This is a genomic window from Haladaptatus sp. AB618 (genome assembly GCF_024136965.1).
Classification (GTDB): Archaea; Halobacteriota; Halobacteria; order Halobacteriales; family Haladaptataceae; genus Haladaptatus.
In genome coordinates this window covers 1-112,191 of record NZ_JAMYJX010000003.1, presented here as the reverse complement: position 1 = coordinate 112,191, position 112,191 = coordinate 1, and the positions used below count along the sequence as shown (strand labels likewise).

Annotated in this window: 115 protein-coding genes (1 of these 115 only partly in view); 61 read left to right on the top strand and 54 right to left on the bottom strand. The window is 62.2% G+C overall.

Translation table 11 applies throughout. The features are described 5' to 3' along the window. On the top strand, positions 1 to 374 hold the 3' portion of the coding sequence (locus tag NKF26_RS10905) for a division plane positioning ATPase MipZ (RefSeq protein ID WP_253228137.1). The gene continues 265 nt to the left of window position 1, outside the view; 374 of the gene's 639 nt are visible here — the last part of the coding sequence; its start codon lies off the left edge, out of view; the stop codon is at positions 372 to 374. A gap of 130 nt (positions 375 to 504) precedes the next feature. On the opposite strand, the gene aglJ is transcribed toward NKF26_RS10905, so the two are convergent. The 3 genes from aglJ to NKF26_RS10890 form a co-directional block, all read right to left on the bottom strand. Then, on the bottom strand, positions 505 to 1,413 hold the full coding sequence (gene aglJ / locus NKF26_RS10900; protein WP_253228138.1) for an S-layer glycoprotein N-glycosyltransferase AglJ: 909 nt from the start codon (positions 1,411 to 1,413) through the stop codon (positions 505 to 507). Positions 1,414 to 1,511: 98 nt separating this feature from the next. Continuing rightward, a complete protein-coding gene (locus NKF26_RS10895; protein ID WP_253228139.1) occupies positions 1,512 to 2,714 on the bottom strand; it encodes an amidohydrolase in 1,203 nt (400 codons plus the stop codon). Positions 2,715 to 2,870: 156 nt separating this feature from the next. After that, positions 2,871 to 3,650, bottom strand: coding sequence for an enoyl-CoA hydratase/isomerase family protein (locus NKF26_RS10890; RefSeq protein ID WP_253228140.1), 780 nt, complete (start codon positions 3,648 to 3,650; stop codon positions 2,871 to 2,873). 142 nt (positions 3,651 to 3,792) lie between these two features. Between NKF26_RS10890 and NKF26_RS10885 the strand changes: the two genes are divergently transcribed. The 3 genes from NKF26_RS10885 to NKF26_RS10875 all read left to right on the top strand — a co-directional run bounded on the left by NKF26_RS10885 (position 3,793) and on the right by NKF26_RS10875 (position 8,395). After that, positions 3,793 to 5,172, top strand: a complete 1,380-nt coding sequence (locus NKF26_RS10885; RefSeq protein ID WP_253234302.1) for an NAD(P)/FAD-dependent oxidoreductase — start codon at positions 3,793 to 3,795, stop codon at positions 5,170 to 5,172. 622 nt (positions 5,173 to 5,794) lie between these two features. Beyond that, positions 5,795 to 7,036: an Nramp family divalent metal transporter gene (locus NKF26_RS10880; RefSeq protein WP_253234301.1), complete on the top strand. Its 1,242-nt coding sequence runs from the start codon at positions 5,795 to 5,797 to the stop codon at positions 7,034 to 7,036. Between the two features lie 423 nt (positions 7,037 to 7,459). Further along, entirely contained in the window at positions 7,460 to 8,395 is a 936-nt protein-coding gene (locus NKF26_RS10875; RefSeq protein ID WP_253234300.1) for an alpha/beta hydrolase, read from the top strand. Between the two features lie 433 nt (positions 8,396 to 8,828). Here the strand turns inward: NKF26_RS10875 and NKF26_RS10870 are convergent, their stop codons facing one another. Both NKF26_RS10870 and NKF26_RS10865 read right to left on the bottom strand, forming a co-directional pair. Next, the gene (locus NKF26_RS10870; RefSeq protein WP_253234299.1) at positions 8,829 to 9,668 is read right to left on the bottom strand and encodes an SDR family NAD(P)-dependent oxidoreductase; all 840 of its coding nucleotides are present in this window, start codon (positions 9,666 to 9,668) and stop codon (positions 8,829 to 8,831) included. A gap of 133 nt (positions 9,669 to 9,801) precedes the next feature. Next, entirely contained in the window at positions 9,802 to 10,152 is a 351-nt protein-coding gene (locus tag NKF26_RS10865; protein WP_253234298.1) for a VOC family protein, read from the bottom strand. A gap of 224 nt (positions 10,153 to 10,376) precedes the next feature. Between NKF26_RS10865 and NKF26_RS10860 the strand changes: the two genes are divergently transcribed. From NKF26_RS10860 to NKF26_RS10850, 3 genes are all read left to right on the top strand, one after another. Further along, a complete protein-coding gene (locus tag NKF26_RS10860; RefSeq protein ID WP_253234297.1) occupies positions 10,377 to 11,579 on the top strand; it encodes a glycoside hydrolase family 18 protein in 1,203 nt (400 codons plus the stop codon). Between the two features lie 81 nt (positions 11,580 to 11,660). Next, the gene (locus NKF26_RS10855; RefSeq protein WP_253234296.1) at positions 11,661 to 12,653 is read left to right on the top strand and encodes a PHB depolymerase family esterase; all 993 of its coding nucleotides are present in this window, start codon (positions 11,661 to 11,663) and stop codon (positions 12,651 to 12,653) included. Positions 12,654 to 12,661: 8 nt separating this feature from the next. Beyond that, positions 12,662 to 14,131 (top strand): PHB depolymerase family esterase, encoded by a 1,470-nt coding sequence (locus NKF26_RS10850; RefSeq protein WP_253234295.1) that lies wholly within the window; start codon positions 12,662 to 12,664, stop codon positions 14,129 to 14,131. Positions 14,132 to 14,188: 57 nt separating this feature from the next. On the opposite strand, the gene NKF26_RS10845 is transcribed toward NKF26_RS10850, so the two are convergent. Then, a complete protein-coding gene (locus NKF26_RS10845; protein WP_066143163.1) occupies positions 14,189 to 14,485 on the bottom strand; it encodes a transcriptional regulator in 297 nt (98 codons plus the stop codon). Positions 14,486 to 14,613: 128 nt separating this feature from the next. Between NKF26_RS10845 and NKF26_RS10840 the strand changes: the two genes are divergently transcribed. Then, positions 14,614 to 16,596 (top strand): bacterio-opsin activator domain-containing protein, encoded by a 1,983-nt coding sequence (locus NKF26_RS10840; RefSeq protein ID WP_253228149.1) that lies wholly within the window; start codon positions 14,614 to 14,616, stop codon positions 16,594 to 16,596. Positions 16,597 to 16,687: 91 nt separating this feature from the next. Beyond that, on the top strand, positions 16,688 to 17,662 hold the full coding sequence (locus NKF26_RS10835) for a sugar phosphate nucleotidyltransferase (protein WP_253228150.1): 975 nt from the start codon (positions 16,688 to 16,690) through the stop codon (positions 17,660 to 17,662). Positions 17,663 to 17,874: 212 nt separating this feature from the next. Here NKF26_RS10835 and NKF26_RS10830 read toward each other — a convergent pair whose 3' ends face one another. The 13 genes from NKF26_RS10830 to NKF26_RS10770 all read right to left on the bottom strand — a co-directional run bounded on the left by NKF26_RS10830 (position 17,875) and on the right by NKF26_RS10770 (position 32,245). Beyond that, on the bottom strand, positions 17,875 to 18,582 hold the full coding sequence (locus NKF26_RS10830) for a diphthine--ammonia ligase (RefSeq protein ID WP_253228151.1): 708 nt from the start codon (positions 18,580 to 18,582) through the stop codon (positions 17,875 to 17,877). A 37-nt stretch (positions 18,583 to 18,619) separates the two neighbouring features. After that, positions 18,620 to 19,759, bottom strand: coding sequence for a DUF373 family protein (locus tag NKF26_RS10825; protein WP_253228152.1), 1,140 nt, complete (start codon positions 19,757 to 19,759; stop codon positions 18,620 to 18,622). A gap of 139 nt (positions 19,760 to 19,898) precedes the next feature. Continuing rightward, positions 19,899 to 21,080 carry a bifunctional oligoribonuclease/PAP phosphatase NrnA gene (locus NKF26_RS10820; RefSeq protein ID WP_253228153.1) on the bottom strand — a complete coding sequence of 394 codons (1,182 nt, stop codon included), beginning with the start codon at positions 21,078 to 21,080 and terminating at the stop codon, positions 19,899 to 19,901. A 67-nt stretch (positions 21,081 to 21,147) separates the two neighbouring features. Next, the gene (locus NKF26_RS10815; RefSeq protein ID WP_253234294.1) at positions 21,148 to 21,987 is read right to left on the bottom strand and encodes an SDR family oxidoreductase; all 840 of its coding nucleotides are present in this window, start codon (positions 21,985 to 21,987) and stop codon (positions 21,148 to 21,150) included. Positions 21,988 to 22,029: 42 nt separating this feature from the next. Beyond that, a complete protein-coding gene (locus NKF26_RS10810) occupies positions 22,030 to 22,461 on the bottom strand; it encodes a DUF5791 family protein (protein WP_253228155.1) in 432 nt (143 codons plus the stop codon). Beyond that, positions 22,439 to 25,651: a hypothetical protein gene (locus tag NKF26_RS10805; RefSeq protein ID WP_253234293.1), complete on the bottom strand. Its 3,213-nt coding sequence runs from the start codon at positions 25,649 to 25,651 to the stop codon at positions 22,439 to 22,441. Before NKF26_RS10805 ends, NKF26_RS10810 begins: the two co-directional genes overlap by 23 nt. Beyond that, positions 25,648 to 26,481, bottom strand: a complete 834-nt coding sequence (locus NKF26_RS10800) for a hypothetical protein (protein WP_253234292.1) — start codon at positions 26,479 to 26,481, stop codon at positions 25,648 to 25,650. The genes NKF26_RS10805 and NKF26_RS10800 overlap by 4 nt, the downstream gene beginning before the upstream one ends. Beyond that, complete coding sequence (locus NKF26_RS10795) at positions 26,478 to 26,876, bottom strand: hypothetical protein (protein ID WP_253228158.1); 399 nt, start codon at positions 26,874 to 26,876, stop codon at positions 26,478 to 26,480. The genes NKF26_RS10800 and NKF26_RS10795 overlap by 4 nt, the downstream gene beginning before the upstream one ends. Continuing rightward, the gene (locus tag NKF26_RS10790; RefSeq protein ID WP_253228159.1) at positions 26,854 to 27,339 is read right to left on the bottom strand and encodes a hypothetical protein; all 486 of its coding nucleotides are present in this window, start codon (positions 27,337 to 27,339) and stop codon (positions 26,854 to 26,856) included. Before NKF26_RS10790 ends, NKF26_RS10795 begins: the two co-directional genes overlap by 23 nt. Positions 27,340 to 27,550: 211 nt before the next feature. Beyond that, positions 27,551 to 29,269 carry a type II secretion system protein gene (locus tag NKF26_RS10785; RefSeq protein ID WP_253234291.1) on the bottom strand — a complete coding sequence of 573 codons (1,719 nt, stop codon included), beginning with the start codon at positions 29,267 to 29,269 and terminating at the stop codon, positions 27,551 to 27,553. Beyond that, positions 29,266 to 31,218, bottom strand: coding sequence for an ATPase, T2SS/T4P/T4SS family (locus NKF26_RS10780; protein WP_253228161.1), 1,953 nt, complete (start codon positions 31,216 to 31,218; stop codon positions 29,266 to 29,268). The genes NKF26_RS10785 and NKF26_RS10780 overlap by 4 nt, the downstream gene beginning before the upstream one ends. Before the next feature lie 26 nt (positions 31,219 to 31,244). Continuing rightward, complete coding sequence (locus NKF26_RS10775) at positions 31,245 to 31,787, bottom strand: hypothetical protein (RefSeq protein ID WP_253228162.1); 543 nt, start codon at positions 31,785 to 31,787, stop codon at positions 31,245 to 31,247. After that, positions 31,784 to 32,245, bottom strand: a complete 462-nt coding sequence (locus NKF26_RS10770; RefSeq protein WP_253228163.1) for a hypothetical protein — start codon at positions 32,243 to 32,245, stop codon at positions 31,784 to 31,786. Before NKF26_RS10770 ends, NKF26_RS10775 begins: the two co-directional genes overlap by 4 nt. 154 nt (positions 32,246 to 32,399) lie before the next feature. Between NKF26_RS10770 and NKF26_RS10765 the strand changes: the two genes are divergently transcribed. Next, entirely contained in the window at positions 32,400 to 33,476 is a 1,077-nt protein-coding gene (locus NKF26_RS10765; protein WP_253228164.1) for a tubulin/FtsZ family protein, read from the top strand. 11 nt (positions 33,477 to 33,487) lie between these two features. Here NKF26_RS10765 and NKF26_RS10760 read toward each other — a convergent pair whose 3' ends face one another. After that, the gene (locus NKF26_RS10760; RefSeq protein ID WP_253234290.1) at positions 33,488 to 34,645 is read right to left on the bottom strand and encodes a pyridoxal phosphate-dependent aminotransferase; all 1,158 of its coding nucleotides are present in this window, start codon (positions 34,643 to 34,645) and stop codon (positions 33,488 to 33,490) included. Between the two features lie 122 nt (positions 34,646 to 34,767). Between NKF26_RS10760 and NKF26_RS10755 the strand changes: the two genes are divergently transcribed. Further along, positions 34,768 to 35,664 carry a 1,4-dihydroxy-2-naphthoyl-CoA synthase gene (locus tag NKF26_RS10755; protein ID WP_253228166.1) on the top strand — a complete coding sequence of 299 codons (897 nt, stop codon included), beginning with the start codon at positions 34,768 to 34,770 and terminating at the stop codon, positions 35,662 to 35,664. Positions 35,665 to 36,376: 712 nt separating this feature from the next. Here the strand turns inward: NKF26_RS10755 and NKF26_RS10750 are convergent. Next, positions 36,377 to 36,799: a hypothetical protein gene (locus tag NKF26_RS10750; RefSeq protein ID WP_253228167.1), complete on the bottom strand. Its 423-nt coding sequence runs from the start codon at positions 36,797 to 36,799 to the stop codon at positions 36,377 to 36,379. A gap of 131 nt (positions 36,800 to 36,930) precedes the next feature. Here NKF26_RS10750 and NKF26_RS10745 point away from each other — a divergent pair, with 131 nt between their 5' ends. Then, complete coding sequence (locus NKF26_RS10745) at positions 36,931 to 37,674, top strand: DNA-directed RNA polymerase subunit epsilon (RefSeq protein WP_253228168.1); 744 nt, start codon at positions 36,931 to 36,933, stop codon at positions 37,672 to 37,674. 55 nt (positions 37,675 to 37,729) lie between these two features. Here the strand turns inward: NKF26_RS10745 and NKF26_RS10740 are convergent, their stop codons facing one another. Both NKF26_RS10740 and NKF26_RS10735 read right to left on the bottom strand, forming a co-directional pair. Continuing rightward, complete coding sequence (locus NKF26_RS10740; RefSeq protein WP_253228169.1) at positions 37,730 to 37,921, bottom strand: hypothetical protein; 192 nt, start codon at positions 37,919 to 37,921, stop codon at positions 37,730 to 37,732. A gap of 98 nt (positions 37,922 to 38,019) precedes the next feature. Continuing rightward, on the bottom strand, positions 38,020 to 38,610 hold the full coding sequence (locus NKF26_RS10735; RefSeq protein WP_253228170.1) for a DUF420 domain-containing protein: 591 nt from the start codon (positions 38,608 to 38,610) through the stop codon (positions 38,020 to 38,022). Positions 38,611 to 38,883: 273 nt separating this feature from the next. Here NKF26_RS10735 and NKF26_RS10730 point away from each other — a divergent pair, with 273 nt between their 5' ends. From NKF26_RS10730 to NKF26_RS10720, 3 genes are read left to right on the top strand one after another with little or no spacing between them, the layout of a single operon-like run. Continuing rightward, positions 38,884 to 39,300 (top strand): cobalamin B12-binding domain-containing protein, encoded by a 417-nt coding sequence (locus tag NKF26_RS10730; RefSeq protein WP_066143229.1) that lies wholly within the window; start codon positions 38,884 to 38,886, stop codon positions 39,298 to 39,300. Further along, entirely contained in the window at positions 39,297 to 40,295 is a 999-nt protein-coding gene (meaB, locus tag NKF26_RS10725) for a methylmalonyl Co-A mutase-associated GTPase MeaB (RefSeq protein ID WP_253228171.1), read from the top strand. Before NKF26_RS10730 ends, meaB begins: the two co-directional genes overlap by 4 nt. A 44-nt stretch (positions 40,296 to 40,339) precedes the next feature. After that, positions 40,340 to 41,278, top strand: a complete 939-nt coding sequence (locus NKF26_RS10720; protein ID WP_253228172.1) for an alpha/beta fold hydrolase — start codon at positions 40,340 to 40,342, stop codon at positions 41,276 to 41,278. On the opposite strand, the gene NKF26_RS10715 is transcribed toward NKF26_RS10720, so the two are convergent. The 4 genes from NKF26_RS10715 to NKF26_RS10700 form a co-directional block, all read right to left on the bottom strand. Then, positions 41,255 to 41,632 carry a Zn-ribbon domain-containing OB-fold protein gene (locus tag NKF26_RS10715; RefSeq protein WP_253234289.1) on the bottom strand — a complete coding sequence of 126 codons (378 nt, stop codon included), beginning with the start codon at positions 41,630 to 41,632 and terminating at the stop codon, positions 41,255 to 41,257. The genes NKF26_RS10720 and NKF26_RS10715 overlap by 24 nt on opposite strands. Before the next feature lie 55 nt (positions 41,633 to 41,687). After that, positions 41,688 to 42,854: a thiolase domain-containing protein gene (locus tag NKF26_RS10710; RefSeq protein WP_253228174.1), complete on the bottom strand. Its 1,167-nt coding sequence runs from the start codon at positions 42,852 to 42,854 to the stop codon at positions 41,688 to 41,690. A 326-nt stretch (positions 42,855 to 43,180) separates the two neighbouring features. Continuing rightward, the gene (locus NKF26_RS10705) at positions 43,181 to 43,435 is read right to left on the bottom strand and encodes an HAH_0734 family protein (protein WP_253228175.1); all 255 of its coding nucleotides are present in this window, start codon (positions 43,433 to 43,435) and stop codon (positions 43,181 to 43,183) included. A gap of 75 nt (positions 43,436 to 43,510) precedes the next feature. Further along, entirely contained in the window at positions 43,511 to 44,419 is a 909-nt protein-coding gene (locus NKF26_RS10700; RefSeq protein WP_253234288.1) for a twin-arginine translocation signal domain-containing protein, read from the bottom strand. A gap of 168 nt (positions 44,420 to 44,587) precedes the next feature. Here NKF26_RS10700 and NKF26_RS10695 point away from each other — a divergent pair, with 168 nt between their 5' ends. Genes NKF26_RS10695 through NKF26_RS10675 form a run of 5 tightly spaced genes read left to right on the top strand, consistent with a single transcriptional unit; the run spans position 44,588 to position 46,793 of the window. Then, the gene (locus tag NKF26_RS10695; RefSeq protein WP_066143248.1) at positions 44,588 to 44,869 is read left to right on the top strand and encodes a 50S ribosomal protein L44e; all 282 of its coding nucleotides are present in this window, start codon (positions 44,588 to 44,590) and stop codon (positions 44,867 to 44,869) included. Between the two features lie 4 nt (positions 44,870 to 44,873). After that, a complete protein-coding gene (locus tag NKF26_RS10690) occupies positions 44,874 to 45,047 on the top strand; it encodes a 30S ribosomal protein S27e (protein ID WP_066143251.1) in 174 nt (57 codons plus the stop codon). Further along, positions 45,044 to 45,844 (top strand): translation initiation factor IF-2 subunit alpha, encoded by an 801-nt coding sequence (locus tag NKF26_RS10685; protein ID WP_253228177.1) that lies wholly within the window; start codon positions 45,044 to 45,046, stop codon positions 45,842 to 45,844. Before NKF26_RS10690 ends, NKF26_RS10685 begins: the two co-directional genes overlap by 4 nt. Further along, on the top strand, positions 45,841 to 46,023 hold the full coding sequence (locus tag NKF26_RS10680; protein ID WP_253228178.1) for an RNA-protein complex protein Nop10: 183 nt from the start codon (positions 45,841 to 45,843) through the stop codon (positions 46,021 to 46,023). Before NKF26_RS10685 ends, NKF26_RS10680 begins: the two co-directional genes overlap by 4 nt. A 5-nt stretch (positions 46,024 to 46,028) precedes the next feature. Then, complete coding sequence (locus NKF26_RS10675; protein WP_253234287.1) at positions 46,029 to 46,793, top strand: proteasome assembly chaperone family protein; 765 nt, start codon at positions 46,029 to 46,031, stop codon at positions 46,791 to 46,793. Positions 46,794 to 46,824: 31 nt separating this feature from the next. On the opposite strand, the gene NKF26_RS10670 is transcribed toward NKF26_RS10675, so the two are convergent. After that, complete coding sequence (locus tag NKF26_RS10670) at positions 46,825 to 47,100, bottom strand: hypothetical protein (protein WP_253234286.1); 276 nt, start codon at positions 47,098 to 47,100, stop codon at positions 46,825 to 46,827. Between the two features lie 483 nt (positions 47,101 to 47,583). Further along, a complete protein-coding gene (locus tag NKF26_RS10665) occupies positions 47,584 to 48,366 on the bottom strand; it encodes a MarR family transcriptional regulator (protein WP_253228181.1) in 783 nt (260 codons plus the stop codon). A gap of 208 nt (positions 48,367 to 48,574) precedes the next feature. Between NKF26_RS10665 and artA the strand changes: the two genes are divergently transcribed. After that, positions 48,575 to 49,471: an archaeosortase A gene (gene artA / locus NKF26_RS10660; RefSeq protein WP_256487098.1), complete on the top strand. Its 897-nt coding sequence runs from the start codon at positions 48,575 to 48,577 to the stop codon at positions 49,469 to 49,471. Further along, complete coding sequence (locus tag NKF26_RS10655; protein WP_253228183.1) at positions 49,458 to 50,144, top strand: metallophosphoesterase; 687 nt, start codon at positions 49,458 to 49,460, stop codon at positions 50,142 to 50,144. The genes artA and NKF26_RS10655 overlap by 14 nt, the downstream gene beginning before the upstream one ends. Positions 50,145 to 50,266: 122 nt before the next feature. Here the strand turns inward: NKF26_RS10655 and NKF26_RS10650 are convergent, their stop codons facing one another. After that, positions 50,267 to 50,785: a GbsR/MarR family transcriptional regulator gene (locus tag NKF26_RS10650; protein WP_253228184.1), complete on the bottom strand. Its 519-nt coding sequence runs from the start codon at positions 50,783 to 50,785 to the stop codon at positions 50,267 to 50,269. Positions 50,786 to 50,933: 148 nt separating this feature from the next. Between NKF26_RS10650 and NKF26_RS10645 the strand changes: the two genes are divergently transcribed. Further along, complete coding sequence (locus NKF26_RS10645; protein WP_253228185.1) at positions 50,934 to 52,148, top strand: FAD-dependent monooxygenase; 1,215 nt, start codon at positions 50,934 to 50,936, stop codon at positions 52,146 to 52,148. A gap of 82 nt (positions 52,149 to 52,230) precedes the next feature. Here the strand turns inward: NKF26_RS10645 and NKF26_RS10640 are convergent, their stop codons facing one another. From NKF26_RS10640 to NKF26_RS10630, 3 genes are all read right to left on the bottom strand, one after another. Continuing rightward, complete coding sequence (locus NKF26_RS10640) at positions 52,231 to 53,133, bottom strand: diacylglycerol kinase family protein (protein WP_253228186.1); 903 nt, start codon at positions 53,131 to 53,133, stop codon at positions 52,231 to 52,233. A gap of 66 nt (positions 53,134 to 53,199) precedes the next feature. Next, the gene (locus NKF26_RS10635) at positions 53,200 to 54,456 is read right to left on the bottom strand and encodes an NAD(P)/FAD-dependent oxidoreductase (RefSeq protein WP_253228187.1); all 1,257 of its coding nucleotides are present in this window, start codon (positions 54,454 to 54,456) and stop codon (positions 53,200 to 53,202) included. Between the two features lie 59 nt (positions 54,457 to 54,515). After that, complete coding sequence (locus tag NKF26_RS10630) at positions 54,516 to 55,154, bottom strand: NUDIX hydrolase (protein WP_253228188.1); 639 nt, start codon at positions 55,152 to 55,154, stop codon at positions 54,516 to 54,518. A gap of 77 nt (positions 55,155 to 55,231) precedes the next feature. Between NKF26_RS10630 and NKF26_RS10625 the strand changes: the two genes are divergently transcribed. Both NKF26_RS10625 and NKF26_RS10620 read left to right on the top strand, forming a co-directional pair. Further along, on the top strand, positions 55,232 to 56,425 hold the full coding sequence (locus NKF26_RS10625) for a threonine synthase (RefSeq protein WP_253228189.1): 1,194 nt from the start codon (positions 55,232 to 55,234) through the stop codon (positions 56,423 to 56,425). 12 nt (positions 56,426 to 56,437) lie between these two features. Next, entirely contained in the window at positions 56,438 to 56,623 is a 186-nt protein-coding gene (locus NKF26_RS10620; protein ID WP_253228190.1) for a hypothetical protein, read from the top strand. Between the two features lie 138 nt (positions 56,624 to 56,761). Here the strand turns inward: NKF26_RS10620 and NKF26_RS10615 are convergent, their stop codons facing one another. Together NKF26_RS10615 and ribH are read right to left on the bottom strand one after the other, a co-directional pair. Next, positions 56,762 to 57,910, bottom strand: coding sequence for a pyridoxal phosphate-dependent aminotransferase (locus NKF26_RS10615; RefSeq protein ID WP_369682138.1), 1,149 nt, complete (start codon positions 57,908 to 57,910; stop codon positions 56,762 to 56,764). Next, entirely contained in the window at positions 57,907 to 58,311 is a 405-nt protein-coding gene (ribH, locus tag NKF26_RS10610; RefSeq protein WP_066143315.1) for a 6,7-dimethyl-8-ribityllumazine synthase, read from the bottom strand. Before ribH ends, NKF26_RS10615 begins: the two co-directional genes overlap by 4 nt. An 81-nt stretch (positions 58,312 to 58,392) precedes the next feature. On the opposite strand from ribH, the gene NKF26_RS10605 reads away from it, so the two are divergent. The 16 genes from NKF26_RS10605 (at position 58,393) to NKF26_RS10530 (ending at position 75,167) form a co-directional block, all read left to right on the top strand. Beyond that, positions 58,393 to 60,147, top strand: coding sequence for a flippase activity-associated protein Agl23 (locus NKF26_RS10605; protein ID WP_253228191.1), 1,755 nt, complete (start codon positions 58,393 to 58,395; stop codon positions 60,145 to 60,147). An 83-nt stretch (positions 60,148 to 60,230) separates the two neighbouring features. Then, positions 60,231 to 61,400 (top strand): 5-(carboxyamino)imidazole ribonucleotide synthase, encoded by a 1,170-nt coding sequence (locus tag NKF26_RS10600; protein WP_253228192.1) that lies wholly within the window; start codon positions 60,231 to 60,233, stop codon positions 61,398 to 61,400. After that, positions 61,397 to 62,017: a 5-(carboxyamino)imidazole ribonucleotide mutase gene (purE, locus tag NKF26_RS10595; RefSeq protein ID WP_253234285.1), complete on the top strand. Its 621-nt coding sequence runs from the start codon at positions 61,397 to 61,399 to the stop codon at positions 62,015 to 62,017. The genes NKF26_RS10600 and purE overlap by 4 nt, the downstream gene beginning before the upstream one ends. A 188-nt stretch (positions 62,018 to 62,205) precedes the next feature. Next, the gene (locus tag NKF26_RS10590) at positions 62,206 to 62,613 is read left to right on the top strand and encodes an NADH-quinone oxidoreductase subunit A (protein ID WP_066143326.1); all 408 of its coding nucleotides are present in this window, start codon (positions 62,206 to 62,208) and stop codon (positions 62,611 to 62,613) included. Further along, positions 62,610 to 63,314 carry an NADH-quinone oxidoreductase subunit B gene (locus NKF26_RS10585; protein ID WP_253228194.1) on the top strand — a complete coding sequence of 235 codons (705 nt, stop codon included), beginning with the start codon at positions 62,610 to 62,612 and terminating at the stop codon, positions 63,312 to 63,314. The genes NKF26_RS10590 and NKF26_RS10585 overlap by 4 nt, the downstream gene beginning before the upstream one ends. Continuing rightward, on the top strand, positions 63,311 to 64,975 hold the full coding sequence (locus NKF26_RS10580; RefSeq protein ID WP_253234284.1) for an NADH-quinone oxidoreductase subunit D: 1,665 nt from the start codon (positions 63,311 to 63,313) through the stop codon (positions 64,973 to 64,975). Before NKF26_RS10585 ends, NKF26_RS10580 begins: the two co-directional genes overlap by 4 nt. Continuing rightward, positions 64,972 to 66,057 (top strand): complex I subunit 1 family protein, encoded by a 1,086-nt coding sequence (locus NKF26_RS10575; protein WP_253228196.1) that lies wholly within the window; start codon positions 64,972 to 64,974, stop codon positions 66,055 to 66,057. The genes NKF26_RS10580 and NKF26_RS10575 overlap by 4 nt, the downstream gene beginning before the upstream one ends. Further along, positions 66,054 to 66,515 carry an NADH-quinone oxidoreductase subunit I gene (locus NKF26_RS10570; protein WP_066143333.1) on the top strand — a complete coding sequence of 154 codons (462 nt, stop codon included), beginning with the start codon at positions 66,054 to 66,056 and terminating at the stop codon, positions 66,513 to 66,515. Before NKF26_RS10575 ends, NKF26_RS10570 begins: the two co-directional genes overlap by 4 nt. Before the next feature lie 55 nt (positions 66,516 to 66,570). Further along, positions 66,571 to 66,837 (top strand): NADH-quinone oxidoreductase subunit J, encoded by a 267-nt coding sequence (locus NKF26_RS10565; RefSeq protein ID WP_253228197.1) that lies wholly within the window; start codon positions 66,571 to 66,573, stop codon positions 66,835 to 66,837. Then, on the top strand, positions 66,834 to 67,202 hold the full coding sequence (locus tag NKF26_RS10560; protein WP_253228198.1) for a proton-conducting membrane transporter: 369 nt from the start codon (positions 66,834 to 66,836) through the stop codon (positions 67,200 to 67,202). Before NKF26_RS10565 ends, NKF26_RS10560 begins: the two co-directional genes overlap by 4 nt. Further along, positions 67,202 to 67,510: an NADH-quinone oxidoreductase subunit NuoK gene (nuoK, locus tag NKF26_RS10555; protein ID WP_066143339.1), complete on the top strand. Its 309-nt coding sequence runs from the start codon at positions 67,202 to 67,204 to the stop codon at positions 67,508 to 67,510. The genes NKF26_RS10560 and nuoK overlap by 1 nt, the downstream gene beginning before the upstream one ends. Before the next feature lies 1 nt (position 67,511). After that, positions 67,512 to 69,542, top strand: a complete 2,031-nt coding sequence (nuoL, locus tag NKF26_RS10550; RefSeq protein WP_253228199.1) for an NADH-quinone oxidoreductase subunit L — start codon at positions 67,512 to 67,514, stop codon at positions 69,540 to 69,542. After that, on the top strand, positions 69,543 to 71,096 hold the full coding sequence (locus NKF26_RS10545; RefSeq protein ID WP_253228200.1) for a NuoM family protein: 1,554 nt from the start codon (positions 69,543 to 69,545) through the stop codon (positions 71,094 to 71,096). Then, positions 71,096 to 72,583: an NADH-quinone oxidoreductase subunit N gene (locus NKF26_RS10540; RefSeq protein WP_253228201.1), complete on the top strand. Its 1,488-nt coding sequence runs from the start codon at positions 71,096 to 71,098 to the stop codon at positions 72,581 to 72,583. Before NKF26_RS10545 ends, NKF26_RS10540 begins: the two co-directional genes overlap by 1 nt. A gap of 199 nt (positions 72,584 to 72,782) precedes the next feature. Further along, on the top strand, positions 72,783 to 74,270 hold the full coding sequence (locus tag NKF26_RS10535) for a DHH family phosphoesterase (RefSeq protein WP_253228202.1): 1,488 nt from the start codon (positions 72,783 to 72,785) through the stop codon (positions 74,268 to 74,270). Positions 74,271 to 74,414: 144 nt separating this feature from the next. Further along, entirely contained in the window at positions 74,415 to 75,167 is a 753-nt protein-coding gene (locus NKF26_RS10530; protein WP_253228299.1) for a CBS domain-containing protein, read from the top strand. Here the strand turns inward: NKF26_RS10530 and NKF26_RS10525 are convergent, their stop codons facing one another. Further along, the gene (locus NKF26_RS10525) at positions 75,168 to 76,025 is read right to left on the bottom strand and encodes a winged helix-turn-helix domain-containing protein (protein ID WP_253234283.1); all 858 of its coding nucleotides are present in this window, start codon (positions 76,023 to 76,025) and stop codon (positions 75,168 to 75,170) included. It lies immediately after the preceding gene. A 102-nt stretch (positions 76,026 to 76,127) separates the two neighbouring features. Between NKF26_RS10525 and NKF26_RS10520 the strand changes: the two genes are divergently transcribed. The 9 genes from NKF26_RS10520 to NKF26_RS10480 all read left to right on the top strand — a co-directional run bounded on the left by NKF26_RS10520 (position 76,128) and on the right by NKF26_RS10480 (position 85,207). After that, the gene (locus NKF26_RS10520; RefSeq protein ID WP_253228204.1) at positions 76,128 to 77,180 is read left to right on the top strand and encodes an ABC transporter ATP-binding protein; all 1,053 of its coding nucleotides are present in this window, start codon (positions 76,128 to 76,130) and stop codon (positions 77,178 to 77,180) included. Further along, positions 77,177 to 78,010, top strand: coding sequence for an ABC transporter (locus tag NKF26_RS10515; protein WP_066143351.1), 834 nt, complete (start codon positions 77,177 to 77,179; stop codon positions 78,008 to 78,010). Before NKF26_RS10520 ends, NKF26_RS10515 begins: the two co-directional genes overlap by 4 nt. Before the next feature lie 112 nt (positions 78,011 to 78,122). Beyond that, the gene (locus NKF26_RS10510; protein ID WP_253234282.1) at positions 78,123 to 78,563 is read left to right on the top strand and encodes a hypothetical protein; all 441 of its coding nucleotides are present in this window, start codon (positions 78,123 to 78,125) and stop codon (positions 78,561 to 78,563) included. 97 nt (positions 78,564 to 78,660) lie between these two features. Beyond that, positions 78,661 to 80,361, top strand: a complete 1,701-nt coding sequence (locus NKF26_RS10505; protein ID WP_253234281.1) for a methylmalonyl-CoA mutase — start codon at positions 78,661 to 78,663, stop codon at positions 80,359 to 80,361. A 60-nt stretch (positions 80,362 to 80,421) separates the two neighbouring features. Beyond that, a complete protein-coding gene (locus NKF26_RS10500; protein ID WP_253228208.1) occupies positions 80,422 to 80,601 on the top strand; it encodes a hypothetical protein in 180 nt (59 codons plus the stop codon). A 56-nt stretch (positions 80,602 to 80,657) separates the two neighbouring features. After that, positions 80,658 to 81,485 (top strand): molybdopterin-binding protein, encoded by an 828-nt coding sequence (locus tag NKF26_RS10495; RefSeq protein ID WP_253228209.1) that lies wholly within the window; start codon positions 80,658 to 80,660, stop codon positions 81,483 to 81,485. A gap of 104 nt (positions 81,486 to 81,589) precedes the next feature. Beyond that, complete coding sequence (gene acs, locus NKF26_RS10490; protein WP_253228210.1) at positions 81,590 to 83,560, top strand: acetate--CoA ligase; 1,971 nt, start codon at positions 81,590 to 81,592, stop codon at positions 83,558 to 83,560. 192 nt (positions 83,561 to 83,752) lie between these two features. Then, positions 83,753 to 84,370 (top strand): acetate uptake transporter, encoded by a 618-nt coding sequence (locus NKF26_RS10485; RefSeq protein ID WP_253228211.1) that lies wholly within the window; start codon positions 83,753 to 83,755, stop codon positions 84,368 to 84,370. Positions 84,371 to 84,589: 219 nt separating this feature from the next. Further along, entirely contained in the window at positions 84,590 to 85,207 is a 618-nt protein-coding gene (locus NKF26_RS10480; protein ID WP_253228212.1) for an acetate uptake transporter, read from the top strand. Positions 85,208 to 85,227: 20 nt separating this feature from the next. On the opposite strand, the gene NKF26_RS10475 is transcribed toward NKF26_RS10480, so the two are convergent. The 7 genes from NKF26_RS10475 to NKF26_RS10445 all read right to left on the bottom strand — a co-directional run bounded on the left by NKF26_RS10475 (position 85,228) and on the right by NKF26_RS10445 (position 90,422). Next, entirely contained in the window at positions 85,228 to 85,629 is a 402-nt protein-coding gene (locus tag NKF26_RS10475; RefSeq protein WP_253234280.1) for a universal stress protein, read from the bottom strand. A 24-nt stretch (positions 85,630 to 85,653) separates the two neighbouring features. Next, positions 85,654 to 85,920 carry a cox cluster protein gene (locus NKF26_RS10470; protein ID WP_253228214.1) on the bottom strand — a complete coding sequence of 89 codons (267 nt, stop codon included), beginning with the start codon at positions 85,918 to 85,920 and terminating at the stop codon, positions 85,654 to 85,656. A gap of 221 nt (positions 85,921 to 86,141) precedes the next feature. Further along, a complete protein-coding gene (locus tag NKF26_RS10465) occupies positions 86,142 to 87,884 on the bottom strand; it encodes a cbb3-type cytochrome c oxidase subunit I (RefSeq protein WP_369682140.1) in 1,743 nt (580 codons plus the stop codon). Positions 87,885 to 87,953: 69 nt separating this feature from the next. Then, positions 87,954 to 88,181 (bottom strand): DUF6684 family protein, encoded by a 228-nt coding sequence (locus NKF26_RS10460; protein ID WP_066143369.1) that lies wholly within the window; start codon positions 88,179 to 88,181, stop codon positions 87,954 to 87,956. Positions 88,182 to 88,247: 66 nt separating this feature from the next. Continuing rightward, entirely contained in the window at positions 88,248 to 88,613 is a 366-nt protein-coding gene (locus NKF26_RS10455; RefSeq protein WP_253228216.1) for a hypothetical protein, read from the bottom strand. Between the two features lie 74 nt (positions 88,614 to 88,687). Beyond that, the gene (locus tag NKF26_RS10450) at positions 88,688 to 89,989 is read right to left on the bottom strand and encodes an MFS transporter (RefSeq protein ID WP_253228217.1); all 1,302 of its coding nucleotides are present in this window, start codon (positions 89,987 to 89,989) and stop codon (positions 88,688 to 88,690) included. A gap of 76 nt (positions 89,990 to 90,065) precedes the next feature. Then, complete coding sequence (locus NKF26_RS10445) at positions 90,066 to 90,422, bottom strand: hypothetical protein (RefSeq protein ID WP_253234279.1); 357 nt, start codon at positions 90,420 to 90,422, stop codon at positions 90,066 to 90,068. A gap of 304 nt (positions 90,423 to 90,726) precedes the next feature. Between NKF26_RS10445 and NKF26_RS10440 the strand changes: the two genes are divergently transcribed. The 5 genes from NKF26_RS10440 to NKF26_RS10420 all read left to right on the top strand — a co-directional run bounded on the left by NKF26_RS10440 (position 90,727) and on the right by NKF26_RS10420 (position 96,214). Further along, positions 90,727 to 91,083: a hypothetical protein gene (locus tag NKF26_RS10440; protein WP_066143380.1), complete on the top strand. Its 357-nt coding sequence runs from the start codon at positions 90,727 to 90,729 to the stop codon at positions 91,081 to 91,083. A 26-nt stretch (positions 91,084 to 91,109) separates the two neighbouring features. Then, positions 91,110 to 91,784: a nucleotide exchange factor GrpE gene (locus NKF26_RS10435; protein ID WP_253228219.1), complete on the top strand. Its 675-nt coding sequence runs from the start codon at positions 91,110 to 91,112 to the stop codon at positions 91,782 to 91,784. A 323-nt stretch (positions 91,785 to 92,107) separates the two neighbouring features. Then, the gene (gene dnaK / locus NKF26_RS10430; RefSeq protein WP_253228220.1) at positions 92,108 to 94,048 is read left to right on the top strand and encodes a molecular chaperone DnaK; all 1,941 of its coding nucleotides are present in this window, start codon (positions 92,108 to 92,110) and stop codon (positions 94,046 to 94,048) included. A 277-nt stretch (positions 94,049 to 94,325) separates the two neighbouring features. After that, complete coding sequence (gene dnaJ / locus NKF26_RS10425; RefSeq protein ID WP_253228221.1) at positions 94,326 to 95,483, top strand: molecular chaperone DnaJ; 1,158 nt, start codon at positions 94,326 to 94,328, stop codon at positions 95,481 to 95,483. Between the two features lie 65 nt (positions 95,484 to 95,548). After that, the gene (locus NKF26_RS10420) at positions 95,549 to 96,214 is read left to right on the top strand and encodes a hypothetical protein (RefSeq protein WP_253228222.1); all 666 of its coding nucleotides are present in this window, start codon (positions 95,549 to 95,551) and stop codon (positions 96,212 to 96,214) included. A gap of 51 nt (positions 96,215 to 96,265) precedes the next feature. On the opposite strand, the gene NKF26_RS10415 is transcribed toward NKF26_RS10420, so the two are convergent. Then, positions 96,266 to 97,702, bottom strand: a complete 1,437-nt coding sequence (locus NKF26_RS10415) for a short-chain fatty acid transporter (protein WP_253228223.1) — start codon at positions 97,700 to 97,702, stop codon at positions 96,266 to 96,268. A 200-nt stretch (positions 97,703 to 97,902) separates the two neighbouring features. Between NKF26_RS10415 and NKF26_RS10410 the strand changes: the two genes are divergently transcribed. From NKF26_RS10410 to NKF26_RS10395, 4 genes are all read left to right on the top strand, one after another. Further along, positions 97,903 to 98,619, top strand: a complete 717-nt coding sequence (locus NKF26_RS10410; protein ID WP_253234278.1) for a long-chain fatty acid--CoA ligase — start codon at positions 97,903 to 97,905, stop codon at positions 98,617 to 98,619. A 78-nt stretch (positions 98,620 to 98,697) separates the two neighbouring features. Next, positions 98,698 to 99,474: an aldo/keto reductase gene (locus tag NKF26_RS10405; protein ID WP_253228225.1), complete on the top strand. Its 777-nt coding sequence runs from the start codon at positions 98,698 to 98,700 to the stop codon at positions 99,472 to 99,474. Positions 99,475 to 99,570: 96 nt separating this feature from the next. Next, a complete protein-coding gene (locus tag NKF26_RS10400) occupies positions 99,571 to 99,852 on the top strand; it encodes a hypothetical protein (protein WP_253228226.1) in 282 nt (93 codons plus the stop codon). Position 99,853: 1 nt separating this feature from the next. Further along, positions 99,854 to 100,369: a metalloregulator ArsR/SmtB family transcription factor gene (locus tag NKF26_RS10395; RefSeq protein WP_253228227.1), complete on the top strand. Its 516-nt coding sequence runs from the start codon at positions 99,854 to 99,856 to the stop codon at positions 100,367 to 100,369. Between the two features lie 9 nt (positions 100,370 to 100,378). On the opposite strand, the gene NKF26_RS10390 is transcribed toward NKF26_RS10395, so the two are convergent. The 5 genes from NKF26_RS10390 to NKF26_RS10370 all read right to left on the bottom strand — a co-directional run bounded on the left by NKF26_RS10390 (position 100,379) and on the right by NKF26_RS10370 (position 104,762). Then, positions 100,379 to 100,918: a hypothetical protein gene (locus tag NKF26_RS10390; protein ID WP_253228228.1), complete on the bottom strand. Its 540-nt coding sequence runs from the start codon at positions 100,916 to 100,918 to the stop codon at positions 100,379 to 100,381. Further along, positions 100,915 to 101,259 (bottom strand): hypothetical protein, encoded by a 345-nt coding sequence (locus tag NKF26_RS10385; RefSeq protein WP_253228229.1) that lies wholly within the window; start codon positions 101,257 to 101,259, stop codon positions 100,915 to 100,917. The genes NKF26_RS10390 and NKF26_RS10385 overlap by 4 nt, the downstream gene beginning before the upstream one ends. After that, complete coding sequence (locus NKF26_RS10380) at positions 101,243 to 102,136, bottom strand: FAD:protein FMN transferase (RefSeq protein ID WP_253228230.1); 894 nt, start codon at positions 102,134 to 102,136, stop codon at positions 101,243 to 101,245. The genes NKF26_RS10385 and NKF26_RS10380 overlap by 17 nt, the downstream gene beginning before the upstream one ends. Positions 102,137 to 102,379: 243 nt before the next feature. Continuing rightward, positions 102,380 to 104,392, bottom strand: coding sequence for an AMP-binding protein (locus NKF26_RS10375; RefSeq protein ID WP_253228231.1), 2,013 nt, complete (start codon positions 104,390 to 104,392; stop codon positions 102,380 to 102,382). A gap of 58 nt (positions 104,393 to 104,450) precedes the next feature. Then, positions 104,451 to 104,762: a hypothetical protein gene (locus tag NKF26_RS10370; RefSeq protein WP_253228232.1), complete on the bottom strand. Its 312-nt coding sequence runs from the start codon at positions 104,760 to 104,762 to the stop codon at positions 104,451 to 104,453. Positions 104,763 to 105,027: 265 nt separating this feature from the next. On the opposite strand from NKF26_RS10370, the gene NKF26_RS10365 reads away from it, so the two are divergent. Continuing rightward, positions 105,028 to 105,762 (top strand): PHP-associated domain-containing protein, encoded by a 735-nt coding sequence (locus NKF26_RS10365; protein WP_256487093.1) that lies wholly within the window; start codon positions 105,028 to 105,030, stop codon positions 105,760 to 105,762. A gap of 18 nt (positions 105,763 to 105,780) precedes the next feature. Here NKF26_RS10365 and NKF26_RS10360 read toward each other — a convergent pair whose 3' ends face one another. From NKF26_RS10360 to NKF26_RS10350, 3 genes are all read right to left on the bottom strand, one after another. Beyond that, the gene (locus NKF26_RS10360) at positions 105,781 to 106,260 is read right to left on the bottom strand and encodes a metal-dependent hydrolase (protein ID WP_253228234.1); all 480 of its coding nucleotides are present in this window, start codon (positions 106,258 to 106,260) and stop codon (positions 105,781 to 105,783) included. A 41-nt stretch (positions 106,261 to 106,301) separates the two neighbouring features. Continuing rightward, on the bottom strand, positions 106,302 to 106,805 hold the full coding sequence (locus NKF26_RS10355) for a CinA family protein (protein ID WP_253228235.1): 504 nt from the start codon (positions 106,803 to 106,805) through the stop codon (positions 106,302 to 106,304). Positions 106,806 to 106,880: 75 nt separating this feature from the next. Further along, entirely contained in the window at positions 106,881 to 108,755 is a 1,875-nt protein-coding gene (locus NKF26_RS10350) for an ABC transporter ATP-binding protein (RefSeq protein ID WP_253228236.1), read from the bottom strand. A 446-nt stretch (positions 108,756 to 109,201) separates the two neighbouring features. Between NKF26_RS10350 and NKF26_RS10345 the strand changes: the two genes are divergently transcribed. Next, complete coding sequence (locus NKF26_RS10345) at positions 109,202 to 110,302, top strand: pyridoxal phosphate-dependent aminotransferase (RefSeq protein ID WP_253228237.1); 1,101 nt, start codon at positions 109,202 to 109,204, stop codon at positions 110,300 to 110,302. Positions 110,303 to 110,451: 149 nt separating this feature from the next. On the opposite strand, the gene pabB is transcribed toward NKF26_RS10345, so the two are convergent. Both pabB and NKF26_RS10335 read right to left on the bottom strand, forming a co-directional pair. Then, positions 110,452 to 111,936 carry an aminodeoxychorismate synthase, component I gene (gene pabB / locus NKF26_RS10340; RefSeq protein WP_369682137.1) on the bottom strand — a complete coding sequence of 495 codons (1,485 nt, stop codon included), beginning with the start codon at positions 111,934 to 111,936 and terminating at the stop codon, positions 110,452 to 110,454. Next, positions 111,920 to 112,191, bottom strand: a 272-nt coding sequence (locus NKF26_RS10335) for a helix-hairpin-helix domain-containing protein (protein ID WP_253234277.1), incomplete at its 5' end; no start/stop codon positions are given. The genes pabB and NKF26_RS10335, both read right to left, overlap by 17 nt.

Sequence of the window (112,191 nt, the reverse complement as noted above, 5' to 3'; positions counted from 1 at the left end):
GGATTTCGCTGGCGGACGCCCTCCGCCGTCTCCCCAGCACTGCGGACCACGTTCTCGTGGACTGCCCGGCGGGGGCTGGGCCGGATGCGGCAACACCGCTCCGCATCGCAGACCACGTCCTGTTGGTGACGACACCTGACCCGGCGTGTCTATGCGACACGGCCAAAACTGCCGCGATGGCGCGTGCGCTCGGAACAACCATCATCGGCGTCGTCCTCACCCGAGCGGACCGTCCCATGCCGAGAGTCCAACGACTGCTCGGAAGTCCCGTACTCGCGTCGATTCCGGACGGCGGCATCGCGGTGCTCTCCGACGAGTCGGTCGTTCGGGCGTACGACCGACTCGCGTCGGTGCTCCTGTCCAAACGGCTCTGACCGCCCCCCTTCGTGTGAAAAGAACGCTCCCGTCGTGGATAGTTCCAGTCTACCGTCGTTAGTCGACAGTCGCCATCTGCCGCCGTTAGTCGACAGTCGTCATCTACCTTCGTTCCTCGACAGTCGCCGTCTACCGTCGTTCTTCGATACGACGCATCTGTTCGCGGTGCAGTGTCACGATCATGTCCGAGAGGACGCCGAACATCAGCAGTTGCAGGCCGAAGATGATGGAGACACCCGCGACGATGGCGAGTACTTCGTGTGAGATGTGGCGTGTCACCCACTCGACGCCGACGTAGGCGCCGAGGAACACCCCGAAGAGACCGCTGACGAATCCCATGCTTCCGAAGTAAAAGAGCGGGTTGTTCGTCTTGGCGAGTTGGTACAGCGTCATGATGATGTCGCCGCCGTCCCAGAGCGGGTGGAGGTTCGTCTCCGAGTCGTCGGGGCGTTCCTCGTACTGGACCGGGACGACGGCGGTCGGCACGCTGTGTTTGACGCATTCGACGGCGAGTTCGGTTTCGACGCCGAAGCCGTCCGAGGTGAGATACGCCCGTTCGGCCGACTTGCGGGTGAACGCGCGGTAGCCGCTGAGGATGTCCTTGAAGTTCGAGCGGTGAATGACTGCGAAGGCTTCGTTGATGATGCGGTTGCCGAAGTGGTTCAGCCGCGGCATCGAGCCGTCGTCCATGTCCGAGAATCGGTTGCCGATGACGTGGTCGTACCCATCGTCGAGCGGGGCAAGCATCGTGTCCGCATCCCCGGGTTTGTACGTCCCGTCTCCGTCCAGCATCAACACGTACTCAGCTTCGATGTGGTCCAATCCCTCACGGACCGCTTGGCCTTTGCCGACCCCGCTCTGTTGGATGACGCGCGCGCCGTGATCCGTCGCCACGTCGCGCGTTCCGTCGTCCGAGTTCCCGTCGACAACGAGAACGTTCGAAAATCCCTGCTCACGGAAGCCATCGATGACCTCGCCAATCGTTTCGGCTTCGTTCAACGTTGGGATGAGTACGCACACGTCCTCTCTGTCGGGCATCGTCGGGAGATGAACACCGGGAGGCTAAAAGCCCAACCCTTTGACTCTGTCAGCAACGAGAGAGGTAGTGGTGAAAAGCGAGCAGAGTCGAAACATCGTCACCACGCGTACTCGTCGCGCGGGTCGCGGTCGTCGCGCGACGCGTCGTACGCGTGCTGGCCATCGACGAAGACGTGCTGGGCGTCGGCGGTGATGTCGAACGGTTCGCCGTCCCAGACGACGAGGTCGGCGTCCGTCCCCTCTTCCAGCGTTCCCACGCGGTCCTCGATTCCCAGAATCTCGGCGGGGTTACGCGTGACGGTCCGGAGGGCGGCTTCCTCCGGGAGTCCCTCACGGATCGCTAGTCCGACACAGACATCGAGGTGTTCCTGCGGGAGGACAGGCGCGTCGGTCTGGATGGCGATTGTGACCCCCGCGTCGTGGAGGATGCCGGGGGTTTCGAAGGTGATGTTCGACAGTTCGTACTTCGCGCCGGAGTAAAAGGACGGGCCGACGATGGCGGGCACGTCGCGCTTTACGAACTCCTCCGCGAGCGCGTGACCCTCGGTGGCGTGCTCGATCGACAGGTCCGAGATGCCGAACTCGTCGGTGATGCGGAACACGGTGGCGATGTCGTCGGCGCGGTGGGCGTGCACGCGGAGCGGGAGGTCTCCCTCGATGACCCGCGACAGGTTCTCCATGCCCAAGTCGCGCTCGAACGGGTCGCCGTCCTCGGCGGCCTTCTCCCGGCGGTCGGTGTAGTCCTCGGCGTCCATGAACGCCTGTCGGAGGGTGGCCGCGATGCCGGGGCGTGTGGTGGGCTGGCGGTCCTTCTGATCGCCGTGGAACCGCTTCGGATTCTCGCCCATCGCGGCCTTCATGCCGTCCTCCCGGATCAGCATCTCGTCGGCGATGTCCCCGTAGGTTTTCATCGAACAGATGATGCCGCCGATGACGTTCGCGCTCCCCATCCGGGCGCTGACGGTCGTCACCCCGCCCTGGTAGGCGTGGCGCAGGTGCTCGTCGCGCGGGTGAAAGCCGTCCAGCGCGTTGACGTGCGGCGTCACCGGGTCCGAGAGTTCGTTGACATCCCCGTCCTCAGGCTCGCCCCACTCGCCCATCCCGGCATGACTATGGGCCTCCACGAGACCCGGCGTCACTGGCTTCCCACGCGCATCGATGACCTCGGCGTCATCTGGGACCTCCACGTCGCCCTCCGCGCCGACCGCCACGATTTTCCCGTCCTCGAACAGCACGATACCGCCATCGATGGTTCCCGCGTCGGCGACCGTGCGAACGTCTCCATTGAGGATTGCCTGCATGCCACAACCTCCGAGGGCGGGAGAATGAGTATTTCGGTTCGAAACACAGGTTACCGATTTCCGCACGTATAACCCATTCATCCCCGCCTACCCTCATTCAGCCACTACCCATCTACTCACCTACCACCCACCATCGACTTCCTTCGAACCGCCCAACTACTTTCCTTCGAATTCCGGTTCGCCCTCGCCGAAGAATGCGTTCAGCCCCCGCTCGAAATCGGCCGTCGTGGTCATCCGGGCGATGGAATCCGTCTCGGCGGCCATCTGTGCCGACAGGTCCCGTCCCTGACCCCGATTGAACAGGCGTTTAGTCGCGCCATAGGCCCTCGTCGGACCGTCCGCGAACTTCGCGGCGAGTTCGTCGAGGCGCTCGTCGAAGTTGGACGCGACTTCCGTCGCCAAACCCATCTCGACGGCCGCTTCGGCGTCGATGGGTTCGTCGAGCAGGGCGATCTCCTTCGCCCGCCGGAGGCCGACGATTTTCGGGAGGAAGAACGTCGAACCGGCGTCGCCGGTCAGACCGACGCGCGGGTAGGCGAACTCCAGTCTGGCGTCCTCGGCGAGCAGGACGATGTCGCCCGACAGCGCGAGGCCGAACCCGCCGCCCGCCGCGACGCCGTTCACGCCGGTCACGACGGGTTTCGGTGCCCGCGCGAGGTTTTCGATGGCGCGGTGGAGGGAGGAAGCGATGCTTCTAAGCGTCCGGCCGTCGCTCGCGTCGCCCGAGAGCACCGACAGGTCCGCGCCGGTGTTGAACACGCCGTCGGTTCCGGTGAGCACGATACACCGCGAATCGTCCTCGTACAGGTCGGCCGTCGCCGTCCGCAGTTCGGCGGCCATCGCGGGATTCATCGAGTTGTGCGTCTCCGGGCGGTCCATCCTCACGCGCGCTACGTCGTCGGTTCGTTCGACGGAGAGGTGTTCGAACTCTGCCATACCGTTTCTGTGGGCGGAATCGCCAAAACAGTACCGTGGTACGGTGACCGATCCCGTGTAGTACGGCGACCGATTTCGATTCCTAACGCTCGCGCGACCGAAGGCTAAGAATTTAGTATCCCTCCTTGAGTAGCGTAGGAATATGGAGCGATTCGACGTTGCGATAGTGGGCGGGGGCCCCGCAGGGATGGCGGCCGGTGAACAAGCAGGGAAACACGGTGCGAGTGCCGTCGTCCTCGAAAAGGGCGTCCCGCGCGAGGACCGCGAGTTCCTCGGTCCCGACTCGACCGACGCCGCCGGAATGCTGGATTACTGGATCGACATCATGGACGAGGACTACGAGGATATTCCCGACGAGGCCGTCCTGCAGGTCCTCGACAGCGCGGACTTCATCGGCCCGAACGAGGCTGTCACCCTCCGCGGTACGGGCATAGAAGCGTCGTACCCGAACATGGGATTCACCTTCTTCCGCGCCCGCATGGACGACTGGCTACGGGAGCGTGTCGAGGATGCGGGAACGGAGTACCGCGTCGGCGTCGGCGTCAGGGGCGTCGAAACCGACCTCGACGCGGAGTACCGTCACGCGCTTCGACTCGCCGACGGCGAGGACATCGAGGCGAAGTACCTCGTCCTCGCCGACGGGCCACAGCGTCAGGTCACGCTCGGGGCGCTCGACCAGTTCATGCCCGAGGGAAGTTCCACGAGCGACTACCTCAGCCCGCCGGAAGTGAACCACATCGCGTATCAGGAGTACCGCGAGTTCCCCGAAGAGGTGTTCGAAAAGTCCGCCATCAAGTTCTGGTGGGGCGTCATCCCCGGCGAGACGGCCTACCCGTGGGTCTTCCCGAACGACGGCACGGTTGCCCGCGTGGGCCTCACCATGCCCATCGGGATGACGTTGGACGACGTCGATGACCCCGACTCCTACGACCTCCTCCGCCCGGACGACGAGGGACTCCCCCGTCCGAACGAGTACATCCGCCGCCTCCTCGAACGCGAGTACGGCGACGAGTACGACATCGAGGAGGACTTCCCGCTCGTGGAGGACCGCGGGAAATCGAACGGCACCGAAACGTACCCCATCTCCTCGACGCGGCCCATCGAATCGCCGGTCGGAGCCGGAATCGCCGTCGCTGGCGGCGCGATGGGAACGACCAGCGCCTTCCACGAGGGCGGCTACCACGTCGCGGTTCGCTCGGGCAAGATCGCCGGAAAACTCGCCGCGACCGACGACATCGAATCGTACAACGACGAGTGGAAGGACGCGATCGGCGACGAACTCCTGCGCAACATCGCCTTCGCGGACATCGTGGAGGAGTACGGCCCGGACGACTGGGACAAGGCGTTCTCGATGGTGAACAAACTGCTCAACGACGACGGCACCGGAATCGGGAAACTCGATTCGTCCAGCCTCTCGTCCGGCGTTCGCGCCGGGAGGCTCATGGCCCAGTACAAGAAGACGAAGTTCGGTTACCGGAACGGCAAGTACGTGCAGGTCACCGAGGACGAGTACACGTACTGACGCGACACCGACTATCCGTTCCGACGTCCGGATTTTCGACTCCGAATATCTGTTCTGATAACTGAATCCGAAACTCCTTATCCGGCCGCGGTCTACCCTTCGATGCGCACCTCAGTCCCCGCCGGAGTACTCCCACTTCGGGAGCGATGACCGAGCGGAGAACCCAGGTGTGCAACAGTTCAGTGAGCGTAGTGAGCTCCAAAATCACTGCCCGTGAGTCGGGGCTAACTGGCTCGGAAGTCGGTCGCCATTACTGACGCGACCCGCTTCGACGGTTCAGCCGTCAAAAGTTGGCGATATTCTCGCCCGCCCGGCACGAGGGTTTGCCAGCCGACTCGGCACGCCGCCACGGAATGAGGCTGGAGGTTAGTGTTCCGGGCGACATTTCCATTACTCCGACAGAGCCAGTCGAACGCCTCCATCCGATCGGGGAGGACGTGAGTGTTCGTCACGAGCGTCGAACGGAATATTTCCGAGTGCACGGAGCGTTGCGAGCGGAAGGACCCCGACAGATAACTGAATACGCCTCTCGTGGAGGTTTGAGCGCCTCAATCGACAGTTCGGCAGATGGTGTTGGAACCACAAATAATATTATTAGCCGCGTCTAATCTACGGGTAACCAATGTCTAATCGTACTTTCTCCTTTCGCGAGCTGGCGAAGTACATGGGACCGGGATTTCTCATCTCGGTCGCGTACATGGACCCAGGGAACTGGGCGACGAACATCTCCGGCGGCGCGAAGTACGGCACTGCTCTTCTCTGGGTGATCGTGCTCGCCTCTATGATGGCGATGGGTATCCAAATCGTCGCTGCCAAACTCGGTATCGCAACCGGAAAAGGAATCGCACAGCTCTGCCGTGAACGTCTCCCGCGGCGCGTCGTGATCGTCCTCTGGGCGGCCGCCGAACTGGCGATGATCGCCACCGACATGGCGGAGATCATCGGGGCAGCCATCGGATTCAGCCTCATCTTCAACATCCCGCTTCCCGGCGGCGCGATCCTCGCCGGGGCGTCCAGCTTCGCGCTGCTCGGCGTCCGCACCGCTTACAAGCGGGGCTTCCGCGCCATCGAGTACGTGATTATGGCCCTCGTCGGGGTCATCGCGCTCGCCTTCGTCTTCGAGGTCGTGCTCGCCCAGCCAACCACCGGACAGGTCGCCGCCGGTCTCGCGCCATCGATCCCGAACGCTGACGCCCTCTACGTCGCCATCGGTATCCTCGGCGCGACCGTGATGCCGCACTCGATCTACCTCCACCCCTACATCGTGCAGGACAGACGGGAACGCCTCGTCGCCGAGTCCGGAGACACCGAAGACGTCCACCGCAACCACTTCCGCTACGAATCGATCGACACCATCGTCGCGCTGTTCGGCGCGATGTTCGTCAACGCCGCGATGCTCGTGGTCGCCGCCGCGGCACTCACCGGAACCGGAATCAGCACGCTGAACGATGCCTACGTCACCCTGAGCGGCGTCTTCGGCTCGAACGCGAGCCTCGCGTTCGGCATCGCGCTCATCGCCGCCGGACTTTCCTCCTCGCTCGTCGCGACGATGTCCGGCCAGACCGTCATGGACGGGTTTCTGGACTGGAACGTGAACGTCTGGATCCGGCGCTCGGTCACGCTGGTTCCCAGTCTCGTCGTCGTTATCGCCGGGTTCGACCCGACGAGCGTCCTCGTCGCCAGCCAGGTTGCCCTCTCGTTCGAGTTGCCGTTCGTCCTGATACCGCTCGTCTACTTCACCCGCGAAGAGGGCCTTATGGGCACGTTCGTCAACCGCACCAGCACGACGGGGGTCATGGGCGTCATCGTCGCGCTGATCTCCGTGCTCAACGTCTGGCTGCTCTACACCACGATATTCGGCTAAGTTCGGGTGAACGCCGACTTCGGGACGGAGTTGCACGAGCCATCGAAGACCAGTCGTCTCGGAGTCACGTGCACTGCACTGCGCGCTAACCGCTATCATCCGATTATATATTTTCCGAGACACGACACGAGGTATGAGTTCGACGGAAAAACGCCTGTTCGCTATCGGGGCACTGCTCTGCTTTATCGGGGTATTGTACGGTATCTGGCTCTACTCCACGGCCCCGACGGTTACTTTCGACGACGTCGTTGCCCTTCTTTTCCTCGTGTTACCCGGAGCGGTATGCACGAAACGAGTTTTCGATGACCCCTCACCGTGAGAAGAAACAGTTCGTGACACCACAGACTCCGACTCACACGAATGACACCGGAGACCTGCCGCAGCACGAACAATCATTGGTCTCGATTCCCCAATCGTTCGGGTATGCAAGCCGACGAAATCGACCCACAGGCGAAGGCAGCGGTCGAGCGTCAGGACCTATTTCCGCTCCCGCACAGTCGTCGCGGGGTAAAAATCGCCCGCCTCATCACCCGACCGGCGATGTGGCTACAGAATCGGAACCCGCCGAGCGTCGGTGCGACCGTGGACCGGACGATTCCCGGTCCCGCGGACGACCTCGACGCTCGCCTCTACCTCCCCGATGCGAACGGACCGTTTCCCACGGTCGTGTTCTTCCACGGAGGCGGGTTCGTCTTCGGAAGCATCGACACGCACGACTGGCTCTGCCGACACCTCACGCGGGAGAGCGGCCTGGCCGTTCTCTCGGTCGACTACCGACTCGCACCCGAACACCCCTTCCCCGCGGCGGTCGAGGACGCCCACGCCGCCGTCGAATGGGCGGCCGAAAACCCGGACGCGATCCGTGGAACCGGGGAAATCGCAGTCGCGGGCGATTCCGCGGGTGGGAATCTAGCCGCCGTCGCCGCGCTCATGGCCGCCGAGCGCGACGGTCCGGAAATCGCCCATCAGGCGCTCATCTACCCCGGCGTCGGCGTCGAGGACGACCAGCAGTCCGTCCGAGAGCACACGGGTATCGTCCTCAGCGAATCCGACTTGGAGTGGTACGAACGGTGCTACTACGTGAACGAAATCCACCAGCGAAACCCGTACGCCGACCCGACGAAGGCGGCCGACGTGTCGGATGTCGCTCCCGCAACGGTCATCACCGCCGGATTCGACCCGCTCCGCGACGGCGGGAAGGCGTACGCCGAACAACTCGTCCGGGACGGCGTTCCAACGCGCTACGAGAACTACGAGACGATGGTCCACGGGTTCATGACGTTACGCCAGGTAGACCGCGCCCACGAAGCCATCGCGGACGTCGCCGCCGACCTCGCGGACGCGCTCGACGGCGACTAAACAGCAGTTGATAATCCGAATTCTTCATTCAGAAGAGTGGATGAAACGGCGCATGAATGGAGAACGTGAGTCTCTCACGATTTCCGTCGGTGCGCTCTATACGAAACCATCCCGCCACCTACGAGGATAAACACGATCGAGAAGAATGGGTAATCGATGACGTTGGTTAGCGTCCCCACGGCGTACACGAGACCGATCAGTGCGAGTCCGACATTGACCGGGGAAAGGACCCGAACAGACGAAGGGGCTTCTGTGTCCGCTGCATTGGAGGACATGAATAGATGTATTTCGGTTCAGAGTATAGCTTTTTCTGACACGCTGAGCTGTTCGATGCGCTTGCACGCCTACGTAACGAACTGACAGATTCGTCCAGAATTCAGCATGAATAAGGAAACTGTGCTACTATCTACTGTACAGTATCGCGTATCGATTCTCAGTCGGCCGCTTGCCCGCCGTCGACGGGCAAGGTGTGCCCGGTGATGTACGAGGCGTCGGACGAACAGAGGAACGCCACCGCCCCGGCCATCTCCTCCGGTTCGGCGATGCGGTCCATCGGGACGTCCCGCATGGCCGACGTATCGAAATCGGACCACACCGTCCGAATCGCCGTCCGAATCAGGTCGATGGCCGTCCCGAGACGGTCCCGCAGCGACATCGACGACCAAGCGCCGGGGCCGCCCATCAATCCGGATTGGATGTTCGTCTTCGTCGGACCGGGCGCGATGGCGTTGATTCGGACGCCCCGACTGGCGTATTCGAGCGCGGCCGACTTGGTCAGCCCGACGACCCCGTGCTTGCTGGCCGAATAGCTGGAGAGTCCGCCCATCCCGACCAAACCGGCTTCGGACGCCGTGTTGACGATGGCACCGCTTCCCTGTTCGTTCATGACGGGAAGTTCGGCCTTCATGCAGGCCCAAATCCCCTTCAGGTTGATGTCGAGCAACCTGTCCCAGTGACCTTCCTCGATACCAGTCATTTCCACGAAATCCGTGAGGATTCCCGCGTTGTTGTGCGCGAAATCGAGGCTTCCGTAGGTTTCGACCGTGACATCGACCATGTGCTCGACGGACGCGAGGTCGGAAACGTCCACTTCGACGAACGTCGCGTCACCGGCAGCGTCCTCGATGAGTTCGACCGTTTCACGGGCCGAATCCTCGACGATGTCGGCGACGACGACGTTCGCGCCTTCCTCGGCGAACCGGCGCGCGGACGCACGCCCGATTCCCGACCCTGCTCCCGTCACGAGTGCCGTCTTCCCTGCTAATCCGTTCATGGATGGTTCGTCTGGACAATCCAACAGATATCGACATAGCCCTTCGGAAGGGTGGTCGGTGGTGGCGAACCGACGACCACGACAACTGCTCTGCGATTCGTAACTCCCAGAGAGTACTGAAGACCCGACCGTCCTATCTGGCTCCGAATTCGATGGAGAATCCGCCCGGCGCTTCGACGTAGAAGTCGTAGGTGTTGTGTCGCATTTTGACGTCCGTCACGTCGTAGCCGTCCTCCTCCAGTCGGCGGTGTTTCTCGTCCACGAGGTCCTCGTCGTCGACGAAGAAGCCGATGTGGAAACTGCTCGGGTACTTGATGTCCTCGCCCTCCTTTCCCCGCATCAAGGTCAAGACGGTCCCGGCGTCGTCCGAGAGAATCGTGATGGCGGGACTGCCACCCCGTTTCTCCAAGTCGAAGTACTCCTCGAAGAACGCCGTCGTGGTCTCCACATCCGACACGGTGAGATTGGTGTGGTTCAGTTGCATGATGAAATTCGTGGATCGGTTCTCGGATTGGGCAACCGAAGTTCGTCCGAATCCGCCCCGAACTACGGTCCGTGTGTCGTTAATAACTGGTGCTCGTTTCGGGGCTTCGGAACCAACGGCCGGTTTTCCGTTTCCGATACTATCCTCAATTCCAGAAATTTGAGGAATGAAATTATAAAGCTAGGGTATGTTTTTATTTATTGTTATACTTATCGCTACGATGGATGAAAATACAAAATAGCGGCGTGGGACGGCGGCGATACCTACAGGGTGCCGGAGCGGCGACGACGCTGGCGCTGTTCGGGAATACGGTCGAGGCGAGGGAAGGTCACGAAGACCACCATCGCCACCGACACGGACGGCGGTCGGACAAACGCGTCGTCGCGTACTATCCGTCGTGGGCGGGCGATTACACGCCGCGGGACGTGCCGTACGACAAACTCACACACCTGAACTACGCGTTTCTCGAATCGGAAGCGAACGGCGAGGTGAAACTCGCCGTCACGGGCGATTACGCCCCAGAAGTGCTGGAACAGTTCGAGGAGATTACGCACGAACAGCCGTGGACGACGTTCATGCTCACGATCGCGGAGTTCGGGGACAACATGTCGGCCGCGGCCTCGACGGCCGACAGTCGAAAACGGTTCGCCCGGACGGCCGTCGAACACCTCCGAAAATACAACTTCGACGGCATCGACATCGATTGGGAGTACCCGGACGGTTCGGTTCGGGAGGACGACCCGGAAAACTTCACGCTGTTGCTGGAGGAGATTCGAAATCGACTGGACGAGGCCGAAGAGGAGGACGACCAGCACTACGAACTCAGCATGGCGGCGGCCCCCATTCCGTCGAATATCGACCCGTTGGAGGTTGAGAAAATCGCGGAGTACCTGGACTTCATCAACGTGATGAACTACAACTTTTATGGAAGCTGGAGTTCCGCGACGAACTTCAACGCGCCGCTGTACGCGCCGTACGACGACCCGACGTACTGGCAACGACTGCTCACGGTGGACCACGCGATGCAGTACTGGGCCGAAAAGCCCATCGCGCGGGACAAACTCGTCTGCGGGACGCCGTTTTACGGCTTCGTCTTCGAGAACGTCGGAAACGAGAATCGGGGACTCTTCCAACCGTTCGACGGCGCGGACACCCAATCGTATCACGCCATTCGCCAACTCAAGAGCAAGCCGCAGTACCAGTATCACTGGCATCGCGAGGCGCGCGTTCCGTGGCTGTACTCCGAGACGGACGACACCTTCGTCACCTACGACGACCATCATTCGGTCATGGAGAAATCGCGGTACGTCAGGGACAACGACTTCGGCGGGATGATGTGCTGGGAACTTTCACACGACCCCAGCAACACGCTCATCAGCGCGATACACGCCGCGCTCGGCTGTTCGCGCCGACGCGGACGACGATAAATATCGCGCCCATCGGGCAATATTTACATATTAACCCACCAATAGATTTTGTTCGACATCATTGGTACGTTTCGTCATAGCATGAAAATTGACAGGCGAACGCTCCTGCGGTCGGTGGGCGGTACGGTGGCCACAGCGGGCGTCTTGGGAAGTGCGGGAACGGCGGCGGCGACGGGGAGTTACACGAACCACTACTACGACGGCTTCGACTACTGGAGATACGTCCCGGATTCGGCGGGGTCGAACCCGCCGTTGATGGTGATGCTCCACGGGTGTTCGCAGGACGCGGACCAGTTCCGACAGGAGACGCGCATGAACGAAGTTGCGGACGAGGAGGGGTTCGTCGTCATCTACCCCGATCAGTACAACGCGCGGAACCCGGCCCAGTGCTGGAACTGGTTCTACGATGCGAACACGATGCGGGGCTACGGTGAGGCGGCCGTCATCGCCGGAATAACGCGGACGACCATCGACGCCGAGAACTGCGACCCCGAGCGCGTGTACGTCGCCGGACTCTCGGCCGGTGCGGCGATGGTGCCGAACCTGCTCGCGGAGTACGCCGACATCTACGCGGCGGGCGGCGTTCACTCCGGCTTGGAGTACGACGCGGCCGACACCTCGGCGGGCGGAACGACGGCGATGCTGTACGGCGGGCCGGACCCCGAGTTGAAGGGAACCGACGCCTACGATACGATGGACATCTACGACACCGTGAGCGAACTGCCGACCATCGTCTTCCACGGGACGGCGGACACGACCGTCTACCCCATCAACGGCGAGCAGGCGACGAAACAGGCGATTCAGACCAACGACCTCGCGTCCGATGGATCGGACGACGACAACGTCGATACGACGGCCGACCGCACCTACGGCGGCCAAGGATCGAGTATGGACTACGCTGTATCCGAGTACCACGACGAGAACGGGAATTCGCTCGTCGAACACTGGGAAGTCGAGGGCATGGATCACGCGTGGTCCGGTGGAGTCGCTGGCGGGGAGTTCACCGCACCCGGCGGGCCGGACGCCAGTCGAATCATCTGGGAGTTCGTCTCCGGATTTACGAGGGGTCGATGACCATGCGGATGAAACGACGCACCCTCCTGAAGTCCGTCGGCGCGACGGTCGGCGCGAGCACGCTCGTCGCTGGGACCAGCAGTGCGGCAGCGGGCGCGTACACCTCGGAAACGTACAACGGCCGGACGTACAAGAAGTACGTTCCGACGGGAGCGGACGGGTCGCCGATTCCGCTCGTCGTCATGCTTCACGGTTGTACCCAGAGTCCCGACCAGTTCAAGAACGAGACGAAGATGAACGACGTCGCCGAGAGCGAGACGTTCATCGCCATCTATCCCGACCAGACGACGAGCGCGAACGCAAACGAGTGTTGGAACTGGTTCGAGGATTCGAACACGACGCGGGGCAGCGGCGAGGCCGCACTCATAGCCGGGATGGCCGAGGACGTGATGGGGGCGAACACGGTTGACGAAGACCGGGTCTTTCTCGCCGGATTCTCCGCCGGGGCGGGAATGGTGCCGAACCTGCTCGCCGCCTATCCCGACCTGTACGCCGCGGGGGCGGTTCACTCGGGGCTGGAGTACGGCGCGGCCGATGGCGTGACCGACGCGACGATGGCCATGACGCAGGGCGGCCCGGACCCGCAGACGCAGGGGACGGCGGCGTATCAGGCGATGCAGTCGAACGGCGTCACCGACACGATTCCGACCATCGTCTTCCACGGCACGAGCGACTACACCGTTTACCCGAAGAACGGGAATCAGGCCGCCGAGCAGGCCACCCAGACCAACGACCTCGCATCGGACGGAGCCGACGACGACGATATCGACTACACCGCCGACGCGACGCGAGACGGACAGGCCAGTAGCCTGAGCTACACCGTCTCCGAGTACCGCGACGGGAACGGCGATACCATCGTCGAGAAGTGGATGATCGACAGCATGGGACACGCGTGGTCCGGCGGCGCGCAGGGTGGTTCCTACACCGCCCCCGGCGGCCCGGACGCGAGCCAAATCATCTGGAACTTCTTCGCGGACCACCCGCGCGATGGGTCGGGCGATGGCGGCGATGGTGGAGACGGCGGGAACGACAACTCCGCACCCACCGCGACCGTCAGCGCCAGTCCGAGTTCGCCGGACGTCGACGAAACCGTCACCTTCGACGCCAGCGGGTCCAGCGATTCGGATGGCTCTATTGCGAGCTACGACTGGGACTTCGGCGACGGGTCAAGCGCAACCGGCGCGACCGTCACCCACAGTTACGGGTCGTCGGGGCAGTACACGGCCAGCGTCACGGTCACCGACGACGACGGCGCGACCGGAAACGATTCAGTAACCATTTCGGTCGGCTCCGGTTTCACGGGCTACTGCGGCACGGCTTACAACTACGAACACGCGGACGCGGGCCGTGCCTATCAGGACACCTCGACCGGTGCCTACTACGCCATCGGCTCTGACGACTACCTCGGCTTCCCGGCCTACACGAGCACGCTGAAGGAAACCTCCGAAGGCTACTACGAAGCCGTCAGTTCGTGCTGAGCCGTTTCCGAAATCGAAGCCTCCCCGTTATTTCATCGGTCGGTCGAAGCCGCCCCGTCATTCGGTCTCTCGGATCACGAACGTGGGTTCGTCGATGGCTTCGCTCTTACATTCGGGACACCGGGAGGGGCGGTTTGCGGGGTTGTCGAACCGGTCGAAGCCACAGTCCCGGCATTCGGGCGGAGCGACGAGCAGTTGCTCGTCGTTCGATTCGACGGAGCGAGCGATGTGTTCGACGTGGCGAACTGCCGCGCCTGCCGTGATTTCGAACTCCCCTGCAAGGGTACTCGGCGAGGCCGGTTCGGTTCGGAGAAACGCCGCGATTTGCTCGCGCGTCGTCTCGTCGTCGCGCATACCAGTCGTTAGTCACGCTGGTTCAAATTACTACCGCGACGAAACTGACAACATAAACTGTTTTCCCGCCCGGGTGCATGAGATAATTTGCGATGGGGGAGCACACGGCCGGAGGAGACTCATTCGAGATGAGAACGACGAGGAGCCATACGGTCCTGTTTGTCGAGCACGAAACCGACATCGCACGGCGACTCGATCAGGGGCACGAGAACCTGACGGTTCACTCGGTTTCGTCCGCAGCGGACTGTCTCTCCCGTCTCGACAGCGACGCCATCGACTGCGTCGTCAGTAACCACCTCTTGCCCGATTCGACAGGAGTCGAACTCCTCGATTCGATACGCGACGACCATCCGAACCTCCCGTTCGTCCTACTGACCGACAACGGAAACGAGCGAATCGCCAGCGAGGCGATCAGTCTCGGAGTGAGCGATTACGTTCCACTGAGCGCGCTCGATGGGACGGAGGAGTTACGGCAACGGATCGTTGACGCGATTTACGATCGGATCGGTGGCCACAGCGATACCCACATCAAGACGCTCATGAGCGCGTTCCCGGACGTCGCCTTTCTTCTGGACGAGACGGGAAAATACTGCGAACTGCTCGTCGGCCCTAACTCGGAGGCCCTCGCCGCGACAGCGCCGCCGGACCTCGTCGGCCGACGGTTACATGACGTCTTTTCGGACGACATCGCGGACAGTTTTTTACGCCACATCCATCGGACGCTGGAGAGCGGGCAGGTCGAAACGATGGAATATCCGCTCGCCGTCGAAAGCGGACAACGATGGTTCGAGGCGCGCTCGACGCCGCTTGGCCAACAGATCGGTGGCCAGGACGTCGTCGTCTGGGTTGCTCGTGATATCACCGAGCGACGGCAACGCGAGCAAACGCTGGCCCATCAGCACGAGGAACTGGAGACGCTGAACCGAATCCACTGGGTGATACAGGAAGTCATCCGCGACCTCGTGCATGCGGCGACCCGCGACGACATCGAGCAGATAGTGTGTGAACGATTGGTCGAATCCGGACTGTACGAACTCGCGTGGACGGACGAGAGCGAGGTCAGCCGCGGGGGCGTGACTCCCCGAACCCGCGCCGGTGGAATCGAGGGCTATCTCGACATACTCATCGACTACGGCGACAGGCTCGGCAACGACCCCGCGAGCGAGGCGATGCGTAGCGACGAACTGCAGGTGATTCAGGACGTCCGGGAGACGGACATGCTTCCCGAAGAGATACGCGAGGAAGCGCTTGACCGCGACATCGAATCGGGGATTTCGATTCCCATCTCGTACGGCAACACGATGTACGGGTCGCTGTCGCTCGTCTCGACGCGAAGCGGCGTGCTCGGCGACCGAGCACAGGCCGCCCTCGAAATCCTCGGGGACACCATCGGCTTCGCCATCAACGCCGCGAAGAACAAGCAGATCCTGCTGTCGGACAGCACCGTCGAACTCGAATTCCACGTGACCGGCTCCCGCGACGCGGTCATGGCTGCCTCCCGTCATCTCAACTGTACGTGTCACCTCATGGGATTGGTCCCGGCCTCCGACGGGGAACTGCTGCACTACGTTCGTGCCGAGGATGCGCCCGCGGACCGTCTCGAAACCATGCTCTCCGAGGACGAACACGTCGGCGAGTGCCGACTCATCGACACGGACGACGACGGACTAGTTATCGAGGTTCGGATGACCGAATCGACGGTCAAGCGGTTGGTCGAGGCCGGTGCCGCCGTCCAATCCGCGACCGCAAACGGTGGCGAAGTCTCCATCGTCGCCGAAATTCCGCACGAGACGGACGTTCGCAAGGTCGTCGATACGTTTCAGGCGGCGTATCCGATGGCGGAACTGGTCGGCAAACGAACCATCGACCGCCCGATTCAAACCGCACAGGAGTTCCGCCGCTCGCTGACCGACCGTCTGACCGACAGACAGGAGACGGCGCTCCGAACCGCGTACTTCGCGGGGTACTACGATTGGCCGCGCGGAAGCACCGCCGAAGAGGTCGCTGGCGCGCTCGACATCGCCTCCGCCACGCTCCACTACCATCTTCGGAAGGCACAACACCAACTGCTCGCCTCGCTGTTCGACGAACGGAACACCGACGAGCCGTGACGAGGACTCCGTTCACGACGGGGACGACCCTATTGTATCCAACGGCTGAGGTATGAAAAAGGACTTAGGGGGTCGGAGTGACGGTCAAACCATGAAAGCCGTCGTCCTCGCCGGTGGATATGCGACACGTCTGTGGCCGATTACGAAACAGCGACCGAAGATGTTTCTGCCGATCGGTGAAACAACGGTCATCGACCGCATCTTCGCTGACCTCGAAGCCGACGAGCGTGTCGACACCGTCTACGTGAGCACGAACGAACGATTCGCCGACGACTTCCGCGAGCATCTCGCGGAGAGCGAATTCGAAAAACCACAGCTGAGCGTCGAAGACACGTCCGAGGAGGACGAGAAGTTCGGCGTCGTCGGCGCTCTCGCCCAACTCGTCGAGCGCGAGGAGGTGGACGACGACCTCGTCGTCATCGCCGGAGACAACCTCATCAGCTTCGACGTCGGCGACTTCGTGAACTTCTTCGAGAACAAGGGAGAATCCTGCCTCGCCGCCTACGACGTCGGCAGCAAGGAACTCGCGAAGGCCTACGGGTTGGTCGAACTCGACGGCGACCGCGTCGTGGACTTTCAGGAGAAACCGGAAGACCCCCACTCCACGCTGGTCTCCATCGCCTGCTATGCGTTCACCGCCGAAACCCTCCCGCTTCTCGAACAGTACCTCACCGACGGGAACAACCCCGACGAACCCGGGTGGTTCCTCCAATGGTTGCAGTCGCGCAACCCCGTTTACGCCTACACCTTCGAGGAAGCGTGGTTCGACATCGGAACCCCCGAAAGCTACCTCGAAGCCGTCGCGTGGTTCCTCGACGGGGAATCCTATATCGCCGACAGCGCCACCCTCGACAACGCCGACATCGGCCACAACGTCCACGTGATGGACGGCGCGGAACTGACCGACGCCAACCTCGAAAACGCCATCATCTTCCCCGATGCCACGATTCAGGGGTGTGACGTGCGTGACACCATCATAGACGAAGGCACCTACGTCGAGAACATGGACCTGGCTGGCGCACTCATCGGTGCACACACCCAGATCACGAATCAGCGGGACGAGTAAACGCACCTTTCGTTCCCACCTTTTTTCTTCGTCGGGTACCGCGAGAGCCGAAGGCTCTCGCGTACCACTCCTCGAAAAAATCTGGACCAAAAAAGAGCCGCTCGCTCACTTCGTTCGCTCGCGGAACAGTTGCTTACCGCGATTCCGCCCCGCGACTGCCCTCCGCAACGACTGCAAAAACCCATAACCGCCAACCGCACGGTAAACCGCGATTACTCGCCCAACTCTGCGTCCGTAATCCGCAACCGTCCGCGGTCCCCGTCCCACTCGGTTTCGTATTCGAGTTCGATGGGCCGGTCCATGTGCGGCGCGTCCGTCACGAGGGTTTCGAACTCTCCACCCTCGCCGAGAATGTGGACGCCGTACTCCTCGTTGAGTTCCTCCAACTCGTCCAGTGCGTCGGCGTCGAGGGTCCGTCCGAGCCACGACTCGTCCAAACCGTAGGCCGCAACTTGGACGATTTTGATCTCGAAACCGGCGTCGAGCATGGCGTCCGCGAGTTCGCGCGGGTCCTGCTGCCAGAGGGGAGCGAACAGGTCGATACCGAGGTCGTCACAGAGGTCCTGAATCCGGTGTGTCTGGAACTCGCTTTCGACCGCACCCGCCGTCACGCCCGCGAGGTCGACGTCGAGGTCGCGGAGCGCGTCCTCCATGATTTCGGTTTCCATGTCGCCCTGTTCGCCCGCGTCCTCGACCGATTCGGCGTCGAAGTCACCCTCGACGTTCACGAGCGGGATGCCGATGCTTTCGGCGGCGAGCGCCGTGAGTTCCGTCGCCGGGACGTGGTACATGTACGAGTCGCCTTTCGGGTGAACGGTGAGCAGTCGCTCGACGTTCAGGCCCTCTTCGAGCGCACGGTAGAGCGCCCACGAGGAGTCCTTGCCGCCGGAGAAGAGGCTGACCCACGCCTGCTGATTCATATGATGGTTTGCGAGTCGGGGAATAAATGAACCTCGGTTACTCGGCCAGTTCCTCGTTGATGGTCGTCCCGCTAATGTAGGACGCCACGCGAACGCCGATGAGGCTGACGAGGACTCCGAGGACGACGTACACCGCGAGTCGGGTTCCGGGGTCGAGTGTGAGTCGCTGAATCGTCGTCTGCCCGACCATTATCTGGGGAATCACGACGGGCTTGATCTTTCCGGCGCGCTGGAGGAAGTAGGCCGAGAACCCGCGGACGACCAACCCGACCGCGAGCACGCCGAACGGCAGGTTGAGATACGAGTTCCGTACGCTGTCGTTACGGATGGCCTCGTCCAGCAAGCGACCCATGCTGGCGGTGAGCGCGGCCACGGCTATCCACGGGACGCTCTCGAAGACGAACGCCATCGCGGTCATGAGGACGTTGCCGGTGGAGTCCATCGGCGCTGCTCGGAGCGCCCCGGCGAACACGCCGATGAGCGATAGTCCCACGGCGACGACGTAGGTGACGATGGAAACCCGCCCGGAGTAGAGGGCGTCGCGGGCCTCGCCGGGCAGGTTGCGAAAATAGGACCCGATGGCGAGTCCCTTGTACAGCGCGAACAGGCCGACGACGGCCGCGATGGCGGACGTCGCCATGGCGAGCCCCAACCGTAACAGCAACACTGGGAACGCGATGAGCGCGATGCCGGTCGGCACGAGGACGGTCTGGCGCAGTTCCTCGTCCGCGAGGAACTGCTTCAGCAGGTAGTAGGTGGATTCGATGTCGCGGGCCTGCCGGACGACCACGCGGTCCACCGCGTCCACCCGGACGCGACTCTCCACGATGGGGACGAGGCGTTCGTCCTCCGCGCTATCGATGACGATGATCGTCGAGTCGGGGTCGTGTTCCGCGATGAGGTCGTCGAGTTGGGCGGCCACGGCGCGGTCGGCACCGACGCGCGTGTCGGCGGTACCGGAGATGACGGCGACCATCGATTCCTCGTCTTCGTCCCGCAGGTCGCGGGCCACGCGGAGCGCTTCGAGAAGACAGTTGACACTCGAATCCTCGGGATCGGCCAACCCGACATCGGTGACGAGCGCCTGGACCGCTTCCCATCCCGCGACGGGCATCTCCAGCCCCGTCTTGCGTCCGATGTCGTCGTTTCGATCGACACACACCACCAGCGTACTCATTCGGTACTCCACCCCAGACGGCGAAAGGATAAAAAGGTCGTCTTTATCCCGACTGTTCTACTCAATGATATACTAGTCACCCCCGTCACTCGTTCGTTGTCATCGTCGAATCGGGTACAAGCAGTGCGACGATCGACAGTCAGACGTTCCCGTTCAGTGCATCGAAAATTCCGTCGATGAACTCCCGGTCCAACCAGAGACCCGCTTCCATCCCCCCGGCGATGACCGCCGATTCGACCGGCACTTGCCCGCCACCCATCCGTGCGTGCCCACCGGCGTTGGCACCCGGGAAGTCCGTGACGGCCGCCTGCAGCGCCTTTCCCATGTGAACTCGGTCGTCGCGCGACCGTCCCGAGATGTAGAGCGTGTCCTCGCGCTTGCCGTAGACGACGACGGCCGTCACCCCTTCGAGTTGCATGAGTTCGTCCGCGGCCTGCGGAATCGCGTCGGCGTTCGAGAGCGAGCCAACGTTACAGACCGCAAAGGAGCCGCGAACCTCCCGTTCCGTGATCGCCCGCGACTTGATTTCCAGCACTTCTGCGCTCACCTGCGGGTTCGCGATTCGGTCGAGTCGGTGCTCGTCCACGCCGCGATAGAGGTATGCACTCGCCGAGAACTCCGCCGCCGAACAGCCGTTCGTCAGGTGTTTCGTGTCGGACTGTATCCCGTACAGCAAGCCGGTGGCGATGTGGGACGGGAGAACGAACTCGTCCTCGGGCGGAATCTCGTCCGGACCGACGGGTGTCGCTCCGAGGTCGTCGAAGTACTCCGCGACGATGGTCGAACACGCGCCGTACTTCGTTCGCTTGTCCGTGAACACCTCGCCGGTACCGTTTCCTGGATGGTGGTCGACGACGGCGTACGGTTCGATCCGTTCCGCGCCGTTGAATCCGCGCGGAGTGTTATGATCGACGAGAACGATGGTAGAAGCAGCGAGGTCGGTTACGTGTTCGACGCGGTCGAGTTCGAGGTCGAGAATGGTTCGGAACGCGCGGTTTTCCTGATGTCGTATCTGTCCTGTATACTGCAGTGTTACGTCCGTTCCGACCGTTTCAGCGAGATACGCGATCGCGATACCACACGCCATCGCATCCGGGTCGGGATTGGGGTGCAACAGGACGACGAGTTCGTCCCGTTTGGCTAACGCCCGTTTGAGCCGAGCCCCTTTCGGTCGCCGAATCCAGCGGACGACCAGCCACGCCGAAACCACCAACACGATCGCACCGAGGACGCCCCCGACGACCAACATCGGATTGTCGGAACTGTAGAGTTGCGCACTGCGGAACAGCCCCTGAACCGACTGGTCGGCCCGTAACTCCATACCCTCGAAGTCGATAGGGGAAACCAAGAACTTTTCCCAACGGTTACAGGTGTCAGACGATTCGGAACTATTGATACGTGTCAATTGCCGTCCGATACCCCTCTCGGTACGTCGGATAGCGGTATTCGTAGCCCATTTCGCGGAGTTTTTCGTTCGAACAGCGCTTGCTCGCTCGCGCCCGCTCGCTCGTCGGTTCGGCCCGCGGCGGGTGGGAAACGCCACACTCGTCCGCGAGCCAATCCGCCAGCACCGGTTTCCGGACGGGTTCGTCGTCCGTCGCGAGAACGACCTCGTTCCGCCCGTTTCCGGTTTCGAGGAGGTATCGAATCACGCCCGCCGCATCGTCGCGGTGGATCACGTTCAGATATCGGTCGGAGACCGGACCCTCCAGATACCGTTCCAACCGATAGCGATCCGGACCGTACAGGCCCGAGAACCGAGTGATCGTCCAGTCCCACCCGCGGTCCTCCTGCACGATTTCCTCGGCCTCGGCCAGAATCCCCTCCCGTTCGGTTCGTGGCTCCAACGGTGTCGATTCGTCCACCCACTCCCCGTCCCTGTCGCCGTACACTCCCGTACTCGACGTATAGACGATTCGTTCGGGCGGCGAACTCCGACCCGCGAAGTGGTCGAGGGTCGTCCGCAATCCATCGACGTACGCCGTCCGCGCCGCCTCCGAGTCGCGGCCGTCCGCGCTCACCGCGTAGACGAGCACGTCCACGTCGGGAATCGACGCGAGGGAATCCGCGTCCGTCACGTCCGCCTGTACGGCGTCCGCACCGACCTCCTCGACCGCCTGGAGACCGTCCTGAGACCGCCGAACACCGACAACGTCGTGTCCATCCGCGAGCAGTCCACGCGCGAGTGCAAGACCGACGTAGCCGCAACCGAGTACTCCGACGTTCATATCTTTCCTTCGAACGGAACGCGGATAACTTCCCTGAAACTGCTATCGGTCGTTTCGCTTGGCGATAGCGTGGTGGATGCGCGCGTACTCGTCCAGCGTCATCGGTCCTCGCCCCTCGATTTTCTTTTGGATAGCGCGCGCTTCGAGGTCGCCGTCGATCTCCCTCGCGAGCGTGTCGATGTCCACTACGCCCGTCGTCATTCCCATCAACAGGTGGTCGCGGACTTCGAGGAGGATCGAGTCCGAATCGGGCATTCCGTCCGCAGTCGCGAGAATCGCGGCAGCGTCTTCGAGCGTCATGTCGACCTGCTCGCCGTCGGCGACCGATTCGACCATTTCCGGGTCGAGGTCCGTCCCGTCTACCACTTCGTCGGGGCCGACCGACGTGATCGTCTCCGCGAGTTCTGCCAAGTACTCCTCGTGCAATCTCGTCGGCGTCGTCTCGCCGGGGTCATCTATCTCGTCGTAGAGCATGGTCGTCACGAAGGACGCGGGCGTCAAATGGATTGTCACTCCGATTTCCCCACCCGGATGAGCGTTCGTCGGCGTTCCCGTCCACGTCACCCACGCCAGTCTTTCCCGGTGGGACCGCGACGATGACGGTCGTTCCCGTATCGAACGAAACCGGCGTCGTCCGTCCAACGGTCTCCTTGGCACCATCGCCGTCGGTGTCCAACCGAACGATTCCGGCCTGTCGGCAGTACGCGACCGACGCACCCGGCGAGGTCGGCGCTCCCTCGCGTGCACGGACCGTAAACCGAGCGTACGTCCCCGAGACGTCCACCTGCCAGACGTTGACCGTGGCGTACCAATAGCCGGGAACCGGCGTGACCGGCAGTCCCGCGGGCATGTTCGCCATCGTTTCGTTGATCGATTCGTTCATTCGCCGCCGAACGCGCTTCTCGATGTACCCCTGGGCCGCCCCTTTCAGTTTCTCGGTCAACACCGTTCGAGCGGCCTTCACGACCGGTTTGACGCTCGATTCTTCCACACCGTCGGCGTTCTTCCGTGCGGATTCGAGGCCGAACCGAATTCGGAGCGTCACCGCATCGCGTTGCATCCGTGTCCAGTGTTTCCCCCCGCCAGACTGCAGTTCGATCGCTCGTGCGATACTCGTGGCGGCGGAACCGTTCGTCACGGCGATCGCCCGATCGGCCGTCGTTCGCCAGCGTGCCATGCCTCGATGAACTGCCGCACGGGATTCCGAATCGGATAGATCGACCGCATCGCTCGTGGCGAGTTCCGTTCCCACGCGTCGCTCGATATCGTCGAGCGACGCGTCGAGGTTGCGCTGTAGTTCGTCCCGCTGGCGGCGGAGCGACGCATTCGCCCCACCGGCGAGCGTTTCGTTCGCGGCCCGCAGGGCGAAGCCAGCCTTTCGAACGCTCACCCGTTCCGGTTCCCGTCCGTCCGACAGCAACGACGTGATCGTGTCCGAGATGTCGCCCGACGGGACGGTGAAGAGATTGACGTTTCGCGCCGCGAGCGGGTAGGCCGTCGTTCCCTGCGGCACGGCAGAGACGTGGCGATGCTCGACGGCGGAGAGCGTGAGATACGGCGGTGCACCGTCGACGCTAAGGTTTACTGGCTCGCCGGGACCGGCCGTCTGCAAGGAATGCCGTGACGGCGACGTGACGTTCGTCCGCGCGGCGAGAATCCGTTGAATCCGGTCGAGCGGGATTCCGGTGGCACCCTTCACAGCCTCCTCGAAACCCTTCTGCTCCTGTCGAGTACGATCGGCCCTGCTATCGAGCCGATCGATGACCGAATCGAGGTACGTAGCACGGGCCGCGTATCGAGCCCGATCCGCTGCGCTGTCGTAGCTCGACGGCGCGTCGATGAGTTCGCTCCGGCGCGCACGGAGGACGCGTGCGAGTTTCGACGCCGGGTTCGTCTTTCCCGCCGCGAGATTTCCGCGCGAGACCGTCACCGAGAGGTTTCGAATCCGGTTTCGGAGCCCCCGTACGTCGCTGTACGCCCACGACCGAACTTGGCTCGGATACCGCCCCTGTATCGTCACCGGTTGCGTGTTCAGCGTTCCGGACACCGCACGTCGTGCGAGTTCGTCCGCTCCGCCACGGTCGGTGACGAGTCGTTCGATCGCCTTCCCGGGAACGTCGGCGAGGTTCGGTCCGGAAAACGGCCCGCCCGGTTCGTACGCCGTCGGAAGCGGGCGAACCGGTGCGCGTTCGGTCGTCCGATGATCACCCGCGACCCCGAGGGAGACGACGAACTCGTCCGTCCAGTGTTGGGTCGTTTTCGTGGTGTGGCTCTTTCGCGCCGCTCGATCCGCACGGTCCGCACGATTCCTCGAACGACCTCGCTGCGAACCGCTGGACCCGTTCTCGCGTTTCCACCGCCGGATCACCGTGTGTTTTTGCACGACGCGGCGAGCACCCGTCCAGAGGAGGTGCCATCCGCTCGGCGTTCCGGGTGAGTTCGAGGATTCTCCCGCCTTTTCGACGACAGTGTGCGTTTTCGTCCGTTGACCGACGAGCGTCCAGTTCCCTCCGGGCGAGTGCAGTCGTGGTTCGTGTTCGTCGTGGACGTGTCGAACCGTCGTGACCGAGCGGGCGGAAACGCGGTACGCCGACCCGACCGCCGACGCCAGTTCGCTCGACGTTCCGCCGTCGATGAGATCCAGCAACGCTCGGTCCGCCGAGCGATTCACGCCGATTTTCGTCTTCGTCTCGGGAGAATACGCCGAGTTACTCGGCGAAGAAATCGTTCGAAAGTCGCCGTCCCCGCCGGTTGCTGAGTCGGCCGTGTCGAGGACGAGATTCGTCCACAGTTCACCGTGTTGGGTCGTCGGCACGAGGAGATCGGTCAGACCGACTCGTGCGGTAGCGCGCCGAAGACTTTGCCGTCCGCGCGGGTCGCTGACCCCGAACGATTTCCGCTGTTCTTCGAGAACCGCGCCGTTCGCCATCAGTTCGATGTGGCGGTTGCCGAGCACGTTCGCGATCGGCGCACCGCCGTACTGGGCGTACCCCCGCGCCCACGTCACGGCGTACAGTCGCGCGGTCAATCGACGGCCGAGTCCGGGGTCGAGCGGCCCGTTGTTCAGCCGTCGCTCGAATCGCTGTACGCGTTCGTGGAGCGCGAGGGCGGGAGTCTCCACGACGAGCGTTATTTCCTTTTCCGCACTGGCGACGGTCGTACCGTCACGAGTCGCACGGAGCGACACGTTCTCGATTCGGACGTGGAGGCCCGCCTCGGTGGGCTTCCCGACCGGTTCGATGTGGACCCGTTGTTTCGCCCGCCGGAGCGCAACCGCGTTCGGCGTGGCCCGGAGCGACGCGGTCGCACGAACGTCACCGACGTGCACCGAAACGGAGCGTAACCGCTGGCGGGCGGCGAGATATATTCGAAGACGGAGGTAATCGCGGAACGGGGTGGAGTCGTTGATGATCCGACCCGTGGTCGTGTTCGACGGTTCGATGAGTGGTCGAGCGGCCGCCGCTCGCCCGGCCTGCTGTACCGCCTCTCGGAGTGCGGTGTGGGTACCAGCGGTCACGCTACGCATGCTTCGATCGACGTTTTCGTTCACCTGCGGTGACTGTCGGGTGACCAACGCACCCGCGAAGGTGACGCTCCCGACCAACAGCAGGACGCCGATGAGCGCGAACGGAACCCTGCCTCGGGTGTCGTCGGCGAACCTCATGCGGACCACGTCCTGACGACGAGTTCGGTTCGTCCGACGGCGACCGAACGCGCGGCATCGGTCGGCGTCCCGAACGACCTTCGAATGTCCGATTCGATCGTTCTCGCCATCGCGTGGATGAGCGCCCGCCTCGTCTGCTGGCTATCGAGTCGGGGAGACGCCGAATCCACCGCGTCGTACGACCGAATCAACCGTCGAAATCGACGCGCGACGACGATTCCTGTTTCACGGTCTCGAAGGGCCATCCTCGTGGATTCGTTCGGAACCAATCCGGAGACGATTCCGGCGGCGACGACGCGAGCCACGCCGCGATAGCCGTCACGACGGGCGGCGTCGAGCGCTCGCGTTCGAACCCGTGGCATGCCGCTCGGAATCGAGCGAACGGCGGCGTGGACGTCCACGTCGCGGGGTGGTGATTCGCCGAGCGCGAACCGACCACCGAGTTCGGAATCCCGATACGGTTCCCATCGGACGAGGAGTTGTCTGTCGGCGGGATATCCGAGTCGCTCCTGCACCCGCCGGGAGACCGCGCGTTCGAACGAATCGCTCGTCGGTGACAACTCGGTTCCGCGAATCGTCGTGTTGGCGAGTGCGGCCTGCCCGAGGAGTTCGGCGAGCGTGCCGTGCGTCGTCGGGTGGGCCGTTACGGAATCGGACGAAATCGTGTAGTTCACGTTCGCCGTGCCCGTTTCGAGGACGTTCGCCGTCGATTCGGCGGTCCGCGTTCGAATCGGCGAGTCGGATGGCTTCGCGCCGACGAGGACGAAGGCGCTGGCACTGACCAACAACAGACACAGCGTCACGTCGACGACGGTACTGATGGCCCTCATGGCCACACCACCACGCGCAACGTGCCCGGGTAGATGTCTCCGGGACCGACATGCACGCTCACGGTTGCCGTCGCTGCATCGGTGGCGTCGGAGTTCTTCGGGGGTATCGGCCCTTCGTGCCATTCGTGTGACCCTGCCGAGAGGGTGACGTTGAGGTGATAGCCGTCGGGATTCGCGGTGGATACGCCTTCGAGACGGTCAGGATGGACGATTTCGTTCGAAGTTATTCGATCCTGGGCCGCCGAGAGTGTCGTCGGCGCAAGCGTTCGCTCGGACCGTGGCATCGCGCTTCCGAGGACGCCGGTGTAGGTGAGCAAACCGAGACAGACGGCGAAGACGGCGACGAGGGCAGCGATCGGTTCGGTCTGCGCCCTAGCCCGAGACCAGCGTCGCATCGACTCCCCCCCACGAAACACAGCGCACGCGAAGCCTGCTTTCCGCCCGTTTCCACGACGGCCGTCGATTTCGAGCGGTACGAACCGCCCGCCGGAACGCATCCGACGAGTCGAATACTGCTGATGGCGGCGTGCCGGACAGAATGCGGCGCAATTTCCCATCGGAACCGTCGCCAGCCCCGAACACGGGGATGACCGGGCCGTATCGAAACGTCGCGTGTGCGGTCCCGCCATCGTCGCGCAAGCCGAGACGGCGGGGACCGAGTCGAATCTGCCGTGCTGTAAGCGGATGTTCCCCAGTTGCAGAGTACGTACAGCCAGCGACGGAATCGACCGTGTCGGCGACGCTGGCGGCGTCGGGAGGCGGCGACGTCGGCAGTTCGATTGCGACGCCGAAGACGGCGAGACTCACCGTTGCGACACCGAGCCAAACGTACCACGCGTCGAGAGGTGCGTCGAACATGGGCCGGAGTCGTCCCGTTTTCGTACTTAAACGCTCGCACGAAACGATTCGTGCTGTACATCGAGAGTTCTACGACGGAATTTCATCGGATCTGGTCGTCGCTATTGGCTTCGTTGGTGTCGTCGTGTTCCTCGTCCGGGACCTTCGTCGGTTCTGGAAACGAAGACGCGAATCAAACTGAACGCCGTTCGGACGACATCCGACCGGCGGACTACGTCAGCGCTCCGGCGAGGACGAACGCGAGGAGATAGACGACGGTCGCCGACAGCAACGATTGGCCGACCCGATACCCGACCAACGTCCGGTCCAGACCGTGTTCGAGTCCGACCGCGAGCGTCGTGATGATGGTCGAAAGGAAGAGGACGTACACGCCGACGGCGAGTCCCAGCACGCCGACGGGAAACGCGCCACCGCCGCCAAACGACCCCCCGACGCTCGCCATCTCTCCGGCGAGTGCGACGGTCGCACCCGAAACCAGCGGCCCGAATATCGCGGCCGTGTGGCGGAGCGTCTCGGTGACCTGCGAGAGTTCGCGCCGCGCCTCCCGTTCGACCCTCTGGAGGTCGTCGATGTGGTCGGCCATCGCCACCACGGCACCCCCGGCAGGTCGCCCTTCGCTGGCGGCGAGCGCGAGGAGCGCGGTCGCGCTCCTCGCGCGGGGACTGGGAACCGTCGAGAGTGCGCCGTACTCGCCGAGAAACGACTCTTTGACCCCCATCCCGAGCTGTCGCTGAATCCGTGTCGCCCGGTCGAAGACGGCACCCGTCTCCCCGGAGAGTTCGTCGCCAGCAACGATGATGGCCGCCTCGACTGCTTGTCCTTCGTTCACCCGTCGACCGACGAGATAGAGGGCGTCGGTGACCCCCGACTCGACCGCCCGAACGTGATTCCTGATGCGGACGGTCGAACGCGTGGATCCGACCGACAGTGCACCGACGAGACAGCCACCACAGGCGATCCAGCGCGTCCAATTCGGTAGCAGTAGCGTCGTAACGATCAGCGCGACACCCGCCGCGCCGAGACCGAGCGCGACGACGGGCCATCGCTCGTCTGGAACGTCGGGATGCGACCGCGACACGTCCGGCGGCGGAAAGGTGACCGGCCGCCGGGTGAGCAGCCAAACGCTTGCGCCCAACAACAATGCGGGGAGCAGAACGTCGTACCCGACGACCAATACGGCAGGCGACATGGGCACTCCCGCCGTCTTCGCCGCCGGAAGTACCGCGACGAGCGCAAGCGGGAGCAGAACCCCGAACGCGTACAGTGCGGTCGCCGGTCCCCGAATTTCGGTCACGAACTCGGCCATCCGTTCCCGTGTGCCGTCGAGAATCGCCGTCAGCGCGCGGTCGAGCGTCCGCTTTCGTTCCCCTGCCGGTGCCTCGCTCGCCGCCGCGATCAGTACCATCGAACGGTGAAGCGCGGGATTCCACGATTCCCACTCCGCCGCGAACGACGTCAATCCGGACGTCGGCGACCCGGCCGCGCGGCGAACGTGGTCGCCGAGACTCGACGCGAGCGACCCGTCACCGGTCCGTGACGCGAACGCGGCGGCACCTTCCGCCGTCGGTTCGATTCGCATCCACAGGACGGCCCTGGCCACGAGGTCGGGCGCGTCGCCGAGCGCCTGCGTCCGTTTCGCGGCGGCGAGGAGTTCGGGAACTCGTCGAAGCGACGCCGAGACACCGACCGCGAGAGCGACCGATAGGCCACCGACCACGAAGCGGAGCGCCGGTTCCGCCAATGCGCCACTGATGACTCCGACGAGGCACCCGAGGATCGCTGCGGCGTTTGCGGCACGGGCGACTTCGCGACTTCCGACGTTTCCGTTCAGAAATCCCATCGCTCGGTCGATGTCGGCATCCGAAGTGACTTGCCACGGATAAAGCCGGGCGAGGGACGAACACAGCGTTTCGAAGGATTCGAGGATCACGCCGGATCACCGACCCCGTTCAAGCGTTTCGTCGTGGCCTCGAACGACGGATTCGTCCGTTCGACCCGTCGTTCTATATCCTCAGTTCGGGCGGCGAGGGCCGCCCGAACGTCGGCATACGTCTCCGCCGATTTCGCGAGCGAGGCTACGAAGATGCTGTTACCGCGCTCGATTCGTCCGGTCGAGACGAGATTTCCGTCCCGTCGTTCGTACAGCGGTTCGAAGCGGACGGCGGTTCCGTCCGCTTCGATTCCATTCGCTTCGGACCCGTTCGTTTCGACCCCACCGCTCGAAACGACCTCCTCGATGCGCTTCACGCGTTTGCCGTGCTGTCCGTCGATTTCGTAGGATTCTGCCGTGACGACGAAGTCCGTCGTCGCGAACGACGACGGCGGGACGCCGAGGTCGGTGACGACCCGCTCGTACACCGCGTCGCCACAGTCGCCGTGGATCGTTCCGAGGACGGCATTACTACTCGCGCCGACTCGCATCGCCTCGTAGAGGACGCTCGCCTCCTCGCCGCGAACTTCCCCGACGACGAGCGCACCGTCCCCCAATCGAAGGGCCGTCCGAAGCGCATCGTCGGGGCGAAGTCCGGGTTCGTCGTCGTTCGCGGTCGTTCGAAGCGCTTGCACGTCGCGCCCACCGTCTTGCAGCGTCTCGATCGGCAGTTCCGGCGTGTCTTCGAGGACGACCGTTCGAACCTCGTGAGGGAGTTCCCGGAGTAACGCTCCGAGAAGCGTCGTCTTGCCCGCGCCACGGGAACCGGCCACGAGTCCGGTTCCCGCACGTTCGACGCCGACCGAAAGGAGTGCGGCGGCGTCCGCCGGAAGCGTTCCGTTGGCAACCAGCGCCGGGAGCGTCCATCGTTCCTCGCCCTGTACGCGGAAGGCGAAGCCGATGCCGTCGCTGACGGGGCGGGTGACGCCCGCGACACGGACGCTCGTGCCATCGACCTCCGCGACGGCATCGAGCGTCGGACTCGCCCGCGAGAACGCTCGCCCGCTCGTTCGACGGAACCGGGAGGCGAGCGAGGCCGCACCGTCGTCGGTGAGGCGAACGTTGGTTCGCATCCGTTCACCGTCGACCCGCACGCGAAGTGGGTTTTGTGAGACCGGAGCCGTTGCGAAAACGTCCGAAACGGCGGGATCCGCGAATAGGTCGGACAGGACGCCGTACCCCTGCGTGTATTTTTCGAGGACGGGGGAGAGGGTATCGACGGCCTCGGTCGAGTCAGCAACCGTCCTGACCGCCCGCCCTGGTGCTCGTTTTCCCCCCGTGACTCCGCCGTCGGCGAGGAGCGTTGCGGCCCGGTCGAGCGTCCCGAACGCATCCTCGTCGAGGGTGTACTCCACCGGTTCGAGATGGTAGGTTCGATGAGCGTCGGTGGCCGAATCCGCCGAGTCGGTGTCGTAGTATCGAACGGTCGCACCGGTCGAAAGCGTGTACTGGTCGTCCAGTCGGGCGTTCGCCGGTGGACGAAGGGTGATTCGGGAACGAGCGATGGTTGGCCCGACGAACGGCCGGAAGAGCGTCGAGTAGTCGGCGAACCGATGGACACCCTCCGCGAACCCGGTTTCGGCGGCGATATCGACCACGGGCGGCGCTCTTCCGACGGCGTCGAAACCCGCCCGGAGTGGGTCCGAACGCGCTCGTTCGGCGAGCGTGGCGTCGTGTGGGGTGACGCGGTCGATGAATCGACCGGCCGCCGAGAGAAACGCCGCACCGTCGCCATCGTAGGTGCGTTCGACGCCCTCGGAGCGTATCACGATACAGTCGGCGTCGCGGTCGGTGAGCGCATCCAGAACCGTCGCGCGGCAAGCGGGGCGGTCTTCGAGCGTTCCCCGTCCCGAGCAGTCGTTCGCATCGACGACCAACGTCGTGCCGTCGAACGAGGGGTCACAGCGGCAGTCACGGTCGTCGGTGGATTTCGACAGTGGGTTCCACATGGTCGCCCGTGGTCGCGTCTTCCGATTTAAATTTCAGCCGCCGGAACGACGAGGACGGTGCGCTTCCCGCGATACTCGACCAACAACAGCGCGATGTCGATTCGGTCGGGCGCGCGAACGACGAGCGGCGTTCCGTCCGGTTCGACCGACCATTCGTGGTCGGCGTCCGTCGTTACGACACGCACGTCGAACGGGACGTGTCGAACGTGGGTCGTGCCGCCGACGCGATAGGCGAGTACATCCCCGGATTCGTCCTTCGGAATTCGTCCGTTTTCGGGAACGCCGCCGACCGCGACGAACTCGATATTCCCGGTCGTCACCGATTCGGCGGGGAGCGATAGCGAAACCACTCTGCGTGCGCCGAGCGAATCGAGAGTGTTCGATTCGCCGTCGTCCCCGAAGGGAACGGCGTTTTCGTCCGCGAGGTCGGTCATCGAACGGGAAACGGTCGTCACCGCCGATTCTGCGTGGTACGTCGCCCGACTTGTCCGCGCGTGGTCGATTGCCGGGAGGGAGATGCTACAGAGTGCGACCGCGAGCACTACGGCGAGAACTGTACGGACGCTCACAGTAGCCCTCGGAGACGCGTCATCAACGAGCGTCCGTTCGATTCGGCGTGATCGTCGGGACGCGTCGATTCGAGGGGCGGAATCTCGGAGCGGGATTGTGGTTCTGTGTCGGTGCCCTGCTCCGGAGGAGTTCGATCGAAATCGATGTGGGAGGGACGGGAATTGCAGGACTCGTGCGTTTCGAGTCGGTCCTGACAGTCTTCGGCCGTCGCAAGCGCGGCGTCGGCCCGTCGTTCCACGTCGGCGTTGACGGCACGAACGTCGCCGACGTAGCCACGGAGCGCCAAAATGGCGGCTTCGAGTTCGTCCTGTTTCGCTTCGAGTTCGTCGAGGCGTGCCGTGAGTTCGGTGGTCGTCCTACGGAGTTCCACGTCGTCCTGTAACTCGGGCATCTCGCCGCCGGTCACCGTTCGTTCGAGAGTGGACACGCGCTCGGAGAGTGTTTCGAGGTCGGGCATCGACGGGATTGGTCGCGGATCGGTATTTAAAATTTCAGGGACAGTTCGACATCCATCGACTTTCAGTGAGGATCGAGGGACACATTTTTTGCCCGAAATCCTCCGTTTGGATTACGTCGGAAAACTTATGGGTCGTGGTTCATTTCAATCCGCCATGAAAGTCGTCCTGATTGGTGTCGGTCAAGCGGGTGGGAAGCTGACACAGAGGCTCGCCGAATTCGACGCGAGCATGGATTTCGATGCGGTGCAAGGTGCGTTGGCCATCAACTCGGCAAAGACGGATTTACAGTCACTCGATTTAGATACCGTTCTCATCGGACAGGACCGGGTGAAGGGGCACGGTGTAGGTGGCGATAACGAACTCGGTGCCGAAGTGATGCAAGACGACGCTGGCGAAGTGATGAACTCCCTCGACGGACGGATCACAGCGCGAGCGGATGCCCTCTTCGTCGTCGCCGGACTCGGCGGTGGCACCGGAAGCGGCGGCGCGCCGGTGTTGATCCACGAACTCCAACAGATTTACGAGATACCCGTGTACGCACTCGGCGTCCTGCCGGGACGGGGCGAAGGTTCGATGTATCAGGCCAACGCCGGTCGTTCGCTGAAAACCGTCGTCCGCGAGGCCGACGCGACCCTCCTCATCGACAACGACGCGTGGCACGAGTCGGGCCAGAGCGTCGGCGAAGCGTTCGAGAGCATCAACCAGCAAATCGCCCAACGTGTCGGCTTACTCCTCGCATCCGGGGAGGCGGTCGAAGGCGTCGGTGAGAGCGTCGTGGATTCGAGCGAGGTCATCAACACGCTTCGCTCGGGCGGCGTCGCGGCACTCGGCTACGCCAGTGCGGGTGCCAGCGAGGACAGCGCCGAGAACATCAACACCGTGACGAGCAACACGCGGCAGGCGATTCTGAGCAACCTCAGCATGCCGAAAGCGACGGACGCCGACTCCGCGCTCCTCGTCGTCGCCGGGGATTCGGACAGGATTCCACGGAAGGGTGTCGAGAAGGCGCGCAAGTGGCTCGAAGGCGAAACCGGGAGTCTACAGGTCCGTGGCGGGGACTTCCCACTCGACAGCGAACGACTCGCGTCGTTGGTCCTCCTCGGCGGCGTCGAACGCTCGCCGCGCATGCAGGAGTTCATGGAACGCGCGAAGGAGGCGAACAAACAGGAAGAGCGCACGGAAGACCCGGCCGAGATGTTCCACAACGACCAACTCGACGACTTGTTCTGAGGAGCTTTTTCCTATTCGCACTCGTCCCGGACCAACGCCTCGATACGGTCCAGACCGAGTTCGATTCGGTCGAGGCTGTTGGCGAAACTCAGTCGTAGATAGCCTTCCCCGGCGGCGCTGAACGCGCCACCGGGTGCGGTGACGACGCCGTAATCGGACAGGAGGCGCTCGGCGATGTCGAAACTCGATCCGTCCAGTTCGCTCACGTCGAGGAAGGCGTAAAAAGCACCTTCCGGGCGTGGGCAGGAGATGTGTGGAATCTCCGCGACGCGCTCGGTCAGGTAATCACGGCGTTCGCGGAACGCGGCGTACATCTCGCGGACTGGTTCCTGTGTCCCGGTTATAGCCGCGAGTGCGGCCTGCTGGCCGACGCTCGATGGGCAGGCGGTCGTACTCTCTCCGACCTGTGTGGCGGCCTCGACGACGGACTCCGGTCCGACGAGCCATCCCATCCGCCACCCCGTCATGGCGTAGGTTTTCGAGCAGGAATCGACCGTCAGGAGGCCGTCGTAGTCGGTGAACGAGGAGATGCGGCGATACTCGTCGTCGTACGTCAACCGGGCGTACACCTCGTCCGCGATGACGTAGGCGTCGTGTTCCGCCGCCGCATCGACGACCGCTTTTACGGCGTCCTCGCCGTAGACACGGCCGGTGGGGTTCGAGGGCGTCGTCAGAATCACCGCGGCGGTGTCGTCGTTCATGTGGTCGATGATCCGCTCGGCGTCGAGGTCGAACCCGTCCTCGGCCGGGAGCGGGACCTTCACCGGTTCGGCGTCCGCGAGGACGACCTGATTCTCGTAGTTCGGCCACGCTGGCGTCGGGAGGATGACCTCGTCGCCGGGGTCAGCGATGGCCAGAATCGCCAACGCCAACGCTTCCATTCCGCCGTTCGTGACCGTCACTTCCTCGGAAGCGAACGAAACGCCCGTCTCCGACTCCATCCGTTCCGCGATTGCGGCGCGGAGTTCGGGGATTCCCGCCCCGGAGGTGTAATGGGTTTTTCCCTCGCGGGCGGCGTCCGCCGCCGCGTCGATGACGTGTTCCGGCGTATCGAAGTCCGGTTCGCCGACTTCGAGCCTGACGAGGTCGCCGCCCTGCTGCTCGGCGAGTTCGAACATCACGCGAATCCCCGAGCGTTCGAAGGTGTCTGCCCGTGCGGAAATCTTCATGTTTTCGACCGTGGTTGTCCCGTGTCAAGTAGCTTCGTAGTCCCCCCGCGCCTTGCCGGGTTGGGGATGGAAAGGAAACGCGGACGGGAACCTATTAGACCGATCCACCATCAGTTTCGAGTATGGTATCGGAACTGTTCGACGCCGAGCGATGGGAGGAGATTTCGGATTTCGATTTCCGCGACATCACGTACCACCGAGCCAAAGACCAAGGGACGGTCCGAATCGCCTTCGACCGCCCCGACGTGCGCAACGCCTTCCGGCCCGGAACCGTGGACGAACTGTATCGCGCGCTCGACCACGCCAAACGCCAGTCGGACGTCGGCTGTGTGCTCCTCACCGGCAACGGTCCGTCCTCGAAGGACGGCGGCTGGGCGTTCTGCTCCGGCGGCGACCAGCGCGTTCGCGGCGGTGAAGGATACGAATACCAGGGAGAGGACGCCGACAGTAAGGACGCCTCCGAGGCGGGCCGCCTGCACATCCTCGAAGTCCAGCGTCTCATCCGTCACATCCCGAAACCCGTCATCTGCGTCGTCCCCGGATGGGCCGTCGGCGGCGGCCACAGCCTCCACGTCGTCTGCGACATGACGCTGGCTTCCGAGGAACACGCCAAGTTCCTCCAGACCGACCCCGACGTGGCGAGTTTCGACGGCGGGTTCGGGTCGGCCTACCTCGCCCGGCAGGTCGGCCAGAAGAAGGCCCGCGAAATTTTCTTCCTCGGCAAAACCTACTCCGCCGAGGAGGCCGAGGAGATGGGAATGGTCAACGAATCGGTTCCCCACGAGGAACTGGAGGACGTGGCGCTGGACTGGGCCGAAGAGATCAACGGCAAGAGCCCGACCGCGATTCGAATGTTGAAATACGCCTTCAATCTGGAGGACGACGGCCTCGTCGGCCAGCAGGTGTTCGCCGGGGAAGCCACCCGGTTGGCGTACATGACCGACGAAGCGCAGGAGGGACGGGACGCGTTCGTTGAAAAGCGCGACCCGGACTTCTCGGACTACCCGTGGCACTACTAGAACCCACCTTTTTATCGCGAGGGTCGCTTTGCGTCCCTCGATAAAAATCTGGACCAAAAGCCTGCGGCCCTCCCGCCTGAAGAGCTTCGCTCTTCCGTGCTCTCGCTTGCTCGGGAAGACAAACCGCGTCTTCCCTGCCCTCGTTCGCGTTGCTCACGAGGACTTCGCTCGCGGGAACGATGGTCGGGCCTTGGCCCGGTCACAGTTCGAGGCGCTCCGCGCCTCGTTGCTCGCGGTGAGTGACTGCCCGCCACGTTTCGGTTAGATTCGATCCGACGTTGTCGGGATACTCGTCAGGTTTGTGCACGTCGATATTCGGCAACGATGGAACCGTTCTCCGTTTAAGTAGTTCTGGTGATAAGGTGAAGATATGGACGGTACGAGGTCGCTTCTACCGGTGTTATTTTTCGATAGCGGTCGCGCTATGACTCCGATTCGTATGATTTCGATTCGGGTCCCAAGCCTGGCGAACCGCTCTCCATTTAAGTAGTTCTGGTGATAAGGTAGAGATATGGACGGAATGCGGCCGGTTCTACTGACGCGACTTCCCGACAGCGGTCGCTCTCTACTTCCCTTCCGAATCCCATCTGCCGTCGGAGGCGCGATTTCTCTTTAAGTAGTTCTGGTGATAAGGTAGAGATATGGACGGAACGAGGTCGCTTCTGTGGTGATGTAATTCCCGGATAGCGACCCGCACGAACGAATTTTGTTCTCAGTCGGCCGTTGGTGAGGACGATTTCTGCTCAGTGTAGTCGTCATCAGTAGCGACCCCGTCATCGCCTTTCTCGATACCGATCTCGACGCCGATTGCGGCGCTGGCGAGTCCGACACCGAAGACCAAATACCAGAGCGCGATCGTGAGGTCCTCGGGAATCGGGAGGTCCATGTGGATACCGAACTGGGCGCCACCGAGCACGACGACGACGAGGAGCGCACTCCACCAACTGCCCCTCGAACGCCACACGTCCCGACGTCGAACAGCGAGCCATCCGGCGATAGCGAACGTGGCCCAGATGAAAGCGACCAACTGCAAGTCCCAGTAACCGTCGAGGTACAGCACCGAAACGGGGAACAAGCCGATGATCACACCGGCGAAGGGGGCGAAAAAGGCGAAGGAGGCGAGCCGAGTTTTCATACGAATACAATACGGTCAAGTGAAAAGTAACTTTGGCTCACGAAAACGTCGTCCCAGAAATTTCCCGACGAGTGTCAAGAATCCTTCCCGAAACCGACCTTTGAACTATATCCACCGAGTAGAAGGGGACGATGCGTCAAACCGACGGCGACTCACACGTCGTCCACTGGCAGTTCGCCACGGGGGACGACGCGGACGACCAACCAGGTCGACTCAGCAGGCGACCGGGGGACGGCACGGTTCGGCGGGCCGACCTCCAGCGCGACCAGTCGGTTCGTCGGTGGGGACCGGTCACGCCGAGCGCGACGGTCATCGGCCGGGCAAACTCGCCGGAATCGGACCTGAGCGAGAACGTCCGCCGACTGCACGAGGAACGCCACTCCGCGATGGCGGGCCACAGCAGTCGAATGCACCAACTGGACAAACTTCGGGTCAGCCACGCGCTGTGTAACGACCTGTCGCTGACGCCGTGGCAGCGCGACTGCGTCATCGGCATCATGACCGAGTTGGACCTCACCGCCTTCGGAAGCCAGCGGGCCATCCCGAAGGTCGCACTGGTCGTCATCCGCCACGTCGTGGACCGCGAGCGCGAACAGTACCTTGGACTGCACGACTCCGACTGGATTCACGAGCAACCCCCCGAGCAACTGACCGACCTCTACGAGACGTTTCAGTCGCTCACCGACGAGGACCGATTTACCGAACTTACCGAAAAACACGGTCTCGACATCACGAGCCTCAATCGACTCCGTCGCGTCCTCAAGGAGCAGTTGGAGGACGGCGACCTGGAGTACGCCGTCCACGGTCGGAACCCCTACCGCGACCCGAACCTGCCCAGTCTGACCGACCGATGGGGCGACCAGGGAAGCGACTGACCGAGCGGCGAGGGGATTTTATTTTGTGGCGACGCCAGCGGTCACGACGGAGACGCTACTCCTTTTCTCCGTCCTCGTCGTGGTTCCGCCCTTTCTCGTCGTTCGTCCCATCGTCGAAATGGATCTCCTCCATCAGGTCCGAGATTTCGTCCACGATTCGTTTTCGGTCATCCTGTGCAGGTTCGTCGTCCGGTTCTGTCCGTGTGTCTTCTTCGGTTCGCGTATTCCCCGTCGTGTCGTCACCCATCGAAATCGTGTACTCCATCCCCTAGTTGTTCGTGCTGGTAAAAACCAGTTCGGAAGACCGACGTTTGGCTCGATCCGATGCCGATTCTCGACGATGACTTACTTCGGAATCGTCCAGCCATAGTGGGCTAACATGGCGAACGTGATGACGCCGAGCGACAGGGAGAGAATCCACGCCGAGGCCGCGATTCGGCCGATCTTCTTGTGCGGCGTGTTTCGCAGTTCGGCGGGCGTGTGGCTGAGTCCGAGGACGATGGCGAACAGTACGACGGGGACCGAGATCACCGAGAGCATGATGTGAATCGCGAGCATGATGACGTAGGCGTAGTAGAGGATGGAGGTGTGCACCAAATCGATGTGTTTCTCGCCGCCGCCACCGCCGACTTTCGTGAGGTAGAGTGCGAGGAAGACGAGGATGAGGACGAACGAGGTGATCATCGCGGCGCGGTGTTTCCTGACTTCTCCGTTGCGAATCCAGTACCACCCGAGCGCGAGCGAGAACGTTGCGATGGTGTTCACGATTGCAATCCCGTCCGAGAGCATGTCGATGGTTCCCCGCCCGATGTGCGGATAGATGGGGAGGATGCCCGCAAACGTCCCGAGGACGAGGATGTATCCGATAACCGAGAGGATTGCCGTCACTTTCAGAGGACTCTCCCGCGCCCGTTCCCGCGCGTTCGCCGTAGCCATGCACGCACGTTTGGACTGCCGGGGTAAGGTGGCTTCGCTTCGTTCTCGATTTGTGGGATTGGTGGCCGTGCGAACCCCCCGAACTACCCTGACCAGTCGCGCCCGCCGTGGGGAGGAAAAACCGTTCCTGTGCGGTATCGATTCGAGAGATCCAACCCGGTTCGCGACGCGTAACCGGCCAGCGGGGTATAACAACCGGACTTGTTTTTTCGCAATTCGTTTTTCACATGTATTTCCGTTAAAGTGAAACCCGAACGCGGGGAAGGGTGGTGTATGAGCGCAGATCAGGAACAGCAGTCGATTCGCTGCCTCGTCGCCAAGGTCGGTCTCGACGGGCACGACCGCGGTGCACACGTTATCGCCCGGGCGTTCCGCGACGCCGGGTTCGAGGTCATCTACTCGGGGCTTCACAACGCTCCCGACGAAATCGTGCAGGCGGCCGTGCAGGAGGACGTGAACGTCCTCGGAATCTCCATTCTCTCCGGGGCACACGACACGCTCGTCCCGAAAATCGTCGAGGGGTTGAAGGAGTACGACGCGTTCGACGACACCCTCATCCTCGTCGGCGGTGTCGTCCCCGACGACGACAAGGCGGAACTCAAAGAACTCGGTGTCGCGGAGGTGTTCGGTCCGGGCACGCCGATGGAAGAGACTATCGAGTTCGTCCGTGAAAACGCGCCCGAACGATGAGCGCGACGCACACGGATCTACTCGCAGACCTCCTCGACGGGAAGCACCGGGCGCTGGCACGCGTCATCACGAAGATCGAGAACCGCGAACCCGGCTATCGGGAACTCGTCTCGGAACTCCACACGCACACTGGCGACGCCGAAATCATCGGTATCACCGGTAGCCCGGGCGCGGGTAAATCGACGCTCGTGGACAAGGTAGCGAACTACTACCGCGAGCGCGGCGAGACGGTCGGCGTCATCGCCATCGACCCCTCCTCGCCGTTCACGGGCGGGGCCGTCCTCGGCGACCGCATCCGGATGGCGAGCAACGTCGGTGACATGGACGTGTTCTTCCGGTCGATGAGCGCCCGCGGCAGCCTCGGCGGCCTCTCCACGGCCACCTCGGACGCCGTGAAGGCACTCGACGCGTTCGGCAAGGACAAGATCATCGTCGAGACGGTCGGTGCGGGGCAGAACGAGATCGATATCGTGAAAACCGCCGATACGGTCGCCGTGTTGGTTCCCCCCGAGAGCGGCGACAACGTCCAGATGCTCAAGGCGGGCATCCTCGAAATCGCCGACGTCTTCGTCGTGAACAAGGCGGACTTGCCGGGTGCCGACCGCGCTGTCTCGGACCTCACCGAAATGGTGCACATGCGCGACGGAACCCCGACGCCGGAGTTCGGCGACGACGTCGAAGGCTACGACTGGGAACCCCCGATCGTGGAGACGATAGCGAAGGACGGCGAGGGCGTCACGGAGTTCATCGAGGTGCTGAACGAACACCACGACCTGCTCGAATCGACGGGCATGCTCGACGCGAAAACCCGAACGAGATACGCGGAGGAGATTCGAGCACTCCTGCGCGAGGACGCCAACCGACTCGTCGCGTCGGAAATCGAGTCGCGTGGTGGAATCGCGGAACTGGTCGAAGCCGTGTTCGAGCGTGAAACCGACCCGTATTCGGTAGCCGACGAGGTCATCACGCCCATCGAAGACTGTATTCACGACTGATTTCTGGCATAACGGATAAACCCGTTCGGGTCGCCCTTTCACGTATGAATCTTCGACGACTTGCGGCGGCGACGGCTGGCGGAGTTGGACTCACAGCAGCACTCAATCGATCGCTCGCCGGAAGTGCGGAACCACTCGACCCGCCGCTCGAAGGGTTTCAGGGAACCTACCGCTGGCGCGGGTTCGACGTAGCCTACACCGAAGCGGGTGACCCGGACAACCCCGACGTTCTTTTCCTCCACGGGATTCACGCCGCCGCATCGAACAAGGAGTTCGATCAGATTTTCAGGCAACTGGCCCAGCAGTACCACGTCATCGCACCCGACCTGCCCGGATTCGGGCGGTCGTCGCGGCCGCCGGTCGTGTACACCGCCTCGCTGTACACCTCGTTCGTCGTGGACTTCGCCGAGGACATGACCGACAACGCCATCTGTCTCGCGTCGTCGCTCTCCGGGGCGTACGCCACGCTCACACAGGTCGAGACGGGCGCGTTCTCCCAACTGGAACTCATCTGTCCGACCGACGACGCCGGAAAGCGTCGGAAGTGGCTTCGAAACCTCGTTCGGTCGCCGCTCCTCGGAACCGCGCTGTTCAACGCCATCGCCAGCAAGCGCTCGATTCGCCGGTTCAACGAACGCGACGGCTACTTCAGCGAGGCGTCGTACACGGAGAAGGACGTCGAGTTCGAGTGGCAGACCGCCCACCAACCCGGTGCCCGGTTCGCACCCGCGTCGTTCATCTCGGGGTATCTCAACCCGGACGAGGACCTGGGCGAGGAACTCGCGCGCGTGGACGTCCCCGTAACGCTCGTCTGGGGGCGGGAAGCGAAGGTCACGCCGCTCGAAGGCGGGAAAGAACTCGCGGACGAAGCCGACACGCGCCTCGTCGTGTTCGACGAGGCGCGACTGCTTCCGCACGTCGAACATCCGGGACCGTTTCTGGACGTCCTATTCGACGAACTAGCGCCGCTCGAACAGCAGTAGTCGGTCACCGTTCGTTGTCGATTCGCCGATAGTCAGTGAAACAGTATCCCCGACCGCCACGTCGTCGGGTGCCATCGCGGTCACTCGAACCGGCCCGAAGTCGGCGATTGCGGTCGTGTACGGCGCGTCGTCTACGAACGACGGTGCCGCGACGTGGACGACGGTGTACGTGTCGATAGTTCCGGTTTCGGGGAGCGGCGTCTCTTCGAGACCGATTTCCCCGCACTCGGGGCAGATTCGACGCGGCGGCAGCGAGCCATGTCCGTTCGAACATTCGAGGTAGTACGCGTTTCCGTCCTCGATGGCGTCCAACCACTCGTCGTACCCCGTGTTTCCGTGCGCGTTTTCGCTCATTCTTCCACCTCCAGAGCAAAGCTCTGGCGTACTCCCGTTCGCTCACTGTGTTCGCTCACGAGACCACCTCCAGAACGTGAACCGTCGCACTCGCGACCGTGCCACCCGCGTTGTGGGCCACGCCGACTTTGGCGTCCGGGACGGCGTCGCTGTTGGGGTGGTCGCCGCGCAGGATGCGCGTCATCTCGGCCAGTTGGCTGGCACCCGTCGCGCCGACGGGGTGACCCTTCGCCTTCAGGCCGCCCGAGAGGTTGATCGGGCGGTCGCCGTCGCGTGTCGTCTCGCCGCGCTTGGCCGCGCCGATTCCCTCGCCGGGCGCGTAGAAGTCGAGGGCTTCGAGCGCCAGCACTTCCGCGATGGTGAAACAGTCGTGCACCTCGGCGACGTCCACGTCGCTCGCGTCGATTCCGGCGTCCGCGTAGGCTTCCTCGGCGGCCTCCTCGGCCGCAGGTGAACGAGCGAGGTACTCGCGTCCCTGGAGCGCCATCCGGTCACCGCCCTGTCCGGTTCCCGTGACGGAGACCGGCGCGTCGAGGCCGTGGTCGGCGGCGTACTCGTCACTGACGAGCACGACGGCGGCCGCACCGTCCGTGATGGGACACGCGTCGAACAGGCCGAGCGGTTCGGCGATCATCGGTGCGTCGAGCGCCTGTTCGAGTTCGATCTCCTTCTGGAACTGGGCGTGTTCGTTCGGCACGGCGTTCGCGTGGTTTTTCACCGCGATGTGAGCCAAATCCTCGCGCGAACCGCCGTACTGCTCGAAGTAAGCCCGCGCCATCAGCGCGTACGCGCCGGGGAACGTTATCCCGGCCCGGACCTCGTACAGGTCGTCCGCCGCGATGGCGAGGGCTTCCGTCGTCTTCTCCGTCCCGAGGTTGTTCATCCGTTCCGCGCCGCCGACGAGAATCGCGTCGGCTTCGCCGTTCCGAACGTCCTTGACGGCCTGCCGAATCGCGACGCCGCTGGATGCACACGCGCTCTCGTAGCGCGTTGCAGGCGCACGAATTCCCGCGGCTTCCGCCATCAGCGGCCCTTGGTGGCCCTGATGCTCCGCCAGTTCGCCCATGAAGTTTCCGTAGTAGAGTTCCTCGATATCGTCGCGGGGGACCTCCGCATCGGCGAACGCGCCCGCGCTCGCCTCGGCGAAGAGGTCACGCCCCGTCCGCTCGGGATGCTTCCCGAAGTGAGTCAAACCGACTCCTGCAATCCGAACACCTGTCATGTGAGAACGTACGAGCGGCCCGGTTAAGAAAGACACTCTTTTCGATTTCAGGCCGAATGGGAGAAATTTCAGCCGGTTGTTTCGGTTTGGAGTGAACGAACGTACAGTTACCTGCCCCCAAATCCTTCATTAATTTTCGAAACTGAACGGTTCACCGGAAAATCGACAGATCGGTGGCGCTGTGTGGAAATAACTAGCGAACGAACCACGTTACCGTCCCACATTTTCGCCGGGTTCGCCACGTTCCGACGGAATCGACTCGCCACCAGCGGTATGACTCGGCGGGAGAACGGGAAGATGTTAGAATCGAACTACTCGACCACAGATCAGTTGGCGGATTCGACGACGTCGACGTCCTCGGCGTCGATGGCGTCCGTATCGAGCCAGTGGGGAACGTAGTTTCGGCGGTCGAAGTCCTCGCGTTCGTCCTCGGTGCCGATGACACACCACAGTTGGGGTTCGTCCGGGCCGTGCCAGTCACCCTGTCGGGTGATGGAGAAACAGACCTGTTCCGCATCGTCGTAGTTGATGATCGCGTCGTCCCGGATTCCGGGGTCCCCGTGGATGATGAGCCGTTTCATACGAGAGGGTTTGTAAGGCGGTCAATTAAGCGCTTTGCAACCGCCGTTCGAACCCGATTCGGGAGCGGATTCGTCTCAGACGTAGGACGGGACGTTGTTCATGTGGTAGACGATTTCGTCGCCGAGGGTGTCGAGATAGTTCGAGTGGTCGTCGCCGACCTGTGAAGTCGCATCGTACTCGACGTAGTTGGGTGCGGGCGTGTTGCCGTCCTCGTAGCCGGTCTCGCCGAGCGCCTGGTCGAACTCGATGGTGTTGTACACCCACTCCAGCACGTCGTCCTCCTCGTTGTGGTAGTTGAACGTCGCCGTCGTCTGGTTCGTGATGGCGTTGTACGTGTCCATCCACTCCTTGGTGGGCGCTTCGTTGTCCGTCGCCGCGCCGAGCATGTGGGTCGAGTACACCTCGTAACCGCCGTCGTTCCACCACGAGGTCACGTCGAGCGAGCGAAGCGAGCTGAGGAGTACCTGTGCACCGAGCGAGTGGCTAGCGAACCTGAGCGTGGTGTTCGGACAGTAGTATTTGAGATACACCGCGAACTGCGCTAGTTTGACGCCGTTCTTCTGGGCGACGTCCTGTGCCGTCCCCCAGCCATAATCGATGCCGCCACCGGCGTCGCTGTCCCACGAATAGCCGATCAGGGTTCCGTCGTATCCTGCGGCGTCGAGGTTGTTCTTCGCCGAGAGGAACTTGTCCTCCGCCTCCTGTTCGGGGTCGCCGCCCGTCTTGTGCCACCCGTGGATGAACACGGTCAAGTCGTCCACACAGCCGGTATCGACGCCCGGAACGTCGCCAGTGGTGTCGTAGCCCGTCTCGGTGTGGCCCGAAGTCAGGTTACCGTCGTCGTCGAAATGGCCGCGCGTCGAGACGATGGGAATCCCGTATCGATCCGCGCTTACCGTTCCCGTTCCCATTCCGAGCGCTGCGAGTCCCGCCCCTGCGACACCGGTTCGTTTGAGAAATCGCCGCCGATTGACGTTTGTCATGATGTATTCACTCTGTATTTTAGGGAATCGGACTTCAAAATTTTTATTTTCATAATAGAATGAAATAGACTCACGGGGAGGGCTATATATTCCGTCCCACATCCGTCGCAGTGGAAACCAAACGGGTTTTAAGTCCCGGCCCGCAATTTCACCGTAAGGTCGATATCTATGCAGATGCCACGTCGATTTAACACGTACTGCCCGCACTGTCACTCACACCACGAACACGAAGTCGAGAAGGTCCGCACTGGCCGACGAACCGGCATGAAGTGGGACGCTCGCCAGCAGAAACGCGGCAAAGCCGTCATCGGTAACGCTGGTGGTTTCTCGAAGGTTCCCGGTGGAGACAAACCGACGAAGAAGACCGACTTGAAGTACCGTTGCAGCGAGTGTGGCAAAGCACACCTCCGCCCGGGATGGCGTGCAGGCCGACTCGAATTCCAGGAGTAAACACATGGCAGGAAATTTCTACAAAGTTCAGTGTCCAGACTGTGAGAACGAACAGACCGTCTTCGGCAAGGCGTCGAGCGAAGTCAACTGCGTCGTCTGCGGTCACAACCTCGCCACGCCGACCGGCGGCAAGGCAGAAATCAATGGCGACGTCCTCGAAACGATAGCATCCCGATGAAATACAGTGGCTGGCCCGACACTGGCGAACTCGTCGTCGGTAAAGTAGACGAGATTGAAGACTTCGGGGTCTTCATCGACCTCGAAGAGTACGAGGACAAGCGTGGGCTTGTCCACGTCAGCGAGGTCGCCAGCGGTTGGATCAAAAACGTCCGAGACCACGTCAGCACCGGACAGACCGTCGTCTGTAAGGTTCTCGACGTTGACGAGGGGTCCCAGCAGATCGACCTCTCGATCAAGGACGTGAACGAACATCAGCGAAGCGATAAGATACAGGACTGGAAGAACGAGCAGAAGGCCGACAAGTGGATGTCGCTCGCGTTCGGCGAGGACATGGGCGACGAGCAGTACACGCACGTCGCAAACGAACTCCTCTCCGAGTTCGGCAGCATCTACGACGGCTTCGAGCAAGCGGCGATTCACGGTCCCGAAGCGCTCGACAGTACCGACCTTACGGACGAGGAAATCGGACAACTGGTCGAGACCGCACGCGAGAACGTCTCGGTTCCCTACGTCACCGTCACCGGCTACGTCGACCTCCGCAACCCGGGGAAAGACGGCGTCGATGGCATCAAGGAGGCGCTCAAAGCCGCCGAAGGAAACGGCGACATTCCCGACGAAGTGGAACTCGACGTTACCTACGTCGGTGCACCCGAATATCGCGTTCGTGTGAAGGCACCGAACTACAAGACGGCGGAGGCGCAACTCGAAGAGAGCGTCCACCGTGCGGAGGGCGTCATGGACGGCATCGAGGGTACCGCCGACTTCCACCGTGACCGCCACACCGACGACGAATGAAATCGAACATCCGGGTATGTTCCGCGTGGAAGGCGGAACACGACCGCCCGGTGTACACCCTTTTGACGACGTGTCCCGACTGTGGAGCGAACGCCGTAAACAGCGCACCCGCGCCGTTCGACCCGAACGACCCGTACGGGGAGTACCGACGCGCACTTAAGCGGCGCGACCACGAATAAGGTACATGGACGAAATCGACATCGACATCGTCGCCAATCCCGACTTGGAAAGCCCCGTCCTTATCGAGGGACTGCCGGGCGTCGGTCACGTCGGTAAACTCGTCGCCGAGCATCTACTCGAGGAGAAAGAAAGCGAACTCGTTCGACGGGTGTACTCGGAGTATCTGCCGCCACAGGTGAGCGTCGGGGACGACGGCACGGCCGCACTGGTCTGTGTGGAACTCCACGCGTTGACGCTCGACGGGCAGGACGTACTCGTCCTGACGGGCGACTATCAAGCCCAGGACAACGTCGGCCACTATCGGCTGACGAACGCCTTTTTGGACATCGCCGAGGAGTTCGGTGTCGAACGCGTCTTCGCGCTCGGCGGTGTGCCGACCGGCGAACTCATCGAGGAGTACGCCGTGTTGGGTGCGGCCGCGACGACGGAGTTCGTGGACGAACTCGAAGGTGCGGGCGTTGAGTTCCGCGAGGACGAACCGGCGGGCGGCATCGTCGGCACCAGCGGACTCCTGCTCGGTCTCGGCGGACGGCGCGGTTTCGAAGCGACGTGCCTGATGGGCGAGACGAGCGGTTACCTGGTCGACCCGAAAAGCGCGCAGGCGGTCCTCGAAATCCTCCAGAAAGTGCTCGATTTCGAGGTCGATTTCAGCTCGCTCGAAGAGCGCGCCGAGGAGATGGAGGAAGTCGTCAACAAGATAGAGGAGATGGAATCCCAATCCCAACAGGCATCCCTCCCGTCGGACGACGACCTGCGGTACATCGGCTGAGCAGTCACGTTTTCCCCGCCGTAACGGTCAGTCAGAACAGCGATCGCTCTTGTCCGTTGTAGATGTGGTACAGCGCGGAGACGAGGAAGAACGTCAAAAAGAACCACGTCCAGAACTCGAAATCGAGCAGTTGGATGGAGAAGAGATGGAGTTTCGCCGCGAAGAGGACGATGAACTCCAGTATCCCGAGACCGAGATAGTACGTCGGCCACGAAACGTCGTGTTCGGCGACGACCTCCATATACACCTCGACCTCGCGCGCGCGGTCGTTGAGAACCAGTTCCTTCGACCGTTGGTCGTACTCCACGATACCGAGGTCGTCCAGTTTCGGGAGGTGTGTCTGATGGAGCGAAACGTAGACACTCTTTCTAACGTTTCTGGGTGGGGGGGGACTCCCCCGTTTCCAGCGTGGCTATGTGTTCCGCGAGGTCGTCGACGGCCAGTGAGTCACCCGTTTGACGAAGATACCGAATCGTTTCGCGTCGTCGGTCGTTCCGCAAGACGTTATGAATCTGACTCTCGTCGAGTTCCCCTTTCGTCCCCGGTTCGGTGAGTTTCATAGCTTGGAGGTAAACATGAGATTATCTCCGAGTTCGATACACACGCATATATTATAACCAAGGGTATTAACTTTGCCACCCAACAGGCGTTTTTTTCTAACAGTATTTTCCACGAACCACTTTGCCGCAAGCGATTCGCTCACCGTTGAAATGGGTCGAGTTAACTCGCTTTCTCACACAACGGCTGACGAACCCGCAAAGGAATTGCACCGTTTTTGAATGACTATAACTTATTCGACGTTTGCAACTTCGTAGGCGACACCAACGTCCCGGAGGGCGTCGGTGACGCGCCCGACGCTGTCGGAGGTTGCGACGATGACCACGTCCAAGCCACGCTCCGCGGCCTCGGCGGCGACTTCGCCCGCAGCGAACGTCGTGTCGGGTTCGAGACCGGCGGACTGTAGTGCGACGAACGCTTCGACACCGGTTGCCGCGAGGACTGGAGCGGCGTCACAGACGGCCGCCAGCGCGTCCGAATCGACCGACCGACTTCCTCCGGAACGGACCGGCGGAACCTGATACACCGTCACGTGGCCGGGATCGAGGTCGATGATACCTTCGAATTCCGTGACGCCGACTTCCGTGCCCTCCTCGGCGTCCGTCGTGGCGATACCGGTCGCAGGTCCTTCGTCGCCCGGCGTCGCGTGGAGTAATCCATCGGCGAGCGTGAGCGAGACGGTCGTTCCCGCGTCGATGTCGGTCCGTGCGATTGCGGCGTCCTCCCCGACGTTCCCGAGGATATCGTCCGTGACGTGATCCGCGAAGCGCCGGACGTCGGTCGCGGACTGCAACAGCCAATCGACGCCCTCCTTGGTCACCCGATAGCGGGAGCGCCCTTCCTTTTCTACGAGCCCGTCGTCCACGAGGCCGCGAATGTACTCGCTGACGGCTTGGCTCGTGACGCCGACGGCGTCAGCGATTTCGCCTTGACTCACCGCCGGTTGGCGGTCAGCGATCTCCGAGAGGATTCGAAACCGGGTCGCGGCTCGCTTGTCCTCCAACACGTCGGCCATACCCGAACCGTCGGGCGGGACGATAAAAATACCAGCGGTCGGCGAGTGAAAGCGGGAGACGACCACCCCGTGTGGAAACGCATCGGGTGCCGACGTGTCCGGGCGATTTGAAGAGCGTCAACTCTATATTTTCCGAGAACAAGGACGAATCGTGATCGAAGTCGCCCCTGCCGCCCTTTCCGTTCCTCTCTCGCTATCGGTCTCGTGGCTGACGACGACGTTTCCCGATTACCTCGTGTGGGTCGTCATCGCCGCGTTCGTCGCCACCGCCGCGCTCGAAGGATACGACCGCGATTTGGCACGTGGCGTCGGCATGGGAGCATGGGTGCTGTTTGGGCTCTTTTGGGGCGTTCTCTTTCCCCGGTTCGCGTTCGAGATGCGGAGTTTCATCGAGGGTACGTTGTGCCTCGTCGCGGTTCCGTTGTGCGTGTATACGGGCTACCAGTTGTACACCGGACGGGATTCGCTCTTCGTCCTTTCCCGGGGCGTCGCGGCGATGGGACTCATCTACGTCCCGTTCCTGACCATCGAACCGCTCCGTCAGTCGATCGTCGAACTCGTGAGTGCACAGACGAACGCCGTCATCCACCTGCTCGGGTACGACCCCGACTTCACCATCGCGGAGCAGAACGGCTATCACAGCGCGTTCATCTTCCACGACAGCAACGGCCACCGGTATTACACGTATCTCGTTTTGGCGTGTACCGGAATCGGCAGCATGAGCATTTTCGGCGGCCTCATCGCCGCCGTCCGCGCGCCGCTCCGCCGAAAGATCCGTGCGTTCGTGATGGCCATCTCCATCATCTGGGTGCTGAACGTCATCCGCAACGTGTTCATCTCCGTCGCGTTCGGCAACCAGTGGTTCCAGATATTCATCGGTCCCGTCACCAGTCTCACGGGCTACACCGACCCGAAGATGGTCTCGTTCTTCATCGCGGACAGGGTGTTCAGCCAACTGCTCGCCGTGATATCGCTCGTCATCATCCTGTGGTTGGTGGTCCGTATCCTCCCCGAACTGCTGACTGTCATCGAGGACGTCATCTACCTCGTCTCCGGACGGGAGTACGACCTCAGCCAACGTACCCGGGCCGATGGTGGACGCTGAATTCACGGACCGCGCCGTTTTCCTGCCGTCCGTCGACGCGCTCGTCCTCGCCGACCTCCACATCGGCCGGGACGCGACGTCGAACGTTTCCCTGTCGCTCGGAGAGCGAACCGATCTGACCACGAGAGTTTCCGACCTCCTCGACCGTTTTTCCCCGAGCGAAGTCGTCCTCGCGGGCGACGTTCTCCACGCCTTCGACCGATTGCCGGAGGAAGCCGAAGTGACGTTCGCCGACCTCCGAGAACTCGTGGACGAAGCGGGTGCCACGCTCGTCGTCGTGCGAGGCAACCACGATACGTTGCTCGACGAACTCGCCGACCCACGGGACGAGTACCGCCTCGCGGACGGGACGTTGGTCTGTCACGGCCACGAGGAACCCGACGAGGACGCGCCCCGATACGTCGTCGGTCACGACCATCCGGCCATCGAAATCGAGGGGAAGCGTCGTCCGTGCTACCTCTGGGGGGAGGAGACCTACCGAGAGTCGGACGTTCTCGTCCTCCCGGCATTCACCCGTTTCGCGAGCGGAATGGTCGTAAACGACCTGCGGGGGAGCGACTTTCAGTCCCCGCTCGTCACGCGGACGAATCCGCTCCGACCCATCGTCCGCGACGAGGATGCCGACGAAACCTACCGGTTCCCGCCGCTCGCCGAGTTTCGGAAACTGCTGTAATCCGTAGTTCGGAGGAGGAGTTGCCGAATCGTGTATTCGATGGGAAATCCTATCGAAGTGTTCAGCAAGCGTCGATTCGGAAATCGAACTACAAGGGAAAATTCGGTCGGGAGCACCGGAAATTATAGATTTTCGATCAGTTTTATCAGTCGGTTATTCGAGACCGATACAAAGATATCCACGACTTTTTGTCCTCGTTTGTACGTTTTCTCGAACGAGCGAATCCGTTCGAGATCTTCCCTCGCACGCTCATCGTCCACCCCTTCGAGGCGGTTCTCGGCGGATTCGAGCGCACGAGTCATGATGTCCAGTTCGCGTTGAACTTCCCGACGGAGAAATTCCTGGACGATGCGCCAAAGATCGGTTTCGGCCTCGTAAAACGCCTTTTTCCCTTCACCCGGAATCGAGCGACGGTGCACGACGTGAAATTGCTCCAGACGTTTCATCGCCGTACTCACCGTGGATTTCGCATAGCCGCTCTCTTCAACGATTTCGTCGAGTGAAACCGGTCGATTTTCGAAAAACAGTATCCCGTACAGGCGTCCGTAACTTCTGTTGAACCCGTACACCTCAGCGCTGTGTTCTAACGCTTCGATGACCTCCTCCCGAGCCTCGGTTACCGGATCGACGTCGTTGCTCATGTGTTCGTTATAATCGGTACGTAGTAAAAATAGAAAACGGTTCCCCGAACCCCACGACACCGATTTTTCCACTTTCAGACGAAGGTGGTACCCACGAAACGCGAAAATATAGAAAGAGTTATCGTTTTTAAATCGCAATATTCGGTATATGCCGAATATAGAAAACAGGGAAAGGGACCAACCGCAAGCAAACCGACAACGGGTTCTCATCTGTGGTGCGGGAATCGCCGGGCTAACGCTAGCATGGTGGCTAGATCGGGATGAATGGGACGTCTCGTTGATCGAGAAGGCGGCCGGATTGCGCGAGGAAGGATATATGATCGATTTCCTCGGCTCCGGGTACGACGTGGCGAAACGAATGGGCATCCTCCCACGACTCGAAGGGGTCCAATACCCGATTTCAGAAATCATCGATGTCGATTCGAACGGGAACACCGTCTCTACGATCGATTACGAGTTGTTCAGGCGTCTGAAGGACGGAGAATTGCTCTCACTGATGCGTGGGGATTTGGAGCGTGTGCTTTACGAATCCCTCTCGGATGACGTCGAAATTCGCTACGATCTCACTGTGGACGAGGTCGAGCAGAACGGACGCGAGGTAACTGTCGATCTCACTGATGGAACACGGGAACAGGTGGACCTACTAGTCGGTGCAGATGGGATTCATTCCCGCGTTCGGGAACTCACGTTTGGGGAGGAGGAGAAGTACCGTCGCTATCTCGGCTATCAGACTGCAGCGTACATTTTCGAAGACGATGCATTTAGACGAAAGTTGGACGGCGGATTTCGGGATATCACAGTGGAGAATCGGACCGCTGGTTTCTATCCGATTCGAAACGGAAAAGTCGCCACCTGGTTCGCTCACGATGCGCCGGACGAGAAATTACCGGCGTCTCCCTGTGAGGAGTTGCGCAGGACGTTCGGCGACATCGGATGGATCGTACCTGATGCGCTCGATCACTGTGCGGATGTCGATAGTATCTACTACGACCAGGTCGCACAGATCGAGATGGATCACTGGTCGAAGGGACGAGTGACATTAGTGGGAGACGCCTGCTACGCCGTTTCGCTCCTCGCGGGACAAGGGGCATCCATGGCGATGGGTGGTGCCTACGTTCTCGCTCGTAAGCTACGCGAAGCTTCCGTTATCGAAGAGGGATTGGCTGAATACGAGGCCAAGATGAAACCGGAGATCGAGAAAAAGCAAGCGTACGGGAGGCGCACTGCGAGTTTTCTCATCCCCCCTACGAAGTGGCACGTCAAAATGCGGGATGCAGTGCTCAACCTCTCCCAACTTCCCGGACTGTACTGGCTCCTTCGACCCGTTGTAGCGGGGACCGACAGCGTCATCTCGACAAAATAGGCACCGTGTGTCCCTTCGAAGCGTCCATGGCATCCTGTAATTGTTCCGATATGGTCGCATGTACACCTGAAGGATTACCGCTCTATCTTCCGCTCCGATTCGGAACGTACCGTTCTCCGACCGCGAATCGCATCGCGTTCGGACGGCAGCGAACGTCCATCTCGGCGCGTTGAATCGTCTCCCCGTCGAGGCTGAACTGCACCGGTTCCCCGTCGTGTTCGAGATGCAATCGAGGAACTTTGAGTCGTGTGAGATACGTCGAATCCCGGCGTAACAACACTTCCGCGGCACCGGCCGAGAGGTAATCGAGCGACGGCGCGCGCTCGATGATGACCACGTTCAGCAGGCCGTCCTCGACGTTCGCCCGACGCTCGCGCTCCCCGGGAAATCGTCGAGCGTTACCGATGAGGAGCATTTCCGCCTCGCCCGACCATACCGGGTCATCCCGTGGTCCCGCTCGAATGTCGAGTCGAAGGCCGTCGAACTCCCGCGCCTCATGCAGCGTGCTCAGCACGTAGGCGAGGACGCCGAGCCGTCGCTTTCGCTCCGGCGTCGTTCGAGCACTCGCCTCGGCGGTCAACCCGCCGACGCAGGAGTTGACGAACGGCCGGTCGTCGGCCATCCCGAGGTCGAGCCGTCGTTCCTCGCCGGATTCGACCACGTCGAACGCGTGGGTGAGCCCTCGAATCCCGAGGTTGTCCGCGAAATCGTTGCCGGTCCCCGTGGGAATCACCCCGAGGCGAACGTCGTCGAGCGCGCCCGCCGCATCGACACCCCTGACGACTTCGTTGAGGGACCCGTCGCCGCCACAGGCCGCGATAACCGACGCACCGTCTCTCGCCGCCGACTCCGCGAGCGTCAGGGTTTCGCCGCGAGCCGTGCTGTTCCGAACGTCGTAGCCGCGACGACGTGCGATGTCACGGGCCTTGACGCTCTTTCGTCGGTCGCCGCCGTTCGGATTCCGAACCAGGACCGGCTTTGTCATCGTTTCGGATTGATTTCGACCGGGAATCGACAAAATCGTATCGCCCGTTTCCGAGGACGGTGACGATCACAGATCGTCGTACACGGCGAGCGCGGCTTTTCGCCCGCTCTCCATCGCGGCGTTGAGCGAGGACGCCTCGGTGTAGTCCCCCGCGAGGTACACCGACTCCCCGTCGGTTCGATTAGTCGGAAGCGTGTCGAAGACCCCCGGGGGTTGGGCGAACTGCGCGAACTCGATGCGGTCGGTGTGGAGGTGTTCGAGCGGGGCAAAATTCCGGTCGGGATACCACCGCTGTAGCGTTTCGACCACCGTTTCCGCCAGTTCCTCGTCCGACTCTTCCGGCAAGCCGAGGTACGTCGCGGAGAGGAGTTCGCGCCCGTCTGGCGCGAACTCCGGTGCAATCGTGGACACCGGGACGATTTCGTTCGGCGCGTCGTCCCCGACGTTGAGCAGGATTCGGTTGCCGGTGTCGAGCGGTTCGTCGTGGACGAAATACTGGGTGACACAACTGCGAGCATCGGTCGGGATCGAATCGACGCCCGTCAACTCTCGGGCGGCCTTCGGGTCGGTGGCGACGACGGCTACGTCGCCGGTGATGGTTTCACCGTCGATCTCGACGCGGACTTCGTCGCCGTCCGATTCGACCGCCGAAACGACCTCTTCGAGGTGAATCGTCGCCCCGGCCGTCCGTGCCTTCCGCGCCAACTGTTCGGAAATCGCGCCCATGCCGTCGGCGGGAACGGCGATCCGCCCCGTGGACAGCATCTTGAACGTGAACTCGAACACCTTCTTCGAGGTCAAAAGCGACCGATCCAGCGTGATACCGCCGTAAAACGGCCCGACGAAGTTGTCTCGAAACGATTCGGAAAAACCGCGTTCGCGGAGGTACTCCTCGATGGACTCGTCCTCCCCGGCGAAGATTTCACGGTTCGGTTTGCGGGTCAGTTCCCGCCGGAGTTTCAGGGTTCGAACCTTGTCGCCGAGGTGAACCTCGGGGTTCGCCATCGACTCGAACAGCGTTCCAGGGTCCCGAAACGGGTCGCTCAGTGTGGATCGACTGCCGGGACGGGCGAGCACCGCACCGGGGTCGAAATAGCGCAGATCGAGTTCGTCGAAGTCGAGTTCGCGTCTCGCGGCGGGGTAGGAGGTAAAGAGCACCTGAAAGCCACGGTCGAGGACGAACCCGTCTTTCCGCTCGGTTCGGACCCTCCCGCCGACCTCATCCTCGCGTTCGAAAACGTGAACGTCCACCCCCAACCGGGCAAGGTGCCGGGCGGCGACGAGGCCCGCGAGTCCCGCCCCGGCGACGATGACTGTGGTCATGGGGGAAGGTCGGTCGTCCTCCGTAAACCTCTCTCGGCCCATCAGGTTGGGGTTCGACGCTATCGGGACGGTGCCAACGATCCGATCTCCGCTTCGAACTGCGTTCCGTCCGGCAGGTCAGAAATCGGGAGCCACGCCGCTTCTTCGATGGCGTCCTCGGTCGTTCGAATCTCGCCGCCGACTCGCCGCGCGACGAATCCGGCCTGCAACACGGGGATGAGGACGGACTCGCCGTAATCGAATTGGAGCGTTTCGGTGAACAGCAGGCCGGTGATTTCGCACTCGATGCCCGTCTCCTCGCGGGTTTCGCGCCGAGCAGTTTCGGAATACGATTCACCAAGTTCGCCTCGTTCGCGGTATTCACCGCTTACGTTTTTCGAGGCGCTTCGCGCCTCGCCCTGCTCGCGGCATTCACCGCTCGCTCTCTTCGAGGTTCTTCGAACCTCGCCTTTCCCCCCTGGTGGCTCCCACACGGACAAGTGGCCCGAATCCTGTACCAGCAACACCCGTCCGTCCGCTACCACGAAGCAGACCGAAACCCACGGGAAGATGTCGTCCGGCGTCGTCGGGAAATCGTACTCCGGTACCGAAATTGGGTCGCGCACTCGATGCGGAACGTCCTCCCAGCGAGCCGTCAACGACTCACGGTGTCGCTCCACCCAGTCGGCGAGGATCGACTGAACGGTTTCCGGTTTCATATCCGACAGTCGGCGAGCAGGGGCAAAAGGGACGGGGGATGAACAGGGCTTAGTGGTCCCCCTTCCCACCTTCGGGCATGGAGACGACGGACGCATTCATCGGACTGACGTGCGTAGACTGTGGCGAGACGTTCGACGCCGAAGTGGGGACACACCGCTGTCCCGACTGCGACGGCATCCTCGACCCGGAGTACGACTACGACGCCATCGACGTGTCGCGCGAGGAGTTCGAATCCCGACCGTTCGAGACGATGTGGAAGTACGCGGAACTCCTGCCGTTCACCCGCGAATCGGCGGTGACGATGGACGAAGGTGCGACGCCGCTCGTCGAATGTCCGAAACTCGCCGAGGAGATGGGCGTCGGACGCGTTCTGTTCAAGGACGAGGGGCGCAACCCCACCGGGACGTTCAAGGACCGCGGCCAGACGATGGCCGTGACCGCGGCGGCCCAACACGGCGCGACGGACATCGCGCTCGCGTCGGCCGGAAACGCCGGACAGGCGGCGGCCGCCTACGCCGCCCGCGCCGACCTCGAATCGCACGTCTTCCTCCCGACGCGCGCCGGGTTCACGAACAAGGCGATGGTCAACGTCCACGGCGGGGACATGACCGTCGTCGAAGGGAGGATCGGCGACGCGGGCGCGGCCTACGCCGACGCGATGGAGGAAGAAGACGACTGGTACTCGGTGAAGACGTTCGTCACGCCCTACCGCCACGAGGGCAAGAAGACGATGTTCTACGAAATCGCCGAGCAGATGGACTGGGACGTCCCCGACGCCATCGTCTACCCGACCGGTGGCGGGGTCGGCCTCGTCGGCATGCACAAGGCCGCAAAGGAGTTCCGCGATTTGGGACTCACCGACGACCTTCCAGCGATGTACGCCGCGCAAGCGACGGGATGTGCACCGATCGTCAAGGCATGGGAGGAGGGCACGGACGTCCACGAAGCGTGGGAGACGCCGGACACCATCTGCGGCGGTATCGAGATTCCCGACCCCGGCGCGAGCCCGATGATCCTCGACGCGCTCCGCGAGAGCGACGGCGGCGCGGTGGCGACCAGCGACCAAGACATCCTCGATTCGGCGGTCGCGATCGCACAGAAGGAAGGGTTGGAGATGGGCGCAACCTGCGCCGCCGCCGCAAGCGGCGCGTGGGAACTCGCCCAGCAGGGTGAGTTCGACGAGGACGACACCGTCGTCATCCTCAACACCGGCGAGGGTAACAAGGACGACGACGTGCTCCGAAGCCACCTGATGGGCATGGGCGTCTAAGGAGGAGAACGCATGGTTTCCCCTGCTGGCAAAACCGCACTCATCTCCGGAGCCATCGGGTTCATCGCGGTGTTTCTCGTCGCGCTCTTCGCGCTCGGGTACAACCCCCAGCAATCCGTCGTTGCTTCCATCTCACCCGCAATCGGGGCGGCCATCGGCATCTACATCGCCAACCGATTCATCATCGGACGGAACTGAACGACGGGAGACGACCGGGCTACTTTTTCGCGTAGGTTTATATCGAAAGCCGGGACCAATGCGGTTTGAGGTGGTGAGTTCCCGGAAGTACGAAGCGATAGCTCGGTCGTTCACTCGAAAATAAAAACGCTGTTTCCGTTACAGCAGGTCTTCGTCGGCCAACCGTTCGACCGCTTCCTCGATCCGCTCCAAGCCCGCCGCATACGAGACCCGCGCGTAGCCGGGCGCGCCGAAGGCGCTGCCCGGTACCGTTGCGACGTGGGCCTGCTCCAGCGCGTCCTCACACCACTGCTGGTCGTCCTCGGCCACGGGGATCATCATGTAGAACGCCCCGTCCGGCGTTCGAACGTCCACGTCGTGCTGTTTCAGCAGGGCGACGAGTCGGTCGCGGCGCTCGTGGAACGCCTCGACCATCTCGCTCACGTCGTCCTCGGTGTTCGCCAGCGCTTCGACGCCCGCGCGCTGGACGAAGTTCGTCGCGGAGGAGACCGAATGCGAGTGGAGTTTGGCCGCCTGCGAGACGAGTTCCTCCGGCGCGGCGAGGTAGCCGAGCCGCCAGCCGGTCATCGAGTAGGCCTTCGAGAAGCCGTTGACCGTTATCGTGCGCTCGAACATCCCGTCGAGGGTGCCGAGGCTGGTACACTCCGCGCCGTAGGTGATCTGCTCGTAAATCTCGTCGCTGATGACGGTGATATCGTGCTCGACGGCCAAGTCCCGGACGCCTTCGAGTGCCTTGTCCGAGTACACCGCGCCGGTCGGGTTCGACGGCGAGTTGACGATCAATAGTTCGGTATCGTCCGAGACGGCCTCGGAGAGGTCGTCGAGGGCGGGTTCGAGTTTGAAGTCGTGCGGTGCGAGGTCCACGCGGTTCAGGTCGCCGCCCGCGAGTTTCACCATCGCCTCGTAGGACACCCACGCCGGGTCGAGGAGGACGACTTCGTCGCCGTCGTCGACGACGGTCTGCACCGTCTCGTAGAGCGCCTGCTTCGCGCCGGGCGTGACGATGACGTTGTCCGCCTCGTACGGGAGACCGTCCCCTTGTAGCTTCTCCGCGATGGCCTCGCGGAGTTCGGGGACGCCGTTGGACGGCGGATAGCCGGTGTGGCCCTCCTCCATCGCTTCCTCGCAGGCGTCCACGATGTTCGTCGGCGTCGGGAAGTCGGGTTCACCGACGCTCAGGTCGATGACGTCCGCACCATCCGCTTTCAGTTCCGACGCCAAACTGCTGATCGCGAGCGTTGCGCTCGGTTCGACACGTCCGATTCGTTCCGAAAATTCCATCGTCATTGTAGTTCTTCCACCAAATCGAGTGCACCTTCGACCGCTCGTGCACCGTAGTCGGTACGCTCGCGTGCTTCCGCCGCCGACATGCCCGGTCCGGTGATTCCGAGGGCGACCGGCGTATCCCGGTCCAAGCTCACGTCGGTGAGCTTCTGTGTCGTTGCGGTCGTGATGACGTGATCGTGGTCGGTGTCGCCGGTGATGACGGCACCGAGCACCGCGACCCCGTCGATGTCGTCCCGTCGCGCAAGCCGGTCCGCCGCGAGGGGAGAATCGTACGCACCGGGAACGTGTAGCGTTTCGACGATTTCCGCACCTCGCTCGGCGGCAGCCTCACGCGCCGATGCCTCCATCTGCTCCGTTATCGGCGCGTTGAACTCCGCGACGACGAGTCCGAGCGTTACCATGTGTGGCGGGAGGCCACCCCGGCTAAAAGAACTACCGCTCTCCGCAAGGCTTGTATCCCCGCTCTGTCTTGAGGCAAAACAATGAGTTCAGGCGAACACCCGCTGACCGGGTGGACGGCCCGAAATCGGGGTTTCGCTTTCATCTGTGCCATCACGGTGCTGGCGCTGGCGCTCCGGCTTGTCGGTCTCGGCACCCGGTTCGCCCATTGGGACGAAGCCCGCGTCGGCTACTGGATACTCCGCTTTCAGGAGACCGGCGTCTGGAATTACTATCCGCCGATTCACGGACCCTTTTTCCCGCAGGTGAACAGCGTCCTGTTCGAACTGTTCGGCGCGAGCGACTTCGTGGCGCGACTGCCGGTGGCACTCGTCACCGGACTGGTACCGCTGGCCGCGTGGCTCTACCGCGACCATCTCAGCGACTCCGAGATGGTGGCGTTCGCGTTCTTCCTCGCCGTGAATCCCGTCGTCCTCTACTACTCCCGTGTCATGCGGTACGACGTGTTGCTCGCGGCGTTCATGGTATTCGCGCTCGGTTTCTACCTCCGCGCACAGGCGACCGGGAAGGCACGGTACCTCTACGCCGGAACCGCGGCGTTGGCGCTCGGCTTCACGACGAAGGAAAACGCCATTCTGTACGTCCTCGCGTGGCTCGGAGCGCTCGTCCTGCTGTTCGACCACCGACTGCTCCTCTCCCGGAATCACGACCGGGAATGGACCGAGACGTTCGTCGAGACGACCAAAGAAACCGGTCGGGGGCTCCTTCGATTCGCTCCGCACATCCTCGTTGCGCTGGTGGAGTTCTTCGTCATCATCGTCTACTTCTACGCGCCCCGGACGAACGGAACCGGCGGGCCGGGGTTGTGGAAGGCGTTCGGACAGCCGTCGATGTTCGGTGCGGTCGTCGGGGAGGCAACGCTCGGGACGTGGGACAAGTTCACCGGACAGTGGGTGACGAGTCAGGGGCACGCCTACCTTCCCTATCTTCAGCACTTCATCACGGTACTCGAACAGGGCGCAATCGTGGTCGTCCTCCTCTCCGTCGTCGGTTTTATCGCGGCGCGATACGTCGACGACCGCCCCCGCGACCTCGTCTCGTTCGCGTTCTATTGGGGCGTAGTGAGCATCCTCGGCTACCCGCTCGTGACCGACATCCAGGCCGGGTGGGTGACGGTGCACGCCATCGTCCCGCTCATGATTCCCGCGGCCGTCGGCGCGGGGGTCATCTATCGCTGGGGGATGGAGGCGTACGAGGACGACGACCGGGTCGGAACGACCGCGACGAGCGTCATATCCCTCGTTCTCGTCGTACTGATCCTCTTTCCGGCGACGACCGTCGTCTACATGCACCCCCAAGACCCCGACACGCCGAGCGTGTTCGGCGGACAGCGCCACAACGACATCGTCCAGTGGGGACAACCGGCCGCCGGTATCAAACCGACGATGGAAAAGGTACAGCAGGTGTCGAAGGCGAACGAAGGAGGGACCGACGTCCTGTACTACGGTTACGTGGACGATCAGAGTAACTACGTGTTCTACGTCCCGGACGAGACCAGCAACGACGGCCCACCACCGGCCGCGAGCGGCTGGTACAACCGCCTCCCGCTACCGTGGTACACCGAGATGGCGAACGCGAGCGTCGATAGCACGCTGGACAACGAGAGCCTGAAGACCCGACAGCCGCCGGTCGTCATCACCCGAACCTCACGCGAAGGGGACGTGGCGAAGTATCTCGACGGCTATCGTGCGTATCGACACGACCTGACGCTCTGGGGTGCTCCGACGACGATTTACATCAAGAAGAGCGCACTTCGGAAGGCGAACCAGGCGGAATAGTCCGAGATACGTTGCACGTTTGTGCGTATTTCTCGTCCAAGTTGGCAAATCTTATGCACCCACAGGGATAGCTTTCGGGCAACATGGTTACGGCATCACCGCTTACCCTTGGCGTCGTCGGCGGCGGCCAGCTCGGCCGGATGCTCGCGGAAGCGGCATCCCCGCTCGGCGTCGAACTGATCGTCCTCGATCCGACACCCGACTGCCCGGCGTCGCTCGTCGCCCGCGACCAGATCGTCGGCGACTTCGACGACGAGGACGCGATTCGAGAACTCGCGGAGCGAAGCGACGCGTTGACGTTCGAAATCGAACTCGCCGACCCCGACGTGCTCGAAGCCGTGAGCGACGAGTTCGACGTCCCGGTCCACCCGGACCCGGCGACGCTCCGCACCATTCAGGACAAACTCGTCCAGAAGCGCGCGCTGCAGGACAGGGGCATTCCGGTCCCGGACTTCCGCCAAGTCGATTCCCGCGAGGACCTGCTCGAAGCGGGCGAGGAGTTCGGCTATCCGATGATGTTGAAGGCCCGCCGCGGCGGCTACGACGGGCGCGGTAACGTCCCCGTAGAGGACGAGGACGACGTGGACAACGCGATGTCGCAAGTCTCGGGCGAACTGATGGTCGAGGAGTTCGTCCCCTTCGAGCGCGAACTCTCCGTTATCGCCGTGAAGGGCGACGACGGGGTGGCGACGTTCCCCGTCGGGGAAAACGTCCACGAGGACGAAATCCTTCGACAAACCGTCGTCCCCGCGCGCACGTCAGACGAGGTTCGAGAACGCGCGGAGGAAGTCGCACGGGAAGTGCTCTCGGCGCTCTCCGGGAGAGGGACGTACGGAATCGAGTTGTTTGAGAGGGAAGATGGAAAAATTTCGGTGAACGAAATTGCCCCGCGCCCGCACAACTCCGGACACTACACCATCGAAGGCGCGCTCACCTCGCAGTTCGAACAGCACGCCCGCGGCGTGCTGGGGTACCCGCTCGGGGCGACGACGCTCCGCGGTTCCATCGTGATGTCGAACATTTTGGGCGACGTGGACGAACCCGAACCCGCCGACCTCTCGGGCGTCGAAGGCGTGCTTTCGACCCCCGGCGCGTCGTTCCACTGGTACGGCAAGCACGACGTGCGACCACTCCGGAAGATGGGACACGTCACGCTCGTCGGCGACGACGACCCGGCGACGGTCGACGAACCGACGCTCACCGACCTACACGGTGACGCAAAAGACCTCACCGACTCACTCACGTTCCAATGACCACCGCAGAATCAGTCACGAGCCTCATCGAACAGTTCGAAGCCGAAGCGAACCGCGACCGGCCGACGGAGGAAACCCCCGAAATCGGAATCGTCATGGGAAGCGACTCCGACCTGGACGTGATGTCGGGGGCGTACGACGCGCTCACGGAACTCGGTTTCGAGGAAGTGACCGACAACGAGAACCCGCCGGACGCTCGATTCACGTTCGAAACGTACGTCGTTTCGGCCCACCGCACGCCAGAGTTGATGTACAGTTACGCGAAGACGGCCGAAGCACGTGGATTGGACGTCATCATCGCCGGGGCGGGCGGGAAGTCGGCCGACCTCCCGAACATGACGGCGTCGCTCGCGTACCCGATTCCCGTCGTCGGGGTTCCCGTCCAGGAAAAGTCGGTGTCGTCGGTCATCGGGATGCCGACCGGCGCGCCCATCGTCGCTGTGGACGCCGGTAAGTCGTTCAACGCTGCGCTCTCGGCGGCACAGATTCTCTCTCGAGGACATGACGAGTTGCGGAAAAGACTTGTCACGTACCACGACGAGTTACAGACCGACGTCGGGAACGTCTCCCGTCGTCTCCACGAGGAAGGAACGGATTCGTTCCGTAACGAACAATAATATATAATTTTATATACTAGTATCCCCATTGGTACAGTTCAATTCTCTATAGGAACGGGGGACGTTATCGAAGAGAAAGCGTTAGTTGCCCGAATACCGGCGAGAGAGGGGTTTCAGGCCCAGAATCCCAAGAATCAACGCTTATAGGTGTGGGCTCACAAATTACCACTTGCTAGGAGAAATCGGTAATGAATCCATGGGTAGCCATCGGCGCGTTGGCGCTGGTGGGGATTGCGATACCATCTAGTATGATGATGATATCGAGTCTCCTCAGACCAACAGTGCCCGAACAGGGAAAATCCGCCACCTACGAGAGCGGTGAAATTCCAACCGGGACGACGCGCATTCGGTTCAACATTCAATACTATATGGTTGCGCTGTTGTTCGTCGTCTTCGACATCGAGACGGTCCTCATCTTCCCTTGGACCGTCATCTATCGCAACGCTATCGACAGCGGCGTCGGCCTTGCGACGGTGCTCGTCCCGATGTTGGCATTCATCGCGGTTCTCGTCGTCGGCCTCGCGTGGGCTTGGCGTAACGGTGCGGTGCGGTGGGTTCGTAGCCCCCGCGGAACGAGACAGGGTATGGAACAATGAGTAACGAACCACGGGAGTACATTCAGGGTAGTACAGCACCCCAGACGAAGACCCAAGACGCTCGGATGGGCACGGGGGTCGACGATCGTTTCAACTCGAAGCTTCGGGAGGCGTTCGGCGCGTCACCATTCATTCTCACGAAGTTCGACAAGTTCATGAACTGGGTTCGGGGGTCGTCCATGTTCATGCTGCAGTTCGGCATCGCCTGCTGTAGCATCGAGATGATGCACACCTACGCCGTGAAACACGACTTGGACCGATTCGGTTCCGGCGTCCCGCGTGCATCGCCGCGACAGGCCGACGTGATGATCGTTCCCGGGACCATCGTCTCGAAGTTCGCGCCGCGGATGAAGCGCGTCTACGACCAGATGCCCGAACCGAAGTTCGTCGTGAACATGGGGTCGTGTTCGATCAGTGGCGGCCCGTTTCAGGAGGGCTACAACGTCATCAAGGGTGCGGAGGAGGTCATTCCGGTCGACATCCACGTCCCCGGATGCCCGCCGCGCCCGGAAGCGCTCGTCTACGGTGTCGTGAAACTCCAAGAGAGCATCGCGCACGGTGAATCGAACCCGGTGACTGTCAAGCCGTACGAACTGGAACAGTTCGGCGACTTGGAGCGCGACGAGTTGGTACAGTCGCTCGCGGACGAAATCGACGAGGACTCGCTCGTCATGCGCTACAACTGGGCTGATTCGCCATGAGTTCCCAGGAGGAAATCGAATCGGGAGCGGAAGAGTCCGCGTCCCCCGGAGACGAACTCGCCGAATTGCTCGGCGATCACGTCATCGGGCGCGAACAGCACCTCAATGCGCCCGGATTCGTGGTCCGACCGGACGAAGTGCAGGAAGTCTTGACCATACTGCGCGACGAGGCCGGATTCGACCATCTCTCGAACGTCACGGCGCAGGATTACGAGGACCGGTACGAGAGCATCTACCACCTCAAACAGTACGACGATCCGACGCAGGAGGTAAGCGTCGTCGTTCCGACGCCATGGGACGCCCCGAAGAGCCAGACGGCCGAACCGGTCTACCGGACCGCCGACTGGCACGAACGGGAAGCGTACGACCTCATCGGCATCGAGTACGAGGGACATCCGGATCTGCGACGCATCCTTCTCCCCGAGACGTGGCAGGGTCACCCCCTGGCGAAGAACTACGATCAGGACCGACCACAGATCGTCCCGTTCGAGGAGCACAAAAATCCGCTTGAGGACGACCGCTACGATGCGGAGTCGGACACGATGCTCCTCAACATCGGACCGCACCACCCGGCGACACACGGCGTATTGCACCTGGAAACGGTGCTCGACGGGGAACAGGTGGCGGACGTCGAACCGGACATCGGCTATCTCCACCGCTGCGAGGAACAGATGGCCCAAAACGGTACGTACCGCCACCAGATCATGCCGTATCCCGACCGCTGGGACTACGGTTCCTCCGGACTGCTCAACGAGTGGGCCTACGCCCGCGTGGCGGAGGACCTGAACGACATCGACGTCCCCGAGTACGCGCAGATAATCCGGACGATGGGTGCCGAACTGTGCCGCATCGCATCCCACATGCTGGCACTGGGGACGTTCTGTCTCGACATCTACGGCGACTTCACTGCGATCTTCATGTACGCGATGCGCGACCGGGAACTCGCCCAGAACATCCTGGAGGACCTGACCGGTCAGCGCATGATGTTCAACTACTTCCGCCTCGGCGGCGTCGTCTGGGACATTCCCGAACCACGGGAGGAGTTCTTCGACGAGACTCGGGATTTCCTCGACGGGCTTCCGTCGGCGCTCGACGAGTACCACGACCTCATCACCGACAACGAGTTGCTCCAAATTCGGACCGTCGGCACCGGCGTCCTCGAACCCGAGGTCGCAAAACAGTACGGCGTCACGGGACCCGTCGCTCGGGGGTCAGGGATCGACTACGACCTGCGCCGCGACGACCCGTATGGCTACTACGACCAACTCGAATGGGACGTCGTGACCGAGGACGGCTGTGACAACTACTCGCGCCTGTTGGTTCGAATGCGCGAGGTCGAACAGTCGGCGAAGATAATCGAGCAATGTCTCGACCTGCTCGAAGACTGGCCCGAGGACGAGCGCGAGATTCAGTCGAACGTCCCCCGGACGCTCAAACCGGACGCGGACACCGAGACCTACCGCGCCGTCGAAGGTGCGAAGGGTGAACTCGGGATTTACATCCGCTCGGACGGGTCGGACAAGCCCGGCCGATTCAAGATTCGGAGTCCGTGTTTCAGTAACCTGTCCGCGCTCGGCGAGATGTCCGAAGGGGAGTACGTCCCCGACCTCGTCGCGACCCTCGGTAGCCTCGACATCATTCTCGGGGAGGTCGATCGATGATTCCCGGCCTCACGAATATGGCGCTCTTCCCCGATGAGATCGCCCACGCGATCGGTGGCAACAACCCCAGTGCGCCGATAGAACTACTTTCGGCGCTCATCGCGGCGGCCGTTATCGGCACCATCATGCTGACGATGACGGCGTTCGCGGGGCCGTGGGCCAAGCGGAAGATCACCGCCGCGTTCACGGACCGCATCGCGGTCAATCGCCTCGGACCGGCCGGCGTACTGATCATCATCCCCGATGCAGTGCGACTGTTGTCGAAGGAACTCATCATTCCGGACGGTGCGGACCGTCCGGCCTACGACATCGCTCCGATGGTGATGGCGGGGTCGGCGTTGCTCGGTTTTGCGGTCATTCCGATGGGTCATATTTTCGGTCTCAATCTGCAACTCGCCGATCCCGAGATCGGGTTGGCATACGTGTTCGCGGTCGCCTCCCTTGCGACGCTCGGATTGACGATGGGTGGCTACGCGTCGAACAACAAGTTCTCGCTGCTCGGGGGACTCCGTGCGGTGGCACAGAACATCGCGTACGAGATTCCCCTCGTCGTGACGGCGGCCTCCGTTGTCATCTTCGCGGGATCGCTTCGGACGAGTCAGATCGTCGCGGCTCAGCAGACCACCCTGCTCAGCATCGGCGGGTTCCACGTTCCCTCGTGGTACGCGTTCGTGAACCCGTTCGCGTTCGTGTTGTTCCTCATCGCGAACCTGGCCGAGGTCGGACGGAACCCGTTCGACCTACCCGAGGCACCGACGGAGATCGTCGCCGGATACATGACCGAGTATTCGAGCGTCTACTTCGTGCTGTTTTACCTCGGAGAGTTCCTGCACATCTTCCTCGGTGGGGCCATCATCGCCACCGTCTTCCTCGGCGGCCCGGACGGCCCCGCACAGCACTGGCTCGGTTTCGTCTGGTTCACGATCAAGATCTGGGCCGTGTTCCTGTTCACGCAGTGGGCACGCTCGGCGATTCCGCGCGTCCGTATCGACCAACTCATCGAGATCGGCTGGAAGGGCATGCTCGTCCTTTCGTTCGCTAACTTGGTGCTCACGGCAGTTATCGTAGGGGTGACACTATGATTGGAGTTCTCAAATCGATGGCAACCACGATGAAGCACGCATTGGGCGGGACGACGTTCACGGTCGAATATCCCGACGTCGCTCCCGAAGTAAGCCCACGCTTCCGTGGGATTCACAAGTTCAGCCAGGAGCGCTGTATCTGGTGTCGCCAGTGTGAAAACGTCTGTCCGAACGATACGATTCAGATCGTGCAGGACGACAAGCGTAACGGCGAACAGTACAACCTCCACGTCGGCCAGTGCATCTACTGCCGACTGTGCGAGGAAGTGTGCCCCGTCGATGCCATCCTGCTCACGCAGAACTTCGAGTTCACGGGTGACACGAAGAGCGAACTGGTGTACAACAAAGAACAGCTGAGAAACGTTCCTTGGTACAAGGATATCGACCCCCTCGAATCGCGCGAACCCGACCGGAGCGCATGGATCGGGGAGGGCGAAGGAGCGGTCGACTACAACTGAAACGCCCGTCTCGAAATCTTAAAAGGGCGTTTACGCAAACCCAAAGGTGACTCAAATGGCATATGAAATGATCGCGTTCGCGCTGTTCGCCATCCTCACGGTGGCGAGTAGCATGGGCGCTGTCCTGGTTCAGGACGTGTGGCATTCGGCGCTCTTGCTCGGCGTTTCGCTGCTGAGCTTCGCCATCCACTACGTTATGTTACAGGCGGAGTTCGTTGCTGCGATGCAGATTCTCGTCTACGTCGGCGGGGTTCTCATCCTGATAACGTTCGCCGTCATGCTCACACGTCGTTCAAGTACAGAGGAGGTGACTAACGCATGACATCACGGCCACGAATGCGCGACCCGAGTACGATGCTTCCCGGCCTCGTCGCGGTTGCGCTGTTCGTCGTTCTCGCCGTCGTGTTCCTCGGTGCGTCGTTCGGCGACGCACGCGGCTTCGCAAGCGGGGCCAACATCACGGCGAGCATCGGCTATTCGATGTTCAATATCGGCACCGTCGGCGGGGAGACCCTCGTCCACGGCGAGGGATTCCTCGCCGCGTTCGAGGTTATCGATCTCGTGCTCGTCGCGGCGCTGGTGGGCGCGGTCATGCTCGCCAGCCGCGAGGACAGTGGCATACTCACGACCGCCACCTCGGCGCTTCGAACCGACGGCGGCCGGACGAAAGGAGGTGACGAGGAATAATGGCAGCAGTACCTGTCCAATACTACCTCCTGCTTTCGGCGGCCGTGTTCTGCACGGGGTTGTTCGGCATCCTCACCCGGAAGAACGCGATGATGTTCCTCATCAGCGTCGAGTTGATGCTCAACGCGGCGAACATCAACCTCGTCGCGTTCTCCCACTACTACGGCAACGTGACCGGCCAGACGTTCAGCCTGTTCACGTTGGCGCTCGCGGCCGCGGAGGTCGCGGTCGGGATCGGCATCATCCTCGTACTGTATCGTAACTTCAACGACGTGGACGTGACCCAAGCGACGACGATGAGGTGGTAAAATGACGGCAACAGCATTCCAACTGGCACCCGTCATCGCACTCCTGCCGTTCATCTCGTTCCTGATAGCGATGCTCGGCGGCGAGTTCGCCCGCAAGATGCTGCCGAAAGGCGGCGCGATTCCGGGTATCATCGCGACCGGCGGGTCGCTTCTCCTGTCGCTGTGGGCGTTTCTCACGGTGAGCGGCGGAAACACCTACCACGAGATGATCACGTGGGTGCCGGGTGACGCGTACGATACCTTCACCTTCCACTTCGGTATCTTCATCGACCCGCTGTCGGCGTTGATGCTCGTCATCGTCTCGCTCATCGCGTTCCTCGTCCACATCTTCAGTCTGGGGTACATGAACGACGAGGGCGAGATCGGACTGCCGCGCTACTACGCCGGCCTCGGACTGTTCGCCTTCAGCATGCTTGCGTTCGTCTTCTCGGACAACCTGCTGATGTCGTTCATGTTCTTCGAACTCGTCGGGTTCTGTTCGTACCTGCTCATCGGGTTCTGGTTCCGCGAACAGGGACCGCCGAGCGCCGCGAAGAAGGCGTTCCTCATGACGCGTTTCGGGGACTACTTCTTCTTCATCGGCGTGGTGGCCGTGTTCGCCACCTTCGGCACGGCCCAGTTCGCTGGAAGCAACTCGTTCGCGCACATGGCCGACCAGGCCATGTCGGGGAGCGGAAACGCGACCCTCCTCTTCGGTCTCGATCCGAAGACGTGGTTCTCGATCATCGGTCTCCTCGTGTTGGGCGGCGTGCTCGGGAAATCCGCACAGTTCCCACTCCACACGTGGCTTCCCGACGCGATGGAAGGCCCGACGCCCGTCTCCGCGCTGATCCACGCCGCGACCATGGTCGCGGCGGGTGTGTATCTCGTCGCGCGGATGTACGGCTTCTACGCCCTGCTCCCGCAGGTGCTCGCCATCATCGCATTCATCGGTGGCTTCACGGCGCTGTTCGCGGCGACGATGGGCGTCGTCAAACAGGAACTCAAACAGGTGCTCGCGTACTCCACCATCTCCCAGTACGGGTATATGATGCTCGCGCTGGGGTCGGGTGGGTACGTCGCGGCGACCTTCCACCTGATGACCCACGCCTTCTTCAAGGCGCTCCTGTTCCTCGGAGCAGGGTCGGTCATCATCGCCATGCACCACAACGAGAACATGTGGGACATGGGCGGTCTCAAAGACCGAATGCCCGTCACGTACTGGACGTTCCTCGCCGGGTCACTCGCACTCGCGGGCATCGTCCCATTCGCCGGGTTCTGGTCGAAGGACGAGGTGCTCTACGAGGCGCTCGTCCACGGCATGGGCGGCAACCCGCTGTTGCTCGTCGCGTACGCGATGGGTCTCATCGCCGTGTTCTTCACCGGGTTCTACACCTTCCGGATGGTCTTCTTGACCTTCCACGGCGAACCGCGGACCGACACGGCGCGTGACCCCAAGGGCGTGGGTTGGAACGTGAAGTTCCCTCTCATCGTCCTCGGCATCCTCGCGACGGTCGGCGGCCTCGTCAACATGGGACCGGTCGCGAACCTGCTCGACGCGTCGAACATCGAGTTCTTACACGCATGGCTCGACGGACCGGTCGCCTCGACCAGCGTCCATCACTACGAGGAACTCATCAACGCCACGTACGGCGAACCGGCGTCGTTCTCGTCGCTGATTTCGAGCCTCGTGTCGCTCGCGTTCGCGCTCGCCGGCCTCGCGCTCGCGTGGGCGCTCTACAACGTTCCCGAACCCGTCGAGCACACGGACAAGTTGGGCAGCGCGAAGACGCTGCTGTTCAACAACTACTACCAGGACGAGTATCAGGTCTGGCTCGCGACCGGAATCACGCTTCCGGTGGCACGCGCAGTGGACAAGTTCGACCAGGGCGTCATCGACGGCGTGGTCAACGGCGTCTCCAGCGTGAGCCTGTTCGGCGGCAGTCGAGTGAAGCGGGTACAGGACGGCATCGTGACGAACTACGCGCTCATGTTGGTGCTCTCGTTCGTCATCCTGCTTCTCATCCTCGGCTTCACCGGAGGTTGGTTTTAGATGATAGTCGAAGCACTTCTCGCGGTAACGTTGGTCAGCGCGTTCGCGACCTTCCTCGCACCGGACAAGGTCGCAGGGAAACTCGCGTTCGTGCTGAGTCTGCTCCCGGCCGCCGGGAGCATCTGGATGTACAGTGCCTTCGATGGCAGCGGTAACGCCCTGTTGGGCGGGACGCTCGCCTTCGAAGAGACGTTCAAGTGGGTTTCGTTCGGCCAATACGCGCTGAACTGGCACGTCGGACTCGACGGCATCAGCATGCCGCTGTTGCTGTTGACGACGATTCTCACGCCGCTTGCGATTCTATCGGCGTGGACGCCGATTCAGTCCCGTGAGAGCCAGTTCTACGGCCTGATGCTGTTCACCGAAGTGTGTCTCATCGGCCTCTTCTCGGCGCTCGACTTCTTCGTTTGGTTCGTCTTCTGGGAACTCGTGTTGGTCCCGATGTACCTGCTCATCGGCGTGTGGGGCGGCCCACGGCGCAAGTACGCGGCGATCAAGTTCTTCGTCTACACGAACGTCGGATCGCTGCTGATGTTCATCGGGTTCATCGGCCTCGTCTTCGGACTGGGCGACTCCATCCACTCCCTCAGCATGCCCGCCATCGCGCAGGCGCTGAACAGCGGACAGTTGGGAAGCCTCGGCGGCATCGCCCCGAGCACGCTGAAGACGCTGGCGTTCTTCGCCATCTTCATCGGATTCGGTGTGAAGGTGGCCGTCATTCCGCTCCACACGTGGTTGCCGGACACCTACGCCGAAGCGCCGACGCCGGTCGTCATCATGCTGTCCAGTCTGCTCCTGAAGATGGGGACGTACGCGCTGTTGCGCTTCAACTTCACCATGCTTCCGGACGTGGCGAAACAGTACGCGTTCATCATCGCCCTCGTGGCCGTCGTCACCGTCATCTACGGTGCGCTGCTCGCGCTGGCACAGTCCGATTTGAAGCGGATCGTGGCGTACTCCTCCATCTCGTCGACGGGGTACATCGTTCTCGGACTGGTCGCGTTCACGATGTACGGCATCGGCGGCGCGACCCTCCAGATGGTCGCCCACGGCCTCATCTCGGGACTGATGTTCATGGCCGTCGGCGTCATCTACAACAAGACTGGGACCCGGATGGTCTCGGACATGTCCGGGTTGGCCGACGAGATGCCGATCACTGTCACCCTGTTCGTCGCGGGTGCGTTCGGCTACATGGGCCTGCCGTTGATGGCCGGTTTCACGGCGGAATTCTTCATCTTCGTCGGGTCCTTCCACTCCACCGTTCTCGCGGGAACCGTGGCGGGGACCAACGGCCTCGCACTGTTCACTGCGGTGGCGATGTTCGGCATCGTCATCGTGGCCGGTTATCTGCTGTTCGCGATGCAACAGACCCTCTTCGGGCCGTTCAAGCTCGAAAACGGCACGGAGGTCAGCCGTGCGTCGTTCCACGACGTCGCACCGCTCGTCGTGCTCGTCCTGCTCATCATCCTGCTCGGTGTGCAACCGAACATCCTCTATCAGATGATTCAGGACGCCGTGGGTAAGATGGCGCTCGTCACGGGAGGTGGGTTCTGATGGCGTTCGCGTTGCCCGACTGGGCTGCACTCGCACCCGCCATCGTCCTCGCCCTGACGGCGCTGTTGTTGCTCGTCGTGGACAGTGTTCACCCACACACGTCGGACAGACCGCTTCTCGCGGGTATCTCGACGGTCGGTTCGGTCGTCGCTGGCGGCCTCGCGCTGTGGTTCATCACCGCCGGAACCGGCGACGACCCGGTTCATCTCTACGGCAACGCGCTGGTCGTCGATACGATGAGCCTGTTCTTCGTGGTCATCTTCACCAGCGTCACCGCGCTGGTCTCCATCGCGAGCTACGACTATCTGCAGGACAACCCGTATCAGGCGGAGTACTACACGCTGGTCGTCCTCGCGGCGACCGGAATGGCGCTGATGGCGAGTTCGAACAGCCTCGCCATGGTGTTCATCAGCCTCGAACTGGCCAGTCTCCCGTCCTACGCGCTCGTCGCAGTCCTGAAGAAGAACCGCGGCAGCGTCGAAGCGGGTCTCAAGTACTTCCTCATCGGGGCGCTCTCGTCGGCAATCTTCGCCTACGGCATCAGTCTGGTGTACGGCGTCACCGGCCACCTGCAACTGAACGCGGTTGCGACCGCACTCGGAAGCGGTTTCGACGGCATGAGCGGCATCCTCGGCATCGGCGTGCTGATGGTGCTCGCCGGGTTCGGGTTCAAGACGGCGTCCGTTCCGTTCCACTTCTGGGCACCGGACGCGTACGAAGGCGCACCCGCACCGATTTCGGGCTTCCTCTCGTCGGCCTCGAAGGCCGCCGGGTTCGTCGTCGCCTTCCGCGTGTTCCTCACTGCGTTCCCGTTCGCGGCAGTTTCGGGAACGGTCGACTGGGTGCTGGCCTTCCAGATTCTCGCCGTCATCACGATGACGCTCGGGAACTTCGCGGCCGCCACGCAGGACAAGGTCAAGCGGATGCTCGCGTACTCCTCGGTCGGACAGGCGGGCTACGTGCTCATCGGCCTCGCCGCCCTCTACGGCGGCAACAACGACGGTGTGCTGAGCGGTGCGATGTTGCAACTGTTCGTCTACGGCTTCATGAACACGGGTGCGTTCCTGTTCATCGCGCTGGCCGAACAGTGGGGCGTCGGCAAGACGTTCGAGGATTACAACGGACTGGCGGAGAAGGCTCCGATGGCCTGTCTCGCCATGACGGTGTTCCTGTTCAACCTCGCCGGTCTTCCGGTCGGCGCTGGCTTCCTGAGCAAGTACTTCCTGTTCGGTGCCGCGGTCGGTGCCGGATTCTGGTGGCTCACCGCCATCGCCGCCGCGAACAGCGCGCTGTCGGTGTTCTACTATAGCCGTGTCGTGAAGGCGATGTGGATCGAGGACCCGGACGACGAGTTCACGATTCGAAGCAGGCCGACCGGCCTCTACGTGGCGATTCTCGCCGCGGCGGTCGTCACGGTCGTATTGCTCTTCGCGTTCGGTCCGCTCTCCCACGTGGCTCACAACGCCGCCGCCACCCTTCTCGCCTGAACGGTCGCGTTTGGGCTCGAATTTGGGTTTGCGTTTTCTTCCGATTCGCCGTATTTGGTCCGTTTTCGTGACTTCGAGGCGATCGACGCCGATTCAAATTTCCCGGAATAGAACGTCTTTACGTCCATTATTCGGTACAATCAGTGCCTGAACGGATTCCCAACAAGTTTTAGGTGTCAGACTCTGAATCGGGGATAAGATGGTTTCGCGGCTCATGCTCGGCTGTGGTTCCGTCGGGCATGCCATCGTTGACTCGGTGGCCGACTGGTCCGGTGCTCTCGTCGTCGTCGATGAGAGCGAGAGTAGAGTCGAAACGCTCCGTACGGAGGGCGTCTCGGCCACCCGTGGTGACCCGACGGACCGCGAAACGGTCGCAGGGAGGCCACACGTTGATATCGCCTTCGTCTGCGGCGACGACCCGGAGAGAAATCGGGAGGCCGCACGGGTGGTACGGGAGGTACATCCGGACGCTTATCTCGTCTCGTACGCGGGTTCCCGTCCCTCCGAAGAGGTTCAAACGGAACTCGACGAGTTGTCGGACACGTTCATCGACCCCGGTCGGGCGCTCGTGGAACATCTGCTCCCGCTGACCGACGCCGACACCGCGTTTCGAACGCACGAACTCCAGCGCACACTTCGGGACATCGACGGCAAACTCGGGATTTTCATGCACGACAACCCCGACCCGGACGCCATCGCCAGCGCGGTTGCACTGGAGGGGATGGCCGAATCCGTCGGAACCGAAGCGGAAACCTGTTACTACGGGGCGATTTCCCATCAGGAGAACCGTGCGTTCGTCAACCTGCTCGATCTGAACCTCAGAAATCTGGAGGAAGGTGCGGACCTCTCCGAGTTCGCCGGACTCGCGCTGGTGGACCACTCCAGTCCGGGCGTCAACGACCAACTTCCAGAGGAGACGCCCATCGATATCGTCATCGATCACCATCCGCCGAACCACCCTGTCGAAGCGCGGTTCGTGGACCTGCGAAGCGGTGTCGGTGCGACGAGTTCGCTGCTCGCTGACCACTTGGAACAACTCGGAATTCACCCCAACGAACGGGTTGCGACGGGCCTGTTGTACGGAATCCGCGTGGACACGAAGGACTTCACCCGCGAGGTGTCCGAGGCGGACTTCGAGGCGGCGGCGTTCCTGCTCCCACACGCCGACACGAGCATCCTGGAACGCGTCGAGACACCGTCCATCAGCACCGATACGTTCGAGACGATTTCACGGGCGATCCGAAACCGGGAACTCGACGGAACGGTGCTGGCCAGTTGCGTCGGGTCGCTTTCGGACCGTGATGCGCTCGCGCAGGCAGCGGACCGGTTGCTCAACATGGACGGCGTGACCGTCACGCTCGTGTTCGGCTTCATGGACGGTACGGTGTACGTCTCCGCACGCGCGCGTGGGACCGACGTCGACCTCGGCGAGACGATGCGGGCGGCGTTCGGTCAGATCGGAAGCGCAGGCGGGCACGCCGACATGGCCGGTGCACAGATCCCGCTGGGCTTGCTCGGGGAAGTGGAGGACGACGAGGAGGAGTCGCTTTCGACCATCGTCGGCGAAATCATCACCGACCGGTTCTTCGAGACGGTTCGCTCTCGACCGGGGCCGGGGGATTTCGAAACCGACCGCGAACGGGTCGCGGCGTTCGACATTCAGCTCGCGGAGAACGACGAGAGCTGACGTCGGGAGGTTTTTCCCTCGGGGGGGGCGTCGATACTCTGCATGGACGAGACCGAGGAGGAAACGGAAAGTCGCACGTCCTCCAACGTCGGTATTGCGCCCGACGGCGGAACTGAGGGCCTCAAAGCGAAGGTCAAGGAGTACATGACTCGCGACGTAGCGACGGTCTCCCCCGATGCGACCGTCGAGGAAGTCGCTCGGCGGATCGCCGAAAGCGACGGGCACAACGGATTTCCGGTCTGTGACGGACGGCGTGTCGAGGGATTCGTCAGCGCCCGCGACCTGTTGCTCGCCGACGAAAAGGAACCCATTTTCAAGGTGATGACGCAGGAACTCATCGTCGCACACCCGGACATGGTGGTCAACGACGCCGCGCGCGTCATCCTCCGCTCGGGCATTCAAAAACTCCCGGTCGTGGACGACGCGGGTAACCTCGTCGGCATCATCACCAACACGGACTTCATCCGCAGTCAGATCGAGCGCGTGACGCCGGAGAAGGTCGGCAAACTCATGCGAACGCTCGAATCCATCCACGACACCGAAGTGACCCAGCGACGGCGAAAGGTACGGCTCGCCGACCTCGTGCCGACACAGGGGAAGGTGTACGCAGACGAGCTAGAAGGACGCGTGTACGAGATGGAACGCGGACTGGCTGAACCGCTCGTCGTCATCGAAAACGGTCACACGCTCCTGCTGGCGGACGGCCACCACCGGGCGAAGGCCGCGGACCGACTCGACATCGAGGAGATGGACGCCTACGTCATCATCACCGACCACCGGGTCGAACTCGGGATGGCCGAGACGGCGCGCAAGGAAGGGCTCGAAAGCATCGACGACATCCAAGTCGTCGATTACGCCCGCCATCCGCTGATGGAGACGACGAAACGGCTGCAGTAATCACTCTACATCCACGACGTTCAGCTCCTCGTCGAGCGTGAGCGTCGGTGCGTCCTCCTCCGGTCCGACTTCGATACGAATTCGGTACGGCTCCTCCGAGACGACGTCCGTCTGAGCCTCGCTGCGAACGAAATCGAACGAGAGAAACGGGACTTCCCGCACGTCGATTCCCTGTTCGTAAAAGTACGAGACGATAGCGGGATGGCGGATGACCGAACTTTCGACTGGCAAGTGCATTCGCATCCAACAGGAATCACAGTCGATTCGTGTGACGAGGCTGCCGCCGTCCGTCCAGTGAGGTTTCTCCACGGACATCGACCCGCTACAGAGAAAACACGTTCCATCGACCGCCTTCTGAATGTGGTGTTGTGACTCCACGTTGGCGAACGCGACGATTTCCGACACCGATCGGTTCGCGGCGGCCTGCGGCGGAACGCTCGTTTGGAATACCATGTCGTGTTCGTCACATTCGGTTCGCACGAGACCGTTCTCGTAGATGCCCGTCAAAGAACGCTCACACTGGGGACACGTGTGTTCGAGCGTCGCTGACCGCGACTCCGTTCGTTCGGTGAACGCCCCTTCCCGTATCGCTCCGACGAGTTTGAGTGCGGCGTATCGAGGATAGTACTTCCCGTCGCGTTTGACGACGAATCGATCACGGAGTTTCGAGAGGTGATAGTTGAACTGTCCAGCATCGGAAACGCCAACCGCTCTCCTGAGTTCCGCAAACGAAGGGCCGTCAATTCCTTCGATAGTTGCCTCCTCCGCGAGCGCTTCGATGATGGCGACTCGCGTCTCGTCGGCGAACAGCGCGAACGCCTCTGCCGGTGGGAGCGACTCGGAATCGTCGTCGGTCACGGTTCACGGTTTTCGATCTTCTCGCATAACATTTTCGTGTCAGAAATAATGCTGAAAGGCCGTTCTGGAAACGATTATATTGTCATCACAACAGGAAGACGTATGAGCATCGAATCGCCCCGAACGGAGTCGAAAGCCGACGAGGCGACGGGAGCGAACGGAGAAGCGGCAACGGGAACGACAGAGGGCGAGACGGAATCCATCCTCCGCGTCGAAAACCTGCAGAAACGATACGGGGACGGGGCGGATGCGGTCACTGCCGTTGACGGCGTCTCGTTCGACGTGGAGCGGGGGTCCGTCGTCGGACTGCTCGGTCCGAACGGGGCAGGGAAGACGACGACCATCAAATCGATCCTCGGACTGATCATTCCCTCCGGCGGTCGGGTGATCGTCGACGGTATCGACGTACACGCCGACACGAAGCGCGCATATCGTCACGTCGGCGCGATGCTGGAGGGCGCACGCAACGTTTACTGGCGACTGACCGTCCGGGAGAATTTGGAGTTCTTCGCGGCGCTGGCCGGGCAACGTCCCGCCGATACCCGCGAGCGTCACGACCAACTCCTCGACCAGTTCGACCTCTCGGACAAGGCCGACACCGCGGTTCGGGAACTATCCCGCGGGATGAAACAGAAGGTGTCGCTCGCCTGCACGCTGGCCCGCGACGTGGACGTCGTCTTCCTTGACGAACCGACCCTCGGGTTGGACGTCGAGAGTTCGCTCGAACTGCGGGCCGAACTCCGCAATCTGGCCGACGAAACGGGGACGACCGTCCTCCTTTCGAGCCACGACATGGATGTCATCGAAGACATCTGCGACCGCGTCATCATCATGAGCGACGGTCACGTCGTCGCCGACGACAGCCCCGACAACCTGCTCGATCTATTCCACACACAGGCCTACGCGGTGCAGGTGGCGAGCGAGATTTCCGCTGCGACGCGTCGCCATCTCGAAGACGCGTTCGACGCGACGGAGTTCGAACGGCAGGCCGACCGCGAGCGGTTCGTCGTCTCCGTAACGGGCGACGAATTCTACGAGTTGGCCGACTGCCTCCGCGAGAACGGTCTCACGGTCGCGTCGATGGCGTCCGTCGAACCCGATCTGGAGGACGTGTTCCTCAGCATCACCGACGACACAGGAGGTGAGGGCGCGTGAGCTACGGGTCCGAAGGGTCGAACGCGGCGTCGGATTCGGACGTCGCCGGGGTGCTGACGCTCTTCGCGGCCGTCCTCCGCAAGCGCGTGCTTCTCTTGGTTCGCTATCCGATGAACACGCTCGCACAGATCGTGACCGTCTACCTCTTCTTCGCCGTTATCTTCTTCGGCGGGAAGGCGGCCGCCGGGAGCATCGGCGCTGCGAGCGCACTCTCCGGCACGTTCGGGGGTCTCATCGTCGGGTGGTTCCTGTGGACGATGGCGCTGGCGGCGTACTTCAGCCTCGCAACGAGCATCACCCGCGAGGCACAGTGGGGCACGCTCGAACAGTTGTACATGTCCCCGTACGGATTCGGGGCGGTGATGGTGTCGAGCGTCGTCGCGTACCTCCTCGAAAGCATGCTGTGGGGCGCGATCATCCTCCCGCTGATGCTCGTGACGACCGGGCAGCACCTCGCCGTCGATCTGCTGACCGTCGTTCCCATCGTCGTCCTGACGCTGCTTCCCGTGGTCGGCATCGGGTTCGTCTTCGCCGGACTCGCGCTGTTGTACAAGCGCATCGAAAACGTCTCGCAGTTGATGCAGTTCGTCCTCATCGGCCTCATCGCGGCCCCCGTGGCCGACTTCGAACCGCTCCGCTACCTCCCGCTGGTGCAGGGAAGCGCGATGCTTCAGCGAGCGATGCAGAACGGGGTCCGTCTGTGGCAGTTTCCCGCGACCGACCTCGCTATCCTCGTCGCCGCCGCGGTCGGTTACTGTCTGCTCGGCTTCTACGTCTTCACGCTGGCCGCGCGCCGCGCTCGACGACAGGGCGTGTTGGGCCACTACTGACCGTTCCCCCTTCCTGCCGACACATCGTTCCCACCGTTCCGACACATCGTTCCCACCGTTCCGTCACGTCGTCGCCGACAGGTACAACTCCTCTCGCTCCCCACCGAAATTCATGCCCGGCGAGAGCGACGACCCGAGGGCCATCCGTGCCGTCGCGGTCCACGCCGACGACGTGGTGACCGCGCTCGAAGCCACCGAGCGCGGCCGGGAGGCGGTGCTCCGGATCACGGCCCCGTTCGCCGGACGGGTGCGCGCCCGTCTCCACGTCGTGCAGGCGACGGAACCGGCGGACGACGGCCACGGCGGTCCCGCTCCGATTCGAATCCCACCGCGAAAGCTCGTGACGGCGGACGCGCCACCGTATCCACGAGTCGATGATACCGACCCAAGTATGGACGATTCTTCGACCGAGTACGACGTGGAAGCCCACCACGAGCGCCACGCGGCGGCGATAGACGGGTGGCGCGAGGACGTTCGTGGGTGCTTCGTCGATTCGGTGGCTTTGGCGACGGAATCCGGACCGCATCGCGTGCGCGTCTCCGTTCTCGGGTGAGGACTCATCTGGGGCGACGTCGTCGAGAACGACCCTCCTCACGTCGCACGAATCGCTCACCGAATCCTTAATGAATTCCCCGGCAGAAATTACGACCATGTACGACGAGGATGACCTGCGGGAGATCCGGCAGGGAAAAGAGGAGTGGGAGGAGGATACTCGTTCTCCTGTATTGGAGCGGTTCGGCGAGCGGAAGGAGCGATTCGCGACCGTCTCGAACCTCGAAGTCGAGGACCTGTACGACCCGTCCGACGTGGGCGACATCGACTACGAGGAGGAGTTGGGCTACCCCGGCGAGGACCCCTACACGCGCGGCGTCTACCCGACGATGTACCGCGGTCGGACGTGGACCATGCGCCAGTTCGCCGGGTTCGGGACGGCCGAGGAGACCAACGACCGGTTCCACTACCTCATCGAGAACGGCCAGACAGGCCTCTCGACTGCCTTCGACATGCCGAGCCTGATGGGCAAGGATTCGGACGACCCGCTATCGGACGGGGAGGTCGGCAAGGAGGGCGTGGCGGTGGACACCCTCCGCGACATGGAAATCCTCTTCGACGGCATCGACCTGGATGAAGTTTCGACCAGTTTCACCATCAACCCGAGTGCGCCCGTCATCTTCGCAATGTACGTCGCGCTGGCCGACCAGCAGGGCGTCCCGCGCGACGAGATTCGCGGCACGTTCCAGAACGACATGCTGAAGGAGTTCATTGCGCAGAAGGAGTGGGTCATCCCGCCGGAACCGTCGCTCCACACCGTCACCGACACCGTCGAGTTCGCGGTGGAGGAGACGCCGAACATCAAACCCATCTCGATTTCGGGCTACCACATCCGCGAGGCCGGTTCGACGGCGGTGCAGGAACTCGCCTTCACCCTCGCCGACGGGTTCGCCTACGTGGAGGACGCGATGGAGCGCGGGTTGGACGTCGACGAGTTCGCGCCCCAACTCTCCTTTTTCTTCAACTCGCACAACTCCATCTTCGAGGAGGTGGCGAAGTTCCGGGCCGCCCGTCGCATCTACTCGACCGTGATGGACGAGTGGTACGGCGCGGAGTCCGAAAAGTCGAAACAGCTCAAGTTCCACACCCAGACGGCCGGGCAGTCGTTGACCGCCCAACAACCGCTGAACAACATCGTCCGCGTGACGATCCAGGCGCTGGCTGGCGTCCTCGGTGGCACCCAGAGCCTCCACACGAACAGCTTCGACGAGGCGCTGGCGCTCCCGAGCGAGCAGGCGGTCCGCGTCGCCCTGCGAACCCAGCAGATCATCGCCGAGGAGAGCGGCGCGGCGGACATCATCGACCCGCTCGGTGGCAGTTTCGCCGTCGAGTCGCTGACCGAAGAGGTGGAGGAAAAAACGATGGCCTACATCGAGGAGATCAAGGAGATGGGCGACGGTTCGGTGCGAGACGGCGTCCTCGAAGGCATCGACCGCGGCTACTTCCACCGCGAGATTCAGGAGGCCTCTTACGAGTACCAGGAGCGCGTCGAGGACGGCGAGGAGATCGTCGTCGGCGTCAACAAGTACGACATCGAGGAGGACACGAAACCGGATATCCTGCAGGTGGACGAGGAGACCCAGAACCGCCAACTCGCCCGATTGGAGGAGGTCAAGGAGGAGCGCGACGACGACGCCGTCGAAGCGGCGCTCGACGACCTCCAAGACGCCATCGACGACGACGAAAACGTCATGCCAGCCATCGTTGACGCGGTGAAGGAGTACGCCACGATGGGCGAGATCATGGACGTGTTCGAAGCCGAACACGGCGCGTATCAGGAGAAGATCGGGCTGGCCTGAGACGCGGTACGAGCGAATCGATCCCGGAAGGTTCATTTTATGTAGATTTGTCGTGATAACATGGACGTTGATGAGCTCTTGATGCCGATCATCGGACTCCAATGCACGCTGCTCGCCATTTTCTTCGTCGTCGCGTTTCCCCATACACTGTGGGTGTGGCTCTCCTTTCTCCTCCTTGTCATCGGGACGGTGTTCACGATAGGATGGGCAGTCGCACCACGGGATTCCGACGGAGCGTAGTTTCGACCCTGTTCGGCGGGACGATTTTTATCCATCGAGTGCCATAGGTCGAACCCATGGAAGTCGCGATTCTCACGGTCGGCGACGAAATCCTCGCGGGGGACACGGTGAACACGAACGCGACGTGGTTGGCGGCGGAGATCCACGACAGGGGTGGGTCGGTTCGCCGAATCATGACCGTTCCCGACGACGTCGAAATCATCGTGGACCGGGTCCGCGAGTGGCACGAATCGTTCGACGCCGTCATCGTCACCGGCGGTCTCGGCGGAACACCTGACGACGTGACGATGGACGCAGTGGCGATGGCGCTCGACCGAGAACCAGTCCTCGACACGGAGGTGCGGGACGCTCTCAGGGAGAAAACACGGAAATTCGTCGAGGAAAACCCCGAGTTGACCGACGAGTACGAACTCGACCTGAGTGCCGACGAGGCGGCCGAGCTTCCGAAGGGTGGCCGACCGCTCGTGACTGACGCGGGGTGGGCACCCGGCTGTGCGGTGGCGAACGTCTACGTCTTCCCGGGCATCCCGCGCGAGATGAAGGCCATGTTCGAACTCGTCGCGGACGAGTTCGGCGGCGACGTCGTCTCCGAAACGATGTACACGCCCGCGCCCGAGGGCGCACTCGGCGGGACGCTCGAAACGGCACGGGACCGGTTCGACGTCGCCATCGGAAGCTATCCGGGCCGGGACGACGACCCCGGACGCCTGAAAGTGACTTCGACGGACGACGACGAGGTTGCCGCCGCTGCCGCGTGGTTGCGAGCAAATATCGAGATGGTGACATCCACGACGAATCCGGATGAGGTGGCCGATGAAGGGGGAGTATTGGACGACGAAAACGGTGGAAAATCGAGCGAAGCGACAGAGTCGAAGCGACAGTAGTTTTCATCGTATTTCAAAGCCTGAATTTTACTTTCTCTTCCCGAAATGGTCGGCGAACGTAGCATATCTTTATACCACTCCTTAAAGCATGCTAGCATGGGCATATGTCAGACGATACCGTGGAACTCGAAGCGCGGCTCGAAGAGGCAGAATCGTTCGAGCCACCGGAATCATTTGTTGAACAGGCAAACGTCTCGGACCCCGAGATTTACGACGAGTTCGAGGAGAACTGGCCGGGGGCGTGGGAGCGTGCGGCCGACTTGCTCGATTGGTACGAGGACTACGACACCGTTCTCGACGAGAGCGACGCTCCATTTTATAAGTGGTTCACCGGCGGGTCGCTGAACGCCTCCTACAACTGTCTCGACCGACACCTCGACGAGCGGGGAGACGAGACGGCGATCGAATGGATCGGAGAACTGGGTGAGACACGAACCTACACGTACGAGGACCTCCACCGTGAGGTGAACGAGTTCGCGGCGGCACTTCGTGAGGTCGGCGTCGGCGAGGACGACGTCGTCACGATGTACATGCCGATGATTCCCGAACTCCCCATCGCCATGCTGGCCTGTGCGCGAATCGGCGCACCACACAGCGTCGTCTTCGCGGGCTTCTCGGCCGACGCGCTCGCCACGCGGATGAAGAGCGCGGCTTCGGAGCACCTCATCACCTGTGACGGCTACTACCGCCGTGGGGACCCGCTCCACCACAAGGAGAAGGCCGACAAGGGTCTCTCGCAGGTCGGTCACGACGTGGATACGATCGTCGTGGACCGACTCGGCGACGAGTACGACCACCCGATGAAAGAGGAGGAGTACGACTACGACGACCTCGTGGACGAACAGGAAGGTGCGGAGGTCGAACCCGTCCAGCGTGACGCCGAGGACATGCTGTTCCTGATGTACACCTCCGGGACGACCGGCGAGCCGAAAGGTGTCAAACACACTACGGCGGGTTACCTCTCGTACGTATCGTGGACCTCGCACGCCGTCCTCGACATCAAACCCGAGGACACCTACTGGTGTGCGGCGGACATCGGGTGGATCACCGGTCACTCCTACATCGTGTACGGGCCGCTCTCGCTCGGGACGACAAGCGTGATGTACGAAGGAACGCCGGACTACCCGGAGAAGGACCGCCTCTGGGAAATCGTAGAGGACTACGGTGTGGACATCTACTACACCGCGCCGACGGCGATTCGGTCGTACATGAAGTGGGGAAGCGAGTACCCCGAACAGCACGACCTCTCCAGCCTTCGACTGCTCGGAACGGTGGGCGAACCCATCAACCCACGCGCGTGGAAGTGGTACTACAAGCACATCGGCCACGAAGACTGCCCCATCGTTGACACGTGGTGGCAGACCGAGACGGGCGGGATGATGATAACGACGCTCCCCGCCCTCGGAACGATGAAACCCGGCAGTGCCGGACCGCCGCTACCGGGCATCGACGCGCAGATCGTGGACACGAAAGGGGAGACGATCCAAGCGGGACGGGCGGGCTATCTCACGGTCCAGAAACCGTGGCCGGGAATGCTCCGCACCGTCTACAAGAACGACGACCGCTACATCAGCGAGTACTGGCGGGAGTACTCCGACCCCGACGCCGACGAGTGGGTGTACTTCCCCGAGGACGGCGCGAAACTGGACGAGGACGGTTACATCACCGTTCTCGGGCGCGTCGACGACGTCATCAACGTCTCCGGACACCGTCTCGGAACGATGGAGATCGAGAGCGCCATCGTCGGCGTGAAGGGCGTGGCGGAGGCGGCCGTCGTCGGTGGCCACCACGACCTGAAAGGCGAAGCGGTGTACGCCTACGTCATCACCGAGGAGGGCTACGACGGTGACGATGAACTCTACGACCGCATCGTCGAAGGCGTCGAAGACGGCATCGGACCGATCGCACGGCCCGAGGAGATCATCTTCACGCCCGAACTGCCGAAGACGCGGTCGGGCAAGATCATGCGGCGCTTGCTGGAGGACATCGCTAACGAGGACGAACTCGGAGACACCTCCACGCTCCGGAACCCGGACGTCGTGGAGGACATCCAGGGCAAGGTCCAAGACAGTTAAACGGCGTCGTAGTCGCGGCAAATTTCTCGATTGTTTTCCGGTCGTGTACTCCTTCTTAAACAAACATTATATATGAATTGCGGATAACAACTAAAGGAGTGGTGCTAACGAATGTCATTCGCACACCAGACAACGACACAGAGAACCGGTAGGAAACATCACGGCGATAACGGGTTCGGAGGTGGCAGATAGATGCCCGCAGACACGAAGACTGGCAATCCGGCTCCGCTCGGGCTCGTCGGCTTCGGACTGACCACCGTCCTGTTGAGCATGATAAACGCAAAACTGCTTCCTCCGGACGGTGAAGTGGTGGTCATCCCGATGGCGTTGGCGTTCGGTGGGACGATCCAACTGTTCGCCGGGCTGTTGGAGTATCGGGAAGGAAACACGTTCGGCACCGTTGCCTTCACCAGTTACGGGGCGTTCTGGTGGTGGTGGGGACTGCTCGTCATCTTCAGTGGGAACGGCTGGATCAGTTTGGATGGTGCAACTAGCACGATCGGCATGGCGCTCATCATGTGGGGCGTCTTCACGACGTACATGTGGTTCGCCACGTTCAAGCTCAACTGGGCGCTCTGGAGCGTGTTCCTCCTGTTAGCGGTCACGTTCTTCCTGCTCGGCTTCGGCGATTACCTCGGTATCGGCGCGCTCGTCACCGCTGGTGGCTGGGTCGGCCTCATCACGGGGCTCGACGCGATGTTCGTCAGTTTCGCCGAAGTGGCCAACTGGGCGTACGACCGGGAAGTCATCCCGTTGGGAGGTGCCCCGCTCAAATCGAAGTCGGGACGAAAGACCCAACCGGCGGACTGACGACCGCAACGGGTTCAGCGATTCGGAGATTTTTTGGTTGTAATTGGTCGGTACAGATGCTGAGTCATCCGCATTTTCGCACTTAACAATCAGACAACAGTTATGCTCACGGACATGGTGTGAATCCGTGTAGCATGTCACAAATTGGCATCGAATGGTGGGGAGGAGTACGGTATCGCGGATACGGTTTTCGCGGACGAAGCAAAGAGGTGAGAACCGATGCCCGCTGATACCGAGTTCGGCAACCCGGCACCGCTCGGACTCGTCGGCTTCGGACTGACGACGGTGTTGTTGAGCCTCGTCAACGCTGGGATTTTCGGCAGTAGCTTGGAGATGGCAGTCATTCCGATGGCAATCGCCTACGGCGGGACGATTCAGCTATTCGCAGGCTTGTTGGAGTACCGAAATGGGAACACGTTCGGGACCGTCGCGTTCACCAGTTACGGCGCGTTCTGGTGGTGGTTCGCGCTTCTGGTCCTCTTCGAATCCAACGGCCTCATCGATACGGTGAGTCCGGGTGCGCTCGGGATGGCCCTCATCATGTGGGGCATCTTCACGGCCTACATGTGGATCGGGACGTTCAAACTCAACTGGGCGCTCTGGAGCGTGTTCCTCCTGCTGGCGGTCACGTTCTTCCTGCTCGGCTTCGGCAACCTGCTCGGTATCGACGCGCTCGTCACCGCTGGTGGCTGGGTCGGCATCGTCACCGGTCTCGACGCGATGTACGTCAGTTTCGCGGAAGTCACCAACTGGTGTTTCGACAGGGAAGTCGTTCCGCTCGGCGGCGTCCCGTACGGCGGACCGGCGACCGAACCGCAAACGGGAACCGCAGACTAACGGTTCCGGCCGCAACACGCCTACTCGGCGTGTTTAGCCCCTGCGACGAGTACCGGTCGGTCGGCGTTGAGGATGACCGATTGTGACACACTGCCGAACAACGCCTTCCCGGCGGGCGAGCGCCGCCGACCACCGACGCAGACGCAATCGACGTCCCGTTCCTCGGCGACGTCGAGGATTACGTCGGCCGGGTCCCCGCTCGATTCGACGATGTCCGTTTCGATGCCAGCGTCGTCGAGTACCTCCATCGCCCGTCGGATACCTCCGACTTGCAATGCGGAGCCACCGCTCGGATTGTCGGTGAAACAGTAGAGCAGCGTCGCCTGTACTTCGGACGATGCCTCGGGAAGGTCCACAACGGCGTTTACCTGCGCCATCGCGCGCGATTCGGTTTCGTCCACTGCCAGAAGGACGTGATACATGGTAGCATGTCGAATGGCGTGAACTTAGTCCTTCGGCTGAGCGTCGTCGTATCGCTCCGCGACGAAGATAACGAGCGAGAGCAGGATACCGAGGAAGAGACCGATCGTTACGATGCCATAGATGGCGAGTTCGACCGGCGTCGGTTTCAACTCGATGACGCCGAACAGGTGGACCGGGCGCATACCGTCCGGACCGAACGCGCCGAGGAGGACTCCCACGACTCCCGCAAACGTGACGATGAGGACGTACAAGCTGACGACGAGCGAGCGACCTTGCAGTCGAGATGACACGTATTACCCTTTCGGCAGGCCAAGGATTAGCCTTTTCATCCAGACGTGCTTAGTGGGTGTATGTCCGAAAAAGAACTGCTCTTGCTCGTCCTCGCCGGCATTGCTGCACTGATGTTCGTAATGGGTATCGTGCTCGCTGCGACGTAACGAGCATCGGTTCGACGATTAAAAAGCGGGTTTATTCTACAGCGGACTATTCGTTCGAGGTTCTATTACGGAAGTTATTCTTCCGCAGCGGGCGTTCCTTCGTCCTCACCGCCGTCGGTGAGTGCCGTTTCGCGCTTCTTCGCGAACCACGTCCACTCCTTCGAGAGCATTCCGTCCTCGCCGAGGTTCCACGGGTCGTCGGGAGCGACTGGGCCGTCGAGCCAGGACTGTGCGAGGTTCCAGACGAAGAGGAGCTGGCCGATACCGAGGATGAACGCACCGATGGTGGTGATCTGGTGCCACGTGGTGAACTGCGGGAGGTAGGTCGCATACCGGCGCGGCATCCCACCGTAGCCGAGGAACAACATGGCGAAGAACGTCACGTTGGTACCGATCATCGTCAGCCAGAAGTGCCAGTGAGCGAGCGTCTTGTTGTACATCTTGCCGGAGATGACCGGGAACCAGTAGTAGATACCAGCGAAAACGGCCGTACCGATGGCACCCATCACGATGTAGTGGAAGTGACCCACGACGTAGTAGGTGTCAGTGAGCACGAGGTCCACGGGAATCGCGGCGAGGAAGACGCCGGTGACGCCGCCGATGATGAAGTTGGAGACGAAGCCGATACAGAACAGCATCGGCGCAGTCAGGCGAAGCCGCCCGTTCCACATCGTCGTGATCCAGTTGAACGTCTTGACGGCGCTCGGAATCGCGATGGCCATCGAGACGGCCATGAAACTCGCACGGAGGCGCGGGTCCATCCCGGTCGAGAACATGTGGTGGGCCCAAACGCCGAACGAGAGCACACCGATAGCCAACGTCGAGTAGACGACGAACTTGAACCCGAACAGCTTCCGTCCCGAGAACTTCGGGAGAATGAGGCTGATGAGTCCCATCGGCGGCAGGATGAGGATGTACACTTCGGGGTGGCCGAAGAACCAGAAGAGGTTCTGCCACAGCATCGCGCCACCACCGTCGGCCGCGAAGAAGGTGGTGCCGAAGTTACGGTCGAGCAGCATCATGATGATGGCGCTGCCCAGGAGGGGGAACGCGAACAGGATGAGACCCGACTGGGTGAGGATGGTCCACGAGAAGATGTCGAGTTCCGGCCATCCGATGTCGTCACCACGCTCGGTGAAGATGGTAGCGATCATGTTGATCGCACCGAGCGTCGTGGCGATACCGGAGAGGTGCAGTCCGAGGAGCATCATGTCCACGGCGGGGCTCGCCTGTGCCTGACAGGTTGCGCCGGCCGCCACGGCCGATTGCCCACAGGACGCCAGCGGCGTGTACATCGTCCAACTCGTCTGTGACGGTTGGATACCGCCGAACATGAACAACGGGAATCCGATCCAGATGAGGATCGCCCCGGGCGGCAACAACCAGAACGCGACGGCGTTGAGACGCGGGAACGCGACGTCGTCCGCGCCGATGAGCAAGGGCATGAAATAGTTCGCGAACGCCGCGATGATGGGCGTCCCGAACAGGAAGAGCATGGTAATACCGTGCGTCGTCATCAGGCTGTTGTACATGTTCGCACTGAGAAAGTCACCGCTCGGCGTGAACAGTTCTATCCGCATGAGAAGCACGGAAATGCCACCCCACGCGAACGAGAGAAGACCGAACGTCCCGTACAACAGACCGATGTCCTTGTGGTCTACTGTCGTGATCCAACGAATGATTCCAGCAGGCTTCTCGTGAGTCTGCGTGTTCGATTCTGCGTATCCGTAGCCACCACTGCTGCCAACGGGTGCGTACGACCGCCAGTCCTCGAAACGAGCGAGGAACGAAGCGACCGCGAGCAAAAGTACCCCCATGACAACGGTGAGAGCCAGCTGCGCAGTAGCTGCCATGCGAGAGGGTGAGAACTGCAAGGTAAAGAAAGGTTATGTTCCAGTTGCGACCTCGATTTTCTGGGCTGCAATATACGTCAACGCGGCGAGGGCGATGAACGGGAGGACGAGGAGTGCGATGCTAATCATGCCGCCGAGCCCGCTGTTGCTCCACGCGTTGAAGCCAACGAAAGCGACGAAGAAACAGACGATTATCCCCAGGGGAATGATGTTGACCATCAAGTTGAGGAGGGTTTCTTTGCTGAAGACGCTTTGTGCCATGGTACGTAAACGTAGCAAGCACGAGCTAAAATAGGTTAGTGGTTCGTTGCCGACCGTCCGACCGTCTCAGATGGGGTCCGGTTGCCAAAGCGCGCCAGCAACGCCGCCGAGGAGGAGGATGACCCCTCCGATGAGGATTGCCGTGCCACGAAGTTGGATCGAACCCACCGTCGTCAACCAAATCGCGCCGCCCACGACGAGCGACACGCCCGATGCGGCGATGAGTGCTTTCCACGGGTTGTTGATGTACTCCGATTCGCGGAGGATGCCGACGATGCTACCGACGAAGATCAGCATCCCGCCGACAGCGACGGGAAACAGGATGTTCGCCATCACGATACCCGCCTCGAACATTGCGAGACCGAACGCGACGAACAGCGGCCACGGACTGGATTTTCGGTACTGGTCGGAAAGCCCCGGTTGCTCGTCCATACTGACGCTTCGGGCTTCAGTGGTTTCATCGTTACGTCTTTCCAGTCGACGCACGGGAGTCGTAGCTCGAACGTTCAATCCCCACCGACCGCATCGACGTGCTCGCCGGGCGCGGGGTCGGTGCTGTAGAGCATGGCGAAAACGAACGACGAAACGATGATGAAACCCGACGCCGCCCAGAACGCGACGAACACGCCCGTGGCGTCCCAAATAGCGCCGATGAACACGGGACCGCCGACCTGTCCGACCTTCCACGCGATAGAGCGCAGGGAGAGGCTCGACGCCACCGCCTCGAACTGCTCACCCTCTTCGACGAACAGGGCCATACTCGCCGGGAGTCGGAGGCTATCACCGATTCCCAACACGGCGTAGGCGGCAAAGAGGACGAAGAACGCGCCCGGTATCACCATCGACCCCCCGAACGCGGAGACCGTCACGCCTGGGATGTAATCGTCGGCGAGGTCGGCGAACGGGATGAGCGCCGTCCCGAGCGCGTACACGAGCGCCCCCGCGAGAATGAATCTCTCTTTCTTCCCGACCCGGTCGGTCCAGTCGCCGACTTTTCCCTGCGTAAGCGACTTCGTCAACTTCCCACCGGCCATGATACCACCGACAACGAAGGGATTGATACCGAACTCCGTGTGTGCGTAGATGGGGAGGAAGGTGATGACGGCCATCTTCCCGACGCTGAACGAGAGGCGGAAGAAGACGAGCGCCTTGATGGCCGAGCGACCGAGCAGGGTCTCGAACGTTTCACGGCTACTCGACTCATCCGGGTCCTTCCGTCCGCCGGGGTTGTCCCGAAGGAACAGGAAAATGGCCAGAAACGCGCCGATGGTGATGACGCTGAGTGCGGCGTACGTCGCTTCGAACCCGTACAGGTACAACAGCAATCCGCCGAAGATGTCCCCGAACAGGCTGGAGAACGCGCCGACCTGATTGTACGTCCCAATCCACAACCCGCGGGAGTCGTCGTCGCTGATCTCGCCGATGACGGTCGTTCCGGTGAGCCAGAGGATGCTCGCGGCGAACCCCTGCACGACGCGCATCAAAATGACGCCCGTCACCGAATCCACGAAGCTGAATCCGATGAACACGAGGACGTTGACGAAGAGACCGAACAGCAGGATCCGCTTGGAGTTTCGCGTGTCGATGTAGCGGCCGAGCGGGAGGACGATGAGCAGTTGGACGACGGCGAACGCCGTCCCGAACAGACCCTCGACGGTGCTCGACGTGTGGAACATGCCCGCGTACAACGACAGCGCGATGAGGATCGTCGAATACGCTTGGCTCCTGGCGAACGCGGTGCCCGCCAAGGCGATGAACTCGCGGTTCCGAAAGAGGCTGGTCGACCCGCCGCTCGTCTCCTCAGTCACGGTTACGAATCGAAATAGTGGGCGAAGTATAAGAACTTCCGGCTACGGTCGGTGATTTGCCGAAAGAGGAAGGGGATTACTCTTCGAGCGCGTCGGCGATGCGCTGAAGTTGTCGCGTCGCGTCCCGAACCTCGTCGCGTAGCTGACGAACTTCGCGGACGAGGTCCTCATCACCGCCGCCGCCGCGCTCGCGCTGGCCGCCCATGCCGCCAGCGCCCGGACCGCCGCCCATCATGCCGCCCATCATCTGTGCGAACGGATTACCGCCCATTCCACCGGGACCACCGCCGCCCATGGCCTCCTTCAATCGTTCGTCGCGGTCTTCATCGCCCTCTTGTGCGCGTTTCTCTCGGATTTCCTCGACCCGCTCCTGGAACGTCTTCTCTTGTTCGTCACCGTTGTCGCCGTTTTCGTTGGATTCCTCGTCTGCCATGCATACCCGTTCTTTCGCACAACCGAAAAGGGTTGTGACCCGTGGAAAACGAGACGATCCTCGGGGTCTCGTCCACCTCACATCGTCACAAAACTGACGACGCCGTTGAACGGTTGCTTATCCCCCCGAACCGGTCGTTACCGACGAACGACGTGTGACGAAAGGCTCACATCTCGAACGACACGCTGGAGCGGTCGGGGACGACGACCACTACCGCGGAACTGCGCTCACGTTACGGCGGGTGAACGATGGAAACGGTTGGCAGGGTTGAGATTCACCGGGGACGATACTGGAAGGGAGTTCGATGCCACGGGGAACAGTCGCTTCGGTGCTCGCGAGCGTGCCCGAGCGTCGCAACCGACTCGTTCTCTATGCCCTCTCCCGACACGCGGAGACGGCCCCGGTCGAACTGGAAGTCCTCGTGCGGGAGGTCGCGGCGTGGGAACGAAACCAATCCACCGAGTCGGTCTCCGACGAGGCGTTCGAAACGGTGCTCGAAGACCTCACACAGACCCGGCTACCGACGCTTTCCTCCCGTGGACTGGCCGATTTCGACCCGTTGAGTGGATTGGTCGGACGTCCCACCTACTCGATGTCCGCAACCACGCTCGTCGATTGTCTCGCCCGTACCGAGTTGGGCGCACCGTTTCTGAAGCCTTAAACGCGAGGAAGGACTTACGAACGTATATGACCGAGGAGCAAGCCGCCCAAACGGTAGACGAAGAGCCAACCGAAGGGGAATCCCCGGCCGAAGGGAACGTCGAGACGGACGAAAATACGATGGACGAAGAAACGCCGGACGAGGACGTTCTCGGCCCGGAAGACACGAGCCTCATCGCGCGGGTTGCCATCGCGGACGAAGGCCTCGCCGCGGACGTCGAGGATCGACTCGCGGCTATCGAGTCGGAACGGCAGGAACTGGACGACGAAGTGGACGACCTCGAAGCGAAACTGCGGCGCAATCGTGCCGACTTCCAGAACTACAAGAAGCGCGCGAAAAAGCGGCAGAAACAGCTCGAAAAGCGTGCGACTGAGGACCTCATCGACCGACTCATCGACGTGCGCGATAACCTCCAGCGCGCGGTCGAAGCGGAGCACGACGATGTCGAGAGCCTGCGTGAGGGCGTCGAACTTACCCTGCGCGAACTCGACCGCGTGTTCGAGGACGAGAACGTCGCACGGATTCACCCCGAAGAGGGCGACGACGTGGACCCACAGCGCCACGAAGTGATGCTCCGCGTCGAGAGCGACCACCCCGAGGACACCATCGCCGACGTGTACCAACCGGGCTACGAGATGGGGGACAAAGTGCTGCAAGCCGCGCAAGTGACGGTGAGCGACGGAAACGGCGACGAAGAGTAACGTTCTTTCTCCATCTATCGCCATCGGAAGGGGACACGCTCGGGTGCCGCGTGGCCGATCCTCGCAGCAATCTGCCCGGTACGGATTTTCCACCTCTTCGTGGTTACCTCCTTGCACCTCAGTCGTCTTCTGGTGGACGACCGCTCCCGTTCGAGTGTCGCGTCGTCCGGAAACGGGGGATAGAATATCGGTTCGATAAAAAGCTCCCGAAGCGCGAAGACGGCGAAAACAAAAACCGCATGACTGCGGAGGGGTGGGATTCAGCGTATCCTCGTGACATCTAGTAACCTTTAACCGGCGCAAACGGGTAGGTTGCCCCAACAATGACGAGCAACAAGATACTGGGCATCGACCTCGGTACCACGAACAGCGCGTTCGCGGTCATGGAAGGTGGCGACCCGGAGATCATCGTCAACGGCGAAGGTAACCGGACCACGCCGTCCATCGTCGCGTTCTCCGACGACGGTGAGCGTCTGGTCGGGAAACCAGCCAAAAATCAGGCTGTTCAGAACCCCGAAAAGACGATTCAGTCCATCAAGCGACACATGGGCGACGAGGATTACACCGTCGAGATCGAGGGAGAGGAGTACACGCCGGAGCAGATCTCGGCGATGATCCTCCAGAAGATCAAACGCGACGCCGAGGAGTACCTCGGCGACGACGTGGAGAAGGCGGTCATCACCGTCCCCGCGTACTTCAACGACAAACAGCGACAGGCGACGAAGAACGCCGGAGAAATCGCCGGGTTCGACGTGGACCGCATCGTCAACGAACCGACGGCCGCGTCGATGGCGTACGGACTGGACGACGAATCCGACCAGACCGTCCTCGTCTACGACCTCGGTGGCGGGACGTTCGACGTTTCCATCCTCGACCTCGGCGGCGGCGTCTACGAAGTCATCGCCACGAACGGGGACAACGACCTCGGTGGTGACGACTGGGACCAGGCCATCATCGACTACCTCGCCGACGACTTCGAATCGGAGCACGGCATCGACCTCCGCGACGACCGGCAGGCGCTCCAGCGCCTGAAGGACGCTGCCGAGGAAGCGAAGATCGAACTCTCCTCGCGGAAGGAGACGGACATCAACCTCCCGTTCATCACGGCGACCGACAACGGTCCGGTCCACCTCGAAAACAGCCTGACGCGGGCCAAGTTCGAGTCCCTGACGAAGGACCTCATCGACCGCACGGTCGAACCGACCGAACAGGCGCTGTCGGACGCGGGCTACTCGAAATCCGACATCGACGAGGTCATCCTCGTCGGCGGGTCGACCCGCATGCCGCAGGTTTCGGAGAAGGTCGAGGAACTCACGGACCAGGAACCGAAGAAGAACGTCAACCCCGACGAAGCCGTCGCGCTCGGCGCGGCGATTCAGGGCGGCGTCCTCTCCGGCGACGTGGACGACATCGTGTTGCTCGACGTGACGCCGCTCTCGCTCGGTATCGAGGTGAAGGGTGGCCTGTTCGAGCGTCTCATCGACAAGAACACGACCATTCCGACCGAGGAGTCGAAGGTGTTCACCACCGCGGCGGCCAACCAGACCTCGGTGCAGGTCCGTGTCTTCCAGGGTGAGCGCGAAATCGCCAACGAGAACGAACAACTCGGCGAGTTCCACCTCGCGGGAATCCCGCCCGCACCCGCCGGAACGCCGCAGATCGAGGTGACGTTCGACATCGACAAGAACGGAATCGTCAACGTCTCCGCGGAGGATCACGGCTCGGGTAACAGCGAGGAGATCACCATCGAGGGTGGCGCTGGCCTCTCCGACGAGGAAGTCGAGCGCATGCAGGAGGAAGCAGAACAACACGCGGAGGAGGACGAGGAACGCCGCGAACTCATCGAAGCGCGGAACGCCGCCGAAGGTGCCGTTCAGCGCGCCGAGACGCTCCTCGAAGAGAACGAGGAGAACGTGGACGACGACCTCGAATCCGAGATCCGGGACGAGATCGAGGACGTCCAGGAGGTCCTCGAAGACGAGGACGCGACGAAGGACGACCTCGAAGACGCGACCGAGAACCTGAGCAAGTCGCTGCAGGAGATCGGCAAGCAGATGTACGAACAACAGGAGCAAGCCCAACAGGCCGGTGCCGCAGGCCCCGGCGGAATGGGCGGCGGCATGGGTGGCATGGGCGGCGGCCCGAACCCCGGTGCCGACGGCGGTGCTGACGAGGCGGACGACGAGTACGTCGATGCCGACTTCGAGGACGTGGACGATTCTGACGATGACGACTCGTCAGAATCGTCTGCCAGCCAGACGTAGTCTGGCGACGTTCACGACGACGAAGACGAAGAGTCGTCGTGAGCCAACCAGAACGTTCCGCGTTCTGGTGACGTGGACGATTCGGACGACGAATAGTCAGAATCGTTCGCCAGCCGGGTGTAATCCGGCGACGTTGACGATGACGACGAAAACGAACTCGTCATCCGGTGCTGACGGGAACTGACTCGTCGGCATCGCGTTCGCCGCTCGCGGCGAACGCGTGACGAACGGTAGACGGACGATTCAAATACCATCCTACATTACAAAACGATAACTGATGAGCGAGGACTTCTACGACGTACTCGGTGTAAGTCGGGACGCCGACGAGGACGAGATCAAGAAGGCGTATCGCAAGAAAGCCGCCGAGTATCACCCGGACGTGAGCGACGACCCGGACGCCGACGAGAAGTTCAAGAAGGTGAAAAAGGCGAAAGAGGTGCTCTCGGACGACGAGAAGCGCCAAGCCTACGACCAGATGGGTCACGACCGGTTCGAACAGGCCGAGAAGCGCGGCGGGTTCGACGGCGGTCGCGGACCCGGCGGTGCCGGTCAGGGCAACCCGTTCGGCGGCGGCGGTGGCATGGGCGGCATGGGAGACATCTTCAACGAGTTCTTCGGCGGCGGCGGTGGTGGCCGTCGCAACCCGAACCGCCCTCGACAGGGCGCGAACCTCCGAACCGGCATGGAGATCGACCTCGAAGAGGCGTTCGAGGGCGTGACGAAGCAGATATCGGTTCGACGGCCGGAGCGTTGTGCTGCCTGTGACGGCGAGGGCCATCCGCCGGACGCGGACGTGAACACCTGTCCGGAGTGTAACGGACAGGGGCAGGTTACGCAAGTACAACAGACGCCGTTCGGTCGCGTCCAGCAGTCCCAAACCTGCCCGCGCTGTAACGGCGACGGCCAACAGTATTCGGAGACGTGCAACGACTGTGGCGGCGACGGCGTCGTCCAGCGGGAGGCGAAACTCAAAGTGGACATCCCGGCAGGGATTGCCGACGGACAGACCCTCCAGATGGAACGCGAGGGCGCACCGGGTGAGAACGGCGGCCCGAAGGGCGACCTGCTCATCGAAGTCAGGGTGCGCGAGCATCCCGACTTCGAGCGCGACGGTGCCGACCTGTACTATCGGACGGCGTTGTCGTTCCCGCAGGTCGTTTTCGGTGACAAGATCGAAGTTCCGACGCTCTCGGGGTCGGTCGAGATGGATGTACCGAAAGGGACCCAGAGCGGCGAGACGTTCCGCTTGCGGGGCAAGGGGATGCCCCGTCTCCGACGCCGCGGGAACGGCGACCTCTTCGTGAAGGTGCAGGTCGTCACGCCGGACTCGATGAACGACGAACAACGCGAGGCGTTGGAGCAGTTCGCGGAGGCAGGCGGCGAAGAGGTGAACGTCGAGAAGGGCTTCTTCGAGCGAATCAAGAGCAGTTTCTGACTCCGCAACCGAACAAGCTAAGCATTTCTGTGGTGATATTATAGATAGCTACGGACATTCCTCGTATGACCGGATCGAAACTCTCTCGTCGGCGGTTCGTGCAAGTAGCCCTCGGAACGGGAGCGCTCGTCGGTCTCGCACGCGGGCAGACCGCGACGTTCGAACTCGGCGGACAGGTCTCCGGTTGGTTGGGACAGTCCCCGGAACCCCTCGCGGACAAGACGAATCCGACGATCCAGATGGTGGCCGGAAAGGACTACGTCATCGGGTGGGAGAACCTGGACGGCAACTCCCACAACATCGCCATCGGTGACGGGAAAGGGAACATTCTCAAGCGAACCGAAGTCATCGAGATGAAGGGGGCGACCCAAACCCTCGAATTCACGGCGACCACGGAGATGGAGACCTACTTCTCGGAGTTCGATCCGGAGACGATGCGCGGCAACCTCATCGTGTTACGGCCGACGACCACGATGAACGGAACCGCAAACGGTACCACGGGGACGATGGGAGAGATGGGAACGTCATCCACGACGGGCGCAACGACATCGCCACCGTCCACGTCGTCACCCACTGCCTCGACCTCGCCATCGACGACAGAGACGACGACGACGGCATCCGGGGATACGAGTTCGTCCACGACGGACGGCGGCGGGTTGCCGGGATTCGGATGGCTCGCCGCGCTCGGCGGCATCGCCGCGTTCGGCTATCTGCTTCGACGGAAGGAGTAGAGGGCGTTTTTTCGAACCTCGTTTCGACGAGGTGGACCGCGAAAAGTGAATTCACATCGGTAGGAACAACAGTCCGAGACTGATGATGACGCCGCTACCGAGCAGCACCAGCACGCAGTAGCCCATGATGTCACGAACCGAGAGGCCGCTGATGGCGAGCAGTGGAATCGCCCAGAAGGGTTGGATCATGTTCGTCCACGCGTCGCCCCACGCGGCAGCGATGGCGACGCGGGGGACGCTCGTGCCGCTCGAATGGGCGGCCTTCACGAGCGTTTCGCCGACGACCGCCCACTCGCCGCCGCCGCTAGGGACGAAGACGTTGACGATGCCTGCGGTGAGGAACGCGACCACGGGGAGCGTTCCGTCGGGCGAGACGTGGACCATTCCCTGTGCAATCTGCGTCGCGAGGCTGGCCGACCCCTCCGGCGCGTAGCCCATGATACCCATGATGCCCGCGTAGAAGGGGAACTGGAGGATGATCCCCCAGACGTTCTCGACGGCCTCCTTCATCGCGCCGATGTACGCCGCCGGGGTGCCGTGAAGGACGACGCCGAGGAAGAGGAACGTGAAGTTGACGATGTTCAGGTTGAGGTTGTTCCACGGCATCGTCCCGTCCACGACTCCGCGGACGAAGTAGCCGACGACGGCCAGCAACCCGGCGAAGCCGATGGCGTACGCGACGAACGACGAGTGTTCGATCCGCTCCGCGAGCGTCATCCCATCCGTCGTCGTCGGCGGTGCCGTGACCGTTTCACCGCCGTCGGTCGCCGTCTCGACCTGTTCGGGGTCGAGCGGGTGTTTTTTCGCCTCGCTCTCGGGGTACATCAGCAGGAACAACAACGGGAGGAAGACGAGGCCGACAAGGACGAAAATGACGATGTTGGCCGCCGTGAAGATGGTCTGTCCCGTCGAAATCGTGGAGTTCAGGACGCCGCTTGCGAGGAGGAAGTTCCCCTCGTCCGCAGTCGAGTTGAGTACCAACGGGATCGATCCCGCGAGGCCGCCGTGCCAGACGATGAACCCGGAGTAGGCCCCCGCCACGATGATGGGGAAGTCGATGGTTCTGATCTCCTCCGCCACTTTTCGTGCGAAAATGGCACCCACGACGAGACCGAGGCCCCAATGAACGAACGAGGCGACGGCGGCCACGACCGGTACCAACGCGGCGGCGCTTCGTTCGCTCGACGGGACCGCCGCCATCCGAGAGAGAAAGCGGTCCACGACGGCGGACTGTGCGAGTGCATAGCCCGTCATCAGGATGAGCGTCATCTGCATCGCGAATTCGAGCAGTGCCCAGAATCCACCGTACCACCCGTCGAGAAGGATGTTCGTGCCGTGTTCCAACGGTCCGCCGCTCGATCCGACGAACACGAACGCGAACCCGTACGCGACGAACGTCAGAATGATCGCGAACAGAAACGCGTCCGGGAGGTAGCGTTCTACGAGCCGTGAACTGCCTTCGGCCATCCGTCTGATTACGTTTGCCATGATTGCGACTGAGAGTATCTAGCACCCCAGTATAAACGTTCGTCAGACGCTCGGTGGTGGACCGTCGGGGTCGGTCCGTGTTCACGGGAGACGATATCGTCCCTCGAATTGACGTCCGAAGATCCGGTATTCATTCGATTATAAACCAACCTGCTACTCGGAATCGTCGGGCTTTTGCGCTCACCGGGACGAGAGTCGGCATGCAGATTCTGGGCGATCTCGTTGTCCGTTCCCGACGAAGTGACGATCCGGCGCTTGGGGTTTCCGGCTCCGGAGGGTACGATTATCATCGCTTCTGTACGACGGCGTGGAAGACGGGGAACTTCTTCCGGCACCTCGGCGTGCGCGAGGGAGTGACGGTCGGCATCCGTGCAACACCCGCGGCGCAACCGATACTCGGCTTCTTCGGTGCGGTTCTGCTCGGCGCGAGCGTGCGCTTCGACCCGCCGAACGACATCGACGCGCGTGTCCTGCTCGCGCCGACCGAGCGGGTTGGCGAGTACGAGCTACCACCGGGTGGACAGTACGTCGCCTACGGCGATGCCCCTGCCGATCCGACCGTCTCGCATTTCGAAACCGACGTGTGGAGCGAAAATCCGGTCTTTCCCGAGACGCCGCTTTCGTCCGAAACGCCCGCACTCACCGGAGAGCGTGAGGTGTCCCACGCCGAGTTGCTCGACGCCGGAACCGCGGTCGCCGACGAATGGGGATTCGGCCCGTCCGATTCGGTCGCGGTTCGTACACCGTTGTCGGACCCGCGGACGATAGCCGCCGGACTCGTCGCGCCGCTCCTCGTCGGCGGGGAGTGCGTCCTCGATACCGAACGGACGGCAGATTTCGCGGTCGTGGACGACGATTCGGGCGCATCGAACGCGCCCGAATCGTCTGCGATCACGCTGGACGACGTTCCGCTGTGATCATCGGGATACTGTAATCCTCGTTCCTTCGACTTCCGCAACCACATGGATTAGGACCCCTCTCCACGAATCCCGACTATGACCACGACGGACATCGACGACGGTTCGGCAATCGGTCTCGGCACGATGGGAATCGACGATCCGGAGCGAATCGCCAGCGCCATCGAGATGGGGTATCGCCACCTCGATACGGCACAAATTTACGACAACGAGGCGGTCGTCGGCGAGGCCATCGAACTCGCCGACGTCCCGCGCTCGGACTTGTTCGTCGCCACCAAAGTCTGGGCTGATAGCCTCGCCCCCGACGACGTGCTATCGAGCACCGAGGAGAGCCTCGACAAACTCGGCCTCGATACCGTCGATCTGCTCTACGTCCATCGACCGATTCAGACCTACGATCCAGAAGCAACGCTTCCGGCCTTCGACCGACTTCGGGACGACGGCCGTATCGAACACGTCGGGGTCAGCAACTTCGGCGCTAAGGAAATCGAGGGCGCCCGCGACGTGCTCGACGCGCCGATCGTCGCCCATCAGGTCGAGATGCATCCGCTCTACGAGCAGTCGGAACTCCTCGCGGATGCGGCGGCACACGAAACCACCCTCGTCGCGTACTCGCCGATTGCCCAAGGCGAGGTGTTCGACCTGCCGGTAATGACGGATCTCGCCGAGAAACACGACGCGACCGCGGCACAAGTCGCGCTCGCGTGGGTCGTCGAAAAAGGGGCAGTCCCCATTCCACGCTCGGGGAGCGACCACCATCTGCGGGAGAACTTGGCGGCGGGGGAGATCTCCCTCGATGCCGAGGATATCGCGCGAATCGACACCATCGACCGCGAGGAGAAGCTGTTCGAGTAGTTCGTGTGGGAGTGGGGGGGCTCGCGTCGCTCGCCACCGTTAGACGGTTGTACGAGAACGCTTTTGCCCTGGCCGTCGAATCGCACTCGGTAGCTCATGGCGATACGCGCGGACGAGATAGAGTTGGTCGTTAGTCTCGGGATACTGCTCGTTAGTGTGGGATTGGGGACCTTGACGTACCTGACGTGGCGGCGCGAGCGCGAGCGGCGGTTGGCCGTCGTCACCGTCGCCTACGGCCTGTTCGCCTGCCGTGGACTGGCGGTCGTCTTCGAGGAAACGGTCTTTACCGGCGTACAGCCCGAACTCGTCGATCATCTCTCGTCCCTGTTCGTCCTGTTCGGCCTCCTGCTGTTCTTCGTGGCGATAGTGCGGGAGTGAAATGGACGAACTCGAACTCGACTCACGGCGGGCCATCTTCGGCGAGATTCACGCGACGCCGGGGATTCATTTCCGTGAGTTACTCCGCCGACACGAGTACGCGCAGGGGACGATTCAGTACCATCTCCGATGGCTCGAAGACGAGGGGTTGGTCGAGTCCTCCGACGACGGGAACTTCACCCGTTACTATCCTGCCCACTCGTTCGAATCGGGGGACAAAACGACGATGAACGCCCTCCGACGGAAGTACTCGCGGCGAATCATCGCCCAACTCGCGTCGGAGGACGAACTCAGCACCGCGACGTTGAGCGACCGTGTCGAGAAGTCCCGTTCGACCGTCTCGTGGCACCTCTCCCGGCTTCACGAGGAAGGAATCGTGGAAAAGGAACGCGACGGGCGTACCGTGTTGTATTCGCTTCGGGACCGCGACCGGGTGATGCGCCTCTATGCGACCTATCAGGCGAGTTTGCACGACCGGCTGCTCGACAAAGTCCTCGACCTGTGGGACGTGTACTGAGTTCGTCGTTTACCCAGTTGGGTTGACGAGGCTCGTTCCTTCGAGGAGCTTCAAGGCCAGCGCGAGTATCACGAAGACCACTGACCCGACAACGAGTTGGCCGAGGAGGCCGGTCATATCGCTTCCGATGGCGACTGCGTGGACGATTCCGAACGCGAATCCACCGTATGCGAGGGTGTGAACCGCCCCCGGATTGTCGAACCGCCGCGGTTCGAGAAAGCCCAGTGCGGCGAGGACGAGCACCACCAGTGAGACGGCTCCGACACCGACACCAGCGAGGAACAGCGAGAGCGGGTAGTTCGGCGCGGGTGCGCTCCCATCGACGACCAACCACGCATCGACGGTTCCGACGATGGCGTGAACCGCCATCATGCCGATGCCGAAGACGGCGAGTTCGATGTGTATTCGACGGGAAAGTCGGTGTATCAGGCCGAACCCTCGGGCGGTGAAGAAGATGCCCGTCAACACGGTCAGCCAGAGTGCCGGAAAGAGCACCAGCGCCGATGCGCGGTCGAGATACCACAGCGTGAGCGTGACGAACCCGTTCATGATGCGTGGGTCGTCGTCACGACGGGACAACCCAAATCGTCACCCTGACCGCGCCCCGCCTTGGACGGACATTTGTCGGCGCTGTTCGGGACACCGTCCCGGTCGTCGTCGCGTTGTTGGGTCGTCGTCCCGGTCCCGGTCCCGGTTCCGGTCCTAGTTCCGGAACTCGTTCCAGTCCGGTGATGATCGGTCGTTGGCGGCGTGTAGTGGACGGTCGGTTTCGCCTGCGTCTCCTTTTGATGGGTCGTTCGATACGCCATAACCCCCGACGCGAAGACGAGCGAGGCGACCACCACCACCAGCGCGATCAGCGTCCGACGACGCTTAGCGGACGTGTCCATCGAATCCCTCCGTTTCGTGAAAGACACCCTGTTGGATGACAAGCGCCTCCGCACCCTCCCACTCCTCCGCCAAACGAATCGCCGCGTCCGGCCGAAGCGCGGCGAGCGTGGTGGCGAGGGCGTCGGCTTCCATGCAGTCTCGACGAGCGACGACAGTCACGAGGTCGTTTCGTGATCGGGTTCGTTTCTCGTTCGGGTTGTAGATGTGCTCGATACCGTCGCGGTTGCGTCGATAGCCGCCCGATGTGGCGACGTTCCACTCCGTCGAGAGGACGCGGAGGAACGTCCCGACATCGTCCGGGCTCTCGATACCGACCGGTCCGGTCGGCCGTGCGATGTCGCCACCTCCGTCCACGAATCCGCGTCGGCCGACGCCCGAAAGCGCCTCCTGTGCTCGGTCCACGATGTAGCCTTTGGCGAGCCCGTTACAATCGAGCGGTCCGTCGGTCCGCACGGTGTCCCCATCGACCGTCACGGACGACGGGTCGAACGTCGGGTCCGGTGCTGTCGGATCCTCTCCCCGAACGTACGCTTTCACCTCGTGTTCGACGGCACCGTGACGGATGTCGAAGACGCCGTCAGTTCGGTCGTAGTACTCCAATCCACGGCGAACGATTCGCGCGACGTGACCGTTCGTGACGCTCCCCGTTCGATTCAGCTCGGCGATGTGACTCGATTCGTCGAATGCGTCCAGTTCCCGCTCCAGTCGAAGCGCCGATTCCTTCGCACGCTTACAGGCGGAGGTCGCACGGACGCCGTCAGCACCGATTCGAAACGTCGTATCACAGCAGTCGAAGGACGTGCTGGCTCCGCCGACCGTTCCGTACAGTCGGTCCGTGGACGCCGCCAGCCGAGCGCGTATCGGAGGCCGATGCATGTCCAAGTATTCAAAAGCTGGAATGATATCGATTCGCGTCCATTCATCGAACCGTCAAGCGGCGTCAGTCCACCCAAGAGCGACGTCCATCCGCCGAATCAGCAATCGTCCATCCGATCATCGACCATCCGTCGAATTTCCACCCTCTATCCGATCATCGACCATCCGTCGAATTTCCACCATCTATCCGATCATCGACCATCCGTCCGATCACCGAAACAGAACCTGTGCCCGAGAAGGAAATCAGTTCGCTTCTTCGAGCCTATCGAGCGCGTCGGGGTTCTCGATGCTGGACATGTCTCCCAAGTCCTCGCCCGTGTAGGCCGCCTCGATGGCCCGGCGGATGATTTTCCCGGACTGCGTTTTCGGGAATTCGTCCACGAAGAGGACTTCTCGGGGACGGAACGGCTTGCCGAGTTCCTCGCCGACCTGTTCACGGAGTTCGGCACGCAGGTCGTCGGATTCCTCGACATCCGATTCGAGGATGACGTAGGAGACGACGGCCTGTCCGGTCGTGTCGTCCGGGACGCCGACGGCGGCGGCCTGATTCACCGCGTCGTGGTCCATCAGCGCGCCCTCGACTTCCGCGGGACCGACCTTCCGACCGGCCACGTTGATGGCGTCGTCCGAGCGGCCGTGGAGGAACCAGAAACCGTCCTCGTCCTTCTGTGCCCAGTCGCCGTGGTTCCACATGTCGTCGAACCGCGACCAATAGGTGTCTAGATAGCGTTCGTCACCCGACCAGAGCGACTTCGTCATCGACGGACAGGAGTCGCGGGCGACGAGGTAGCCGCGTTCGTGGGCGTCGGCGACGGATTCGCCCTTTGCGTTCACGATGTCGATGTTCATGCCGAGACCCGGCCCGCCGAGCGTACAGGGTTTGAGCGGTTGTGTCGGCATGGGCATCAGGAAGCAACCACAGATTTCGGTGCCGCCCGAGATGTTGATGATGGGTGCTTCGCTTCCGCCGACGTTCTCGTAGAACCACAGCCACGATTCCGGGTCCCACGGTTCGCCGGTCGAACCAAGCAGGCGCAGCGAGGAGAGGTCGTAGTCGTCCAGCCACTCGTCGCCGTACCCTCGAAGCGCGCGAATCGCGGTCGGAGAGATGCCGAAGACGGTCAGGCCGTGGCGGTCGATCATGTCCCAGAAGCGGTCGGGTTCGGGGTAGTCCGGTGCCCCTTCGTACATGAATATCGTGCCGCCGAAAGCGTGGTTGCCGATGAGCGTCCACGGACCCATCATCCACCCGATGTCCGAAACCCAGAAGAATCGATCAGCGTCCTTGTGATCGAAGCCGAAGTAGATCTCCTTCGCACACTGCATCAACTGTCCGGCGTGCGTGTGGACGATGCCCTTCGGTTTCCCCGTCGTCCCCGACGAGTACAACAGCATCGACTCGTCGCTCGAATCGAGTTCCTTCGTCTCGTACTCGTCGTCCTGTTCGAGGACGGCTTCGTCCCACCGTTCGTCGCGGTCGTCGTTCCAGGGAATCTCGAGTTCCGAGGCACTGTGTTCCTCGCTGCCCAGTCGCTCGTAGACGATGGTGTGCTCGACGTGGCCCGCTTCCGCGATGGCCTCGTCGGCGGTGTCCTTCAGAACGACCTCGCTGCCACGACGGTAGAAGCCGTCGCCGGTGAACAGAACGGAACATTCGGAATCATCGATGCGGGTCGCAGTGGCGTCGGTTCCGAACCCGGAGAAGATCGGCACCGCGATCGCGCCGACTTTGAAACAGCCGTAGAGGATGGAGATGACCTCGGGAACCATCGGCATGTACAGGCCGACGGTGTCACCTTTCTCGATGCCGCGTGCTTCGAGCGCGTTGGCGACCATGTTCGCCTCGCGGTACAGTTCGTGATAAGTGATCTCCCGCACGTCACCCGGCTCTCCCTCCCAGATGCAGGCGACTTTGTTCCGGGTCGGGCTATCGACCCGCGCGTATCGATCGAGGGTGTTGTGCGCGATGTTGATCTTGCCGCCGGGGTACCAGTCCGAGAACTGTGGTCCCTCGCTGTCGTCACGAACCGTGTCGTACTCCTCGTAAAAATCGATGTCGAGGTAGTCCACCAGTTCGTCCCAGAACCAATCGACGCCAGAAGACGCGTCTTCCGAGCCATCCGTACAGGTGCGCTCGATGAGTTCGTCGTAGTCATCGATGTCGTGTTCCTGCATGAATTCCCAGACGTTCGTGGATTCCACGAACTCCCGTGACGGTTCGTGGACGATTTCGTCTACGTCCGCAAGTGTGTCCATATCATGACCTCCGTGTGGCAAGGATTGCGCACCCGCCTCAAAATAGTTTGTTACCTCCTCAGAGCAATTCGCTCGCGTTCCCCTCGTCGAGTCGGGAGACGACTTGCTTGAGGTCGGCGGATTCCTCGATTTCGTCGCGGACGCGCTCGCGCGAGCGTACGTCGCTCGAATCGGCATCGTAGGCGCGGACGTACTCGGCCCGGGAGTGTTCGTCGAAGGCGTGGCGGATGGCGAGGTATCCGTCCGGGACGACCGTCCCGCAGACTTTGCACTCCCGTCGTTCGTGCTCGGTCGTCTGATGGACGATGGCGTCCTCGACGCTGGCGAACCGTTCCCCACAGCCGTCGATGTCACATTCCCATGCGCTCATGTGTTGATTCTCTAATTCCCATGATATAATTGTTTCTTGCTCGTCATCCGAAGGTCGTTCGGCTCGCCGAGAACGGCTCGATTGTACGTCCTCCCGAGAATCCCACTATTTCGAGGATGACGCACCGACGAACCCGGAAACCGACGCGGGGAGAACTCATCACTATCGTTCGTTCGATCAAGCAGATGATACCGAAACCAGAACCACTATCGTTCGACCGCCGAAATATCCTTTCGTGACCGACCGCGACGGATTCAGGGTGGACATGCACGTCAAAGTGCTGGACGAAAAGGTCGTCAGACGGGCGAAAGAACGCGGCCTCGACGCGCTGGTGTACGCGCCACATTTCATGCGACTCCCCGAAATTCGTCAACGTGCGGAAAAATTCTCCGACGACGAGTTGCTCGTCGTCCCCGCTCGCGAGGTGTTCACCGGAACGTGGAGGAACCGAAAACACGTCCTGGCGATCGGATTGGACGACCCCATCCCCGACTTCATCTCGCTCACGGCGGCGATGGAGGAGTTCGATAGACAAGACGCGGCCGTCCTGATTCCTCATCCGGAATTTCTCAGTGTGGGCGTCACGGAGGCGGACATCCGCGTTCACGCCGACGTCATCCACGCCGTGGAAACTTACAACCCCAAACACTGGGACCGACACAACCGCCGAGCAAAAGAGATCGTCAAGAACACCGGAAAGCCCGCGTTCGGGTCGTCGTACGCACACCTCCGTGGAACCATCGGGGAAGTGTGGACGGCGTTCGGTGAGGACATCGAAACCGAGGACGAACTCGTCGAACTGCTTCGGGCGGGGAACACGACGCGGGTCCTCCATCGGACGGGACGGAGCCACGAACTCCGTCGCCGATTGGAATTCTCACACCTCGGGTACGAAAACTCGTGGAAAAAGATCGATCGCCTCGTCCTCTCGGGCATGGAAGCCACGCATCCCGACCACGAAACGTACGGCGGGAAGTTCGACGACAGAAGCGTGTACTGAACGGTCGTTTTTCGAACGCTATTGAAGGCCGACTGCGGTCATCCCTGTGTCGATGAGGAATTGCCCGTTGACGATCACTGCGGCGACGATGAGTTCGAAGACCGTCACCGCGAGCGTGACCAACGTGGCGGCGCTGCTGGAAACCGAGACACCGAACGGTGCGCCGAACTCGCGTTCGTACGGGTAAAACAGCGCCAGACCCCGTTTGCTCCCGAGCATGTCGAGGGCGTAGTGGGTGAGGACGCCGATCCAGACGTATTGCAGGTTGCCGAACACCATCGGGAAGACGTAAAACAGCGCGAGGATCGGGAGGTTGTGGAGCGTTTTCCGGTGTTTGCCGAAGGCGGTGTCCACGTCCGGAAAGAGCGCGCCGAGGATGACCGGAACGCCAACTGCCACGATTGAGTAGAACGTCTCCACGTCACCCGACGGATGGAGAACGTATCCGAGCCCGATGCTGAGAAGTGCCGCATTCAATACGTGTTCTTTTCGATTCATTTGGTTGCAGGTCCCACCCCGCAATATCAAGGTTTTCCCTTTTACTCCAGTTCGTCGAGGAGGTCCGAAAGGGCTTGGTTCGCTATTTTACGCTTGATCTCCTGTCGCGAGCCGTCGAACTCGTACCGGGCGACCACCGAGTAGGATTCCTCGCTTCCCCACTCACCCGCGTAGGCCACGCCGATGAAGACCGTTCCGACGGGCTTTTCGTCGGTACCGCCAGTCGGTCCGGCGATTCCGGTCGTGGCGACGCCCCACGTGGTCCCCGCGACGTCGCGCACGCCGCGAGCCATCGCGCGGGCGACGGGTTCGCTGACGGCACCGTGCTCGTCCAGCGCTTCGCGGGTGACGCCGACGTGACGCATCTTCGCGTCGTAGGAGTAGGTGACGAGACCGCTGTCGAAGTAGTCGCTCGACCCCGGAACGTCGGTCAGGAGCGACCCGATGAGGCCGCCAGTACAGGACTCGGCGGTCGCAACCGTCGCGTTCGATTCACGGAGGGCGTCCCCGACTCGCCTTTCGATGGGTTGGTCGTCCGTGCTCATGGGGAGGGAAAGGAGGCGCGAAAAAAAGAAACCCGCGGGTCGATTTCCAACACGAGACGGAAAGCAAGACGATGATTACCTGGCCGGAATCTCTTCGAGCATCCCGGCTTGGACGCCCCAGAGGTCCGCGTACAGGCCGTCCTCGGCGAGCAGTTCGCCGTGCGTTCCTCGCTCGACCACGCGACCGTCTTCGAGGACGAGGATGGTTTCGGCGTTCTTGATGGTCGAGAGACGGTGCGCGATGGCGAGCACGGTTCGATCCGCCAACAGCGCGTCGAGACTCTGCTGGATGCGGAGTTCGGTTTCCGTGTCCACGTCGCTGGTCGCCTCGTCGAGGATGAGCACGGCCGGGTTCTGAAGCAGGATGCGGGCGATGCCGACGCGCTGACGCTGACCGCCGGACAGTTTCACACCTCGCTCGCCGACTTCCGTATCGTAGCCGTCCGGCAGTTCCTCGATGAACTCGTGGGCCTGTGCGGCTTTCGCGGCCTCGATGACTTCTGCTCGGGTCGCGTCGAACGTCCCGTACGCGATGTTCTCGCCGACGGTCCCGGCGAAGAGGAACGTCTCCTGGCTGACGTAGCCGACCGATTCGCGGAGACTGGAAAGCGACACCTCCGTGATGTCTTGCCCGTCGAGTCGAATCGTCCCGTCGTTCACGTCGTAGAGACGCAAGAGGAGTTTCAGTATCGTGGACTTCCCCGCACCCGTCGGGCCGACGAGCGCGAGGGTTTCGCCGCCGCCTACCTCGAGGCTCACGTCCTCGATGACGGTCTCCTCGTCGTCGTAGCCGAACGTCACGTCCTCGTACTCCACGACGCCCTCCGAAACGTCTATGGCTGGCGCGTCGTCATCGGTTTCGAGGGCGCTCGGTTCGTCCATCAGTCCGAAGATGCGCTCGGAGGACGCGACCGCCTGCTGGTACATGTTGATCAGCTGACCGAACTGCGCGAGCGGCCAGATGAACCGTTGGCTCAGGACGATGAACGTGACGAACGCGCCGGGACTCAGATCGCCCGAGAAGACGAACGGCGCGCCGCCTAGCACCCATAGCCCGCCGACGGCGAACGTGAGGATGAAACCGAACCCGGCGCTCAACTCCAGTCCAGGGAAGAACGTGATCCGGGTTCGAATGGCGTCCCAGTTCGTGTCGTAGTACTCCCTAGACGAATCCGTCACGCGGTCGAACTCGTAATCTTCGGCGCTGCTCGCCTTGATAACCTCGATACCACCGAGGTTGTTCTCCAGTCGGGCATTGAGTCGGCCGACGGTCGAGCGCACCTCGGAGTACTTCGGTTGGATGATCTGGACGAACTTGTACGTGAAGAGCGCGACGAGCGGCACCGTCACGAGTGTCACCAACGCGAGTTGGAAGTTTTTCGACGCGAGGATGACGGTGACGCCGACCACGGTGATTCCGATCTGAGTCATCACGTTCAGTCCGCCGTTGAGGAACTGTTCGAGGCGGTTCACGTCGTTGTTGAGGATGCTCATCAGTTCGCCCGTCTGCTTCTCGGCGAAGAACCCGAGGTCCAACCGCTGCATCGCGTCGTAGGTATCGCTTCGCACTTCGTGCTGGATGGACTGGGCGAACTCGTTGAGACCCCACCCTTTGGCCAATCCGCCGAGCGCACTCCCGATGAAGGAGAGGGTTATCAGTCCCACGGTGAACCAAAGCTGAGCGAAGTGGTCCGTTGGGATCCACGACTGTGGTATCAAGGGCAACCGATACGGTTGCGGGTTCTGTACCGGAAATATCGCATCGAGTGCAATGCCGAGGAGAACCGGCGGCAGGAGCGAGAGCAGGTGCGCGGCGAGGCTGGCCACGATTCCGACTGACAGGGGAAACCAGTGTTCCCGGCCGTAGGTTCCGAACAGTCGTCGAATCGGCGAATCGACGCGGTCGCGTTGCTCGCTGAACTTTTCGTCTTCATCTGTGTTATCCATCATTTCGTGTGTCGTTGTGGGTGGTGTGATTTGCTGTTCGTTGCCCGTCCAGCGCCCACGGGATGTGATTCCGCGAATCGGGCGGATGGACGACGGCGTTCGATGCGGAGACCTACCCGTGACCGTCGAATCGGATACCCACGGATACGCGGCAGATCTATCGGTTGTCTGTCGGACCGATGCCGTGGCTACGGCGTGCGAACACGCGATGAGAACTGTCGCCGCCACGGAGTGATTACGGACGCCGTCGAGCGGCGCCGACCACTGTCAGTAGAGGATACGAACCGGCATCATCTTTCTTCATTCCTAATGAATTTCCTGACAACATAAAGTCCAGTGTGACTATGGGATGCATACTCATGCCCATCACCCATCGAACGAATCCCTTCCCGCGTTCGTCGCACTCCTCGTTGCGAAAGAAACACTTGCCAGTGCTGCGACCCTGAAGTATGGACTACGACACCCCCCTGTTCTTTCACGTCATGACCTACGCGGCGGACGCCGACCACGACGTCGTCGATATGGTCAGCGGAAATCCTGACTGGGGGTCACCGCCCAGTATCGCCGAGGGGCTTCACGCCTACGCCGACCTCGGCGGGGATGATTTCCAATACCCGCCGAGCGAGGGACTCCTCGAACTGCGCGAGGAGATCGCCGCACGGCGGGATGTCGATACCTCGCAAGTCGTCGTGACCTGCGGTGGCGGCGAAGCCAACTATCTGGCGATGGCCCGGGCGATGGAACGCGAAGCGGGCGACGAGTTCATCCTCACCGATCCGGTGTACCCGTACTACCCCGGCAAGACGACGATGCTCGGGGCAAAGCAACGCTTCGTCGCCACCGCGGCGGACGGGACGCTTGACCCTGACGACGTGCGAGAAACCGCGAGCGAGGACACCGCCGCAATCGTCGTGAATTCACCGAACAACCCGACCGGCGCGGTGTACGACGAGAAAACGATGCGCGAACTCGTCGCTATCGCCGAGGAGTACGACGCGCTCCTCGTCAGCGACGAGGTGTACGACCACTTCGACTTCTCCGGCGAGTTCACCAGCGCGTTGGCGTTCGACTCCGACCACCGAATCGTCACCAACTCGTTCTCGAAGTCGCTTGCCATCACCGGATTCCGCGTCGGCTACGCCATCTTCCCGCCGGAACTCGTGGACGTGGCCAAGACTCGCCACATGCTGACGAACGTGGCGACGGGCCGTCCCGCACAGTACGCCGTCCTCCACGCGCTCCGCGAGACGACGCGGGAGTACTACGAGGAGAACCGCACGCTCCTCGAATCACGCGTCGAGATCTTCACCGACGCGCTCGACGCCGCCGGTGCCGACTACACCACCCCCGACGGCGCGTTCTACGTCATGGCTCGCTTCCCCGACTTCCCCGGCACGCTGTCGAACGTCGAGAACCTCATCGACGAAGCAGGCGTCGCTGGCATGCCCGGCGAAGCCTTCGGCTCTTCGCGCGACGACTGGATCCGGTTCGCCCTCGTCTCTCCACGCGTCGAGGAAGCGGCCGACCGACTCGCGGCGCACTTCAGCTGAGAAACGGACAGCAATGTTGCTGTATCGCTTTTGGCGCACCCTCCCGGGTTAGGCAGACTGTGGGTTGCGAATCGATGGGACGAGGCGTTCGGCAACCCGAAACGTCCACCGTCGTTGGTCCCGGTTTGGTATTTAAAATTGCGTGTGAGTCACTCCACCGAAAATCCCGTCTCGCGTTCGAGAGCTTCGTCGATCGCGTTGACGAGCGCCTTCCCCTTCGCCAACGTCTCCTCGTATTCGGCTTCGGGGACCGAATCGTGGACGATTCCCGCGCCGACGCGGAGGTGGTACTCGTCACCGTGGCGAACGAGGGTGCGGATGACGATGTTCAGGGTCGCACGCTCGTCGAATCCCAGCATGCCGATACTGCCGGTGTACGGTCCACGGCGGGTGGATTCGAGTTCGTCGATGATCGCCATCGTTCGGGGTTTCGGCGCGCCGGTGATGGTGCCGCCGGGGAAGGTCGCCGCGATGGCGTCGGTGACGGAGACGTCGGGTCGTCGTCGCGCCGTGACCTCCGAGACGAGGTGCATCACCTCGGAGTAGCGGTCGATTCGGCGGTAGTCGGTCACCTCGACGCTGCCGTACTCGGCGATCTTTCCGAGGTCGTTTCGCTCCAAATCGACCAGCATGGCGTGTTCGGCGCGCTCCTTGTCGTCGGAGAGCAGTTCGGCGGCCAGTTCGTCGTCGGCTTCCGGGGTCGCGCCACGCGGGCGCGTTCCGGCGATCGGCTCAGTGCGAAGGTGGTCGCCATCCACGTCGAGCAGGAGTTCGGGACTGGCGCTGACCAAGTCCACGCCCGGGAACTCGACCAGCGCGGAGTAGGGCGCGGGGTTGACCTGCCGGAGCGCGTCGAACGCCGTGACGGGGTGGACGCTCGCCGGTGCTTCCAGTCGCTGTGAGATGTTCGCCTGGAACGTGTCGCCGTCGCGGATGTACCCCTTGACGGCGTCGACGCGCTCCGCGAACGCCTCGCGTCCGCAACTGCTGACGAACGGTCCTCGTTCGTCCGTCGGCGGTGGACCGACCGATGGGTCGCCGTCGATAGCCGACTCCGCGAGCGACAGCGCCGTTTCTCGGGCTTCGTCGTACGTCGTGTCGGGGTCGTCCGGGTCGCGGAGTTGCGGACACGCCGTCACGCGAAGCGTGTCCTCGGCTCCCGTTTCCCACGCGGCCACGCAGTCGTACAACCCGAACTGCACCCGCGGGAGGTTCCGGTCGTCGGTCGCTTCGCTGGGGAGGGATTCGAGTTCACGAACGAGGTCGTAGGAGAGCCAGCCGAACAACCCGCACGGGTACGGTACCTCACAGTCGCCGCGGACGAGCGTCTCGTCGGCGAGCACCGTCTCGACGATGTCGAGGCTCGATCCGTCCGCGTCCGATTCCCCGGTCGAATCGATTTGGAGGATACTCGCGGGTTCGACGCCGAAATATCCCCATCCCGATTGCCCACCCGTCGTTGCACAGTAAAAGCCGCCGGTACCGTCGCGTGCCCGTCGATACGCCCGAAACGGGTCCGTAACACTCACACGCACTTCGACGGGGATTCGAGCCGCTCGGGGTGCAGTTCGTGCGGTTTCGCGGAACGCAGCCCGCGAGGTGACAATCTCCGGGTCGTTACATCGATTCCGCACGTTCCATCCAGCCTTCGATGCGCTTCACCGAGAGGTCCGTCTCCCGGGCGAGTTCCGCCGAGTCGGCAGTCGCCAACTGCGCCGCGTTTTCGACGCCCGCGTTCCGAAGTCGCTCGGCGTAGGCCGGGCCGATGCCCTTCACGTCTTCGAGCGGTCGCCCCTCTTCGGGTTCGGGTTCGGGTTCGGACTCCGACTCTTCCTCGGGTTCGGGTTCGGGTTCGGACTCCGACTCTTCCTCGGGTTCGGGTTCGGGTT

Bases quoted from the DNA above. Each gene is read 5' to 3' on its own strand.
- aglJ (WP_253228138.1), bottom strand. From the start codon at position 1,413: ATGCCCGACAGAGAGGACGTGTGCGTACTCATCCCAACGTTGAACGAA.
- NKF26_RS10895 (WP_253228139.1), bottom strand. From the start codon at position 2,714: ATGCAGGCAATCCTCAATGGAGACGTTCGCACGGTCGCCGACGCGGGA.
- NKF26_RS10890 (WP_253228140.1), bottom strand. From the start codon at position 3,650: ATGGCAGAGTTCGAACACCTCTCCGTCGAACGAACCGACGACGTAGCG.
- NKF26_RS10885 (WP_253234302.1), top strand. From the start codon at position 3,793: ATGGAGCGATTCGACGTTGCGATAGTGGGCGGGGGCCCCGCAGGGATG.
- NKF26_RS10880 (WP_253234301.1), top strand. From the start codon at position 5,795: ATGTCTAATCGTACTTTCTCCTTTCGCGAGCTGGCGAAGTACATGGGA.
- NKF26_RS10875 (WP_253234300.1), top strand. From the start codon at position 7,460: ATGCAAGCCGACGAAATCGACCCACAGGCGAAGGCAGCGGTCGAGCGT.
- NKF26_RS10870 (WP_253234299.1), bottom strand. From the start codon at position 9,668: ATGAACGGATTAGCAGGGAAGACGGCACTCGTGACGGGAGCAGGGTCG.
- NKF26_RS10865 (WP_253234298.1), bottom strand. From the start codon at position 10,152: ATGCAACTGAACCACACCAATCTCACCGTGTCGGATGTGGAGACCACG.
- NKF26_RS10860 (WP_253234297.1), top strand. From the start codon at position 10,377: ATGAAAATACAAAATAGCGGCGTGGGACGGCGGCGATACCTACAGGGT.
- NKF26_RS10855 (WP_253234296.1), top strand. From the start codon at position 11,661: ATGAAAATTGACAGGCGAACGCTCCTGCGGTCGGTGGGCGGTACGGTG.
- NKF26_RS10850 (WP_253234295.1), top strand. From the start codon at position 12,662: ATGAAACGACGCACCCTCCTGAAGTCCGTCGGCGCGACGGTCGGCGCG.
- NKF26_RS10845 (WP_066143163.1), bottom strand. From the start codon at position 14,485: ATGCGCGACGACGAGACGACGCGCGAGCAAATCGCGGCGTTTCTCCGA.
- NKF26_RS10840 (WP_253228149.1), top strand. From the start codon at position 14,614: ATGAGAACGACGAGGAGCCATACGGTCCTGTTTGTCGAGCACGAAACC.
- NKF26_RS10835 (WP_253228150.1), top strand. From the start codon at position 16,688: ATGAAAGCCGTCGTCCTCGCCGGTGGATATGCGACACGTCTGTGGCCG.
- NKF26_RS10830 (WP_253228151.1), bottom strand. From the start codon at position 18,582: ATGAATCAGCAGGCGTGGGTCAGCCTCTTCTCCGGCGGCAAGGACTCC.
- NKF26_RS10825 (WP_253228152.1), bottom strand. From the start codon at position 19,759: ATGAGTACGCTGGTGGTGTGTGTCGATCGAAACGACGACATCGGACGC.
- NKF26_RS10820 (WP_253228153.1), bottom strand. From the start codon at position 21,080: ATGGAGTTACGGGCCGACCAGTCGGTTCAGGGGCTGTTCCGCAGTGCG.
- NKF26_RS10815 (WP_253234294.1), bottom strand. From the start codon at position 21,987: ATGAACGTCGGAGTACTCGGTTGCGGCTACGTCGGTCTTGCACTCGCG.
- NKF26_RS10810 (WP_253228155.1), bottom strand. From the start codon at position 22,461: ATGCTCTACGACGAGATAGATGACCCCGGCGAGACGACGCCGACGAGA.
- NKF26_RS10805 (WP_253234293.1), bottom strand. From the start codon at position 25,651: ATGAGGTTCGCCGACGACACCCGAGGCAGGGTTCCGTTCGCGCTCATC.
- NKF26_RS10800 (WP_253234292.1), bottom strand. From the start codon at position 26,481: ATGAGGGCCATCAGTACCGTCGTCGACGTGACGCTGTGTCTGTTGTTG.
- NKF26_RS10795 (WP_253228158.1), bottom strand. From the start codon at position 26,876: ATGCGACGCTGGTCTCGGGCTAGGGCGCAGACCGAACCGATCGCTGCC.
- NKF26_RS10790 (WP_253228159.1), bottom strand. From the start codon at position 27,339: ATGTTCGACGCACCTCTCGACGCGTGGTACGTTTGGCTCGGTGTCGCA.
- NKF26_RS10780 (WP_253228161.1), bottom strand. From the start codon at position 31,218: ATGTGGAACCCACTGTCGAAATCCACCGACGACCGTGACTGCCGCTGT.
- NKF26_RS10770 (WP_253228163.1), bottom strand. From the start codon at position 32,245: ATGCCCGACCTCGAAACACTCTCCGAGCGCGTGTCCACTCTCGAACGA.
- NKF26_RS10765 (WP_253228164.1), top strand. From the start codon at position 32,400: ATGAAAGTCGTCCTGATTGGTGTCGGTCAAGCGGGTGGGAAGCTGACA.
- NKF26_RS10760 (WP_253234290.1), bottom strand. From the start codon at position 34,645: ATGAAGATTTCCGCACGGGCAGACACCTTCGAACGCTCGGGGATTCGC.
- NKF26_RS10755 (WP_253228166.1), top strand. From the start codon at position 34,768: ATGGTATCGGAACTGTTCGACGCCGAGCGATGGGAGGAGATTTCGGAT.
- NKF26_RS10750 (WP_253228167.1), bottom strand. From the start codon at position 36,799: ATGAAAACTCGGCTCGCCTCCTTCGCCTTTTTCGCCCCCTTCGCCGGT.
- NKF26_RS10745 (WP_253228168.1), top strand. From the start codon at position 36,931: ATGCGTCAAACCGACGGCGACTCACACGTCGTCCACTGGCAGTTCGCC.
- NKF26_RS10740 (WP_253228169.1), bottom strand. From the start codon at position 37,921: ATGGGTGACGACACGACGGGGAATACGCGAACCGAAGAAGACACACGG.
- NKF26_RS10735 (WP_253228170.1), bottom strand. From the start codon at position 38,610: ATGGCTACGGCGAACGCGCGGGAACGGGCGCGGGAGAGTCCTCTGAAA.
- NKF26_RS10730 (WP_066143229.1), top strand. From the start codon at position 38,884: ATGAGCGCAGATCAGGAACAGCAGTCGATTCGCTGCCTCGTCGCCAAG.
- meaB (WP_253228171.1), top strand. From the start codon at position 39,297: ATGAGCGCGACGCACACGGATCTACTCGCAGACCTCCTCGACGGGAAG.
- NKF26_RS10720 (WP_253228172.1), top strand. From the start codon at position 40,340: ATGAATCTTCGACGACTTGCGGCGGCGACGGCTGGCGGAGTTGGACTC.
- NKF26_RS10715 (WP_253234289.1), bottom strand. From the start codon at position 41,632: ATGAGCGAAAACGCGCACGGAAACACGGGGTACGACGAGTGGTTGGAC.
- NKF26_RS10710 (WP_253228174.1), bottom strand. From the start codon at position 42,854: ATGACAGGTGTTCGGATTGCAGGAGTCGGTTTGACTCACTTCGGGAAG.
- NKF26_RS10705 (WP_253228175.1), bottom strand. From the start codon at position 43,435: ATGAAACGGCTCATCATCCACGGGGACCCCGGAATCCGGGACGACGCG.
- NKF26_RS10700 (WP_253234288.1), bottom strand. From the start codon at position 44,419: ATGACAAACGTCAATCGGCGGCGATTTCTCAAACGAACCGGTGTCGCA.
- NKF26_RS10695 (WP_066143248.1), top strand. From the start codon at position 44,588: ATGCAGATGCCACGTCGATTTAACACGTACTGCCCGCACTGTCACTCA.
- NKF26_RS10690 (WP_066143251.1), top strand. From the start codon at position 44,874: ATGGCAGGAAATTTCTACAAAGTTCAGTGTCCAGACTGTGAGAACGAA.
- NKF26_RS10685 (WP_253228177.1), top strand. From the start codon at position 45,044: ATGAAATACAGTGGCTGGCCCGACACTGGCGAACTCGTCGTCGGTAAA.
- NKF26_RS10680 (WP_253228178.1), top strand. From the start codon at position 45,841: ATGAAATCGAACATCCGGGTATGTTCCGCGTGGAAGGCGGAACACGAC.
- NKF26_RS10675 (WP_253234287.1), top strand. From the start codon at position 46,029: ATGGACGAAATCGACATCGACATCGTCGCCAATCCCGACTTGGAAAGC.
- NKF26_RS10665 (WP_253228181.1), bottom strand. From the start codon at position 48,366: ATGGCCGACGTGTTGGAGGACAAGCGAGCCGCGACCCGGTTTCGAATC.
- NKF26_RS10655 (WP_253228183.1), top strand. From the start codon at position 49,458: ATGGTGGACGCTGAATTCACGGACCGCGCCGTTTTCCTGCCGTCCGTC.
- NKF26_RS10650 (WP_253228184.1), bottom strand. From the start codon at position 50,785: ATGAGCAACGACGTCGATCCGGTAACCGAGGCTCGGGAGGAGGTCATC.
- NKF26_RS10645 (WP_253228185.1), top strand. From the start codon at position 50,934: ATGCCGAATATAGAAAACAGGGAAAGGGACCAACCGCAAGCAAACCGA.
- NKF26_RS10640 (WP_253228186.1), bottom strand. From the start codon at position 53,133: ATGACAAAGCCGGTCCTGGTTCGGAATCCGAACGGCGGCGACCGACGA.
- NKF26_RS10635 (WP_253228187.1), bottom strand. From the start codon at position 54,456: ATGACCACAGTCATCGTCGCCGGGGCGGGACTCGCGGGCCTCGTCGCC.
- NKF26_RS10630 (WP_253228188.1), bottom strand. From the start codon at position 55,154: ATGAAACCGGAAACCGTTCAGTCGATCCTCGCCGACTGGGTGGAGCGA.
- NKF26_RS10625 (WP_253228189.1), top strand. From the start codon at position 55,232: ATGGAGACGACGGACGCATTCATCGGACTGACGTGCGTAGACTGTGGC.
- NKF26_RS10620 (WP_253228190.1), top strand. From the start codon at position 56,438: ATGGTTTCCCCTGCTGGCAAAACCGCACTCATCTCCGGAGCCATCGGG.
- NKF26_RS10615 (WP_369682138.1), bottom strand. From the start codon at position 57,910: ATGACGATGGAATTTTCGGAACGAATCGGACGTGTCGAACCGAGCGCA.
- ribH (WP_066143315.1), bottom strand. From the start codon at position 58,311: ATGGTAACGCTCGGACTCGTCGTCGCGGAGTTCAACGCGCCGATAACG.
- NKF26_RS10605 (WP_253228191.1), top strand. From the start codon at position 58,393: ATGAGTTCAGGCGAACACCCGCTGACCGGGTGGACGGCCCGAAATCGG.
- NKF26_RS10600 (WP_253228192.1), top strand. From the start codon at position 60,231: ATGGTTACGGCATCACCGCTTACCCTTGGCGTCGTCGGCGGCGGCCAG.
- purE (WP_253234285.1), top strand. From the start codon at position 61,397: ATGACCACCGCAGAATCAGTCACGAGCCTCATCGAACAGTTCGAAGCC.
- NKF26_RS10590 (WP_066143326.1), top strand. From the start codon at position 62,206: ATGAATCCATGGGTAGCCATCGGCGCGTTGGCGCTGGTGGGGATTGCG.
- NKF26_RS10585 (WP_253228194.1), top strand. From the start codon at position 62,610: ATGAGTAACGAACCACGGGAGTACATTCAGGGTAGTACAGCACCCCAG.
- NKF26_RS10580 (WP_253234284.1), top strand. From the start codon at position 63,311: ATGAGTTCCCAGGAGGAAATCGAATCGGGAGCGGAAGAGTCCGCGTCC.
- NKF26_RS10575 (WP_253228196.1), top strand. From the start codon at position 64,972: ATGATTCCCGGCCTCACGAATATGGCGCTCTTCCCCGATGAGATCGCC.
- NKF26_RS10570 (WP_066143333.1), top strand. From the start codon at position 66,054: ATGATTGGAGTTCTCAAATCGATGGCAACCACGATGAAGCACGCATTG.
- NKF26_RS10565 (WP_253228197.1), top strand. From the start codon at position 66,571: ATGGCATATGAAATGATCGCGTTCGCGCTGTTCGCCATCCTCACGGTG.
- NKF26_RS10560 (WP_253228198.1), top strand. From the start codon at position 66,834: ATGACATCACGGCCACGAATGCGCGACCCGAGTACGATGCTTCCCGGC.
- nuoK (WP_066143339.1), top strand. From the start codon at position 67,202: ATGGCAGCAGTACCTGTCCAATACTACCTCCTGCTTTCGGCGGCCGTG.
- nuoL (WP_253228199.1), top strand. From the start codon at position 67,512: ATGACGGCAACAGCATTCCAACTGGCACCCGTCATCGCACTCCTGCCG.
- NKF26_RS10545 (WP_253228200.1), top strand. From the start codon at position 69,543: ATGATAGTCGAAGCACTTCTCGCGGTAACGTTGGTCAGCGCGTTCGCG.
- NKF26_RS10540 (WP_253228201.1), top strand. From the start codon at position 71,096: ATGGCGTTCGCGTTGCCCGACTGGGCTGCACTCGCACCCGCCATCGTC.
- NKF26_RS10535 (WP_253228202.1), top strand. From the start codon at position 72,783: ATGGTTTCGCGGCTCATGCTCGGCTGTGGTTCCGTCGGGCATGCCATC.
- NKF26_RS10530 (WP_253228299.1), top strand. From the start codon at position 74,415: ATGACTCGCGACGTAGCGACGGTCTCCCCCGATGCGACCGTCGAGGAA.
- NKF26_RS10520 (WP_253228204.1), top strand. From the start codon at position 76,128: ATGAGCATCGAATCGCCCCGAACGGAGTCGAAAGCCGACGAGGCGACG.
- NKF26_RS10510 (WP_253234282.1), top strand. From the start codon at position 78,123: ATGCCCGGCGAGAGCGACGACCCGAGGGCCATCCGTGCCGTCGCGGTC.
- NKF26_RS10505 (WP_253234281.1), top strand. From the start codon at position 78,661: ATGTACGACGAGGATGACCTGCGGGAGATCCGGCAGGGAAAAGAGGAG.
- NKF26_RS10500 (WP_253228208.1), top strand. From the start codon at position 80,422: ATGGACGTTGATGAGCTCTTGATGCCGATCATCGGACTCCAATGCACG.
- NKF26_RS10495 (WP_253228209.1), top strand. From the start codon at position 80,658: ATGGAAGTCGCGATTCTCACGGTCGGCGACGAAATCCTCGCGGGGGAC.
- acs (WP_253228210.1), top strand. From the start codon at position 81,590: ATGTCAGACGATACCGTGGAACTCGAAGCGCGGCTCGAAGAGGCAGAA.
- NKF26_RS10485 (WP_253228211.1), top strand. From the start codon at position 83,753: ATGCCCGCAGACACGAAGACTGGCAATCCGGCTCCGCTCGGGCTCGTC.
- NKF26_RS10480 (WP_253228212.1), top strand. From the start codon at position 84,590: ATGCCCGCTGATACCGAGTTCGGCAACCCGGCACCGCTCGGACTCGTC.
- NKF26_RS10475 (WP_253234280.1), bottom strand. From the start codon at position 85,629: ATGTATCACGTCCTTCTGGCAGTGGACGAAACCGAATCGCGCGCGATG.
- NKF26_RS10465 (WP_369682140.1), bottom strand. From the start codon at position 87,884: ATGGGGGTACTTTTGCTCGCGGTCGCTTCGTTCCTCGCTCGTTTCGAG.
- NKF26_RS10460 (WP_066143369.1), bottom strand. From the start codon at position 88,181: ATGGCACAAAGCGTCTTCAGCAAAGAAACCCTCCTCAACTTGATGGTC.
- NKF26_RS10455 (WP_253228216.1), bottom strand. From the start codon at position 88,613: ATGGACGAGCAACCGGGGCTTTCCGACCAGTACCGAAAATCCAGTCCG.
- NKF26_RS10445 (WP_253234279.1), bottom strand. From the start codon at position 90,422: ATGGCAGACGAGGAATCCAACGAAAACGGCGACAACGGTGACGAACAA.
- NKF26_RS10440 (WP_066143380.1), top strand. From the start codon at position 90,727: ATGCCACGGGGAACAGTCGCTTCGGTGCTCGCGAGCGTGCCCGAGCGT.
- NKF26_RS10435 (WP_253228219.1), top strand. From the start codon at position 91,110: ATGACCGAGGAGCAAGCCGCCCAAACGGTAGACGAAGAGCCAACCGAA.
- dnaK (WP_253228220.1), top strand. From the start codon at position 92,108: ATGACGAGCAACAAGATACTGGGCATCGACCTCGGTACCACGAACAGC.
- dnaJ (WP_253228221.1), top strand. From the start codon at position 94,326: ATGAGCGAGGACTTCTACGACGTACTCGGTGTAAGTCGGGACGCCGAC.
- NKF26_RS10420 (WP_253228222.1), top strand. From the start codon at position 95,549: ATGACCGGATCGAAACTCTCTCGTCGGCGGTTCGTGCAAGTAGCCCTC.
- NKF26_RS10415 (WP_253228223.1), bottom strand. From the start codon at position 97,702: ATGGCAAACGTAATCAGACGGATGGCCGAAGGCAGTTCACGGCTCGTA.
- NKF26_RS10410 (WP_253234278.1), top strand. From the start codon at position 97,903: ATGCAGATTCTGGGCGATCTCGTTGTCCGTTCCCGACGAAGTGACGAT.
- NKF26_RS10405 (WP_253228225.1), top strand. From the start codon at position 98,698: ATGACCACGACGGACATCGACGACGGTTCGGCAATCGGTCTCGGCACG.
- NKF26_RS10400 (WP_253228226.1), top strand. From the start codon at position 99,571: ATGGCGATACGCGCGGACGAGATAGAGTTGGTCGTTAGTCTCGGGATA.
- NKF26_RS10395 (WP_253228227.1), top strand. From the start codon at position 99,854: ATGGACGAACTCGAACTCGACTCACGGCGGGCCATCTTCGGCGAGATT.
- NKF26_RS10390 (WP_253228228.1), bottom strand. From the start codon at position 100,918: ATGAACGGGTTCGTCACGCTCACGCTGTGGTATCTCGACCGCGCATCG.
- NKF26_RS10385 (WP_253228229.1), bottom strand. From the start codon at position 101,259: ATGGACACGTCCGCTAAGCGTCGTCGGACGCTGATCGCGCTGGTGGTG.
- NKF26_RS10380 (WP_253228230.1), bottom strand. From the start codon at position 102,136: ATGCATCGGCCTCCGATACGCGCTCGGCTGGCGGCGTCCACGGACCGA.
- NKF26_RS10375 (WP_253228231.1), bottom strand. From the start codon at position 104,392: ATGGACACACTTGCGGACGTAGACGAAATCGTCCACGAACCGTCACGG.
- NKF26_RS10370 (WP_253228232.1), bottom strand. From the start codon at position 104,762: ATGAGCGCATGGGAATGTGACATCGACGGCTGTGGGGAACGGTTCGCC.
- NKF26_RS10365 (WP_256487093.1), top strand. From the start codon at position 105,028: ATGCACGTCAAAGTGCTGGACGAAAAGGTCGTCAGACGGGCGAAAGAA.
- NKF26_RS10360 (WP_253228234.1), bottom strand. From the start codon at position 106,260: ATGAATCGAAAAGAACACGTATTGAATGCGGCACTTCTCAGCATCGGG.
- NKF26_RS10355 (WP_253228235.1), bottom strand. From the start codon at position 106,805: ATGAGCACGGACGACCAACCCATCGAAAGGCGAGTCGGGGACGCCCTC.
- NKF26_RS10350 (WP_253228236.1), bottom strand. From the start codon at position 108,755: ATGATGGATAACACAGATGAAGACGAAAAGTTCAGCGAGCAACGCGAC.
- NKF26_RS10345 (WP_253228237.1), top strand. From the start codon at position 109,202: ATGGACTACGACACCCCCCTGTTCTTTCACGTCATGACCTACGCGGCG.